Origin of the sequence: Robiginitalea aurantiaca (genome assembly GCF_030380815.1) — a bacterium.
GTDB lineage: Bacteria > Bacteroidota > Bacteroidia > Flavobacteriales > Flavobacteriaceae > Robiginitalea > Robiginitalea aurantiaca.
Map to the genome: position 1 here is coordinate 230,686 of NZ_JAUDUY010000003.1, position 115,343 is coordinate 346,028.

The window sequence follows — 115,343 nt, forward strand, 5'->3', positions numbered from 1 at the left end:
GAGTCCCCGCAAATGGATTGTTCGGGGTTTGGATTTAAGGAGGTTACCCTGTCAGAAATCAAACAGCATTACACCGGACAAACGGTTTTACTTTCGGATTCGCTCCAATGGAATGCAGTGGTAGTCTCATCAGACGCCACTTCGAACCTATTTGGAGAAATCTATTTACAGGAGGATGCGGCAAATTCGGCAGGAGGACTCGTATTTTATACGGATTTATTGGAAACACATGCCCGGGTTCCCTCCGGCACCCGGATCAGTGTGAAGTTAAAAGGTTTGTACCTGGGTGCATCCTCCGGTTCTTTCCAATTGGGTGGTGCCTTCCCGACTTTTGGCAACCTCACTGTGGGCAGATTGCCTTCCCGCCTTTTCTCCGAACACATCAGAGTGCGCTGCGATCAGACAGGTGGCCCGGACCCCTTGCCCATTGGGATTTCAGACCTTACAGACAGTTTGCTCAATACTTTGATCGAGGTTAAAGGGGTTGAATTTATCGCTGAGGAACTGGGACTACCCTTTGCTGATCCCGGTACACAGGTGCGGCGCACCCTGTCGGATTGCTATGGAAATGTCCTAAGGGTTCGAAATAGCGGGTATTCTGATTTTTATTCAGAGCCGCTTCCATCCAGTCACGGGGATGTAAAGGGCATTCTAAGTGTCCATCGAAAGGCATATGAACTCCTGGTTATGAATCCTTCGGATTTTGATTTCGGGGAGCCGAGGTGCGAAAATCTGGCGGAGCAGACACCTACAGATTCCATTATCATCAGCGAGATAGCGGATCCTGATAATCTCCCCCGGGCGCGTTTCCTGGAGTTATTCAATGCCTCCGGCACCCCAGTCGACCTAAGGGGATGGGAACTTCTGAGATACACCAATGCGAATGCGGAACCTGGTAGGCCAATCCTCCTAGAAGGGCTTCAGATTCAGGCGCATAGTGCGGTTGTGCTAAGTGCGTATCCAGAGGATTTTGAGCGGACCTATGGATTCTCCCCCGACAAAGTCATTGCCGAGAATGGACCAGCAGATTCCAATGGGGATGATAACATTGTCCTGATCGATCCCTATGGCAATGTCAAGGATACGTTTGGAAATCCCGGCAAAGATGGGAGTGGTACTGCCCATGAATTTGAAGACGGTAAGGCGGAAAGGCAGGCCTGGGTTCAGATTTCGAGCCCCGCCTATGATCCATTGCAATGGGTCATATACAACGATTCCGGAGGGGAAACTACATTTAATGACCCCCAGCAGGCACCTGAAGATTTTACTCCGGGCAGGCACCCTTACCCGGGTAAGGGATAAAACCCGTACAAATCCCAGCAGCAAGCCGCCTGTATTGCCAGGGATAGGAAACCTGAGGAATTAATTGAAGCGCGGTATTTTCTCTGTTTTTCTTTTGTCCTATTTTTACAGCTTATGGAAACAAATGAATTTTTCAATCATGTCAGGGAAGGAAACCTGTCTGCGATCGAAACCATGCTGGAATCAGCCCCTCAGTTACTCAGCAGCAGGGATCAGCGCGGTTCAACCCCATTGATCCTGGCGGGCTATTACAATCAGGAGGATGTTGTGCGCTTCTTGCTTGAGAAAGGAGTGCCCGTAGATGAAAAAGATAGTTCCGGGAATACAGCCCTTATGGGAGCCTGTTTTAAAGGGTATCCGGAGATTGCCGAAATCCTCATCGATGCTGGAGCCAATATCAATGCGAGAAATGGGATGGGGGGTACCTGCCTTATTTTTGCCGTCACCTTTAACAGGGAATCAATCGTTCGCCTGCTCCTAAGCAAGGGAGCGGATACCCGCGCAGTGGATCCGGGTGGAAAAACAGCCCTGGACCATGCCCGAATGCAAGGGATTGACACACTAATCCCTTTGCTGGAAGGCAAAACCTAAGTGTTTTTGTCATGGAAATTGCGCTGATACAGACCTCACTCCAATGGGAGAATCCCGAGGCTAACAGGATTCATTTTCAGAAGTGTTTTGACTCCCTTAAAGGGTCAGAAGACCTGATCGTGCTCCCGGAAATGTTTACGACCGGTTTCACAATGAGACCGGAAAAGATACCTTCTCAGGAAGCAGGGCTGACTCTGGAATGGATGCGGGAATGCGCTTCCAGGCACAATGCAGCCCTGGCGGGGAGTCTTGTCTTCAAAGAGGGAACGCAGTATTTTAACCGATTGATATTTATGTTTCCCGATGGGACTTATGAGTATTACGATAAACGACACACCTTTACCCTTGCCGGCGAAGACAAAGTCTATAATCGCGGAACGGAACGCAAAACTGTGCGTTACGGGGACTTTACATTTTGCATGCAAATCTGTTACGACCTGAGATTTCCAGTCTGGTCAAGGAATACGGACGATTACGATGTCCTCCTGTACGTTGCAAATTGGCCGGATACCCGGATTGCGGCATGGGATACCCTTCTCAGGGCGCGGGCGATTGAAAACATGTCCTATGTCCTGGGGGTCAATCGAATAGGCGATGACCCCAATGGCCTGGCCTATAATGGTCATAGTGGCGTTTACGATCCTTTGGGCAACCGGCTGGCATTTTCAGAAAATGATGAAATACTGACAGTCAGGCTCGAAAAAGGTGTATTGACAGATGCCCGGGAATCCTTAAAATTTCTACAGGACAGGGATACCTTTAATCTCGAATTATAAAGGTCTCAACTTTCTCCCAATTTGCCCGGATCTCGATAGTCCCCGGATAGAAAAGGATGCGCTCGGGCTGAAGTTTGTTCAGGTAGTTCCCGGTGTCCCACCGTCCGTTTCCGTTCTGGTCAAAAATCAGGCGGATGCGATAATTCCCCGGGGGCAAACTTTTAAACTCAACTTCTTTACTCATTTCGAGGTACGCACTGCGAACCAGTTCGTCCTTTTCGTCCAAAAGTGCTACTAGAATGGGGTACGTCGCCTGCCCCTGCAGGTTGAGCCGCAGCACGCCATAATCTTCAGGGCTCCCGGTGGTAAACCTGGTGCGCAATGTGTCATTGGTTTCTCCAAAGAAATCGGTTACCGCCCCGGGATACAGATCGATAAGGTACACCTGGTCTGCCTCCTTTTCAAAGTCGATATGCACCCTGTTCGAAAGGGTATCCAAAATAGCTTTGAACGCAACAGAAACACTGTCCTCCTGCATCATTTGAAATTTGGTGGTGTTGACTTCTAAAATGGGAAGGTTCCCTTTAAGAAAAACCGTGTCTGCAAAATTCAAGTTTCGGCTGGGTGACCAGGAAAGGAGCATTGAATCCCGGACTGTAGTTATGGGTTTTATGCTGAAGGTATCTATTTGTGTTTCCAGGTCTGGATTTTGCAATGTTAAAACAAGGGAGTCCGCATCAAAGGGCGTTATCCAGAGGTTTAAACTGTCTTTTCCCACTTCCGGGCTCAGTTTTGTTTTAACACTATCCGGGAGCTCGGATAACAGGGATACGATAGGTGGTGAATCCCCATAATAGCCCATTACAATCTTGTTTGAGGCGGAAAAAGAAGGTGGCAAGACTCCGTAATTCGGGATTTCCTTAAATAGGCGTAGCACATATGCCGAATCTGTGGGCAGGGTAATGGTATCGGCTACAAACCCAATTTTATCTACCCCCTGATCAAAAAGATTGTTTTTCCCGACATCCTTTAGGGCGATCAGATGATATGACCCCGGTTTAAGGTTATTCAGCGTGAACGTTACGGCACTGTCCAGGGTGTTCGTGATGTAATAAGGGAGTTTTTTATAGATGACCGAATCTGTAAAGGCTGTGTCGACTTCGTGCAGCATGACGCTGATAAAAGGGTCTGGTTTCAGCTTGTAGGCATCGGCTATGGCTCCGGATAAGGATAGGGAATCGATATAATCCCCTGTAGAGAACACATAAGTCAGGAAATTATTGGGATTTCCTTCATTATTGTCGACAATACTTTGCCCAAAATTAAAGGTGTAAGTGGTATTCTCAAGGAGGGTGTCCTTTATTCGTATTTCAACGTATTTCCGAGCACCTCCCAGGGGGGTGATTTCAGGTTTGTTTTTCAGGGGTGGAGAAATAATCAGTTGATTCTGAATGTCTTCCAGCCGAATGTACTCATCGAAATACAGGCGGATTCTCGTCTCGTCAAACCCGGTCGTATTGTTTGGTGGTTCGGCTTTTATGAGTGCCGGGGGCGTTTTATCCAAAGGCCCTCCCCCAGGGCTACCCCTTCTGCCGCAGTGACTCAGGGCAACCAGGGTACACAGGACAAACAACAAGGCCAGAATTCTACCCAGGTATCGCATACAAATCTCTATACGAACACAAAGAAACAATTTATTTAGGGAAGTTAGCCCTAGGGTACAACTGCCATTACTGCGATGAAAATTCGTTTATCCCTCACCGCATCCAGTGCATGTACACAAGCTTCGAGTGTTGACCCTGTAGTGAGTACATCATCCACGATAAGGATATCCTTACCCTCCAAATCCTCTTTTTTTCTAAGGCAAAAATTTCCTCGGGTACTTTCCCAGCGTTTCCATCGGTTTTTTGTTGTCTGCGTAAAGCTGGAATGCGGTCTATAGAGATGTGTTTCTGAATACACCGCCCCGAGATGTTTCGCTATAGCTTTCCCAAAAGCACTCGACTGGTTATATCCGCGTTTTCGCTTTTTTTTAGGATGCAGGGGTACAGGGAGTACGATATTCACACTTCTGAAAACAGGTTGATCCAGGAGTTTTACCCCAATCCACTGTCCCAGCCAAATCCCAACTCGCTCCTGACCACGGTATTTCAGGCTGTGAATGAGCTTTTGAACGACGCCGTTTTCCGTGTAGTAAAAGAGGGCCGTTGCCTTTTCTACAGGGCTCCGACCATAGAATAGCCGATCTGTGAGATTTTCCGTACAACCCTTAAAATCGGTAAGAGGTAATTCATTTCGACAAAATGCGCACAGGAGTCGTTCTCCCCGATATAAAGCGGCATTACATCCAAAACAAAGCTCCGGCACCACAAAGGAGAGGGCATCATTTAGTATTTTTGGAAAGTTCGAACCCATCTGTTTAATCCTTTTTCTGAGGTACCCACTGCATGAATTTTCAGGAGTCTAGTTTTAATTACAGGATCATCTTTGCTACATTAATTGCAGTGATCATAGGTATTCTGATAGCCTTCTACTACAGTTATGCCCAATCCCAGCAACAGATTAGTTATTTGGAAAAGGAACGGAGCCTGCTGATCAAAGACCTGTCTTTTATTAAATCTGAAGTAGACCGCCTTCTCGCTTTTGGCGAAGTCAAGGAAATTGAATTGCAGGAAAGCGAAAGCAGGGTACAACAATTGCTGGACTCGGTAAGCCGCCTGAACTTCAATATCTCAAAAATTGAACAGTATCGCAGAGAGATGAAAACTCTGGAGGCCAGGTATACGAACATCAAAAATAAACAAGAGCAGCTGCAATCTAATAACACCGAACTCGCTGAGAAATACGAGGAGACTCGTGAAATGCTCGAGGACCTGAAGGGGCAGACCAATTCCCTTGCCCAAACCGAGTCCCTTTTAAGAGAAAAGAATGAAGAACTCAGCAGGGAGCTCAAACGCAAAAGCTACCTGAGTCTCGAAAATCCGCTTGGGGATGGCTTCAGGCTGAGGAGAGACCGGCCTGTTAAGTCCAGTAAAGCCGCATCAATTGTTAAGCTCAGGGGTTGCGTGACGGTCAAAGGGAATCCGAATACCAATATGGAGGAAAAGGTGATATACCTGCAGTTTTTGGGTCCCGACATGGCCATAATTGAAGACAATGCCACTTTAGTTACGGTCAACGGGAATGTGTACAGTAAAAAAGTAGAACTCATCTTTACTGGGGAAGAAATGAGTGTTTGTGATTTTATCACTGTCCCTGAAGGCTCTTTGGATAATGGGATCTACACCCTGAATGTTTTCGAAGACGAAAAATTACTTTCCACTTCTGAATTTCGCCTGAAATAGCAGATTAAATTCCTTTCAGATATTCTATTTTTGCCGCATGGCAAAGCAAGAAGACGATTTTAAGAAAGTTATTTCACATGCCAAGGAATATGGCTATGTGACGCAGTCCAGTGAGATCTACGACGGTTTAAGTGCCGTTTATGACTATACTCAGAATGGGGCGGAACTCAAGAAGAATATTCGGGAATACTGGTGGCAGGCCATGGTTCAGCTTAACGAAAACATTGTTGGCATAGATGCGGCGATCTTTATGCACCCGACTACCTGGAAGGCATCCGGTCATATAGATGCCTTTAACGATCCGCTGATCGATAATAAAGACTCCAAAAAACGATACCGGGCCGACGTGCTTATTGAAGACTATGTCGGTAAACTCGAAGGTAAGATTGAAAAGGAGGTCGCCAAAGCGGGAAAGCGATTCGGAGCCGCATTTGACCGCGATCAGTTCCTGAGCACGAATCCAAGGGTTTTGAAGTATCAGGAGCAGGCCACTGACATCCTCAAACGCATGGGGCGTTCCCTGGAAGCAGAAGATCTCGCCGACGTTAAAGCGCTGATTGAAGAACTGGAAATAGCCTGTCCGGTATCCGGTTCACGTAACTGGACCGATGTAAAGCAATTCAACCTGATGTTTGGTACGCGCCTTGGCGCCACGGCTGAATCCTCAATGGAGCTCTTCCTCAGACCAGAGACGGCACAGGGAATCTTTGTGAATTTTCTCAATGTCCAGAAATCCGGACGGATGAAAATTCCTTTTGGAATTGCACAGGTGGGTAAGGCTTTCAGAAATGAAATCGTCGCCCGTCAATTCATCTTCAGGATGCGGGAGTTTGAGCAGATGGAAATGCAGTTTTTTATACGGCCCGGATCTCAGAAAGAGTGGTATGAACACTGGAAGGAAGCCCGAATGAAATGGCATCTCTCCCTGGGAATGGGTAAAGAGTTGTATCGCTTTCACGATCACGAGAAACTGGCCCATTACGCCGATGCAGCCTCTGATATTGAGTTCAGGTTCCCTTTTGGATTTAAAGAACTCGAGGGCATTCACTCCAGGACGGATTTTGACCTTTCGAGCCATGAAAATTTCTCAGGGAGGAAACTCCAGTACTTTGATCCGGAACTTGGGGAGCACTATGTCCCATATGTCGTTGAGACATCCATTGGCCTGGATCGGATGTTCCTGGCTGTTTTTTCAAATGCGCTATGTGAAGAACAACTGGATGATGGTTCCACACGTACCGTCCTTCGTATTCCCGCGGTACTGGCTCCTGTAAAGGCGGCTGTTCTGCCCTTGGTAAAGAAAGACGGCCTTCCCGAGCTCGCCCATGAAATTATTGGAGCGTTGAAATGGGATTTTATGGTACAATACGATGAAAAAGATGCTATTGGCCGCCGATACCGACGCCAGGATGCTGCCGGAACCCCGTTTTGTATTACCGTCGATCACCAGACCCTTGAGGATCGAACCGTTACGCTGCGATACAGGGATACCATGGAACAGAAAAGACTATCCATAGCTGAATTAAAGGATACGATCCAGAAAGAGGTGGGCTTCAAAGAGTGGTTGCAAAAGGCCGGGTTCTAAAGGGGGTAAAGGAGTAAAATACCCACGTAGTAATTCCGACCATTCCCGGGATAGTAATACCGGGGCTCCGAACCGCCAAAGCTCGTTGCATTTATTAAGACCGAACTGGCATAGCGGGTGTCAAAGATATTGTTTAAGCCCATTTCAAGACTTATATTCAGCTTGGGTCCCAATTGGGCTCGATACCCAAGCTGTGTGTTAAAAAGGTTGTAGGCATCGCTGTACAGTGATGCGCTGTCTGTCAATGGAATCGCATCTACAAACTGATAACTCGTATTCCAAAACCAACCGCGATCCGAGTTTAACTGCAGGCCACTGTATATCCTGTGTTTCGGGACACCGGTAAGGGGATTGCCTGAAAAATCTGAATCTTCTGTTTTAAAATCCACAAAAACATGGTCGTTCAGCGTGTATGAAAGAAAAGGGCTCAGGCTCCAACTGCTGCCCAGCCTCATAAAATATTGTAGGCTTATTTCGATTCCGCGGTGACGCGTTTTCCCTGCATTTCGCCCAATAAATTCATCCTCCCCTACACGCTGGGCGACCAGCAGGTCTGATATGTCCATCTGGTAGAGCGCAATAGTCCCCTGCAGGCGTTTTTTCAACCAAAATCCCGTCCCTCCGATTTCATAGTTCACGCCTTTTTCCTGACTGATTTCCGGATTTATGACCCCATCCGGGGTCAGGGATTCCTCCAGGGAGGGGTTGCTGAACCCGCGACTGATATTCAGGTAAACCCAGGAGTATCCTCCAATGGAATACTTCAGGTCCAGGCTGGGCATTAGAACCGGGTCAAAGTCGCGGGTAGCACTTCGATTGTCGGCGCCTTCCAGGAACTGATCCCTGAAGTCGTATTTTGTTTTGTTGAGGGTAACCCCTGCCTGGGCTTTAAGTCTTTCCGTAACCTGCCAGTGGAATTGGGCAAAGGCATAGAGCTGGTTCCTGAATTCTTTGTTCCGGCTCAGCTGTTCGCCCTGGAGGCTTCCATTACCCTCGTTTTCGCGATAGAGGTTTTCAAAAGTAGACCAGGTGTATTCATCCCGGTAGTTTTCAAAACCAAATACGGCCCGTGTCTTTTCTGCCTCACCGCCAAGGTCAATCGAAAAAACAGAGCGGAAACCATACCCCAGGGTGGATTCATCGAGGATATTAAAAGGGCGGGGTTCATAGTGGTCGAGGTAGCTCAGGAAGAGACTGGTAGTATTTTCGAATCCGGATCCCAGGCTGATCACATCTGAAAGCCCCACCAGAGTGTACTTATTGGCCTCAAACCCTTTGGCGGCCTTCCAGTTGGCCGCGGCCTGCGTAGGATCGGTCTCGTAGTCTGTGCGTCCCAGCGAGCTTGGTATTTGAGCCGTATAGTCGATATAGTTTACCAGAAGGTTAAACCGATGCGATTCTCCTGCGGCCATCCCGAAATTCATCAGGATACCATCGCGCTTAAAGGAATTGTTTTCCCGATACCCCTGGGTGGTCATGTGGTTGTATCGGATCTCAGCACTTGTTTTCTCTCCCTGATGGTTCAGGCTAAGATTATTTTTAAACAGGCCGTAAGAACCAAAACTACTCCGGTTCCGCAATAGTGTCCCCTCCTGATTCGCAGGGTCGGATTGAAGTAAAATGGCGCCACCCAGGGCCGCGCCATAACTGCCGGATTTTGGCCCTTTGACGACCCGGATGGTGCTGAGGTTCTCCAGATCAAAGGCCTCGAGAGCGGAAACGCCAGTTCCGTTGGTCACGGGAATGTCGTTGTAGTACATTCTGAGCTTATCCGTGCCAAATGGCGTTCGGGCCCCAACGCCCCGAATCGTTATCCGGTTTGTGTTGAGGGCACCGGAAAGAAAATACACCCCCGGAATTTGATTAAAAGTACCCGCGAAGTCAATAGGACTTTGAGTGCTAATCGCTTTTTCGGTTAGAAGGTCAGAGGGGACGATTCCCAAACTTGGCGGGCCCTGCCGTTCCACTCCCAGAACCACCTCTTTCAAATAAGTGACCGAGTCCGCGGGTTGTTCCTGTCCATGGGTTGTCAGGGTACAAAGGCATATTGTGATAAGCCATACGAACAAGGTGTTTCTCATGAAATACGCTGATTATTACAGGAGCTTTTGGCACCCAAAGCAAAGGTAGGGACTTCCCGGGAACCGGAAGGGGTTCCTGGTTTCTTAAGCTGTATGGGATTCCCTATTTTTGGGCAAAGAAAAAAAATTGAGAATAGCTTCATACAATGTAAACGGAATCCGTGCGGCAATTCGAAAGGGTTTTTTGGATTGGTTGGTGAGCGCAGACCCCGATGTCATTTGTCTTCAGGAAATCAAGGCGATGGAGGACCAATTGGATTTAGACCTGTTTAGTGCGGCCGGATATCCGTATCACTATTGGTTTCCAGCTGAAAAAAAAGGGTATAGCGGCGTGGCAATCCTGAGCCGTCAAAAGCCCGATCAGGTTGTTAAGGGAACGGGAATACCCTATATGGATATCGAAGGACGGAACATCCGGGCGGATTTCAACGGGGTTTCTGTCATGAGCCTGTACATTCCATCCGGGACCAATATCCAGAGACTGGATCACAAACTCCGGTATATGGATGATTTTCAGCAGTACATCGACACGCTGAAAGCGGACAAACCGAACCTGGTGATCTGCGGGGATTACAATATATGCCACCAGGCAATCGATATCCACGACCCAGTGCGGAATAAGAATGTATCTGGTTTCCTCCCCGTGGAGCGGGAATGGATAGGAAATTTTTTGGATAGCGGGTTTATCGATAGTTTCAGGCACTTTAATTCGGCTCCCCATAATTATACATGGTGGACCTACAGGGCCGGCGCGCGTGAAAGAAACAAGGGTTGGCGACTGGATTACGGGATGGTTTCAAATACCCTGAAAGATTCCCTGGAACGCTCCGTAATACTTTCCGGGGCCGTCCATAGCGACCACTGCCCCATCTTACTTGAGTTGAATTAATCGATTTTTAAAACAACAGTATTGGAATACACTAAACTGCCGAAAACAGAGATACGCGTTAGCCGAATCTGCCTTGGGACCATGACCTGGGGCCGCCAAAACACAGAGTTGGAAGGACATGCCCAGATGGATTACGCCTTCGAAAAAGGGATTAACTTCTTCGATACTGCGGAGCTCTACCCTGTTCCTGCCCACAAGGACCGCTACGCGGATACAGAAAAAATCATAGGCAACTGGTTTCGCAAAAGCGGGAAACGAAAGGACATCGTGCTGGCCAGTAAAATTGCCGGACCGGCTCCCTTTACTGAATTTATCCGAACCAGCGGATTTCATCCCAAAGCAATAGTCGAGGCCGTAGAAGGCAGTCTGTCCCGATTGCAGACAGATTATATCGACCTGTACCAGTTGCACTGGCCCGAGCGCACGACGAATTATTTTGGCCAGCGGGGGTTCAAAGCCGATCCTGAAGAGACCTGGAAGGATAATATCCGCGAGGTTCTCGAAACCTTAAAAGCCCTTGTGCAGGAAGGAAAGATAAGGCAGGTGGGGCTTTCCAATGAAACCCCCTGGGGAGTGATGCGGTTTCTGGAAGAGGCCCGGGCCGACGAGGAGTTACCCCGAATGATCACGATTCAAAACCCGTACAGCCTGCTCAACAGGCTCTTTGAAGTCGGATTGAGTGAGGTTTCACTCCGGTCGGAAATTGGTTTGCTCGCCTATTCCCCCCTGGGGTTTGGCACCCTTAGCGGGAAGTACCTGGGCGGGAAGAAGCCTGAAAATGCACGTGTCACCCTTTTTCCAAATTACAACAGATACAGCAATCCCAGATCCGTGGAAGCTACAATGGCCTATGCGGAAATAGCCGGGCGACATGGGCTTTCGCTTACCCAGATGGCGCTTGCCTTTGTGAACAGCAGGCCTTTTCTGACCAGTAATATCATAGGTGCTACCAGTATGGACCAACTCAGGGAGAATATCAGCAGTATCGATATTCATTTGGGGAAAGAAATTCTGGAGGAAATCGAGCGGGTTCACGAATCCCTGCCTAATCCGGCGCCCTAACTTCGCGGTGCAAATAAATTAAGGTTGTTGGCGCGGAGTTGCGCCAAAAAGCGAGCGTACCAAATCCTCTACCCTGGCAACGCGCCGGACCTCAATCGTCTGTGTTTTTTCAGGAACAGAGGCGTGGGATGAAACGTAAATAACGGAGAGCCCCAGTTTTTCAGCCTCTGTAATCCGTTGCCCGATGCGCGGAACGGGCCGGATTTCGCCTGCGAGCCCGACTTCGGCAGCGAAACAACAGTCCCTGGGTATGGGGAGGTCCGCGTTACTCGACAAGATAGCCGCCAATACAGCCAGGTCAATAGCAGGGTCGTCTACCTGTATTCCTCCTGTGATATTTAAAAACACATCTTTGGCTGCGAGTTTAAAGCCCGCCCTTTTTTCAAGTACGGCCAGGAGCATATTCAAACGTCGGGGAGGAAAACCTGTTGCCGAGCGCTGAGGCGTTCCGTATACGGCCGAACTTACCAGGGCCTGAATTTCAATCAGGAGGGGACGGACTCCTTCAAGGGTCGCGGCAATTGCCGTGCCGCTCAGGGCTTCCCTGTTTTGAGACAACAGCAACTGAGATGGATTTGCCACCGGGCGCAGCCCATCGGCCTGCATTTCGTAAATCCCCAGTTCTGCAGTGGAGCCAAAACGATTTTTGAGACCCCGGAGTATCCGAAAAACATGATTTCGGTCGCCTTCAAACTGAAGCACGGTATCTACCATATGCTCCAGGATTTTAGGACCTGCAATACTGCCATCTTTTGTGATATGACCGATCAGGACTACCGGGGTGTTGGATTCTTTTGCAAAACGAATAAGCTCTGCGGTACATTCCCGAATTTGCGACACACTTCCGGGAGTGGCCTCCAGATAATCCGAATGAAGGGTCTGAATGGAATCAACGATCAGTAGGTCGGGACGGAGGGTTTCTGCCTGCCTGAATATGTTCTGGGTGAGGGTTTCTGTAAGGATATAACAGGAATCGTTCACCGATGCGATTCGTTCACTTCGCATTTTAATCTGCCCCTGACTTTCCTCTCCTGAAATATAGAGCGTCTTTCGGGTGGATCTGAGGGCAGTTTGAAGCATTAGGGTGCTTTTGCCTATTCCGGGTTCTCCCCCGATCAGAGTGAGGGATCCGGGCACGATCCCCCCACCGAGCACCTGATCCAATTCCTTGTCTCCTGTGGGAAGGCGCATCTCTTCGCCGGCTTGAATTTCACTTATCCTGAGCGGTTTGGAGGCCCTTCTGTTCCCCGAAGCTTCTTTCCATACTGAGGGTTTGGTGGTATGCGCTACGACTTCCTCTACAATTGTATTCCACTCCTTGCAGGAGGTGCACTGTCCAACCCATTTGGCGTATTGTGCGCCGCAAGTCTGGCAAAAGAAGGTCGTTTTGGATTTGGCCATAGCTGTGGAGGCATTTTGGCTAAAGATAGACCGGTATCCCCTAATTCCAAAACAGATATTACAATCAAATAAAAAACCCGGGAGGACCCGGGTTTTCCAATTAAAAAAGAGTTAGATCAGAAACCGAAATCGGCTTTTAGTGCGTCCATTTTATCGATGGCCATATCCTTGGTGAGGAAATCTATTTCCTCCATTCCAAAAGCTTTTTCGAAGGTCTTCAATGCTTTTTTGGGTTCTCCGATCTGCTCGTAGTACTCCCCTTCAAAATAGAAACCGAGCATTGTTTCGGGATATTCCTGTTTGCATAAATCGGATAAGGGCTTGAGAGATTCAAAGTCATCTTTTTTACGACAGGCAGCGTAGATGGCCATAATGTCATTTAATTCGACGGGTTTGCTGAATCCGAAAATCGTTTGAATGGTCTGATATTTGTTTTCAAGGTAGTTAAAAGCGGGTTCTTCAGATGCCAGGATTTTTTTGCGGTATTCCTCTGGACTAATCGGTTTAAAGATATCAAAAGTCCGTTCCCATGCCGTTCCTATTCCAAAGGTCGCTATCGAGACTTCATTGGCTTCCGGGTATCGGTCAATGTGATAGGTAAAGTGCTCTTTTTCTATTTGTCCAAGCGCGGTATTCAGCTGGGCGAAACGCCCCTCTTCTTCGCCCAGATCCCCCTCGGCGATCAGGTGATAGAAAATGGGTTGTTCAATGGCGGCCAGACGGGCGGGGACCCGGGTTTCCATTTCCGGCGCCAAATCCGGTGAGATGCTTATAAAGGCATCGAAAATAGAACGTTCCTTAAAGAGGTAATAGTTCCCGAAGTTTGCGGTAATGTCATATCCCACAAACATTTTAAAAGGGGCAACATTATAGGCGCTTACCATATACGGAACAATTTCCATCCCGATAAACTCAAAGAATTTTTTTCCTTTTTCTGCCGGAAGTCCTGAAGTTAATTCATATTCGCAGTCTTCTGATCTCAGATCCCCTTCACTCTGGCCAATGCCGACTACCAGCGTTTCAGGCATCCCCTGAAAGCGGCTGTGGAATTTCGAAGTAGCCACTACCTGGTCAAAGAGGTAGTCGCCATCCAGAACAATGACCAGGGGATATCTCTTATCGGGATTGTAACCTTCCGGGATATAATATCTGACATTCCGGCGCTCCTGTAATTTAAAGGATTCAAAGATTTCCTCTTTTACCTGAGCCTTAACGGGCGTCGCAAGCCAAAGACCGATGGCAATCAAAAAAAGACGTTTCATGTACTTGATTTTGGACCAGGGGACTTATTTATCCCTGTTCCATAACGGAAGCAGAAGGAAGGATATTGTGCCAAAAAGAACCACCATCAAGGTTTGGGCGATCCACATGATCCACCCAAAGGCATCTCCCGAAACAGCACTGATTCCAAACAGGGTGATTGCCTTGCTCACTGCGATCGGATACAGACCGATCCCCCCATTTGTGGCAGACATGGCAAAAGCCCCGGCTACAAACGCAACCAGAAGCTGGCCGAAATTGAGGGATACAGTTTCCGGAATCGTGTATTTTATTACCCAGAACATTCCGACATAGCAGGTCCATATAAACAGGGTATGGCCTATAAAAGCCCATTTTCTGCGCATATGGAAGATGCTCATCACGCCTTCCAGCAGGCCCCGCAGGAAATCCCGTAGTTTTTGAAAGAAGGGATTCGAGGCTCTTTTCAAAAGGGCAAGGACCCCGAACAAACCACCTACACCTACAATGATAATAGCTATTGAGCTTCCCAATCCGAGTCCACTTTCTTGTAGATATCCACTGATGATCTTTGTTTGAGAAAACAGCGCAATCAGGATTACGATCAACAGCATAATCACGTCTATCACGCGTTCCGTTACGATGGTCCCGAATCCTTTTTGAAAAGGAACCCCTTCATATGTCGAAAGGCCGGTGGCACGCAGCACCTCCCCGGATCTTGGAATTCCCAGATTGGCGAAATAGGCAGAGAGGACAAGAAGAAGATTGTTCCGGACCCTGGGGTGGTACCCCATGGGTTCCAGGAGGTAGTTCCAACGGATAGCTCGGGAAAGATGACTTAGAAAGCCTATTCCAAGGGAGAGCAATACCCATAGAGGATCAGCTTCCCGAATGTACTTTACAATCTGAGAGCGGTCTTCGGGAGATGTGATCAGATAAGAATAAGCAACTAATGAAACCCCCAGGGCTATAGGGAGGATGGTCTTAAGGGCTTTTTTAGTGCGTGTTTTCAAAATCAATTCAACAGGTTAGTCTCCTCGTTGGGAAAAACCAGGGCAGGGTTAAACTCCCGCGCCTGATCTATGTCCATCCAGGCATAGGTAATGAGAATGAGAATATCTCCAACAGCCACTTTCCGGGCTGCGGCACCGTTTAAGGTAAGCTCACCGCTCCCTCTGGGTCCTGGAATGACGTAAGTTTCCAGACGCTCTCCGTTATTGTTATTGACGATTTGAACCTTTTCGCCCTGAATTATATTGGCGGCATCCATCAGGTCCTCATCAATAGTGACGCTACCTATATAGTTCAGGTCAGCTCCTGTGACTCTGACGCGATGTATCTTGGATTTGACTACTTGAATTTGCATGGGGGTTTTTTAATTGAGGGCGAGATTGTCAATAAGCCGTATACCTCCGAGGTATGCAGAGACAAATGCCCTGTACTTTTTATTTACTTCTTTAGTTTTCGAGCCGATGGGGAGTAACGTTTCCGCATCTGCAACACAAAAATATTCCAGTTTTAGGTCAGGGTGCTTTTGAAAGGCTTCCCTGGCGTACTGCTCAATTTCAGAAGCATTTTTCGTGCCAAACGTATTTTTGGCCTCCTTCAGGATCTCATACAGGAATGGGGCTTCCCCTCTGAGACGTTTTGTCAGTAATACATTCCTGGAACTCATTGCCAGGCCGTCTTTTTCACGGACAATCGGACAAGGGACAATTGTTACCGGGATCTGCCTCTGACGCACCAGCTCACGTATGATCTGAAGTTGCTGGTAATCTTTCTCACCGAAATACACCCGATCCGGTAGGATCAGCTGAAGCAAGGCTTCCACAATCGTGGCAACCCCGTCAAAATGACCCGGACGATACACGCCTTCCATGACGTTTTCCAGCATCCCGAAATCGTAGTTCCGTGCACTTGGATCATCTCCGTACATTTCAGAGATTTCAGGGGCAAATACAGCTATTGGGCAGTTCAGGTCCTGCAGCTTTGCCAGATCCGATTCCAGGGTCTTTGGATAATTTTCAAGATCGGAAGGGTTGTTAAACTGAGTGGGATTAACAAAAATCGAAACCAGGACGCTTTGATTTTCCTTACACGCCCTCTGAACCAATTGCAAATGCCCCTGGTGTAAGGCTCCCATAGTAGGCACCAAACCAAGGCTTAACCCAGCTTCTTTTAGTTGCTTCCTGAATTGACCGATTTCATCTTTGGTCCTTAGTACGTTCATGCCGAGCGCTAATGGGCAGCAAACTTACTATAATTACTGCTATTCTGCATAAATTTTGTAATTTTGCACCTACGTTTCGGCAATCGACTAAAACGCCCCTTTTATGAATGGTAAAAAGGTATTATTCGTATCTTCTGAATTAGTTCCCTACCTCCCGGAAAGCCCCGTTTCTAAAATGTCCTATGAAACCCCGCGTATGGTTAATAGCCAGGGGGGTCAGATTCGGATATTTATGCCGAGATATGGAAATATTAATGAACGCAGGCATCAGCTTCACGAGGTCATACGTCTCTCAGGCATGAACCTTGTCATTAATGACATGGATATGCCTCTGATCATCAAAGTGGCATCCATTCCCAGAGAGCGCATTCAGGTTTACTTTATCGATAACGAGGAATACTTTAAAAGGAAAGCCACCTTTACGGATGAGAATGGAGAATTGTTCGCGGATAATGATGAGCGGGCGGTCTTTTTTGCCAAGGGAGTGGTGGAAACTGTCAAAAAATTAAACTGGTCGCCGGACATAATCCATGTTCATGGATGGATGGCTTCCCTGCTGCCTTTATACCTGCGGGAATACTATGCAGATGAGCCACTTTTTGCCGATAGTAAAATAGTTACTTCCATCTACGGAAGCAGTTTTGAAGGGAATCTCAATGAAGCCCTCTCACAGAAAATTGCCTTTGATCAGATTCCGGAAGGGCCTGTCGAAATTTTAAAAACACCCTCCTATAATAATTTGTTAAAGATCGCTGTGGATTATTCCGACGCCGTTATCTTAGCTGCCGAAAATATTCCTGACGAACTGCAGGAGTACATAAACAATCTTCAGAAACCGGTGCTTCCCTATGTGTCTTTTCAGGAATTCGAAGAGGCCTATTCAAATTTTTACAATACCGAAGTACTTAAGTCGTAAGAGTATTTAGTATGAAACGATTTTTCTTTTACCTGCTTGCGGGTTTCGTCTTTATGGCGATTGGGGTGTCTTGTGAAGAAGATCCGGTAACCATAGGGGATGGAATTGTAGGACAAGAACCATTTATCAACGGAAAGGCGGTATACGATGTTTTTGCATTTAACAAGAATATTGAGACGATTCCTACGAATCAACTCCCGGTATACCAACTAGGCTACTTTGACGATCCGATCTATGGGATGACTGAGGGAATCATTACCTCACAACTTTCCCTTGCTTCGAGCGGAGGAATTCAATTTTTTGGACGTTATACCCAACAACGGGAGGAAAATGATCCGGACATTCCCAATGAAAACGAAACGGTAAGCGAGGTGATCCTTTATCTTCCGTATTTCCAGACTGCAAATGCAGACCAGGATTTGGATGGCGTTGCAGATTCGCTGGACGCGGACCCCAACGATCCATCAAGTGATTCGGACGGAGACGGCCTAACGGATTCGGAGGAGACCGCCAGAGGCTCAGACCCATTGAATCCCGACACAGATGGAGACGGTATCGGAGATGCGGAGGACGATTCCACCCCCGATAATATTTTTCCGGAACGCCGTCAGCTCGACAGTATTTATGGGGACAGGGATGCCGAATTCAATTTTAAGGTTTCCCGCTCCACGTATTTTCTCAGGGACCTGGACCCGGATTCCGGATTTCAGGAATCAGAACCATATTATTCAAACCAGAACTTATCTGAGGACTTTGCCTCCGATGTTCTTTTTGAGGGTGTCCTCGAGATTTCTGATGAAGAAATTCTCATTTTCCAGGAAGATGATCCGGACACAGAAGAGGATGAATCCCTGATCGTAGAAGAGCGAATCCAACCTGGAATTCGGGTAGCCCTGGATCCGGATTATTTTCAGGAGAATTTTATCGATCTGGAAGGCTCTTCAGAATTGCTGAGCAATGCGAACTTTAAAGAATACTTCAGGGGAATACACCTTAACTTAAACCCGATCGACTCAGAGGTGATGATCCTGTTCGACATTACCCAGGCCAGGCTGACGGTTAAATATACCTATGAGGCTACGGACGGGGAAGAGGTCAGTATCATTGATGAAGAAGAAGAATTGCGATTGCTCTCTGGAGGGGGAAACCAGGCGATCCAGAACAATGCCGTCAACTCACTGACCAGTGAAGCGTATCCATCTGAAGTAACGGACACTTTTGCCTCTGATGATAATTTACCTGAAGAGAGTGCCTCCAGAATTTACCTAAAAGGGGGGGCAGGTACTTTTGCAGAGATTGAGCTTTTCGATCTTATGGGTGGTGGAGAGGCCATTAATGAAATCCGACAAAATAACTGGTTGATCAACGAGGCGAACCTGATTTTTTATGTCGATCGGGAAAGATTGGATGCCGCAGGGATTACAGACGAACCGCCACGGCTCTATTTGTATAATGCAGAAACCAATCTTCCACTTTTTAATGTTTCTACCGAATCCAATGTTGAAGATTCTTCACTCGGGGTTTTTCTTAATTACGACGGTATTCTGGAACAGGCGCTCGGAAAAGGAGTAAAATATACCGTGCGGATTACCGAGTACCTGAACAATATTATTCAGCGGGATTCGGTTAACGCTACATTGGGGCTGAGCCTCACAGCGGACATCCGACTTCGAACCAATGCTGATGTGATTTTGCCTGATGGTTCAGAAAAGGAGCTCACATTAGGCAATGGTATTACCCCTTTAGGGACTGTGCTTGTCGGAGGTAATGTCGATGCAGATGATCCCAAACGCCTTCGGTTGGAAATTTCCTACACCGAAATTGATCCCTGACAGGTCATTAACATAGTTAAAAGGGTCATTCATCCATATTTTTGATATAGATAGGGTGTTTGAATTAATTTTAAGGCCTCAAATACTTGTACTTATGTGTGGAATAGTAGGATATATCGGTCACAGGGATGCCTATCCGATCATCATGAAAGGATTACAGCGTCTGGAGTACCGTGGCTATGACAGTGCCGGGATTGCTCTGTACGACGGCACGAATATCAACCTGTCTAAAACTAAGGGCAAGGTTGCAGATCTCAGTGGCAAAGCAAAGGGGGAGATTTCCCTCGCTGGTCGCGTTGGGATCGGCCATACGCGTTGGGCAACCCATGGGGTCCCTAATGATGTTAATTCCCACCCGCATTACTCCAACTCCGGAAATTTGGTTATCATCCATAACGGGATTATTGAAAACTACGATTCAGTCCGGAAAGAGCTTACAAACAGGGGATATACCTTCCACTCTGATACAGATACCGAAGTCCTTGTTAACCTTATCGAAGAGGTTAAGAAGCAGGAAAATGTAAAGCTCGGAAAGGCCGTTCAAATAGCCCTGAACCAAGTGGTTGGTGCTTATGCGATAGCTGTTTTTGACCGCAGTAAACCCGATGAAATTGTCGTTGCCCGTCTTGGGAGCCCACTGGCGATAGGAATAGGAGAGGATGAGTTTTTTATCGCCTCTGATGCTTCCCCTTTTATTGAGTTTACAAACAATGCCGTTTACCTGGAAGATGGGGAAATGGCTATTGTCCGCCTTGGAAAGGAAATCCGCCTTCGCAAGATAAAGAATGACGCCATAACCTATCCAAACGTCCTGGAACTTCAGTTGAATCTCGAGGAGATCGAAAAGGGGGGATATGACCACTTCATGCTCAAGGAAATCTATGAACAGCCAAGGGCGATTAAAGATACGTTCCGTGGCCGCTTGCTGGCGGACCAGGGAATTATCAGAATGGCAGGCATCGACCAGAACCTCGAGCGCTTTCTGAATGCAAAACGAATTATCATCGTGGCCTGCGGAACTTCCTGGCATGCTGGTTTGGTGGCGGAATATATTTTCGAAGACCTGGCCCGAATCCCTGTTGAGGTCGAATATGCTTCGGAATTTCGGTATCGCAATCCGGTAATCACAGAGAATGACGTACTTATTGCCATTTCACAATCCGGCGAAACCGCGGATACCCTGGCAGCTATAAAACTCGCCAAGGAAAATGGCGCATTTGTTTTTGGAGTTTGTAATGTGGTAGGCTCTTCCATTGCCCGGGAAACCGATGCCGGTGCTTATACGCATGCCGGTCCGGAAATCGGAGTGGCATCTACCAAGGCGTTTACCACCCAAATTACAGTCCTGACGCTTTTGGCCCTGAAGCTTGCCAAAGAGAAAGGCGCATTCACGGAATCCCGTTTTCACGAGTTGCTCACTGAAATTGAAGGGATACCCCAGAAAGTAGAGCGTGCACTTGAGTCCAATACGCTGATTGAAATCATTTCTGAAGTCTATAAGGATTCCACGAATTTCCTATATCTCGGAAGGGGCTATAATTTCCCTGTGGCCCTGGAAGGTGCCCTGAAACTAAAAGAGATTAGTTATATACACGCAGAAGGGTACCCGGCTGCAGAAATGAAACACGGACCCATCGCTCTGATTGATGAGCAAATGCCCGTGGTGGTTATTGCAACCAAGAAGGGGCACTACGAGAAGGTGGTCAGCAATATTCAGGAAATCAAATCCCGTAAAGGAAAAATTATCGCCATTGTAACAGAAGGGGATACACAGGTTCGGGAACTGGCAGACCATGTCATTGAGGTTCCTGAGTCTTCAGAAAACCTGAGCCCGCTTCTAACGACTATCCCACTTCAATTGCTCTCCTACCATATTGCCGTAATGCGGGGATGCAATGTAGACCAACCCAGGAATTTGGCTAAGTCGGTAACGGTGGAATAACTACTTGTTTGACGGTTTCCCAGGTTATCCGCCATGATTAACTTCATGGATTCCGGATCATACAGAGTATTTCGAAACTTGTACACAGGGATCGGACTCGCCGTACGTATTCCACGCCATTTGGGAAAGCCAGCGGGCAAAGCCCGGACGCCTCTGCATTGCTTTAGCCCTCTGATTTTTGTTGGTGAAATCCAGTCATAGTTAATATTGCACTACCAGGGAGTTGCTCAAAGGATTGAGCTATATTCCTAATTCTTGTTTTCAATTCTATGGCTATTTCTTCTGTTGGCCCTGATTTCAAAAATCCTTTTTAAGACGGAATAGGAGGTCGTAAAAAGGAGGCTTAAGATTACCAGGCCCATCACATTTGGAACCGTCCGCAAGCTTTCAAACCCTTTAAAATATGTGGTTCTCAATTTTGGGGGTGATTAATTATGACATTGGTATTATGCGCGCATAATTTTGCGATATTTCAATTCCCGGTTCCAAAAAATCTGTATCTTGCTCTGAAAACCAAATAAACACAGGCTAATCTAATGAGAACAGGATTATTTCTTTTGATGTTCCTATTGGCAGTAGGAGCATATGCGCAGACCACGGTTCGTGGAAATGTAAGTGATGAAAATGGAGTTCCGGTGCCTGCGGCAAACGTCGTAATAGTCGGGACTACAGTGGGAACTACTTCAGACTTTGATGGAAATTTTGTGCTTGAGACTTCGGAAGTTCCACCATTCGAACTCCAGATTACAAGTGTTGGTTATTCCTCGACGAATATCACGATCACCGCAAATAACCAAAACGTTTCGATAACGCTGAGCGAGTCTCAAACCTATCTGGATGAGGTCGTTATTTCTGCCTCAAGAACCCCGGAACGCCTATTCGAATCCCCCGTTTCCGTTGAGCGGTTTGGATTAAAGGAAATAAAAAATACATCTGCAGAGTCATTCTATGGGGGTCTGCAAAACCTCAAAGGGGTCGACATCAACACGAACAGTTTAACGTTCCAGTCTATTAACACCCGTGGGTTTGCTTCTTTCGCCAATACGCGTTTTATGCAATTGGTTGATGGAATGGACAACACCGCTCCCGGATTGAACTTTGTCCTGGGTAACCTGGTGGGTATGAGCGAACTGGAGGTGCAGAGTATTGAAATCCTTCCCGGAGCCTCATCAGCCCTCTACGGGGCAGGTGCCTTCAACGGGATTCTGTTTATGAACAGTAAGAATCCTTTTGATTTTCAGGGCATCAGCGCCTACTTCAAAACAGGATTCACACAACAAGATGCCGCAGGCACTAATCCGTATTATGATTTTGGAATTCGGGCTGCCCATGCCTTCAGCGATAAATTTGCGATAAAGGCCAATTTCTCCTATTTATCCGGAGAGGACTGGCATGCAGTTAATGAGGAGGACCTGAACAATCCAGGTGCAACAAGGGCCGACCCTAATTATGATGGTCTTAATATTTACGGGGATGAAGTAAATACCCTATTGAATTTTGACCAGGCTGTTGGCCTGCCTTCCGGGACCTTGGGATCTGCACTGGTTTCTCGTACCGGATATGCCGAGTCGGACCTGTTAAACTATAATGCCCAGAGTGTTAAAACAGATTTTTCAATCCATTACCGGCCTTTTGCCAATGATTTCGAGATAATCTATAATGGTCGTGTGGGACGTGGAAATACTATTTACCAGGGAGCAAACCGCTATGCGATCCGGGATTTCACGCTGCAACAACACCGTCTTGAGTTCAGGAACAAAAACTTCTTTGTTCGGGGTTATATTACCTCGGAGAATTCCGGGAATTCCTATGACACCCGTTTTGCCGCGATCAATGTAAACAGGCGATGGAAAGGAGATGTCGAATGGTTTACGGAATACGCAGAGACGTTTATCGGAGCCCGGCTCGGTGTCGGAACCGGAATACAACTTCCGGAAGACCAGGCACATGCGATAGCGCGACAAGTTGCGGACCAGGGACGTTTGGTACCGGGAACGCCAGAGTTCCAGAGGACACTTAACAGTGTAATCTCCGATGGGGATTTTAACACCGGGGCTAAATTCATTGATAAGACTAAATTCCGGCACGCAGATGCGAACTACAATTTTTCCCACCTTACTTCCGATGTTATGGACGTAATGATTGGAGGTTCGTTCCGGGAGTATGAACTGAATTCAGCGGGTACCATCTTTACGGATATCGATGGTCCGATTAAGTATAATGAATATGGTGCATACCTGCAGTTGCAGAAGGAGCTTTTAGATGATCGCCTTAAACTCACCGGGTCGGTCAGGTATGATAAGAATGAATTTTTCGATGGTTTTTTCTCTCCCCGACTTTCCGTATTAGGGACCTTGGGTCAGGATCGAAACCACAACATCCGGGTTTCAGTTCAGCAAGGCTTCCGGAACCCGACCACTCAGGATTTGTTCATCGGTCTGAATGCCGGACGGGCTATTCTTGTGGGATCTGCTCCGGATAACCTGGACAGGGATGTGCGGACTTTTGAACTCACTCCTGCCGGACAGGCGATTACCGGAAGTCCGACCTCTACAATTGTCGGCCGGGCCGCTTATGAGAATGCCTTTTCAGTTAGTTCGGTCCAGGCGGGGGCTCCACAGGCTATAGAAACACCCCTGGTACAACCCGAGGAAATCACGGCTTTTGAGGTGGGTTACCGGGCGCAAATAGGTCGTGTCGCAATCGATTTGAGCGGATACTATAACACCTATGACAACTTTATATCCAACACCAATGTCCTGGTTCCTCTTTATGGACAAGCCGGGGATAACGCGCTATCCCTCCTGGCATTGCAAAACGGGGATGTAGAAGTTTATCAGAATTACACGAATTCCCCTGCGGATGTCGAATCCTATGGAGCTACTATTGGAGTCGAGGCAAAAGTACTTGGAGACTTCGATTTTGGTATTAACTATACCTATGCGGAGTTTGAATTCGATCAGGCGTCTTTTCCGGATTTCAGGACACAGTTCAATACGCCGAATCACAAAGTGAAGGCATCTTTTGGTCATACCCAACTGTTTAAGAATTTCGGGTTTAACATCAATTATCGATGGAGTGATGCGTACGAATGGCAGAACACCTTCGCCGATGGTCCTATTCCTTCCTTTTCCGTTTTGGATGCTCAGGTCAATTACGCTGTGCCCAGTTTTAAATCCGTCTTTAAGTTAGGCGGTTCCAACATCCTCGGAGAGGATTACTTCTCGGCGGTTGGAACGGGAATCGTAGGGTCTATTTTCTACGTTTCCTGGACCGTGAATCCGTAAGCGCAACATACTGTTTTCAGAGCGCCGGGAGACCGGCGCTTTTTTTATGTAAAAAGGGGTGGATTCCGTTTCAATTTATGGAGGAATGAACTATATTTGCAGCCGAAAAAAAGCACCTTAGACTTTTTATAAAGACAGAATAATGGCAAATCATTCAGGCAGGGTATCCCAAATTATCGGACCGGTAATCGATGTTGAATTTCCATCCGAGGCTGAGCTTCCAAAAATTTACGATTCTCTTGAAATTAAAAGAGAGGACGGATCCATTCTCGTTCTTGAGGTTCAATCCCATATTGGAGAGAACTCCGTTCGTTCTATTTCCATGGACTCTACCGATGGTTTGAGCCGGGGTACAGAGGTTGTAGCAACGGGAGCAGCGATCCAAATGCCCATTGGAGAAGACGTTTACGGACGCCTCTTTAATGTGATCGGGGATGCCATTGATGGACTTGGGAATTTGCCTAAGGCTGGAGACAACGGATTGCCAATTCACCGTGAAGCCCCAAAATTTGAAGACCTTTCTACGTCAACCGAGGTTCTCTTTACAGGAATCAAGGTAATTGACCTTATCGAACCTTACGCTAAAGGTGGTAAGATTGGGTTGTTCGGTGGTGCTGGTGTAGGTAAAACTGTTCTGATTCAGGAGCTTATCAACAATATTGCTAAAGGACACGGCGGACTCTCTGTTTTTGCTGGTGTTGGCGAAAGAACACGTGAGGGTAATGACCTGCTCCGCGAAATGCTGGAATCCGGAATTATCAAATACGGAGACGACTTTGTCCACTCTATGGAAGAAGGCGGTTGGGACCTGAGTAAGGTAGACAAGAAGGCGATGAAGGAGTCCAAAGCGACTTTCGTTTTCGGACAGATGAACGAACCTCCGGGAGCTCGTGCCCGGGTGGCCTTGTCAGGATTGACCATTGCCGAATACTTCCGGGATGGCGCCGGAGACGGGCAGGGGAAAGATGTTCTTTTCTTTGTCGATAATATTTTCCGTTTTACACAAGCGGGATCAGAGGTTTCTGCGCTTTTGGGACGGATGCCTTCAGCGGTGGGATATCAGCCAACCCTGGCTACTGAAATGGGTGCAATGCAGGAGCGTATCACCTCGACCAAAAGAGGTTCGATTACCTCGGTACAGGCCGTCTACGTGCCTGCGGATGACCTTACGGATCCTGCACCTGCAACAACTTTCGCCCACCTTGATGCTACAACTGTACTTTCCAGGAAGATTGCGGAGCTTGGAATTTACCCGGCTGTGGATCCCCTGGATTCAACATCCCGAATTCTTACTGCCGATATCCTCGGGGACGAACATTACGACTGTGCCCAACGGGTTAAGGAGTTACTTCAGCGTTACAAGGAGCTCCAGGACATTATCGCCATCCTCGGGATGGAGGAACTCTCAGAAGAGGATAAGCTTGCGGTTGCCCGTGCGCGAAGGGTACAGCGATTCTTGTCGCAGCCATTTCACGTTGCCGAGCAGTTTACGGGAATCCCTGGAGTGTTTGTAGACATTAAAGAAACGATCAAAGGCTTTACCATGATCATGGATGGGGAGTTGGATCATTTGCCGGAATCCGCCTTCAACCTTAAAGGAAGTATTGAAGAGGTAATCGAGGCTGGTGAAAAAATGCTGGCAGAAGCGTAGTTTCGAGTCCTCTAAAAAAGAAGCGTCTAACCGAATCCCTTTATTATGCATCTAGAGATTGTATCGCCTGAGGCGACATTATTTTCAGGAGAAGTTACCTCGGTTACCGTACCGGGAGTCAACGGTGAGTTTCAGATGTTTCAGGATCACGCCCCTATTGTTTCCCTGCTCCAGGCAGGCTCGGTAAAAATTGCCGGGAATATGGAAATTGAGGAGGAATTCCAGAATCGGTTTTCAAAGGCCTCTGACGGAAAAACAATCTTAAAGATAAACAGTGGTACAGTCGAACTAAAGAATAACAGGATTATCGTCCTGGCCGACTAAAAAACCCTGACCTGATTCTAAACCCGCATCGGAAGATGCGGGTTTTTTTATGGTCTTCTGTGAGTATGGAATCTAGAAGCTGCGGATGAGGACTTTTGAGAGCATTCCAAAGTTCATGTTGGGGGCGAGCCATCCTGTATTTTCTTTTTCCCATTCTGAGATTGGTTTTTCGTTTAGGTTCGGTATTCCGGGATGTGTTATTTTTACACAATGCAGGAGTTTCCGGAGAAATTATTGAAAAAGCTTAATGAGCGAAAGGCATCGGGAACCTTCAGAAGGCTATATGCCGATACGGGGCTGGTCGATTTCGCTTCAAATGACTATTTGGGGTTCGCACGGATTCCTGTTGAGGATCATACGTATGGACAAGGCAGTACAGGTTCCAGGCTGATCAGTGGAAACCATCCGCTTTTCGAAGCGGCTGAAAGATCGATAAGCGATTTTCACGGAGCAGAAGCAGCACTGCTATTCAATTCGGGATACGATGCGAATGTGGGATTGTTACCTGCTCTTTTAGAGCGCAATGATTTTATTTTTTACGATGCCTCAGTACACGCCAGTATTCGCGATGGAATTGCCCTGGGGAAGGCTAAAGGCTACAAATACGACCATAACAATCTCGATTCACTTAAAACGCGCATTAATAATGTGCTGGGGGATCGGATTCCCGAGAATTCAGAGGTCTACGTCATTAGCGAAACGGTTTTTTCCATGGAAGGGGATGGCCCTGACCTGCAAGCCCTGTCAACCTATTGTAAGGAAAATGGATTTCGGCTTATTTTGGATGAAGCCCATGCAGTGGGTGTCCTGGGGCCGCAGGGCCGTGGAGCTGTGGTGCAGGCGGAATGTGGGGATGGTGTTTTTGCTCGGGTCATTACCTTCGGCAAGGCCCTGGGATGCCATGGGGCAGCCGTCCTTGGAAGTAAGCTACTGAGGGAATATCTGATAAACTACAGCAGGAGCTTTGTATACACCACTGCACTACCCCCTGCAAGCGTAAATGTCATAATACAGGCTTATGAAAGACTAAAAGGAGATCTCGGGGCCGACGCGCTGGAGCGCCTGAATGCGAATATCGATATATTCAGAAGACGACAACAAGACCTGGGACTCTCGGGATATTTTATCCCGGCAATGGCTGCAATTCAATGTTGTGAGGTGGGAGGTGTTGAGCAGGTCCGCATGCTGGCCGAAGATCTCCAGTCAATGGGTTATGACGTGAAACCGATACGGTCACCCACTGTGCCCAGGGGAAGGGAGTGCCTCCGATTTAGTCTTCACGCCTTTAATACTGAAGAAGAAATCACAGGAGTTTTAACTATCTTGGAAAAGTCCTTAAAGAAAATGAGGGTATGAAAAAGAGTTACTACACTCTGGGTGCTTTTGACTATGTTGCTGATGCAGAGCTATTAAAGGCAAAGCTGGAGTCTGAGGGTATTCATGTCTTTTTAAAGGACGCGAATATTTTGCAGGCCGATCCGTTTATCGCTGCAGCCATAGGAGGAGTTAAGGTTATGGTGTATCAGGAGGATCGGGAAAAAGCGAAGGAGATCTACGACAGCGTACGCAGGTATGCCATAGACAAAAACGGGGAACCGGTGGTTTGTCCGAATTGTAAGGCTTCCCGTTCTGAACGCTACCTCGACAGATCACGTCTTTTGTATCGGTTATTTCCTTTTCTGGAGCCCCCGAAATACCGTTGTCTGAGTTGTGAAATGATTACACGGGGATAGGAAATGAAGCGAATATTTGTTACCGGGATTTCAACCGAAGTAGGTAAGACCATCGCATCTGCAATATTGGTGGAGGCCCTGCAGGCCGATTATTGGAAACCTGTACAGGCAGGGGATTTGGATCATTCAGACAGTCATAAGATCAAGGATCTGATCAGCAATACCAAAACAGTGATTCATCCCAATAGCTATGCGTTGAATACGCCTATGAGTCCACACGCGGCAGCAGATATAGATCAGGTTGCCATAAAATTAGATGCTATCGTCCCTCCCGCCACAGAGAACCACCTTATCATCGAAGGCGCGGGAGGATTACTCGTGCCCCTTAACGAGAATGATACCATTTTAGATCTGATCCGGCCGGAGTATGAGGTGGTCGTAGTCTCGCGTCATTACCTGGGAAGTATAAATCATACACTTCTTACCCTTCAGGCGCTTACAGATAAGGGTTTTAAGCCTTTTATCCTTTTTAGCGGCAACAGGCACCCCTCTACCGAGGCGATCATCCGATCCAAATCGGGACTGCCGGTTCTGGGCCGAATAGAGGAACATCCCAACTTCGATAAGAGTGTCATCCGTTTACTGGCCGAGAAATTGTTACCGACCCTGCAGGTGTATCATTTAGTATAACCCGGGGCTGGAGTAATGGAATAATTGTGGGAGGAAAAGGAAATTGCAACAGACGTATGGGATTACGTTGGTTATGCTGATCTTTGTGAGTCTAGGAACAATTAAATACAGGCATTTTGGAGAGCCTTACCAAACGGGACCAGAAATTCATCTGGCATCCCCTTACACAACATAAAACACATCCTGAAATGCTGGGGATTTCCCGTGCATCTGGAGTATACCTCTATGACGAAGATGGGAAGTCGTATATCGATGGGATTTCTTCTTGGTATACAGCTGTTTACGGACATTGCAATCCCTATATAATTTCCCGAGTTTGCGCCCAGATGCACCAATTGGATCAGGTAGTTTTCAGTGGATTTACCCATGAACCTGCCGTAGCCCTGTCCGAAACCTTGATTCCTATGCTGCCTGAAAACCAGGAGCGATTGTTTTTTTCCGATAATGGTTCCACGGCCGTGGAAGTTGCGGTAAAAATGGCTTTGCAATATCATTTCAACCAGGGGAAACCTAAAAAAGTACTCCTGGCTTTTGAGGAAGGTTTTCACGGGGATACATTCGGTGCAATGTCGGTCTCGGGACTTTCCGTGTATAACGGACCCTTTGAAGACTTCAGCCTTGAGGTAAAACGCATTCCGGTCCCCCTTGAGGAAAACCCTTCCAAAATCCTGCAACAGCTCGAAGGCATCCTCAATGCCAGTGAAGTTGCTGCATTTGTCTATGAGCCTTTGGTACAGGGGGCAGCGGCAATGAAGACCCATAATCGATCCGGCCTGGAAGCCGTCTTGAAGTACCTTAAGAATAAGGAGATCTTGCTTATCGCAGATGAGGTGATGACCGGCTTCGGTAAGACGGGTACTTGTTTTGCCTCTGAGCAAATGCAAACCAAACCCGATATGATGTGCCTTTCCAAAGCCCTAACCGCAGGGTTATTGCCAATGGCAATCACGAGTTGCACCGGTGAGATCTTTGAAGCGTTTTACGAAGATGAAGTCTCAAAGGGGTTTTTTCACGGCCATACATATACTGCGAATCCCCTGGCGTGCACAGCTGCGCTTGCAGGACTCGAACTCTATAAATCGGACAAGATCCAACTGGGGATCCGGCGTATTGAGCAGGGGCATCGGAAATTCCTCGACAGTATTGAGGGACATCCTAAAATTCGCGCTTCCAGGCAATGTGGTGTAATCATGGCGCTTGATTTGGATATTCAAACCGACAGATATGGAAATATCCGCGACCGGTTGATGGCGTTTTTTATGGAGCGAGGTGTGTTCCTCAGGCCCCTGGGGAATACCGTATACCTGATGCCTCCATATGTTATCGAGCCGGAAGAACTCAACATCCTTTACGATAACATTGAGCTCCTTTTGGACACCCTTTAAATTTTTGTAATGCACCTATGTTGAATCAGGTAATTTCTCTCGTTTCCATAGCCTCACTTTCTCCACTTGGTTCTGAACCGGAACAAGTTTGGAAGGCGTATCGCTCCCCGGAACACAGGCTGCATCCACTCAAGGGGTCGGGTTTTAGCGGGGATTATGCGGGTAAATTGCCGGAGCAGGAGACTCGGCTGATTCATGCGCTGAAAGAGGCGCATTCGGCTTATCGGGATCTGGATCCCAGTGTCCTCTATGCCATAGTCGCAGCGCGAAAGGCAATAAAAGCAGCCGGTTGGATTTCGGAATCGGGATTCGGAGTAAATATTGGTTCTTCCAGAGGTGCGACGGGGCTTTTTGAACAGTACCACAATACTTTTATAAAGACGGGGTCAGTACGTCCCCAGACCTCGCCAAGTACCACACTTGGAAATATCTCCTCGTGGGTAGCTCAGGACCTCAGAACCTTTGGGCCAGCGCTTTCTCATTCCATAACCTGTTCTACGGCTTTCCACGCCTTGTTAAATGGAATAGCCTGGATTCAATCTGGCCTTGCAGATCGATTTCTTGTTGGGGGGAGTGAGGCTCCTTTGACGGCCTTTACCCTTGCGCAAATGAAAGCCTTGAAGATCTACAGCAGGGAAGGCGGAGCCTATCCCTGTCGAGCCATGGACCTAAACAAAAAGAACAATACGATGGTCCTCGGAGAAGGGGCCGCAATGGCATGCCTGGAAGCAGGACGCCACAAGGAAGCACTTGCCTATATTACGGGCATGGGTTATGCTACAGAAGCTCTGAAGCACGGGGCTTCCATGTCACCCCGGGGGGATTGCCTGGAACGATCCATGCAAATGGCGCTAAGGGATATTTCTCCCGATGAAATAGACGCTGTCGTCATGCATTGTCCTGGAACACTGAAAGGTGACAGGGCAGAATATGCGGCCATAAAAAGCGTATTTGGCAGCCGCCTGCCGGCCCTTACAACGAATAAGTGGAAGCTGGGTCATACCCTTGGGACTTCAGGAATGCTCAGTCTGGAACTGGCCGTGCAGATGCTTCTTCATCAAAAATTCATCGGAGTTCCGTATCTGGATGGGATCCCTTACGAGGGCCGTTTGAAAAATATTCTGATAAACGCCGTTGGATTTGGAGGTAATGCGGTGAGTATTTGTATTCAAAGCGCGGATGCTGCTTAAATAGGAAATGTGGTTGGCGATTAGGGGGCAATGGGCTATTTTTGGTATCAGGTCAAGCACAAATTTTCTGTAGCCTACGCAAAAAAGTAACAACGGCCGTTAAAAAACGATATTCAATGACTGCAATCAGACATGACTGGACCCGGGAAGAGGTAATGCAAACATACAGTCAACCCCTGATGGATTTACTCTTTCAGGCAGCCAGTATTCATAGAGCGTACCACGATCCGAATACCGTTCAGGTCTCAACCCTGATATCCATAAAAACCGGGGGTTGTCCGGAGGATTGCGGATACTGTCCGCAAGCTGCCCGCTACCACACGGACATTGATGGAAATGAACTCATGTCAGTTTCACAGGTAAAAGCCCAGGCTTTACGCGCCAAGGCTTCAGGGAGTTCGCGCGTGTGCATGGGAGCCGCCTGGCGCAATGTGAAGGATGGCCCTGATTTTGACCAGGTTCTGGAAATGGTCCGGACCATCAATAAGCTGGACATGGAGGTGTGTTGTACCCTTGGAATGTTAACCGAGAATCAGGCCAGTCGTCTTGCAGAGGCCGGACTCTACGCGTATAACCACAACCTGGATACATCAGAGGATTATTATAAAGATGTCATTTCCACAAGAGCTTTTGAAGATCGCCTTGAGACCATTGGCAATGTTCGAAAAACGAATGTCACCGTTTGCAGCGGGGGAATTATCGGGATGGGAGAACAGCTGGAAGACCGGGCAGGAATGTTGGTAGCCCTCAGCACTCTTGACCCACAGCCGGAATCCGTGCCTATAAATGCCCTGGTTGCCGTTCCCGGAACACCTATGGAGGATATCGAGCCAGTTTCAATTTGGGATATGGTACGCATGGTGGCGACTACGCGAATCGTCATGCCAAAGACACAGGTCCGGTTATCTGCGGGGCGCACAGAAATGAGTCGTGAGGGACAGGCTATGTGTTTTTTCGCAGGTGCGAATTCTATTTTCGCGGGGGATAAGCTACTTACTACGCCGAATCCTGATGTGAATGAGGATATGGATATGTTTGAACTGCTGGGACTCAAACCCCAGGCCCCTTTTGTAAAAAAGGCCAAGCCCGAAACCGTGGAGGCAGAAGATTCCACACTCCAGCCCCTGGGCGAAAAACCGCGTTGGTCAAGGCCTGGCCATGTAATTGAGCGGAATGAAGCCGCAAGGAGGGAGCGGTCTTCGTAATCGGGTCCGTTTAATTTTTTTCCAGGTTTCTTACCTTTACGCGTCAATCCGATTTTTCCGTGCAACTCGAAGAAGTACCCAGGGTAGGTAATATTTCAAAGGAATCATTTCTGAATGACTATTTCAGGCCTCAAAAGCCTGTAGTTATTAAAGGAGCGATTGAGAAGTGGCCTGCGTACACCAAGTGGAACCTCGATTATATGAGGGAGGTCGCCGGGTCGAAGATCGTGCCATTATACGACGACAGGCCCGTAGATCACCGGGATGGGTTTAACGAGCCCCATGCCCGGATGCCGATGACGGACTATATTGATCTCTTAAAAAGCAAGCCTACGCGGTATCGGATTTTTCTTTGGAATATTTTAAAAGAAGTCCCTCAATTGCAGTCGGATTTTGAATATCCCGATTTCGGACTTCGATTGATGAAGGCCCTGCCCATGTTATTCTTTGGGGGAAGGGATTCGTATACCTTTATGCATTACGATATTGACCTTGCCAATATATTTCACTTCCATTTTGAAGGGGAAAAGGAGATCCTCCTTTTTCCTCAGACCGAAAACAGAGTCCTCTACAAGGTTCCCCACTCCCTGATAGCCCACGAAGGGATAGATTTCTCCGCCCCGGACTTTGAGGCCTGGCCAGCACTTAAGTACGCCCGGGGATTTAAGACTTATCTCAGCCATGGAGATGTCTTGTATATGCCCGAAGGGTATTGGCATTATATGCGCTATCTCACACCCGGGTTTTCGATGAGTCTCAGGGCGATAGCCAGAAACCCCAGAAATCTCAGTAAAGCCTTTTACAACCTGTTGATCATGAGGAGCTACGATAATCTGATGCGTCGCTGGAAAGGGCAAAGCTGGATTGACTGGAAAAATCAACAGGCCATTGAACGGACCCATAAAGGCATTTCGCCCTCCGTTTTTTAGCCCCGGAGCAGGAAAGGATAAAACGGATCCTATCCGGTTTTTCTGTTTAGGTAATTAATTTTAGATTTACACCATACCATGTATCCGAGCCTTCTATGCAGCTTGTTCCCCTGAATTCCAAATCTGAAGAAAAAGAGTTCATCCAATTTCCGGTATCCCTTTACCGGGATACCCAAAACTGGATCAGGCCCATGGATGCAGATATCCGGGCGGTTTTTGATCCTGAAAAGAATAAGGCATTTTCAAATGGTGATTGCAGGAGGTGGATCTTAAAGGAGGATGCCCGGACAATTGGCCGAATAGCAGCCTTTGTTCTCCGGACGACGCATAAGGAATCGGGGGATACAATTTCAGGAGGTGTCGGTTTTTTTGAATGTATTGACGACCAAAAAGCGGCTGACATGCTTTTTGATGCTGCCCGGGATTGGCTAAATGAACAAGGTGCGACCTATATGGATGGGCCAATTAATTTCGGGAGAAGGGATAAATGGTGGGGCTTGCTCACCAAGGGTTTTGATGTAGAACCCAATTACCAGTGCAATTACAATTTTCCCTATTATGCGGGGCTCTTTGAGAATTACGGCTTTAAAACCTATTATCAGCAATACACGTTTATACGAAATGTATTCGACCCCCTGAGCAAACGGCTGGAGTACAAATCGGAGTTGGTAGCATCCGACTCCGCCTATTCTTTTGATCATCTCCGCCTTTCGAATTTTGAAAAGTACGCCTCGGATATTATTGAGGTCTATAACAAAGCCTGGGTAAAGCACGAAGGCGTCAATGAGCTCTCTATGGAGCAGGGGAAGGCTATCATGGGTCAACTAAAGCCGATACTGGATGAGAAGATCATCTGGATTGCATACTTTGAGGGACGTCCGGTAGCCATCTTTGTCTGTATTCCCGAAGTGAACCAGCTTCTGAAGTACGTTAACGGGAAATTGAACCTCCCCGGAAAATTAAAGTTCTTCTGGCACAAGAAAACCGGACGAAACAAAAAGCTTCTGGGAATGGTGTTTGGGGTGGTTCCTGAGCATCAGGGGAAGGGTGTAGATGGAGCAATTATCAAAGTCATGTCCAATGTCCTTCGAACGGAAAGAAAATACGAAATCATTGAAATGAGCGGCATTGGGGACTTCAATCCGAAAATGATCCTGGTAATGCGTCAGGTTGGGGGTACTATTTGCAAAATCCACAACACCTACCGTTATCTATTCGACCGCACTCTCCCTTTTGAAAGGATGAAATCGATACGGTAAAGCCGGGGTTATCAGCCCTCCGTTCCTTTTGGGGGCATTGTACCAAAAACACGATCCCACAATGTGTTGGAAACCCCGAATGCTTTGTCCGGATATCTGTAGTGGTGCAGGCTATGATGCATCCAAAGGCTCTTAAACCTTTTTGGAGGCCGCATCACATGTGTCGCGCGATGCACAAAAGAATAGAGCAAATACCCTGTAAAGAATCCAGGAAAAAATCCAAAAGTGAGCTTAGGGGCGCCCAGAATCAAAAACACAACATAAAAGATCCCGAAAAGAATAGAAGCCATGATGATCCCTGGGACCGGGGGCATCAGTAATCGCTCCTTATCTCGCGGGAATTTGTGATGAGAGCCATGCATGATAAAATGAAACCGCTGTGACCATTTTGCTTCGGTAACCCAGTGAAATAGATAGCGGTGTAACATGTATTCCGCAAAGGTCCAGAAAAACAATCCGAAGGCAAACAAACCTAACACTGCCAATGGGTCGAGGCCAATTTTAACAATGGCCAGGGCTATAAGGCCAATAATCAGAGAGCCATAAACTATAATATTCTGAAGCGGATTTGTCTTTGTTAAGCTTTCAAGAAAAGGATTCTTGAAGATACGCGCTTGTCCATGCTGAAAATCTGTAGTTACCTTGGGTTTCATAGCACTCAATTTTGAAGTTCAAAATTAGGAAAAATCCTCAGAATTAGGAAACAAAGAGCTTTTGAGTTAGCGGGATGGATTTATTACCCGGGCGTTTCAGAGAGGATTTGCAACCTTTCATAAATCAGATCGGATTCCCACCCCCGATAAATGAAATAATCGACAAACTTCTTTTTCTTTTTCAGCAGGTGAGATTCGCGCTCCAGCGCCACCCACCGTTTTTCAGCCATAGTTTCAAAAAGTTCACGATACGCATCCTGGTCAATCGAAGCAAGGGCACTTTGAATGAGATAGTCGGAGATTTCACGTTGTTTTAATTCCCTTTTAAGACGGAGATGGCCCCAGCCTTTCTGTCGGAATTTACCCTGTACAAAGGCCGTTGCAAAACGGGATTCGTTCAAAAAATCACCTTCGATCAATTGAACAACAATAGTGTCAATCACCTCGGGGATCATTCGCATTTCCCTGAGTTTAGCCACTACTTCTTTATGGCAGCGTTCCCTATACGCACAGAAGTGCTCCATTCGGGAAAGCGCTTCCACCATGGTGTATGATTTGCTTTGCCAGCTTCCCATTTTATCCTTTTGTATAACGCACTTCAATCACCGCACCGCGACCGATTAGCTCAAGTACATCTGCATCCGCGGGACCCTCCTGAACCTTTCCTTCCAGGATTTCGAAATTGGATTTCCGAACACCTTCAAGTTTTAATTTCAGGGTCCAGTCCTCTTTTTCCTGACTTACTTTCAACACCGTTCGGCCCAAATCATCTATATGATAATACACCGAAACGGCATTATCCGCCACGAGCACATTTTCAAGTCGTGCTTCATTCCAGGAAGGAGGCATCATGGGAGACACTGTAATCTCCTTTTGTGCGACCATAGGTTGTATCCCGAAGAACTGACCTATAATGGGTATGGCAAAGCTGTAAATATTCCAGGCCTGAACAATCATGCCATAGTCCGGGGAGACTTCATACATGCTTCCGGGAAGGGCATAGCTAAAGCTTCGGGTCATGCGTTTGAGGTAATCCAGCGCCTGTTCCGGGCGTCCATAATTGTTTTCTGCGATGGCCTGTACCCCTGTCGGAAGGGTCATAACTGCACCCGTATAGGAGAACACCTTACTTCCTTCAAAAGAACTCGCATCCGAGCCGGCAGATTCGTCCCGGTCAATGCCCGTGACAAACATCCCGTAAGGGTTGACAAAGTTACGGGCAGTTTCAAGGGCCAATTTCGCTTTGTCAGGTTCGGCAATCCCCATCTCCATGGGGGTGTTAACTACCCAGTTATGATGTAAAACAAAAGGCTTCAGGTTGTAGTCGGTAGGAGTGTTAAGGATATTATCCCGGGTTTTCTCCAACTCGGTTACGGCCCATGGTTTGTTCAGCGTATCTGCACGAATAATGGCATCCCCGATAAGATGCAGGGCCTGCTGGTCAGTTCCCAGGAAGTCCGCATAGGATTGGAATTCATCTGACCAGAAAGCACTGTTAATTTTTTCACGGAGGTCCGAAGCTGTCTCCCTGTACGCATTGGAAAGTGCGGTTTCTCCTAATACGGCGGCAATTTTACTCGCGTCTGAAAAAGCGGCCTGAGTGTATGTGGCAACGTCTATCATTTCACTGTCCAGTCCGTGAATTTCCATCATGCCAAAGCCATCCGGAAAGCCATTTTGGTTCCCATCGTTTTCGGACATCAGCCATTCTAAACCTTTTCGAACGGTCGGAAAATATTTTCTTAGGAAATCGTCCTCCCCATTCCATTGATAAATTCGCCAGATCAGGGTTGCAAATTGGGGGGTCTCATTGATGTTACCCTTATTGAAGACAACCCCATTGGTCGACATTTCGTGAATTATCCTGCCATTTCCGTTTATAGCTTCTGAAACACTGTCGATTAACCGGATGGTCTCATGTACGATGTCGCGCTGTCCGACAGCCATATAACCCTGAAGGGCATATTCGCTATCTACACCGAACCACCAGGGATAGTCGGGAATTCCTGCGGTAATTCCCCTGCCGATTTCCGGAACATCACGAACAAGCCAATCGCAATTGTATTTTAACCATTCAAAAGTTTGATTCAGGGTTGAATCAGGGGTCGTTAATTTTGATCGGGAAGCGAGATCCTTATATCGGTTGGACTTCTCCTGTAGCAGGGAAGATTTGTTTTGCTTCAGATTTGAATATGTGGAGCGCGCCTCGCTTTCAGAAGTATAGGATCCGGCAATAACAAAAGTGACAGTCTGTGATTCTTCCGCCGGGATTTCCAATCTGTACTCAAGCATGGCGGCCTTTCCGAGCCCTTTGTATTTCCCTTCGGTTTCCCGGTGGGACCGTACAGGGAGATCTGCTCCGAAGACAACGTACCAGGGGTTTTCGATGTCCTTGATTATCCACGTTTCTGCCTCTGCTTCGAAAGTGCCTATGTCGGGATTGTCTTCCATACCGCTGCGTTCTCCCAACCAGGTGGGCCGCAAATCGGAATATCCGGTAAATTCAAATTGGTATGACAGACTGGAGTTACTCGTATTTCGAAATACATACTGAACAACGATTCCTTGTTCGCCATCCGGGACAAACTGCCATCGGTCGATCTCCAGAGGCATATCTTCCAGCATATATTTATGAAGATTTGCCATGGGATAGTTGAAAAATGCCGTTGCTTTTTCTAACGGGATCCGATTATTATCCTTTACAAGGGTGGCCTCAAAACCATCCAGCAGTTTAATGGGATGGTTCCAGACTCCTCCCATTTCACCTTTGATATGCCAACCCAGTTCGGGAAAACTACCGTCCTGATGCCCCACCATGTACAGACGGTCCCCAGCTGTAACATAGGGGCTGCTTAAATAGGTGTCAGTACCTTGGATATGGGGACTGTCTTTAAGGGCATCTCCAATAGAAAGTGGCATGCTTTCGACCTCCCGGGAACAGGAAAGTATTGCACAGGCCAGAAGGAAATACAGGTAGTAACGATTCATCTTCAAGGGTTCAAGTAATTTTGAATATAGCGTAAAAATACACATTACCTATAAAGGGAAGCGCAGCATGAATGAGGTATGGGCAAAAAAAAAGCCCCCTTACGGAGGCTGTTTTTAGGTAGTTATCAGGTTGCCATCCCGGTCGGTAAACCGGTATTCCAGATAGGTATAGGCATCCCTTGGCATTACTTTGACCCACTTCTTATACTCCAGAAACCATTTGGAGCGTATTGAAGGGAATCCCTTAGTTAGATATGCGGCAATAAATGGGTGGGCATTAAGCGTAATTGGCTTGTCCTTCCCATTTGATTTAAGGATCCGCTCCAGGGTATCGTTTATTTTTTCGATAAGCACGATAGGAGCTTCAACTTCTTGTCCTTCACCACTTGGGTTTGCTTCGGTTGTCTTGATGTTGACTTCAGGTCGCACCCGTTGTCTGGTGATCTGGACAAGCCCGAATTTACTTGGAGGAAGAATCTTGTGCTTTGCACGGTCATCTTTCATTTCGTCCCGGAGGTGGTTAAACAATTTTTTCCGATGTTCCGGACGCACCATGTCGATAAAATCCACGACAATAATACCTCCCATATCTCTCAGACGTAATTGCCTGGCGATTTCTGAGGCCGCAAGTATATTGACCTCAAGCGCGGTATCCTCCTGATTTTTCGCTTTGTTAGAGCGATTCCCACTGTTCACATCGATCACGTGTAATGCTTCGGTATGTTCGATGATCAGATAGGCACCTTTACTCATAGAGGCCGTTCGGCCAAAAGAAGTCTTTATCTGACGTTCGATTCCGAATTTTTCGAAAATCGGAACATTTGAGGCGTATAACTTAACAATGGATTCTTTTTCAGGGGCGATCTCATGCAGGTAATCCGTAATCTGATTGTAAAGCGTTTCATCGTCCACATGTATCCCGGTAAAGGTGTCATTAAAGACGTCTCTCAGGATTGAGGAGGCACGATTGAGTTCCACCAGCACTTTGGAAGGTGTATTCGCATTACGTAATTTTTTACACATCGATGTCCACTTGGACATCAGATTTTCGAGATCCTTATCTAATTCTGCTACTTTCTTGCCTTCGGCAACTGTTCGGATGATAACCCCAAATCCTTTGGGCTTAATGCTCTGAACGAGTCTTTTTAGCCGGTCCTTTTCTTGCGAACTGCTGATCTTCTGAGAAACTGAAACCCGGTCCGAAAATGGGACCATCACTAAAAACCTGCCAGCTATTGATAATTCTGAACTAATGCGGGGGCCTTTAGTAGAAATGGGTTCCTTTACGATTTGGACAAGCAGTGCCTGATTCGGCTTGACAACATCTTTAATGCTGCCATTTTTGTCGATCTCTTTTTCAAATGGAAAGTCTTTCAGGGCATAGTCCTTTATTTTTCCGGACCGTACTCCTTTTATAAACTTCAACATGCTATTGAGCTGAGGGCCCAGATCGTGATAGTGCAAAAAGGCATCTTTTTCGTACCCTACATTCACGAAGGCCGCATTCAGGCCGGTAACCGGCTTTCGAATTTTGGCCAGCAGGACGTCGCCCACGTTAAAATTGTGTTCGTTTTCATCCCGGTGAAGTTCAATCAGCTTTCCATCCTTAAGCAAGGCAAAATCGACGGAATTAGAATCGGATCTTACGATTAATTCTCTATTCACCTGATTAAATTTAGATTCACCCTGTACTAAGGTGAATTGATTAAACAATAGTTATTACAGGTTGTATCGTAAACCCGTCGAATTTCCTTTATGGAAATTCTATGTCAATGAACGTATTTAAATGGAAAAAGTAGTTCTGAGACTACTTTTTCTTGTGTCGGTTTGCTCTACTGCGCTTTTTCCGCTTGTGAGTAGCTACCTTATGTCTTTTTCTCTTTTTACCACTCGGCATAGCTCAATTTTAACAGTTCTTATTTAACCTGCACGTTGCTTTTTACTCCTTCGATAAACACTTTCGCAGGTTTAAAGGCTGGAATATTGTGGGCAGGTATTTTAATAGTTGTGTTTTTGGAAATATTTCTACCGGTTTTTTCGGCTCTGGTTTTGATAATAAAACTACCAAACCCTCTTAGGTATACATTGTCGCCGTTTTCAAGAGAAGCCTTAACTTCATCCATAAAGCTTTCAACAGTGGCTTGTACATCTCCTTTTTCCATTCCCAGTTTTTCTGAGATCCTAGATACGATATCCGCTTTCGTCATTTTAATTTATCTGTCGGTTTCAGGGTTGCAAATATATAAATATTATTGAATCTTTAATCCTGAAAAATCATTTTAAGTGCTTAAATACAGTTAGTTTTGCAGCCGCTTCAGCAACAAATGGACTTTTCAGATCGCATTTTAAGTTGGTATGCTCAAAACAAGAGAGACTTGCCCTGGAGAAAAACCAGGGACCCCTACAACGTATGGCTCTCCGAAATTATTATGCAGCAAACCCGTGTTGCCCAAGGATTACCATACTATTTAAGGTTTATTGAGCGCTTCCCGGAAGTAGCAGATCTCGCCAGGGCTTCAGAAGAAGAGGTCCTCAAAACCTGGCAGGGATTGGGATATTACTCAAGGGCCCGAAATCTGCACGCCACGGCACAGAGGGTGGCGACGGATTATCAAGGTACATTTCCCGCGACCTATAAAGAACTGATGGACCTTAAGGGGGTGGGCCCTTACACGGCTGCGGCCATTGGATCTATTTGTTTTGACCTCCTAACTCCGGTTGTAGATGGCAATGTATACCGTGTGCTCAGCAGGTACTTCGGAGTGGAACTCCCCGTGAATAGTGGGGAGGGAAGTCGTTATATAGCGGATCTGGCCGGTCAGGTCATGAGTAAGGAAAGCCCGGGAAATTACAATCAGGCGCTGATGGAGTTTGGTGCGCTGCAGTGCATCCCAAGGAATCCGGACTGCCTGGCCTGCCCGCTTTCGGACAGCTGTGTCGCCCTGGCGAAAAAAAAGGTTTCGCAATTGCCTGTCAAACTACCCAAAAAGGCGGTTCGCAAAAGATATTTCAATTACTTCATGCCTGTTGACCCGGATTTCCAGACCCTGCTCATAAAACGAAAAGACAAGGGGATTTGGAGGGGATTGTACGAGTTTCCCCTCCTGGAATCCGAGCTTGAATTACCTGATGAGAAGGCCGAAGCTCAGATTCTGGAAGGGGTTTTTACCCAGTTGAATGAACCCCTGAAATTCGTAAAGTGCAACCCAATTCCCCTGGTCCACAAGTTATCCCACCAACATTTGTTTGTCACGTTTCGCATCCTCTACCTGGGGCATGGATTAAGAGGAGGTGTGCCCATTACCAAAATGCAGTCCTACCCGGTCCCAATCCCAATAGCCAATTTTATGGAAACAGTTAAAAATTCGTACTTTTGATTAGATATTAAAGCTATGAGCGGAACACTTAATAAAGTAATGCTGATTGGGCATTTAGGAGATGAGGTAAAGCTCCATTATTTCGATGGAGGAAACTGTATTGGGCGTTTTCCCATTGCTACGAATGAATCCTATACCAATCGTCAGACAGGCGAAAAGGTGACCAATACAGAATGGCACAATATCGTTGTAAGGAATAAAGCTGCGGAGATTTGCGAAAAATACCTGAGTAAGGGAGACCTTATATATGTGGAAGGACGCATTAAAACCCGCCAATGGCAGGGTGAAGATGGCGCGACGCGGTACTCGACAGAAATTCAGGCTTCAGATTTTACATTTCTTTCGAATAAACAGGGAGATGTGAATCCTTCTGCCGGAGCAGCGAAGCCAACCCAAGCTTCCGCCCCTATGGCTGAAGGCCGGTCGGAGGGAGAAAACCCCCAGGCTGCAGGTCCGGAAGCGGATGACCTGCCATTTTAAGCAACTAAAGAACTAGCACTTGGACCCTGACCCCCTAGGCGCTGTATTGATCGGGATCGCCCTGAATGGCGGACTGCTCATCAATTTTATCATCCTTATTGTCCTGCTCATTTGCTCAGGACTCATTTCCGGTGCTGAGGTGGCCTTTTTCGGGCTAAACCAAACAGACCTGAATGAATTCAAGAATACCCCTACGTCTAAAGGGGATATCATTCTCAAGCTCCTCGAGAAGCCCAAAAAACTCCTGGCGACGATTCTGATCGCCAACAACGCCATCAATATCGGTATTGTTTTGCTGCTCAACGATATGGGGGATACGCTCTTCGAAGGGATTGACCAGGTATATCTTGGATTTATTTCCGGCCGATTCGTTCTCGAAGTAGTTCTCGCCACTTTCCTTATTCTGCTATTTGGGGAGATTCTCCCAAAGATCTATGCCAACAGGAACCGTATGGCTTTTGCCCTTAGGATGACCTATATAGTGCGCGGGATGGACGTGATTTTTACACCCCTGACCGCACCCATGCGGAAGGGGACCATTCTATTGTACAAGCGACTGGGAAAGGAAAAATCAAATCTCAGTGTTGACCATCTTTCCCAGGCTCTGGAATTGACATCTGAAGGCGACACCACCAGGGAGGAACAGAAAATACTCGAGGGCATTGTGTCTTTTGGAAATACGGACACAAAGCAGGTGATGCGCCCAAGGCTTGATATTTTCGCCCTCGCAGCAGACCTCAAATACCCTGAAGTACTGCAGGAAATCCAAAAGAACGGATATTCCCGCATCCCTGTATTTGAAGAAAATCTCGATGATGTCCTGGGCGTACTATATGTAAAAGACCTCCTCCCATATATTGAGAGGAAAACATTTAACTGGACCTCTCTGATTCGAAAACCCTTTTTCGTGCCGGAGAACAAGAAACTCGATGATTTACTTCTCGAATTCCAGAATAAGAAGAACCACCTGGCTGTTGTGGTGGACGAATTCGGAGGCACTTCCGGGATTGTAACTCTTGAGGACGTAATTGAGGAAATCGTCGGAGATATCAGCGATGAGTTTGACGATGAGGATCTGGTATATTCCAAACTCGACGAACACAATTATGTTTTTGAGGGAAAAACCAACTTAAAAGATTTTTACCGGGCCGCCCAGATCGAAGATGATACGGAATTTGAAGCGCAAAAAGGGGAATCTGAAACCATAGCGGGTTTTGTTCTCGAGATATCTGGTCGATTCCCGAAACGAGGCGAAAAAATCCCCTTTCTGGGATTCCAGTTTACCGTTGAAAGTATAGACAAGAAACGCCTAAAGCAAATCAAAGTAACCCTTCCGCATGAAAAATAGCATTTATTGTTTACTCGCGTTCCTCCTGTTTGGAACCATAGGGTGTAAGGATGATCCGATTCCCAAACCGCGGGCTATGTTGCGTCTGGAGTACCCCCAGCAGGAGTATGCACAAATGCAAACCGACTGTCCTTTTGAATTTGATTACAACCAGTTGTCACAACCCCAAATCCAGGAGGGATGTAATTTGATTCTGGATTACAAGGAGATGAAAGGCTCCATTTACATATCCTACAAGCCTGTAGAGGGAAACCTGAAGGAATTGCTTTCCGACGCTCAGAAACTCTCGTATGAGCATGTGGTCAAGGCGGATAACATTTTAGAACAGCCATTTATTAATGGGGATGACAGGGTTTATGGAATGTTCTACGAGGTAAAAGGCGATGCGGCTTCCCAGTCTCAGTTCTACGTTACCGACAGTGCAAATCATTTTGTAACCGGGTCCCTTTATTTTTACGCCAAACCGAATTACGACTCTATCTTGCCGGCAGCCATCTATCTCCAGCGCGATATACGCCGCATTGTCGAATCTATTCGATGGACTCAGACAAACCCATAAATTGCCCATTATGATTGCCTATTCTCCGGAAGCCCTTCTAGAGTGTCATAGAAAAATCCAGCCGTATCTCCACAGGACCCCGGTACTGACTTCCCGGTTGTTAAATGAGCTTTCAGGGGCATCACTTTTTTTTAAGTGCGAGAATTTTCAAAGAGGTGGATCCTATAAAATCCGTGGAGCTACCCATGCAGTTCTCAGGAAAAAGGAAGAGGGAGCACTACCGGGGGTCGTGACCCATTCCTCCGGAAATTTTGCACAAGCCCTTTCCCTGGCAGCCCAGGCCCTTGAGATACCGGCTTATATCGTAATGCCTGAAAGTGCACCTGAGGTAAAAAAGCAAGCGGTAAAGCAATATGGAGGGATCGTATATGAATGTGAGTCTACATTGGAGGCACGGGAAGTAGAGGCAGCCCGGATTGGCAAAGAAACCGGAGCGATTTTCATCCATCCTTCAAACGATCCTGATGTGATGCTCGGACAGGGAACGGCTGCCCTGGAACTCCTTCAGGACACAGACACCCTGGATTTTATCGTGGCCCCTGTAGGAGGTGGGGGCTTGCTTGGGGGGACAGCGCTTGCTGCTTCATATTTTGGCAAGGGCAGTGTACCCATAGGGGCTGAACCTCTTGCTGTGGACGATGCCTACAGGTCCTTGAAGGCCGGAAAAATTATGGGAAATACGAATACGGATACCATCGCAGATGGGCTTAAAACCGTATTGGGATCGTATACTTTTCCCGTCATACAAAAGCATGTCCAAACGATCATACGGGTAGAGGAAACCGAAATCATTCGGGCGATGCATCTGATATGGGAGCGAATGAAGATAGTTGTCGAGCCTTCGAGTGCAGTAACCCTGGCAGCTGTACTTAAAGCGCCGGAACGTTTTAAAGGAAAGCGAACAGGCCTAATTATTTCAGGGGGCAATGTAGATCTCGCACATCTGCCCTTTATTTAAGTGCTTACTGCAGTGGCGGGGCTTTTTCAAGTAGTAATTCTGCCCGGTCGATGCTTCCATTTACCTTTTCCGCCATCTCTTCGACTTTTATGAGCTCTTCATCAAGCCAGACCGATTTTTCAGGGCTGAGTTCTTTTCCTTCCATGATTTCCGCATAATCAAAACGATCTCCGAAACCCTGCATCCATTGCATCATACTCTTGTTAGCCTCCTGAAGTTCTTCCATTGCACGCTGATACGTTTGTCCATTTTCAGTGCTATCCGCCAGGGGTTTGAGTCGGGTAATTAATTCCCCAATGCGGCTCATTTTAGGCATAACCGAATCGTGGACCGCAACAACGTGCTCCATACGGGTATCCGCCTCTTTTTTCTGATCACAGGAAAACATTAAAAACAGACACAGGAGGGCTGATATTCCCAAAACGATTTTTCTGGCAATAGCGGAATAGAGAAAGCTGATTTTCATACGGCGCTTTAATTGTGACAAAAGTAAGAACTTTGACCAAATGAAATCTCAGATGAACGATTCCAGAAAACGCTGGATTTATCTCGTGGTACTCGCAATCATCTGGGGGAGTTCCTATATCCTGATCAAAAAAGGACTTGAGGGATTTACCGCCCTTCAGTTATGGGGCGTTCGGGTTCTCATGGCGGGTCTGATTCTACTGGGGATCGGATTTAATTCACTCAAAACGATCCGCAAAGCGGATTGGAAATGGGTTGCACTTAGCGGAATGGCAGGTAGCTTCATCCCCATGTTTTTATTCGCCTGGGCCGAAACAGAAATAGACAGTGGAGTCGTTTCCATTTTGAATTCCCTGGTTCCGTTATTCACCTTGTTCGTCGGCTACGGGCTATTTCGAATATCCTTTACCCTGAACCAGGTATTGGGGGTTACGGTGGGGCTCGCAGGGGCAGCCCTCCTTATTTATCTTGGCAGTGCAGTCAATCCGGATCAGAATTACTGGTATTCAATGGCCGTTGTCCTGGCCTCTTTTTGCTATGCCGTAAATGCCAATGTCATCAAGAGCAAACTGCAGCGGGTAAGCCCTATGGGAATAGCTACCGGGAATTTCATCTTTTTGATCCTGCCCGCCCTATTGATTGTAGTTTTCTCGGGAGCTTTTGAAAAGTCCGTGCGGGAGGGGCCCTATTTTTTGAGTTCTCTGGGCTACATCGGGTTACTCTGTGTCTTTGGAACGGCCATTGCCAAGGTGATGTTCAACAGGCTCATTCAAATTTCCACACCTGTTTTCTCGGTCTCGGTGACCTATCTGATCCCGATCGTTGGAGTCCTTTGGGGGATTTTGGATGGAGAGCGTTTTAGTTTGGGTCAATTGGGCGCAGCCACCCTCATCCTTTTCGGAATTTACCTGGTAAACAAAAGCAAAAAGGCACCTCGTTAAAGGTGCCTTTTAATTCGGAATAAACCGCGTTTTAGTTGAAGTCGGACTCCTGAACCTCGTAGTTTATTACGGCTTCCAGAAGCTTGGTTTCAATTTGCTGGGGCCCCATAGAACCAATTTTGATCGAAGGGAACATGATCCCGTCAACTTCCTGATAATCCTTAATAAAGGATTCCTGGTTCTGAGTTTGCCCATTCATATTGACGACGGTAGCCTCTTTGATTTTCAAACCGGTTTCCACATCGTAGAAAAAGCTGGCCTGGACTGTTTCCCCGGGCACATCTATACGATAGGCTTTTTTATCATCTACCGATTCTATCCCAACTAATTTTACATCCGGAATTGAAGCAAAAGACTGTTCTGCAAAAATCCCCATACTTTTCTTCATATCATTTTTCATGCCCTCGGGTAGCGGCACCTTGTTTCCCCCCTGTTTCATGAACAACTCATCTCCTTTGGCGATGATTCCCATCATTGGGGCGTCGTTCATAAAGGTGGTCTGTGCATATCTGTCTGCGGTGCGCAATTCCTCAGACCTTATTGTAGCGCCCATTGCGGAACCCTCGTATATGAGTTTGAGTGACGTTATTTTGTCAACGGCTTCACTTCCGCCGATAGCCTTAAAATAGGCATCAACGACAGATTGAACATTAACACCTTCAGGAAGGGTGGCTGAAACTTCAGGTTTGTCCGTTGGAGTGGCGTATTTGTTGTAGTATTTGATGGGAACCTGACGCTCATTGAAGGTCACCTTTTCAAGATTTTCCAGGACTTCGCTACCTTTTCCGGCCACCACGATACGGGCGTTTTCGGGTTTCAGGTATTTTTTCGAAACGCGTTGGACATCTTCTTTTGTGATCGCGTCAACTTTTTCGAGGAAAGTTTCATAAAAGTCTTCTGGAAGATCCTGCTTGAGGATGTCTACTGCGTAGTTGGCTACCGTTGCAGGTTTTTCCAGTTGCATTACAAAGTTGCCCGCAAAAACAGCCTTGGCGATTTCTAAATCCTTATCCGATACAGGCTCCTCCACCATTCGGTTCATTTCGTAAAGCATGGCGACTACTGCACTATCTGTTACCGCGTTGCGAACTCCGGCATTGGCCGCAAATGTGGCAGGTCCCCATTTGTTGTTGCCCAGGGAGGAGAACGTTGAATACGTATAGCCTTTGTCCTGTCGGAGGTTTTTCATCAACCGCCCGCTAAAACCGCCACCGCCGAGTATAAAATTCGCGAGAGAGGCCGACAAATAATCGGGATCGTTCTTTTTCAAATCTACTAGATTTTCCACCCAGATTTCAGACTGTACCGCATTGGGAACATCCACAAAATTGATTTGAGTATACTGTGCATCGGCGGGATCTGAGAATTGAACTGAAGGTGGTGTGGCCTTAATCCAGGGCGTAAAATACTCCTTAACCAGTTTCTCAACTTCTTTTTTATCGGTATCTCCAACAACGACAAGGTAGGCATTGGCCGGCACAAAGTAATCTTTGTAAAATTGCTCGACATCAGGAAGCGTTACTGAATTGACAGACTCTTCGGTCACGAATTCGCCTGAGGGATGGTTCTTCCCATAGGCAAGTGCCTGACGCACTCTGCCGGCAATGGCAGCACCACTTTTTTCTGAGGTTTTCAGACCGGTTATCAACTTTTCTTTCTCCTTTTCGAACTCTTCCTGGGTAAAGTTGGGGTTCAGGGCTGCATCTGCCATCAACTCCATGATCCGGGGAAAGTATTTGCTGAGGCCGGAGGCGAAAGCACCTTGGGAATAAATTTGAAGACTGGCACCCATAAAGTCGATTTCCTCGTTGAAATCGTCCATGGAAATACTCTTGGATCCTTTGCCGAGCATACTTCCGGTAAGACTGGCTACTCCAGCTTTGTCGCCTTCAAGGATAGGCGGATTGTCGATATCGAGTTGAATAGATACCCGCGGGAGTTTATGGTTTTCAACGACCAGAACAGTCAATCCATTACCCAATTTAAACTGTTCGGCTTTCTCTAACTTAATTTTAGGAGCAGGGCCGGGTTCCGGCATTTTAGTGCGGTCTACCTGAGCCTGAGCCCCGAGGACCCCTAAGGTCAATATGAAGGTAAATATGAGCTTTTTCATCATCTTAATTATCCATTTTATCTCCAGGCAGGTATTCGATTACCGCGCGCTGGGTTGGTTTTAAATATTTTATGGCCACATCCCGGATTTCTTCCCGAGTGATGGACCGGAATATCTCAATTTCCCTGTTGATTAGAGAAGTATCTCCGTAGAGCATATAATTTGTAGCCAGGGAACCCGCAATACCCGCGATGGTGGAATTTGAATTCACAAAATCATTCTCAAACTTATTTTGCAATTTCTGGTAGTCTTTTTCAGAGATTAGTCCCATCCGAAGTGCTTCGACCTCTTCTTCTATCTCGGTTACCAGCGTTTGAAGGGGTGTTTCTCCGACCGGAAGGCCAAAAATCAGATACATACCATAATCCTCCTGGCCGATGTTAAACGCCCCGATCTGCAAAGCCTGCTTTTGGTCATCAACCAGTTTTTTATAGAGTTTGGAACTTCTTCCATCGCTGAGGTATGTAGATATCATATCCAGGATTCGGGCATCCCGCTCCGTAAACCCGGGCGTGCGATAAGCCACCATGGCCGCGGGAATCTGAATGTTCGGATCATAAGCCTTTTTGCGGATTTCCTGAGTGATAGGTGCTTCTTTCGGGTTGTTACGGGTAATCTCCGCTCCCTTCGGAATGGGCCCGAAATAGTCAGCTACCAGCTTCTTTGTTTTGGAGATGTCGAGATCCCCGGCCACGATCAGAACGGCATTGTTGGGCACGTAATACTTTTCGTTATAGGCAACGACATCCTGGAGTGTTGCACTCTCGAGGTCGGGCATATACCCGATATTGGGATCTTTGTACGGATGGTTAGAGAACAGCGTCTCCCCGAGTACCGGCAATAATTGTCCGTAAGGCCTGTTGTCATACCTCAACCGACGTTCCTCTTTTACGACCTCGATTTCGCGATCTAGGGCTTCCTGGCTGATGATAGGGTGCAGAAGGCGCTCAGATTCCATCCAAAGGCCAAGTTCAAGGTTGTTGGATGGGAAGAGTTCGTAATAATAGGTCCGGTCCTGGGAAGTATTGGCATTGAGTTGCCCTCCATGGGAAGATACAATTTCATCCCAGGTCCCCGTTGCGATGTTTTCGGATCCGTCAAACAACAAATGCTCAAAAAGGTGGGCAAAACCCGTAAGCCCTTCTGTCCGGTCTTTCCCGCCCACGTGGTACATAATAGAAGTAATTACGACGGGGGCCGTATTGTCCTGATGCAGGATTACATGAAGGCCGTTATCCAGGTCGTACTCTTCATAGTCGACTTCCTGGGCGCTGGAGACCCCTGCAATCAAGAAGGTCGCCAGAATAATTTTCCATTTTCTCATTGAACTAATTTTTATTAAGGAGTGGCAAGATAGTCACAAATGCGCAAATGATAAAGGGCAAAACTAAATGTCCATATAGAAAATGATCGCGGCTTTAACACTCTTTTTGAATAAAATCTGGGCTGTAACTCTTATCTTATAGGAGAATCAATATTCAAATTAAATGTTTCAATTTTCATTGCCTATTCGGTTTGGCCTTGCAACTAGCGGCAGCCTTATCGCATATTTCCTGGTCCTGTCTCTTTTTGATTTGCACACAAACGTTTTTTATAGCCTGTTTAATGGTGTGATCACAGGCTTTGGAATCTACGAGGCGATCAAGTATTACAAGCTCGAGATGGGCGAACGCTTCACCTACAGTGCCGGTTTTAAAGCCGGGATTATTGTAGGTTTTGTAGCTACTGTGATTTTTACGCTGTTTTTTGCTTTCTACAGCACTGAAGTAAATACGGATTTCCTGCAAAATCTTTCCACTACTTTTTTTGAGGATTTTAAAAGCTTCGAAGCCATCGTATTTTTCACGGTTGCCATTATGGGCCTGGCCACCTCTCTTGCGCTGACCCTTACATTTATGCAATGGTTTAAGGTTAGCAATACCCCAAAAAAATCTGAATGAATTCGCTTTCTATTTAAGGATTAACCACTATATTTGCACCCGCCTTAACCGAAATTCCAATCGTTGGAGTTGGAAAGGCATTAAAAGTTCATTATTATAATTTAACGCTATGTACGCAATTGTAGAGATAGCAGGGCAGCAATTTAAGGTTGCAAAAGACCAGAAGGTTTTCGTACATCGTTTAAAGGAAGAGGAAGGAAAGAAAGTTTCTTTCGACAACGTTCTTCTGATTGACGATGATTCAACGGTAACTGTAGGCGCCCCGGCTATAGAAGGTGCTGCTGTAGAGGCAAAGGTTTTAAAGCATCTCAAGGGAGACAAGGTAATCGTCTTCAAGAAAAAAAGGAGAAAGGGTTACCGGGTCAAGAACGGACATCGGCAGTATCTTACGGAACTGTTGATAGAAGGAATCAAGGCCAAAGGCGCCAAGGCTGCAACATCCACCAAGGAAGCTCCGGCAAAAAAGGCAGCTCCAGCGAAGAAGGAAGCACCTGTAGCTAAAGAAGCACCACAGAAGGCAACAGCCGCAAAAGAAACCAAACCTTCAGCCGCAGCTGCAACCGAAGATTTTAGCGGAAAGACAGTGGCAGAACTCAAAGCTCTTGCGAAGGATAAAGGTATCAGCGGATATTCTTCCATGAAGAAAGCTGAACTTCTGAGCGCATTGACAGGAAAATAAAAAGTAACCGGGAGTATTCCCGAAAATAGTTTATATCATGGCACACAAGAAAGGTGTTGGTAGTTCCAAAAACGGACGGGAGTCAGAATCGAAACGCCTCGGCGTTAAAATATTCGGAGGCCAGTCTGCAATTGCTGGAAATATCATTGTTCGTCAAAGAGGGACAAGACACAATCCCGGAGACAACGTATATGTAGGTAAAGACCATACACTGCACGCAAAAGTAGATGGGATTGTCCGCTTCAGTAAGAAGTCAGGAGGAAAATCCTTTGTTTCTATCGAGCCTGTGGCTGAGGCCTAGGATCCCTGAGATACCCTACACTTAATAACCCGTTTCACCTTCCTGGTGAAACGGGTTTTGTTTTATAAACAGGCATGTCCGATTCTAGTAGGATGGACAGTATCTGCCGAAGCTGTGTGTCCCGGGTCCGGGATTTTCTTCAGCTCAGTGATGCTCCTGCAGAACGGAAAGGATGGCATCTGACAATAGCCTTTTCGGAAAGTCAGCAGGCAAAAAAAGCCCCGGGTTGCAAAACCCGGGGCTTTTTCTATGGTCCTGTAAAGTCTTAGTACCTGTAGTAATCTGGTTTAAAAGGACCTTTGAGATCCACACCGATATACTTGGCCTGTTCCGGGTTGAGGCGGGTCAACTCGGCTCCAAGGCGTTCGAGGTGAAGTTCTGCTACTTTTTCGTCCAGATGTTTAGGAAGGGTGTAAACGTCGATTTCGTAGTCATCTGCCCGATTCCATAGCTCAATTTGAGCCAGGGTCTGATTGGCAAAACTGTTACTCATTACAAAGCTGGGGTGTCCGGTGGCGCATCCCAGATTCACAAGCCGGCCTTCTGCAAGAATGATGAGGTCCTTACCATCGAGGGTGTATTTGTCTACCTGTGGTTTAATCTCGTCCCGAGTTTTTCCAAACTCTGAATTGAGCCATGCCATGTCGATTTCATTGTCAAAATGGCCGATGTTACAAACAATGGCCTTATCCTTCATGGCGCGGAAGTGTTCTTCCCTGATGATGTCTTTGTTCCCGGTAGCTGTGATGATCACATCTGCATTGGCAACAACTGATTCAAGTGTTTTGACCTCATACCCATCCATACATGCCTGAAGCGCACAGATCGGGTCGATTTCTGTAACGGTTACTATAGAGCCCGCTCCGCGGAAAGAGGCGGCTGTTCCTTTCCCGACATCGCCATATCCTGCTACGACAACCCTTTTGCCCGCGAGCATCGTGTCGGTAGCCCTGCGCACAGCATCCACGGCGCTTTCCCTGCACCCGTATTTGTTGTCGAACTTGGATTTGGTTACCGAGTCATTTACGTTAATGGCCGGAACCGGCAGGGTTCCATTTTTAACACGATCATAAAGCCTCAGAACCCCGGTAGTCGTTTCCTCAGAAATCCCTCTGATTTCAGCGGTGAGTTCGGGGTACCGGTCCAGTACCATATTGGTGAGATCTCCCCCGTCATCGAGAATCATATTCAGCGGTTTGCGATCTTCTCCGAAAAATAGCGTCTGTTCAATACACCAGTCAAATTCTTCCTCAGTCATACCTTTCCAGGCATAAACGGGTATTCCGGCGGCAGCGACAGCAGCCGCGGCGTGATCCTGAGTGGAGAATATATTACATGAACTCCAGGTGACTTCTGCCCCGAGTTCCACAAGGGTCTCAATGAGCACTGCGGTTTGAATGGTCATATGGAGGCATCCTGCAATCCTTGCTCCTTTTAAAGGTTTTTGGGAACCGTACTCGGTTCTCAACGCCATCAGTCCGGGCATTTCTGCTTCCGCGAGTTCGATTTCCTTGCGTCCCCAGGCAGCCAGGGAAAGGTCTTTTACCTTGTAGGGTACGTATTCAACAGCTTTGGTACTCATGTTTCAATTTTTTTTATTGATCTTTAAAACTGGGTTTTTCCTAAAAACTTTGTGTCGTTAATTAAGAAAAAAAATATCCCGTAAAACGGGTTCAAAGATACGGATAAGATTGCAAAACAATGCCGCTGTATAAATCTATAAAGATCGAGGAAGCTTATCAGGTATATCTGTGGAAGATCACAGAATCTGAATCCTGGCTCTCAAAAGACATTGTCCTTACCCCTCATTGCCAGTCCAGGTACGATGGAATGAAATCGGAACTGCACCGCCGTGGATTTCTGAGCATCCGCCATCTATTGGCACAGGCCGGGTATTGCGATGCCGATTTGTATTACGACGATAATGGCAAACCGCACCTGAAAGATGGCACCCATGTTTCCATTACCCATTCCTTTGAATTCACTGGTATTATTCTCTCAAAGAATATCCAGGTCGGGATTGATATTGAAAAACAGCGCGAAAAGATCATGCGTATTGCTCACAGGTTTACCCCGGTCAAAGAGTACAGGACTATGGCCAATGAGGAAGCTATAATCCGAAAGCTTACGATGGTTTGGGGCGCCAAGGAATCCATTTACAAAATAATGGGGATGCACGGCCTCAGTTTTTTAAACCATATTCGCGTCTCGGATTTTGAGATGAAAGCAGGAGAAACTACAGCCAGTGTCCTTTTCAAAGGAATAAAAGCCAGCTTTCAGATTCGCTTTATGGAGTTTGAAGGGTTTACCCTGGCCTTTGCCCTGCGGGAGGGAACCCCTTAATGATCACATCGCAATGAGGCTAGGCTGAAATTTAAATCCGGACCCCTACCTTTGAAGCCTAATTTACATCCATGGAAATTTCAGTAGAATTGACCTTTAGTCCACTTCAGGACGCTTATGAACCTCAGATTATTCGCTTGATCAAGGCCCTGAGGGCCTCAGGCCTGACCGTGCTTGAAAATCCGATGAGCACGCAGGTATACGGAGCGTATACAAAGGTGATGGAACTCCTCACCAAAGAGATGTACACGAGCCTGGAAGGCGTCGAACAGGGTGTTTTCTATCTGAAAATGGTCAAGACCGACCGAAGTGACTATGAGCCCCATTTTTGATTTTTTCTTCGATCCGTATCGGGAACGGGACGGGTTTTTTATCGTTCTTGAGGCCCTTGCTTTTGTATTCGGAATCGCGAGTGTTATCCTCGCAAAACGCGAAAGCATTTTGGTTTATCCCACTGGTCTGGTGGCGACAGTGATCACCATGTATTTGTTTTTTAAGGATAAGCTGCTCGGGGATATGATGATCAATCTCTATTACTCCCTTATGAGCATCTATGGATGGTGGAACTGGTCCAGGAGGAAAGAGGGTGAAACAGTAGTACACATAACTAGAACGAACAGGTCCGAGAAGTCATTGGGTTTTATTTTGTTTTTAGGGGCCTCGGGATTGAATTATTTCATCTATCGCATCTTTGATGTCGCCATTGAAACCTCGAATTATGTGGACATCCTTACTTCCGGAATTTTCTTTACCGCCATGTGGTACATGGCCACCAAAAAGTTGGAAAACTGGACGCTCTGGATTCTGGCAGATCTCATCACTATCCCGCTTTATGCCTACCGGGGGTGGGGAATGCTTTCTTTGCAGTACTTCATATTTACTATCTTGGCCATTCAAGGCTACAGGGAATGGAAAAAGCGTTTAGACAAGAACCTTCAGACATCCTGAAAATTGTCCTGTATGGGCCAGAATCTACCGGCAAGACTACCCTGGCCAGGGCTCTGGCAACACATTACAACACGGAGTGGGTGCCGGAATACGCCAGAGCGTACCTGCAGCAGAAGTGGGATCGGACGGGAGAGGTATGCAAGCCCGAGGACTTGCCCCCTATAGCTGCCGGGCAGATGCAAATGGAGAATACATTGACAAGGCAGGCAAACCGCTTGCTGATTTGCGATACGGATCTTTTGGTGACCAAAGTGTATTCCGAAGTGTACTACGAGGGATATTGTGATCCGGAAATTGAAAAATTTGCCCTCAGTAACACATATGATCTTTATTTGCTCACAAGTACCGATGTGCCCTGGGTTGCGGATGATCTTCGCGACAAACCCGGAGAGCGGGAAGAAATGTTTACCCTTTTCAAAGCTGCTCTGGAATATTATAACCGTAGTTTTATTATCTTAAAGGGTTCTCACGAAAAGCGTTTAGAAGAGGCTGCTTACCATATTGATAAACTTTTGAGTCGATGAGTATTTTTTCAGAGGAAGATCAGATCCGGTTATCGGAAAAGGGGATTGATCCCCGAAAAGCCATGCGACAAATCGAGACTTTTAAGGAGGGGATTCCCTTTATTCATCTTTCCAGGGCGGCGGTTACAGGAGATGGAATTGTCAGGCTTACCATAGAAGAACAGGAGGGTTTCCGTAGTCATTACAACCAAAACAAGGGTAAAATCCGAACCCTTAAGTTCACTCCGGCCTCAGGAGCTGCTTCCCGGATGTTTAAGGCGCTTTTTACATTTATTAATGAGTTTAATCCAGACCAGACCTCTTTTGAGGGGTATATCAACCGTCCGGATCAGAAGGATGTAAAGGTTTTTTACGAGGGACTTGAACGCTTTCCTTTTTACGAAGAGATTTCTTCTCGTATATCCGGGGATGGGATGACAGAAGGACAGAAATTTATGGCCTTTGTATCGGAAATGCTTACTGAGAAGGGGATGAATTACGGGTTTTACCCAAAGGGGCTGCTCCCTTTTCATCGATACGCCAATAGCACCGCGACCCCTTTTGCCGAACATTTAAAAGAAGGAGCCGCCTATGCCCAGTCAGGTAATCTGTCGTATTTACATTTCACGATATCCCCCCAGCATCGCGAGTTGTTCAGGGAAACTGAAAGACAAGTCGCCGATCCGATCCGCCGGGAAACCGGATGTGATTTTGACATAACGTACTCCTATCAGAAGGAAGCAACGGACACCCTTGCGGTTACCCCTGATAATGAGCCATTCAGGAATGATGAGGGACAGTTGCTTTTCAGGCCCGGGGGGCATGGAGCACTTCTGGAGAACCTCAATGAACAGGATGCAGATCTCCTGTTTATTAAAAATATTGACAATGTTGTGACTGAAAATGCCCTGCATGAGATCGCTGCATGGAAGGAAATTCTCGCCGGCTACCTGCTCAAAATCCAGGCAAAGGCCTTTAGTTTTTCAAGAATGCTGGTGGACGGGACCGTAGACCACGATCTGCTGAAGCGGGTTGAGAGCTTCCTGCAAGCGGAATTAAATGTGTGTTTTCCCACTGCTTTCCCCGGCTATAGCCTGGAAGAACAAATCGCAGTATTACAGGATAAACTCGATCGCCCGATACGGGTTTGCGGAATGGTTCGCAACGCCGGCGATCCGGGAGGGGGCCCATTTTGGATTACAGATGCCATGGGCAATGAATCCCTGCAGATTGTGGAATCAGCACAGGTGGACCTCGCAGATGAAGACCAACAACAAATTTTTGAAAAAGCCACCCACTTTAACCCGGTCGATTTGGTTTGCGGAGTCCGGGACGCCTTTGGACAGAAATTCGACCTGATGAACTTCGTGAATTCCAAACAGGGATTTATCACAGCGAAGACCTATGAGGGAAGGGAATTAAAGGCCCTGGAACTTCCCGGGCTCTGGAATGGGGGTATGGCGTACTGGAATACCGTTTTTATTGAGGTGCCCGCGGAAACTTTCAATCCGGTTAAAACCGTCAACGACCTTTTAAAACCAGCCCACCAGCCCTGAATCTATGCTCTTTTCGCGGTTGAGCCGTTTTTGTAATCTCAGGGATGTATGTATCTTTGGGGCTTCTCACAAGGGGTGCTCTGTCTGTTAAAAGGTAAACAGGGCTGAGAATATACCCGATGAACCTGGGCAGGTAATGCTGCCAAGGGAAAACTAAGAGAGCGTGCGCATCCTGTTTCCGGTTGCATCCACCTTTCGGCACGGGTTGGCAAATAGCCAGCAATTTCAATCACTAGAAGAATGATGGCCCCTTTTATTCGTAAATACATTACGGATGAAAAAGTCAATTTGGTTGGTTTTCTTACTCGGAACTGCGTTTTCAATTTCAGCCCAGGAAGCCGAGAAGGATTCCACAGCCTCGGAACAGATTGTTCTGGATGAGGTTCTGGTTTCTGCAGTACGGGTGACCCGTGAGGCGCCGGTCACTTTTAGCAACCTGAATAAAGATCGGATTGCGAAGCGAAATCTGGGGCAGGATATTCCCATTCTGATGAATTACCTTCCGTCCGTGGTAACTACTTCGGATGCGGGAGCCGGAATTGGATATACGGGGATTCGCGTGCGGGGTAGTGATGCTACACGGGTGAATGTCACGATTAATGGAATCCCTTACAACGATGCAGAGTCTCAGGGGACTTTCTGGGTCAATATGCCTGACTTTGCCTCCTCTACCGAAAGCCTTCAATTGCAGCGGGGTGTGGGGACATCCACAAATGGAGCAGGGGCGTTTGGCGCCAGTCTCAATATCCTTACAGATGCGGTATCTCAGGATGCCTACGCGGAATTTACAGGGTCTGTGGGTAGTTTTAATACCCATCGGGGGACCGCAAAATTCAGCACGGGATTGCTTAATGATGCATTCGAATTTTCAGGACGCCTTTCCAGAATTGCCTCTGACGGGTACATCGATCGGGCAGCTTCGGATCTGAATTCCTACTTTCTGCAGGGCGCGTATGTTAGCGGGAACACCCTGGTGAAAGCTCTGTTATTCGGAGGGCATGAGGTAACCTATCAGTCCTGGTACGGCTTTGATCCGGATGTGCTCGGCGCGATTGGGGTTGATAATAACATCGAGACCAACCGGCGTTACAACATTGCGGGAATCCAGTTCGACCGGGACGGGAATTTTGAAGGGTATTACGACAATCAGGTGGATGATTACAAACAGGATCATTTCCAACTGCACTGGAATCAGGATTGGTCGGAGACTTTTCGGACCAATATCGCCTTTCATTATACCAGGGGGCGTGGATTTTTCGAGGAATATGTAGATGAATGGTACTATAGCAACATCCTTTTTGCCCCTGACGCCCAGCTGAGTTTTATCGGGCTGGAAAATCCGATCATTAACGGGGAGGAAATCAGTACTATGGATTACGCCCGCCGGCGGTGGCTCGACAATGATTTTTATGGGACTGTTTTTTCCGGGACCTATCAGAAGGGGCCACTACAATTGCTTGTCGGGGGTGGCTGGAATACGTACTGGGGAGATCATTTTGGCGAAGTAATCTGGGCCCAGTATTCCGGGGATCTGCAACCCAGGGATCGCTACTACGAGGATGATTCGCAAAAGGATGACCTCAATGTATTTGCTAAAGCAAATTACCGATTGAAGGAAAACTGGCAATTCTTTCTGGATATGCAATACAGGGGAGTACGATACCAGGCAAACGGGGAAGAAACGGGTCTGGTGGATGATCGCTTTGGATTTTTTAACCCGAAGGCAGGTCTGACCTATCGGATCAACCCCTCTCAAAATCTCTATTTCTCATATGCAGTGGCCAATCGGGAACCCAACAGGAATGATTATGAAAACGGGAATCCGAAACCAGAACGCCTTCAGGACTACGAGTTGGGGTGGCGCTATTTAAAGAACCAGACACGGATCAATGCCAACCTTTACTATATGAGATACAAGGATCAATTGGTGCTGACCGGAGAGCTCAACGATGTCGGGGCTCCGATCCGATCCAATATAGGGGACAGCTACAGGCTGGGTCTTGAAATCGATGTGGACATGCCACTGGCCAAGGCATTGAAATGGCAGCCAAACCTGGCATTAAGCACGAATAGGAATGTGGACTTCTTTTTCAGGAGGGACGGGGTCCTGAACAATCTTGGAAATACCCGAATTGCCTTTTCACCCGAAGTGGTAATAGGTAGCAGGCTGGTGTACAACCTGACTGAAAACCTTCAAGCCGCTTTGCTGACAAAATACGTCGGAGCACAGTACATGAGCAATATTGAAGCTGAAAAATCAAAACTCGACGCTTACAGCCAGACGGATTTTAATTTACAATACCGCCTGAAGCCATTCAGCTGGCTTTCAGAGGTCGCCTTTACCTTCCTCCTGAACAACATCTTTGATGCTAAGTTCAGTTCCAATGGATATTTCTATACGTTTGACGATGACTTCAGTAATCCTGGAAATGTCGTAACCGTAGAAGGGGTGGGTTATTATCCGCAGGCCGGCATCAACTTCCTGGCCGGTGTCACAGTGCGATTTTAAGGCGTTGGCTTAATTGGAAATAATGATGCTGTTGCCACCCGGACTTGCGCGGTATTCCAGCATGTCGTAGTAGCGGTTATCGTCATCCGGACGGTCGAGCTGCTGTCCCGTAAAAAGGCTGTACTCAAAATCTTCACAGGCACAAACGGCATTTTGCCCTTCTATGGTCATTGTGGAACACGAATTGGGGCTGTGGTTGGGACAGGTGGCCTCGAAGGCACGATATACATCGAAGCCCGTGTTCATAACGAATACCCCTCGGATCCCGGCACCTTCTGTGGGTATATAGACGGGGTTTCCAATAGTCGTCAGGGGATTGTACGTGGGCAGCCCAAGATTGATTTCAAAACGGAATCCAAATTCCTGTAAGTAGGGATTTCGCTGTTGGGTATCACTGTCACAACACACGAGGATAAGGAGCGAAAGAACAGGCCATATGAAGCGATTTGCAGACATGCGAGAGCTTTAGGTACCTGCAAAATTCCGCAAAAAAAACCTATATTTGTATAAATCCTCTAAATAACTTACACCTCTGGTAAGTATTGATGGGGATTTTCTGTTTATTAATTGGGCATACTATGAGTACGGTTTCATATTATACGGAAGAAGGATTAAAGAACCTGAAGGACGAGTTGAATCAGCTCCGGGATGTGGAGCGACCCAAAGCATCTCAGGCCATTGCTGAGGCACGGGACAAGGGGGACTTGTCCGAAAATGCAGAATACGATGCAGCAAAAGAGGCCCAGGGGCTTCTGGAGATGAAAATCGCCAAACTTGAGGAGCTTTTATCCAATGCTAGGCTGATCGATGAATCCCAACTGGATACCTCGAAGGTTCTTGTACTTTCACGGGTACGGCTGCGCAATCAACAGAATAAAATGGAGGTGACCTACACCCTGGTTGCTGAAAGCGAGGCCGACCTGAAGGCCGGTAAAATTTCTGTGACTTCTCCCATTGGCAAAGGACTCCTGGGGAAGGAAGTAGGGGATGTTGCTGAGATTCAGGTACCCAACGGGACACTCAAATTTGAAATCCTGGAAATTTCCCGTTAATCGTGGAGTTCTCCCAGGTTGAGACATGTCTATGCACCACGAAGGATAGGAAGTTTTAAGAAGTCATAACCCAAAATAATGCCCAGTATTTTTACCCGAATAATCGAAGGAGAAATTCCCTGCTACAAAATTACCGAGGACGCCGATAATTTTGCGTTCCTGGATATTCAGCCCAATGCGCCTGGACATACCCTGTGCATTCCAAAACGAGAAGTGGATAAAATTACTGAAATGGATGCAGAGGCCTATCTCAGTCTTATGAGATTTAGCAGGAAAGTGGCCCTGGCTTTGGAAGCCAGTATGGATTGCCAAAGGGTTGGGATGACGGTTATTGGCCTGGAGGTGCCCCATGTCCATGTGCATCTGATCCCCTTAAGGGAAATGGCGGATGCCACCTTTCAGAGGAAGACCACACTGAATCCTGAGGCGTTTGAAGCCATTGCAGCACAAATCCGGTCAGCGCTTAAATAGCTCCTCTGAGAACGAGGTAAATTAGGGTGCCAGCCAGCAGTATTCCCAGGATCACCACTACAAAGAACAAGGGACGGAACTTGACTACGGGTTTTTCCGGCTTTACAGCTTTTTGATAGTATTCAACACTGCGCTCAATATCGTCCGTCCAGCTGACGGGATAGATTACCGTATCGCAGGTATTGCATTTGAGTTCATGGCTCAATTCAGAGGTAATCCGATCGAACAAATTTCCCCTGAGGTGTTTCTGATAGAAGGTCAGGGTTAAGTCCTGGTTAAAGCATTCCGGACAATTATTCGTGACCGGATTCTGGCTGAGAATATGCTGTTCACTGCGTCCCATTTTAGCTCAAGGTTTTAAAACTGAGTTGCATCACGGTACCTTCCTTTCCGGAAGAGAGCACCTTTATTTTACCCTGGTGGTATTCCTCAACAATGCGTTTTACAAGGGAAAGGCCCAGGCCCCAGCCCCTTTTTTTTGTCGTGAAGCCCGGGCTGAAAATTTCCTGAAATTGCTTCCGGGGTATTCCGTGCCCGGTGTCGCAGACCAGGATATTGATAGTCTGGCTTCCTTTTAGGATTTCTATGGAGACCTCACCTTTACCCTTCATGGCGTCAATCCCGTTTTTGACGAGGTTTTCTATCGTCCAGTGGTAAAGGGATTCGTTCAGCATTACCTCGGCAGATACTACCTTGGTGCGAAATGTGAAAGTCACAAGTTTGGAACTTCGCGCCTGCAGGTATTCAAAGGCCGTCTTGGTTTCAGCCACAATATCCCTGGGTTCGAGTTTGGGCATGGATCCAATTTGCGAAAACCGTTCGGTAATGGTCTGTAAACGCCCAATGTCCTTTTCGATCTCCGCAGTGATCCTCGGATTTACAGCTTCGTTTTTAAGCAGTTCATTCCACCCGAGCAAAGAAGTAAGTGGTGTTCCTATCTGATGTGCGGTCTCTTTGGCCATGCCTGCCCATAATTTGTTTTGTTCCGAAACCTTGTTTGTTTTGAAGAAAAAGAAAATTACAGCCCCGAAAAGGAAAATGATCAGTAAGAGTGCAATGGGGTAGTACTTCAATTTGTTGAGTACCTCGGAGTTTCCGTAATACAGGGTTGCCAGATGTTCCTGCTGGTAGTCGATTTGTATCGGACTGTTTTCGGCCTGAAAATCCCGGATTTTTTTCTGAATAAGCGTACTGTCCTCAGGTGAAACCTTTGGCATGTTATTGATCTTGACAGACCCGTCTGCATTCACCAGTATCATCGGGGTGGTCGTATTACGCTGCAGGACTTTCAGGTGTAAGGATCCCAATTCCTGATTTTCTGAGGAACGGAGCAGCTCGGATTGGGCAGTAGCCCAAATCTCCATTTTATGCCGTTCTTCTTCCTTGAATTTCCTGAAAAAACTATTGGTGTTCCACAGGATCAGGCTGACGATGACAAAGGCGGAGACCAGTAAGAATGCATTCGAAAATTTCCCTGGAGGATTTATTTGCATACCCCTTTCTTCTTGTCATTAAAGATAACTGAAATTGGATGGAATTGTTGTGAGAAGTGTGATTTTGATCTTCTGCTTTCAGGCAGTTTTCAATACCTTTGTGCTTATGACTGACGCATACCTCACCCTTAGCCCAGAGAAAATGGAAACCCGTGATTTGCATGGGTATTTGCTCGGGGCAGTGGGGCCAAGGCCCATTGCCTTTGCCAGCACGGTAGATAAGGATGGAAACGCCAATCTTGCCCCTTTTAGTTTTTTCAATGTATTTAGTGCCAACCCGCCCGTATTGATTTTTTCACCCGCGCGGAGAGTTCGGGATAATACAGTCAAACACACCCTGGAGAACGTTCTGGAAACCCCGGAAGTCGTTATAAATGTCGTTTCTTATTCCATGGTACAACAGATGTCCTTGGCGAGCACGGAATACGAACGCGGGATCAACGAATTCGACAAGGCAGGTTTTACCATGCTTCCCTCTGAGGTGGTGCAACCCTTCAGGGTAGCAGAATCCCCGGTTCAGTTTGAATGTCAGGTAACCAAAGTTGAGGCTTTAGGTGAAGAAGGAGGGGCGGGGAACTTGATTTTTTCCAGGGTGGTGCGTATGCATATCGACAGGAAAGTGCTCACGGAATCGGAAAAATTAGATCCGGAAAAATTGGATTTGGTAGCGCGGATGGGCGGAAATTGGTACTCCCGTTCCGTGGACGGACTCTTCGAGGTTCCCAAACCATTAAGCGCCAAGGGAGTTGGTGTGGATGCCATACCGGAAGCCATTCGAAAAAGCCGTGTGCTCACGGGAAACGATCTTGGAATGTTAGGTAATTTTGAGCGATTACCTTCAAAACAGGCTGTTGCAGATTTTCTTGAAGGCAATTCTGAAATTCGCGCGATCCTCAGTTCGGCAGATCAGCAACAAATACATCAAAAAGCCAGGGCCTTCCTTCAGGAGAATCAAGTGGAGATGGCCTGGAAAATACTCCTGGCCGCCCAACAGTGACCTTTGAGATTGTTCATTGAGCGCCCCAGGGTCAGAGAACTTAAAGACTAAATTTTAACGTAGAAAAGCAATTTAAACATGGAAGTACAAGGGACAATCAAGATGATTGACGAGACAAAAACGTATGGAAGTAATGGATTCAGGAAACGCGAGGTGGTACTGACAACTGACGAGCAGTATCCCCAGCACCTGATGATCGAATTCGTTCAGGATAAGACCGACTTGCTCAATAACTTTCAGGTTGGGCAGAAAGTGAATATCAGCATTAACCTCAGAGGCCGGGAGTGGGTAAATCCGCAGGGTGAGACTAAATATTTCAACTCTATTCAGGGATGGCGTATTGAGGTTGTCCAGGCAGGAGAAACAGCCGGAAACATGCCGCCCGTACCACCAATGGAGGCTTTTGAGCCTGCGGAGAACTTAAAGGAAGAGGACTACGACGACCTCCCCTTTTAAGGTCATTTCAGTGAAAATCAGATTGGCAATCCACTGCGGATCTGAAACAGTTTTACTTCATGTCCCTGACACGCACCGTTGAGCTTGTTTTCAGGAGATTCCTCCCATCTCCATTTGTCATCGCTCTGATATTGACATTGGTTACCATGGGCCTGGCACTTGTTTTCGGCAAGTTTCCCCAGGCCGATAGCTCCTGGGAGGGCATGCTCGGGTCCTGGGAAAAGGGTCTTTGGAACCGGGAACTTCTGGTCTTTGCGTATCAGATGATGTTAATACTGGTACTCGGCCATGTCCTGGTCCTTAGCAAGCCGATGGAGCGCCTCATTATTCGGCTCACCTCCTTTTCTCGCGATGGAGCTTCCGCAGCGCTTCTGGTGGCATCAGCGACGATGCTGGTTTCTTTTTTTAACTGGGGACTCGGGTTGATTTTTGGAGCGATTTTAGCGCGTAAAGTTGGGGAATATGCGCAAAAACAGCAGATACCTGTAAACTATCCCCTGATTGGAGCTTGCGGATATGTTGGCCTGATGATCTGGCACGGGGGGATAAGTGGCTCCGCGCCAATTAAGGTTTCAGAACCGGGCCATTTAGCGAATCTTATGGGAGGTGCTTCAGGAGCGGGAGGCGCTTCTCTGTATCCCGAAACCATTCCTACTTCCCTTACCATTTTTAGTGTTCCGAACCTGATAATATTTTTTCTGGTGTTCACCGCAATCAGTAGTCTGGTGTATTACCTTGGGCGCAAAGTGAACCCTACGCATGTTTCCCTCCCGGTATACGCGTTTTCTGACTCGGATACGTCAAAAGCTTCGGGGGCAGAGCGTCTGGATCGGAGCCCTGTGCTGTCTACACTCTTCGGAGCTTTGATTTTTCTGGCTTTCCTGGTTCAATACCTTCCGCAACTCAAATCCCTGAACCTTACCCCTGATATGCTCAATTTCTTTATGCTGGGTTTGGCAATACTACTACATGGAAGCATCAGGAGTTTTTTACAGGCCACACAAGAGGCTATTGGAGATACCGCAGGGATTTTGATTCAATTTCCCCTTTATTTTGGTATCATGGGGATCATGACCGAAAGTGGGTTGATCCACCAGATTTCTGACTTCTTTGTGGCGATTAGCACAGAAAGGACGTTTCCGCTTTTTACTTTTTTCAGTGCAGGGCTTGTAAATATATTTGTCCCGAGCGGAGGGGGGCAATGGGCCGTTCAGGGTCCCGTCATTCTCGAGGCAGCACAACAACTCGGGGTGTCCTTGCCCAAAGCTGTAATGGCCATTTCGTATGGCGATCAGCTCACGAATATGCTCCAGCCTTTCTGGGCATTACCCCTATTGGGTATCACCAGACTAAAGGCGCGGGAAATCCTGCCCTATACCATGCTTTTTATGCTTGTGGGTGGGGTGATATACCTCGCCGGTTTGTGGTTTTCCTGATCGTTGATTATATTTTAAAAAAATTGCGATTTGAAATCCCAGCACATTCCGGTTCCCATCTTAAACCAGAGTTTGATTTTTCCGCCGGTTTCTCAGGCTACCTCCGAAGGCTTGCTGGCCGTTGGGGGAGATCTCAGTACAGACCGTTTGATGCTGGCTTACCGCAGCGGGGTTTTTCCCTGGTTCAGTGATGACTCCCTCCTCCTGTGGTGGAGTCCGGACCCAAGGGCCGTACTATTCCCGCATAAGCTGAAAGTTTCCAGAAGCATGCGACAACTCATTCAAAAAGGTCGTTTCACAGTCACACGCAATCGAAGTTTTACGGAGGTGATTACCCATTGCGCCACGGTATACAGAAAGGAACAAGAAGGGACCTGGATTACCGAACGCATGTTACAGGCCTATGAGGCCTTACACAACCTGGGCCATGCCATTTCCTATGAAGTCTGGGAGGGTACCGAGTTGGTCGGGGGATTATACGGCATAGATCTGGGACATGTGTTTTGTGGTGAAAGCATGTTCAGTTTGGTTTCCAATGCGTCGAAAGTAGCTTTTATACAATTGGTTCAGGATTTAGAGGCAAAGAACTACAGCTGTGTGGATTGCCAGGTATACTCGCAGCACCTTGGAACTTTGGGAGCCGAAGAGATCCCAAGGGCATCTTTCCTTGAATTGCTTTAAAACCGGAATCCCGGTTCAACTAATACAGCACATGGTCATAATTTGGTGGTAGGGACTTCCGGCGTGCAAGGAATTGTCCCCGGGAATCAAAAAATATTTCATAATCCAATTTCCCATCTGCCGTTTTGGACGCTACGAGCAGTTCATAGCGGATCTCCTCCAAGATGAGGTTCTGGAAGGCATTCCTAAATGTTTCTTCCGCAGAAGAAAATGCTTTTCTGGGATATTGTTGATGTATTTTTCGGATCTTGAAATTGGCGAACTCCACGTTTAAATATGCTTGCATCGCGTTAAAAGAATCCTCGGGAATGTCGATCGATTCTATGAGAATTTCAATAGCTTCCAGGGCATCCTGGTCGCTGAATTCCAGGCTGTAATAGAGTTTATCACGTTTAAATTTCATTTTGAAACGCTGGTTGCTGCTGTCGATTTCCTTGTAAAACCTGAGCTTTCGTACCCCATCGAGATAGGGGGCCGCCATCTGGAAGGAAGCTTCGGGAAACTGGGATTTCTTAATGCGAAACTCCCGTTCGTATTTAACCTGGGCTGAAACCGAATGGCTCAGGAATGCGATCAGCAATACTGCGATTTTAACTTTCATTATATCTGAAACATTGTATTTCATGGTCATTTACCATTCCCGTGGCCTGCATCATCGCATACACTATGGTGCTTCCTACAAAGGTAAAGCCTCTATTTTTTAAATCTGCGCTTATGTGGTCGGAGCGCTCGGTTGTGGCCGGAGCCTCCCGGTAATCCGTTACCTGATTCCGAATCGGTTTGCCATCTGAAAACCCCCAGTAGTAGGCGCTAAAACTCCCGAATTCCTTCTGAACCGAGAGAAAGGCTCTGGCATTGGTAACGCTGCCCTTAACTTTCAAGCGGTTTCGGACGATGCCCGCATCTCCGAGAAGCGCTTCGATCTTATCGGGTCCGTACCCCGCTATTTTAACCGGGTCAAAACCATCAAAAGCTTTTCGGAAGTTTTCACGTTTCCGCAAAATCGTAATCCAGCTCAGACCTGCCTGAAAAGTTTCAAGCAACAAAAATTCAAAGAGTTTCTGGTCCCCGGTTACCGGAACCCCCCATTCATTATCGTGATAGGCCTCATATAGCGGATCGCCCAGGCACCAGCCGCAACGGTGTTTCTCCATTCTATAAAGATAATGATTCCTGAAACTAGGCGGCGGCGATACCAAACACCCTGGACTTCTGCTCATTCCTGTGGTATAATCGGGCGGAAACCGATGAAATTAAAAGATACGTACGCAGAAATAATAGCAATGCATACGTTAAATAATAGTTAAACATTTAACAAATGATAGTAATGCTATTATATTTGCGGGTGAATAATTTAACCTGATGAAGCATCTGATCAACAATGTGAAGATTGCAGTAAACGAGAAAACCTATGTCAAGGACCCTGAATCCTCCGACCTGGGTAAACGAATCGTTCAGCATGGAATCGCGCTTATTTCAGAAGTGGGGTTCGAGAACTTCACCTTCCGTAAACTGGGAACGCGTATTGGTTCGAATGAGAGTTCCGTTTACCGCTATTTTGAAAACAAGCACAAATTCCTGATTTACCTGACCTCATGGTACTGGGGGTGGAAGGAATACCAACTTGTCCTGCATACGAACAGCATACAGGATCCGGCCCTTAAACTGGAAAGGGCACTCAAGGTCATTACGGAGCCCGTTGAAAAGGACTCCTCTTTTTCCTATATCGATGAGGCCGCCCTGTACCAGATATTGATCAATGAATACTCCAAATCTTTTTTGACCAAGGAAGTAGACCGGGAAAACAAAGAAGGCTATTTTGAAATTTATAAACGCATGGTCGGCAGACTGCGGGATATGATATGGACTTTAAAACCCAACTATCCCTATCCGGCCAGCCTCGCAAGTTCTGTGCTGGAAGGAGCCATGCACCAGTATTTTCTTATGGAGCATTTCCCATCACTTACAGACTGCAGGGATAATGAATCCCTGTATGTATTTTTCAGGCACCTGGTATTTACCTCCCTAAACGTACAAATCGATGATTAAAACAGTACTTACAGCCTGGCAGCGGTTAATTGGCTTGCTGACTCTCGAAAAGAAAGATGTCCTTCAGGTCTTTTACTACGCCATATTCGCGGGTCTGGTCAACTTATCGCTTCCATTGGGGATACAGGCGATTATCAACCTTATCCAGGGAGCCCAGGTGAGTACCTCCTGGATTGTCCTCGTGGTTTTGGTAACTCTAGGGGTCGCTTTTGTAGGACTCCTTCAGTTGATGCAGATACGGATTATTGAAAATTTGCAACAAAAAATCTTTACGCGGGCTTCTTTTGAATTCGCCTATAGATTTCCCAAGATCAAGATGGATGAGCTCCAGAATTACTATCCGCCCGAACTCGCCAATCGATTTTTTGATACCCTTACGGTACAGAAGTCACTGGCTAAAATACTTGTGGATTTTCCAGCGGCCCTCCTTCAGATAATCTTCGGTCTGCTTTTACTTTCTTTTTACCATCCGTTTTTTATCATCTATGGGTTGTTGCTCGTATTGCTGATCTATATCGTCTTTAAATACACCTTTCAGCGCGGGCTGCAGACAAGCCTGGATGAATCCAAGAACAAGTACAAGGTAGCCCACTGGATTGAAGAAGTTGCCCGCTGTATCGTCAGTTTTAAATTATCCGGTAAAACATCGCTTGCCATAGACAAGAACGATGCCCTTGTAAGTTCCTATCTGGATGCCCGCGAAAGCCATTTTAAAATCCTCGTGATCCAATTTGTGCAAATGATCGGGTTTAAAGTCCTTGTGTCTGCCGGACTTTTGCTCATCGGTGGTTTGCTGGTTCTGAATCAGGAGATGAATATCGGGCAATTTGTCGCTGCGGAAATCATCATCCTTCTGGTAATCAGTTCTGTGGAAAAGCTAATCCTTGGCCTTGAGACCTTTTATGATTTGCTCACTTCCCTGGAAAAACTGGGACAGGTTGTGGATAAGGAACTCGAGCCTGTTGGGGGTGAAAAGCCCTTTGAAGATGGTCAGGGATTTTTTGTGGAGCTCAAGGATGTAAGCTATAACATTCCGGGGCGCCAGAAAAGGATTATCGACGGGATAAACATGGAAATATCGCCAACCTGTACGATTTTGCTTAAAGGATCTTCAGGATCCGGAAAATCGACCCTGCTTCGCCTCATCGCGGCAATCCTGGAACCGGACGACGGACAAATCTTTATCAATGAGGTCTCCCTTAAAGGAGTGAACTTGAATTATTATCGCTCCCATCTGGGCAAATCCCTGCCAGAGGAAACCCCATTTGAAGGAACCATACTGGAAAACCTGACCTTCGGGGACAAGAGTATCACAATGGAGCAGGTATACTGGGCACTTGAGAAGACGAAGCTGATTTCCTTTGTAAAAGAGCAGCCCATGGGTCTGAATACGGTTTTGTATCCCGAAGGAAAACAAATCCCGTTTACTGTAGGCAAAAAGCTGGTACTCGCCCGGAGTATTCTGCGCAAACCTAAACTCTTGTTGCTAAAAGATCCTTTGGATCATTTTAGGTCTGATGAAGCGAATGAAGTCATGGATTTCCTGACGGATTCTTCCAATGGCTGGGCCCTGATTGTCGTGAGTGAAAACGAGCGCTGGGCTTCCCGCTGTGGGAGGGTGATATATATTGAAGACGGTAAGATTCTAAACGAAAACGGAAATGCTTAATATCTCGCCAACTAAATTGAACGAAAAGGTAGACCTTATGCGGTTTGAAGCTGCACAGAAGGTATTCCACAGAAGGCACTACAAGTATTTCAACCGATTCCTTCTGGCCTCTGCGATCATTACACTAGTGGTATTGTTTCTGCCATGGACTCAGAATATTACAGGAGCCGGATACCTGACTACTTTGAATCCCGATCAACGCCCACAAACCATTCAGTCGCCCATACCAGGTCGTCTGGAAAAGTGGTATGTGCGGGAAGGGGATTTTGTAGCTGCCGGGGACACGATTCTCTTTATTTCTGAAGTAAAGAACGAGTATTTTGACCCCAGACTGATTGAACGGACCGGGCTGCAAATCGATGCCAAAAACAGGGCTGTGTTCTCCTATGAGGAGAAAGTCCGCGCCCTTGAGAATCAGATTGGCGCTCTGGAAAATGAACGAAGGCTAAAGCTGGAGCAGGCAAAAAACAAACTTCTTCAGTCAAAACTTAAAGTACAGAGCGATAGTATCGATCTTGAAGCTGCCAAAACCAATATTGCCATTGCAGAACGGCAGTACAACCGTACGACCCAGCTACAGGAAGAAGGACTGAAGGCGGTAACAGACGTGGAGGCAAAGCGCCTGAAACTCCAGGAAACACAGGCCAAGCTTATTTCTCAAAAGAATAAATTACTGGCCAGTCAGAACGAGGTTTTGAATGCCGAGATGGAAATCGGAAGGGTACAGGCGGAGTATACGGATAAGGTCTCAAAAGCACAGAGCGATTTATTTACAGCCCAGTCTTCTCAATTTGATTCCGAAGCCCAGGTGACCAAGCTTGAAAACGAGCGGGCAAATTATGAGCTTCGCTCGGAGATGTATTACATCCGCGCACCCCAGAATGGCTTTATAAACAAAGCGATTATGGCGGGTATCGGGGAGACTTTTAAAGAAGGGGAGGAACTGGTCAATATTATGCCCTCCGATTACGACATGGCCGTGGAAACCTTTGTCGCCCCTATAGATTTGCCGCTGATACATCTGGATGAAAAAGTGCGCATACAATTTGATGGCTGGCCCGCCATTGTATTCAGCGGTTGGCCCAATGTATCCTATGGAACCTATGGAGGGAAGGTTGTAGCTATAGAAACCTTTATCAGCCCAAATGGGAAATACCGTGTCCTTCTGGCCCCGGACGAGGAGGACCATCCCTGGCCTGCAGACCTCAGGGTCGGATCAGGGGCCAATACCATTGCACTGCTCGAAGACGTGCCCATCTGGTTTGAACTCTGGCGACTGCTGAATGGCTTCCCACCTAATTATTATACGCCTTACGATGGCGTTGAAACTGCGAAGAAATAAGATGCGAATCAGACTCGTCTTAATACTCGTTTTCTGTTTCTCTTCCCTGCTTAATGCACAGGAAGCAGATAGCCTTGTCCTCGGGTTTCGTGAGTACCTGGCCTATGTGAAACAGTTTCATCCGGTAGCCCGGCAGGCACAGATCGTGCTCGGGGCTGCAGAGGCGAACCTGTTGCAATCCCGCGGCGGCTTCGATCCCAAGCTGGAGGTGGATTACGACCGCAAGCAATTTAAGGGGTCGGAGTACTATGACCGCCTGAATGCGACTTTCAAAATCCCTACATGGTTTGGGGTTGAGCTAAAAGGGCAATTTGAGCAGAATGAAGGCGATTTCCTGAATCCGGATGAATTCGTTCCTGATGGCGGCCTATTCAGCGCTGGAGTCTCTGTGAACGTACTCAATGGCCTTTGGATCAACGAGCGTATGGCGACCCTCAGGAAAGCAAAATACTTTGAGCAACAGAGCGAGGCCGACCGCGACCTATTCGTAAATCAGATTCTATTCGATGCTTCATCAGCCTACTTTAAGTGGTTACAGGCCTACAAAGACCTGCTGGTTTTTGAACAATTTCTCGACAACGCCCGTCTGCGTTTTAAGGGTATCAGGGAAAGTGCCCTGGCCGGAGAAATCGCATATATAGATACCGTGGAAGCGGGAATTGCCGTGCAAAGCCGTAACCTGGGATTGGAACAAGCCCGGGTGCGCTATCGCAACACCGCCCTGGAACTCTCCAATTTTCTATGGCTGGATGACAACATCCCCATCGAGGTTCAGGATGGCGTTATTCCCGAGGCAACACCGGGAGAACAGGTGGACGATGCACTTGAAATCGACGGGATTCCTTTAGATAGTTTTGCGCTCGAGACCCATCCGAAACTCCGTTCCCTCGATTATAAAATCCAGGGACTGGAAGTTGACCGGCGCCTTAAGGTCAATCAGTTGTTTCCCCAAATTCAGCTGGAGTATAACTTCCTGACGGAAACCCCGGACCAGATCAACACGTATGTGACCCAGGATTATAAGGGAGGGGTAACCTTTAGCATGCCACTCTTTTTGCGGAAAGAGCGGGGAGCCCTGAAACTCGCGCGTTTTAAACTCAGGGATGCGGAGTTTGAGCGAGATAACGCCTGGGTGAGTATTCGCAACAAAGTATTCGCGCTCTACAATGAACTCGATTCCTTTGAAAGGCAGAATGTCTTAATCGATGGGATCGTCGTAGACTATAGCCGGCTTCTACAGGCGGAAGAGCGCAAGTTTAGCTTTGGGGAAAGCTCCCTTTTTCTGATCAACTCCCGTGAGCGATCCCTTATCGATGCACGTCTTAAGGCAAACGAGGTACAAAACAAATACCTGATGGCCAAGGCCAAGTTATTCCAGGCCCTCGCCATTAACCCCGAACTCAATCCCTGAGCTATGCTGCCGCTGTAAGGATTCCCCCGCCATTCCTACCAAGTAAAGGCTAATTCACTCAACAAGACAGATGCAGGATATAAAACCAATGCGAACAGAGACCAAGAAACTCATATCCCGGGCGCTTGAAAATTCAATGGGTTACAGGGAGTACGCCGACCTGGTTGCCGCCATGGCAAGTGAGAAAAAGACTTCCGGGGATATTCAAACGCAAGAAATGGTGCACTACACCATGTTAAACCATCAACGGATGCGTCGCTGGGAACGAAGAATAAGACTGGATGAGCAGGAAAAGAACCTGCTCGAAACATTGAGAACCCCATATGTATGGTTGGTCCTGACCGAGTCCTGGTGTGGGGATGCCGCCCCGGTACTCCCAGTTTTGCAAGCCATGGCTGCGGCAACTCCCTTTCTTGATCTGAGAATTGTTTTCAGGGATCAGAATCCCGAACTGATGGATCGTTTTCTGACAGATAACGCCCGTTCTATTCCCAAACTCCTGGTCGTGCGACCCGAAGAAGATTTCCGCGTTGCAGCCACCTGGGGACCCCGTCCCCAAGAAGCCCGCAGAATGGTAAATGAATACAAGGCACTGCACGGTAAATTAGATGCTGAATTCAGGGAAACCCTTCAGAAATGGTATAATAAGGACAAGGGGTTAGCTATTAAATCAGAATTGAAAGCCCTACTTACTCTGGAATAAATAGGTAATCGTTCCCTTTTGAGAAATTTTTTCGGAGCTGCTGAACCTGGCCTTCAGGGCATAGGAAATCGCATTCTCTACAAGGCAGCCATTGGAAGTTGTGGAGCTTTTGTCATTAAAGGAAGCATCCTTTACAAATCCGAGGTTATCCACTTCGATATTGATCACGACTTTACCGCCTTCAATACAGGTGTAAATAGGAGGGGGGAGTTCGTAGTGGTTCCTCCCGATGAGGGAATAGCTGATAGAGGTTCTTTTTTCTGAGAGGAAACTTGTATACTCCTTTTTCTCGGCTTCCTTTTCGCCAAGAAGCTCTCTTTTGGCTTCCCTTTGACGTGCCAGCTCTTCCAGTGAACTGGAAAAATCCTCCTGATTTGTATTCTCAGCAGGGTCTGTGCCCTCCTCCGCTGCCCGTTCTGCCATAATTTCTTCCAGGGTTTTCAGAGGTTCTGGTGCGCCATACCTGGGTTTGGCGGTTTCGTTGAGGGCCATATGGGTTTTTACCGGATCTGACTCTTCCTTTTCCCGGGCTTCCATTTCTTCCAGCACGGTCTCCAGATCCTCATCCGCCAGAGTCATTTCAATGACGTATTCCTCTTCTATCTGAGTGCCGAGATGAATATTGAACAGGGTCAATACTACGATACTCAAAGAGAAGAACGTAATCAGAAATGCAAGTTGACTGCGTGTCAAATCCATAAGACTATAACCCTTTTTAGCCTGAATTATTTTGTTTTTAAGGCCTGACTCGCCGATTTTGCCAATCAGACTTTAAAGCCCGCTTCTTCAAATAACCTGCGGAATTCATCAGGACTTATTGCATTATCTACGTTGTAGGAACCTATTTTGGTTCTTTTAAGGGAGGATAGATAGGCCCCCGAATCAACAGCCTTCCCAAAATCATAGGCCAATGACCTTATATACGTGCCCTTGCTGCAGGTAATTGTAAAATCTACCTCTGGCAGTGCAATTCTAGTGAGCTCAAAGTTGTTGATTACTACCTGTCGCACCGGAATATCGACCTCTTTCCCTTCCCTGGCGTATTCATAAAGGCGTTTGCCGTCTTTTTTAACGGCTGAGAAAACAGGTGGTTTTTGCGTGATTTCACCCAGGAACAATTGCGTTTTCTCCCTCAAAAATGCTTCTGATAAATGGGCAGTCGGATAGGTCCTGTCAACCGGGGTTTCCATATCGTAGGAAGGTGTGGTGGCGCCCAGATGGAAGGTGCCTGTATATACCTTAGTCATACCCTGTAAGGATGCAATCTTTTTTGTGCTCCTTCCGGTGCAAACCAGGAGTAACCCTGTTGCCAAAGGGTCCAATGTGCCCGCATGACCAACTTTTATTTTTTTCAGGGAGAATGCCTTACGCAGCGTCCATTTTACAGAATTGACAGCCTGAAATGAGGACCATTCATAAGGTTTGTCGATTAACAGGATTTGCCCTTCCAGGAAGGCTTCTTTGGTGAGTATCAAAAAGAGTTGCTATTTATTTCGCTTATAGCCAAAGCGTTGCAGCAATAGCTATACAGCCGACGATGAGACAATATACGGCAAAAAAGGTAAGTCTGCTGTTGCGCACAAGGCGGATCATCCATGTACAGGCCAGAAGGCCGGCCAGGAAAGCAGCCGCGAATCCAGCCGACAGGACCCCAAAATTATCAGCCTGGAAATTGAGATCCCCACTGAGGATATCTTTTGCGATCTTACCCAAAATCAGCGGAACAACCATAAGGAAGGAAAATCGAGCCGCCTTTTGTTTGTCAACGCCAAGGAGTACAGAAGTAGCTATAGTTGCTCCACTGCGCGAAATACCGGGTAGCATGGCCACGGCCTGGGCGATACCGATGACCAGGGAGTTGCCGTAAGACACATTTTTGTGGGTGGTCTTGGCCCGATCAGCTAAAAAGAGCAAGAGGGCCGTAATCAATAACATGCTACCCACCAGCAGAATATTGCCGCTGAAGAGTATTTCCAGCTCGTCTTCAAAAAACATTCCAACCAGGGCTGCCGGAACCATGGAGATGATAATTTTAAGTGAGAACCTGGAGGCCTCGTTATCTTTAAATGCGAAAAGCCCCTGAATAATTTCCCAAACATCTTTCCGGTAGACTACAATAGTGCTTAAGGCCGTCGCAAAGTGAAGTACTACGGTAAAAAGGAGGCTTTCTTCAGGGATGGACGTATCTCCCAGCAACACTTTGCCCAACTCCAGGTGGCCGCTGGAAGAAACGGGAAGGAATTCCGTGAGTCCCTGGATAATTCCCAGGATAATGGCGTCTATCAGATCCAATTAGCGGGATTTCTTCTTGTTGGGATTGGCGAGAATTGCAAATACCTGGATTCCCAGCCCGATAAGCACCAAAGTTGGCGCAAGGCGGATGCGTCTGAAATTGAAGATGGCCTCGCTGAAGACCTCCGGATCCTCACTGCCGCCACCAGCCATCAGGATGTACCCCAGGGCGATAAAGACAAGTCCTATGAACATCAACAGGTAGTTCCTGCGCTGAAAAATGAATTCCTGTGACTTTTTTTGGGGGGGTACCCGGTTCTTTTTCTTGCTCATACTGCAAATTTAGTAATATAAATCGTCAGTTCGAAGGTTCAGAAATCGCTGTGTGGCAAAATAGGTGCTGGCCAGCGAAATTAGGATTCCGGCCAGGAAAACCCCTGCAAAGACCAGGCCGAGCTGTAAAGTGTCCTGTAGAAGTCCGAGTTGGGGAAAGTTCTGATTCAAATATAGCAGCAAGCCGGCAATTCCTATGAGTGCGAGGACTGCCCCGATCATCCCGAGTTTGATATTGGTCCAGATAAAAGGTTTTCGAATGAATGATTTTGTTGCTCCCACCATCTGCATGGTCTTAATGATAAAGCGCTTGGAATAGATCGAAAGGCGAATGGAACTATTTATAAGCAATACGGCAATCAGGGTAAAAAGCGCGGAAGCAATCAGGATTATCAGGCCAATCCGTTTGACATTTTTGGTTAACAGATCGAGGGTGGGCTTGTCATAACTAACTTCCTCTACAAAAGTTTCACCTGCTATGGCCTGGGCGATAGAATCTACCTGTATCGTACTCACGAAATCTGCCTTCAAATTAACATCGATGGAGTTTTTCAGGGGATTATATCCAAGGAATTCCAAAAAATCCTCTCCGATATCAGCACTGTGCTGTTCCGCGGCTTCATCTTTTGAGACGAAAACGGCAGATTTTGTATAATCCGCCATAACAAGGCTTTTCTGCAGCTGGCTTATTTCCACCTCTTTTGCCGTATCCTTGAGGAAAACGGATAGGGTGATCTCTTCCTTGAAGTGGTCAGCCAGTTTTTTGGTGTTAAGTAACAGGAGTCCCAGAACACCCAATAAAAAAAGGACCAAAGCAATGCTCAGGATAACCGAAAAGTAGGATGAGATGAGTTTGCGCCTTTGGTAGCGTTCAAATGATTTGCTCATAGCGGTACTAAGGATATGTAAAAATAGGAAAGTAAATGGATTCCACTTATTTTTGACCGGAATTAACCTTTGGGGCACCCAACCTCACTTTTTCACCCGGAAAATGCAGTACGATTTCAGGAAAATAGAAGCCAAATGGCAACAATTTTGGTCAGCGCATAAGACTTTTAGGGCTGAATTCCCATCGGAGAAACCAAAATACTATGTCCTGGACATGTTTCCCTATCCTTCAGGGGCAGGACTTCACGTAGGACACCCACTGGGTTACATTGCGAGTGATATTTATGCCCGATTTAAAAGGCATCAGGGCTTTAACGTCCTGCATCCAATGGGATATGATTCTTTCGGGCTTCCCGCGGAGCAGTATGCGATTCAGACTGGCCAGCATCCGGCCATCACTACGGAGACCAATATAAAACGGTATCGGGAACAACTGGATCAACTTGGGTTCTCCTACGACTGGGACAGAGAGGTCCGTACTTCTGATCCTTCCTATTACCGTTGGACCCAATGGATTTTCATGCAGTTGTTTAATTCCTGGTACAACATTGCTGCAGACAGGGCTGAAAGCATTGAGACCTTGATTTCTGAATTCGAGACTGAAGGGAATCTTCGGGTAGAAGCCGCATGCGATGAGGATTGCTGGACTTTTTCAGCCTCCGAATGGAACGCCTATTCAAAAGCACAACAACAAGAGATCTTACTTAAGTACAGGCTAACCTACCTTGCAGATACCGAGGTGAATTGGTGTCCGGAATTAGGGACGGTTCTGGCCAATGATGAAATTGTGAATGGCGTTTCTGAGAGGGGGGGATACCCGGTAATCCGTAAAAAAATGACGCAGTGGAGTATGCGGATTACCGCATATGCCCAGCGGCTGCTGGACGGTCTGGAAACCGTGGACTGGCCTAAACCTCTGAAAGATTCCCAGCAAAACTGGATTGGACGTTCGGTGGGAGCGGCCGTGATTTTTCACACACAACCTAACCGGGATCAGGAGGAGTCTTTTCCGATAGAAGTGTTCACGACCCGGCCAGATACTATTTTCGGGGTGAGTTTTATGACGCTTGCTCCGGAACATGAACTGGTTTTAAAGCTAACTACCTCTGAGCACCTGGAAGCGGTTAAAGCCTATATTGAAGCTACCTCCAGACGCTCGGAACGGGAGCGAATGGCAGACGTTAAATCCATTTCCGGGGTTTTTACCGGGGCCTATGCTGTTCATCCTTTTTCAGGAGAATCCATTCCCATATGGATCGGGGATTATGTTCTTGCCGGTTATGGAACGGGTGCGGTCATGTCCGTGCCATGCGGGGATCAGCGAGACTTTGATTTTGCCCGTAATTTTGATATTCCGATACCAAATATTTTTAAGGGGGTCTCCATTGAAGAGTCTGCTTTTGAAGAAAAGGATGGCGTAATTATCGAGAATTCCGGTTTTATCAGCGGATTGACTTACAGGGAGGCGAGCCAAAAGGTGATTGAAGCGCTGGAGAAAAAAGGTGCCGGGGCCGGTAAAGTAAATTACCGCCTTCGGGATGCGGTTTTCAGCAGGCAGCGCTATTGGGGCGAACCTTTTCCGGTTTATTATGACGCTGAGGGCTTACCACGGCTTATTCCCGAGCGTTGTCTTCCTCTGAATCTTCCGGAGGTGGAAAAGTACTTGCCCACTGAAACAGGGGAACCACCCTTAGGAAATGCCACACACTGGGCATGGGATGTTGAAAAGGAAGAGGTTGTTGCAAATGAAAAAATAGATCGTAAAACGGTTTTCCCCCTGGAGCTGAATACCATGCCTGGATGGGCGGGGAGCTCTCAGTATTTCAATCGTTATATGGATCCGAAGAATCCGGATGCCCTGGTCTCCGATAAAGCGATCGAATACTGGCAGGATGTAGATCTCTATATTGGAGGAAGTGAACACGCAACCGGGCATTTGCTGTATTCCCGATTCTGGCAAAAGTTCATGTATGACAGGGGATGGATTCCACGTGATGAGTATGCTCGTAAACTCATTAATCAGGGAATGATCCTTGGAACCAGCGCAATCGTATACCGGAAAAGCGGGACGCAGCAATACCTTAGCAAAGGTCTTGTGGGTGCGACTCCTGTGGAAGAAATACGCGTGGACGTCAACCTGGTCAATGCTTCAGATGAGCTGGACCTGGAGAAATTACGGGAATGGCAGCCTCAGTTTAAGGAGGCGGAATTTCACTTGGAAAACGGAGTGTATATCGTTGGCCGGGAGGCGGAAAAAATGTCCAAGCGATGGTTCAATGTCGTTAATCCGGATCAGATTTGTGAGGAGTACGGGGCGGATTCCCTTCGTCTTTACGAGATGTTCCTGGGGCCTCTTGAACAATCCAAACCCTGGAATACAGCAGGACTCAGCGGTGTTCATGGATTTTTGAAAAAACTGTGGAAGCTATACCATCAGGGGGCAGATCGCAGTTTTGAAGTTCTGGATAACCCGGCATCGGCCCAAAACCTGAAAACCCTCCATAAGACGATTAAAAAGGTTACCGAGGATATTGAAGGCTTTTCCTTTAACACCTCCGTTTCCACCTTTATGATCTGTGTAAATGAACTGACTGCCGGAGGATGCAGGGAACGTGATATACTTGAGCCTTTGGCTGTACTGGTGGCGCCATATGCTCCTCACATCGCGGAAGAACTATGGGAGAAGCTTGGCCATAAGCAAAGTGTGGCCAGGGTTCCTTACCCGGTTTACGAGGCCCGCTACCTGATAGAAAGCACCAAGGAGTACCCTGTTTCCTTTAATGGTAAAATGCGCTTTAAAATTGCACTTTCCCTCGATCTGGATCGGGAGCAAATAGAAGCTGCCGTAATGGATGATGAACAAACACATCACTACCTCGAAGGACGGGAGCCGCGCAAGGTTATTGTCGTGCCCGGTAAGATTGTCAATATCGTGGTGTAGTTCCCTGTGGTTGTTCTTTTCTGAAGGTGATGTGCTAAGCAGAATTCTTTTTACGCATACAGGGCCCACCCACCCCCAAGTCCAAACTAACCCCATACCCTGCAAGAGGAAATCATCTCGCGCTTATCTGGGATATCCAATCCCCGCGAGGCGACCCAGGTGACGGTTGCCGCGGTTGGGGTTCTGCCTTTATTGGAACCCTTGAACAGCTGTGCTGGAAAATCAACTTTCAGGGAATTGTTGAAAACTCCAACGTCTATTGGCTATGAAAACAGGGGGTGTTGTTTAAATAATAATATAAAAAGACATACTTACCCCCTAAAAAATAGGGGTATAGTACATTAAAAAACTATAATTGAACACTATTACCCTCTATTTTATCGAAAAAATATTCAAATTATCCTTTTTTTGACACATCTTTACCGAATATAAAATACTGCGACATGATTATTGGGATTCCTAAAGAAATCAAGAATAACGAAAGCCGGGTGGGAATGACTCCTGCCGGGGTTCTCGAACTAACTCATAAGGGGCACGAAGTATTTGTCCAATCCGGTGCAGGCGTGGGTAGCGGCTTCACAGATGAGGACTATTTAAAAGTAGGGGCACAGATCCTCGACACCATTGCTGAGGTTTATGGAATGAGCGAGATGATTGTAAAGGTCAAAGAGCCGATTCGGGAAGAATATAAACTGATAAAGAAAGGGCAGATTGTATTCACCTATTTCCATTTTGCCTCGAGTGAACCGCTCACCCGGGCAATGATCGAGAGCCAGGCTGTATGCATTGCCTATGAAACCGTGGAAGATGAAGAAAGAACCCTTCCCCTGCTAACCCCAATGTCTGAGGTCGCCGGACGAATGGCAATACAACAGGGAGCGAAATACCTCGAAAAACCGGTCAAGGGACGTGGCGTTCTACTCGGGGGTGTTCCCGGAGTTCCTCCGGGTCGGGTATTGGTGCTCGGAGCCGGAACTGTGGGTATCCAGGCCGCCAAAATGGCTGCAGGGCTGGGGGCCCATGTAACAGTGTTGGATGTCAATATGAAGCGATTGCGGTATGTCAATGATGTCATGCCACCTCATGTTGTTACAGAGTTTTCAAACGAATACAATATTCGAAAGCATATTAAATCTCATGACCTGATTGTAGGGGGTGTCTTGATCAAAGGGGCCAAGGCTCCCAAGTTAATTACCCGTGATATGCTCAAATCCATGACTCCCGGCACAGTGATCGTCGATGTTGCAGTGGACCAGGGTGGGTGCGTTGAGACTTCGAAACCCACCACGCACGAAGATCCGGTATTCATTATCGATGATGTAGTGCATTACTGTGTGGCCAATATGCCTGGAGCCGTGCCTTATACCTCGACACTCGCACTTACCAATGTCACGCTCCCCTACGTACTCAGTCTGGCAGAAAAGGGATGGGAGAAGGCCTGTTCTGAAGATGCTTCTCTACAGAAGGGACTGAATATTGTTCACGGAGAGGTCGTTTACGAGGAAATCTTAGAAACTTTCGGCCCTCTCGAGGGTGTGACAGTATAGATCCCAGGGACTGACAGGATTTCAGAAGAATTGTCCAATTCCCCTTCCGGGGATTATGGCGAGGTTTTTGCTTTAAGTTTTGCTACTTTTAGTAACCTTAAACTGAAATTATGGGAATTACAGGATATTATATTCTAATCGGCGGGATTGCGCTGATTAGCTGGTTGGTGAGTTCACGCCTGAAAAGTAAGTTCCGGCATTATTCCAAGGTGCATTTGCAGAATGGGATGAGCGGTGCCGAAATAGCTCAGAAAATGCTCGCTGACAACGGGATTCAGGATGTGAAGGTGATCAGTACTCCGGGTATGCTTACGGACCACTACAACCCAAAAAATAAAACGGTCAATCTCAGTGAGAGCGTTTACAATCAGCGTAACGCGGCAGCAGCTGCCGTGGCCGCGCACGAGTGCGGGCACGCCGTGCAACACGCGAAGTCCTACCAATGGCTTACGATGCGGTCAAAACTGGTGCCGGTGGTCAGCATTACCTCCGGGATGTCTACGTGGCTGGTATTCGGGGGGTTGATCCTTGGGGCGGCAGCCGGGGCAGGTATGGGATATTGGATAGCAGTCGCAGGTCTGGTTATGATGGGACTTGCTACGGTTTTTAGCTTTGTCACCCTTCCTGTGGAATACGATGCAAGTAACAGGGCACTGGCCTGGTTAAAGCAAACAGGCATGGTAACTCCAAAAGAATACGGTGGGGCTGAAGACGCTTTAAAATGGGCCGCTCGAACCTATTTGGTCGCTGCCATCGGAGCCCTGGCCAATCTGGTCTATTGGGGTCTGCAGGTATTTGGAGGACGGAACTAAAGGGCAAGCCTTAAATCTGAATCTGACGATTTATAGACTGATCCAGTGAAATGAAAGTTTCCGTTCTGGAAACACCTTCAATTTGCTGGATTTTTTTATTCAAAAGCTGCATCAGGTGTTCATTATCCCGGCAGAGTACTTTGATCAGGATAGACCAGTTTCCGGTGGTGTAATGGCACTCCAGCACCTCCGGGATCTTCTTTAACTGCTGAACGGCATATGGGTTACTCATCGCCTTGTCCAGAAAAATTCCAATATAGGCTGTCGTAGTATACCCGAGTACTTTCGGGTTTAGTATGAATTTAGACCCGGATAACAGTCCGGATTTCTCGAGTTTGCGAAGTCTTTGGTGAATAGCTGCTCCTGATATGCCAATATTCCTGGCGATTTCCAGAATCGGAGTACGGGCATCTTCCATTAGGTAACGGAGAATTTTTTTATCGATGCCATCGATCCGGGTCTGTTTTTGATTTGACTTCATTCGGCTTGAATTATCTCTAAAAATAATACGAATCCGGGACTTTAATTTCCAACGGCTTCGGGATTGTATCCGAGGTAGGGTACTTCGTACTCCCTGAATCGGATATCATAGGATTCGAGGGCGTTCAGTACGGGTTCATACACCTCTGGCTTGATAGGGATCTGTACTCCAGGAGTCTTTATTTTTCCGTTGAGGATTAACAGTGTAGCAATACCTACAGGAAGGCCAACCGTCTTTGCCATAGCCGTGTGCCGGGTGGATTCCCCGATTGCTACCATATTCGCATCGAGCTGAAATCGTTTACCCTTCAATTCATACCCGAATTTGTGGTACATTACGATCATGTCCCGATCCGCTTCTTGCAGTGTCCACTTCTGCTCGAGGATCTCCTGAAGAATCTGAGCCGGAGTGCCATTCTCCACGGTGATCTTTTTAGTGGCATCAAAAATATTTAACTCCAGAAGTTTCCCCCAAATATTATCATCCTGATCTATTTTGAGATAATGCCGTAGTTTGAGTTCTACGGAGTCGGTAGGTGAGTAGGCGAGAAATAGATTGGTAAAATCCCTGTAGGACATCCCCATTGAATTCTCGATACGATAAGAATCATCCGTCATGCCCAACTGAACAAAAATATTCCAAGCCCGGGAAAATCCCACCCGGCGCATGGTTCCCCGATAAAGGGTAAGTGTATCCTCAAGGCCGTAGGCATCCCGATAACTAAGGGAATCCCGATTGGCATAGGCCTCAAAGATGCCATACCCTTCAATTTCCAGAAACTCTGTCCGTCTGAACAGTTTGTGGTACGGAATGTATTTATAGGTCCCTTCCTGCATGAATTTGGCGGCACCACCCTGCCCGGCTACCACGACATTTCTCGGATTCCAGGTAAATTTATAATTCCAAAGGTTGTTATCGCTTTCGGGTGCGACCAGGCCACCGGTAAAAGACTCAAAAAGCAATATTCGACCTCCTGAAGACTTAATGCGATCGATTACCTGCATGGCGCTCATATGATCAATGCCAGGATCAAGGCCAATTTCATTCATAAAAATGAGCCCCTTCTTCTTAACCTCAGAATCGAGTTCTCGCATTTCGGGAGAGATGTATGAGGCCGTCACGAGATTTTTACCGGCCTCCAGGCAATCCTTTGCTACCTCCAGGTGCAGACGGGCAGGAAGCATGGAAATCACAATATCAGCCCGGTCTATTTCAGCGCGTCGGGCGGTGCTGTCCGAAATGTCCAGCCCGATCACCGAAGAATTCGGATGATTATGCAGTTGTTCCGGTATTGCCTCCGGGTACTTGTCCGCAATGATGATTTCGAGGTTTTCTTCCCCGGAGTGTTCCAGTAAATAGTCTAAAAGGTAGGAGGTGGATTTACCGGCTCCTACGAGCAGGATGCGTCTGGACATAAGGTGCAGAAGGCTTTAGGATTACGATTGCTAAGGTATCAAAATGTTACATTTGCATAGAAGGAAACCCTCCTAGTTATGAACAAAACTATTTTAGGCACCGGTGCCCTCTTTGGGTTGCTTGCGGTGATTTTTGGGGCACTCGGAGCCCATGGTCTCAAGAATTTACTGCCTGAGAGTTCCTTGGGCAGCTTTCAGACAGGAGTCGCATATCAGATGTATCACGCGCTTTTCCTTTTGGTTCTGGGGACTATGAATCAGTTGGAAGAAAAGGCTAAGAAGTCTGTTTTTTATTTGATTGCCGGAGGTGTTCTCTGTTTTTCGTTTTCGATTTACGCCTTGTCGACAGGTCCTCTTCTCGGGTTGGATTTCAGTGCGATAGGCTGGATTACCCCAGTGGGCGGGATTCTGCTGATCGCAGGATGGACATTGTTTATTTATCGTGTTTTCCGGGGATTGAACTAAGTTCTTCACATGCGCGGGAAGAATCTCTTTATTTTGATACTTTTGCCAAATCAAAAACAATCTATATGAGCACATTTGCCACCGGAACGAAATCGATTTCGTTGTCAGAATATGGACTAACCAATGAAAATGTTCACTATCAACTTTCCCCCCAGGAGCTTCACCAGCGCACGCTGGATGCCAATCTCGGCAGAGAGGCCAAAAGTGGGGCGCTTGCTGTAAATACCGGTGAATTTACCGGACGTGCCCCTCAGGACCGATTTATTGTCAAAGATGCCCTCACAGAAGATAAAGTATGGTGGGGTCCGGTCAACAAGCCTTTTGATGCCGGGAAATTCGATGCCTTATACGATAAAGTCATCGCTTACCTAAATGATAAAGAACTTTTTGTTCGTGATTCCTTTGTTTGTGCGGATCAGAAGTATCGGATGGGAGTCAGGGTGATCAACGAATATCCTTGGTCAAATCATTTTGCTTACAATATGTTTATCAGGCCCTCAGCTGAGGAATTAAGTGAATTCGAAGCGGATTGGACTGTTGTTAACGCCCCCGGATTCCTTGCAAACCCCGAAGAGGACGGCACCCGCCAACATAATTTTGCCATTTTAAACTTCAGCAGGAAGATGGTGCTAATCGGGGGCACGGGATACACCGGAGAGATAAAGAAAAGTATTTTTTCTGCCCTGAATTTTATACTTCCCGTTTTTCGGGACACACTGCCTATGCATTGTTCAGCAAATGTAGGGGCCGATGGAGACACTGCCATATTTTTCGGTCTGTCGGGCACCGGGAAGACCACCCTTTCCACAGACCCGTCCCGAAAGCTTATCGGTGATGATGAACACGGTTGGACAGCTGAGAATACCGTATTTAACTTTGAAGGCGGATGTTATGCCAAGGTGATCAATCTTTCAGGGGAGAATGAACCTGAGATTTACGGGGCTATTAAGAAGGGAGCCATCCTTGAGAACGTCATCATGGATGACGATGGAGTCGTGGATTTCTCAGATGCACAGATCACTCAAAATACACGTGTCAGCTATCCTATTTACCACATTGAAAATCGGCAGGAACCTTCTATTGGTGAAAATCCCAAACACATCTTTTTCCTTACTGCGGATGCCTTTGGCGTACTGCCGCCAATTTCAAGGTTAACTCCGGCTCAGGCAGCATATCATTTCATCTCCGGATATACAGCTAAAGTCGCTGGAACCGAAGCAGGAGTCAATGAACCCGTGCCTTCCTTTTCAGCTTGTTTCGGCGCCCCGTTCATGCCACTGCACCCGACGAAGTACGCTGAAATGCTCAGTAAGAAAATGCAGGAAACCGGTGCAAATGTATGGTTGGTAAATACAGGTTGGACGGGAGGCCCTTATGGGGTGGGTACGCGTATGAAACTCAAGTATACCCGTGCGATGATCCGTGCCGCACTTAGTGGTGCCCTGGGTCTTTATACCTATGACACCTATCACATTCACTCTGTTTTTGGTGTTGCCCAACCCAGAGAATGCCCGGGGGTACCTACCGAACTACTCAGCCCTCGAACGACATGGAACGATGACAAGGCGTATTACGATACAGCGTTCAAACTATCGAATGCCTTCAGGGAGAATTTCAGGAAATTTGAATCCTATGCCAATGAGGAAATTCGCAGAGGAGGTCCCCAACGCTATGCCTATTAAAAAAAAGCTCCCAATTTGGGAGCTTTTTTTTATTTCTTATTTACGGTATTGATGTATTTCTGAAGTGCCATGGTCATGGAGGGCGTTTCAGGGGTAGGTGCCTTGATATCGATTCTGAGGCCGGCCTCGGTAGCGGCATTTATGGTGGAATTTCCAAAAACGGCGATCCGGGTGTCCTTCTGATCAAAATCCGGGAAGTTTTTCAAAAGTGATTCAATTCCCGAGGGGCTGAAAAATACCAGGACATCATAGTAGACATTTCTCAGGTCTGACAGGTCACTGATCACAGTTTTATAGAAAATCCCCCTGGTCCATTTGATCCCTACCTTATCGAGCGTATCCGGGGTAGCCGGTTTTAAAACGTCCGATGAGGGGAGCAGGTATACTTCGTCTTTATATTTCTTAAAAAGCGGCTGCAGTTCCTGAAAGTTGCGTTTACCGACGTAAATCTTTCGCTTGCGGTAAACAACATACTTCTGAAGGTAATAAGCTACGGCTTCCGACTGACAAAAATACTTCATCGAATCCGGCACTTTAAAGCGCATTTCTTCCGCGATACGGAAAAAGTGGTCAACCGCGTTACGGCTGGTGAGAATAATGGCTGTAAAGTTGGATAGATCGATCTTCTGCTGACGCACACTTTTGGCGTCCACTCCTTCTACGTGTATGAAGGGCCGGAAGTCCACTTTGACCTTTTCCTTCTCAATGAGTCTGGAATAGGGGCTGTTCTCCATTTTTGGTTCCGGCTGGGATACCAGAATCGTCTTTACCTTCATACTTCAGTCATTTAGCAGATTTGCAATGATCAAAAAAGGTGCAAATTCGAGGGTGCAAAGGTACAAAATAAAATAGAATAAGTGGGAAGCGATCAACTTTTGATGAATCTTCAGGATACTGATCCAACCGATACTATTGATAAGGAGAATTAAGGAAATACTTGCAAAAACGATGATTTTGGAGTCCTTAGTGACATAACCCAGCAAAAGGTTTGCGATGAACATGACCAGGGCGCTATAGTTCAGGTAGGTCATTTTTTTGAAAACCAGGGAGGATGTGATTTTGCTGAATTCCAGGATTAAACCACCCGCGAGCTGCATTCCAATTTTTAGAAGAAAGTATACAAAAAGAGCTCCCCCTGAAACCAGCAGGAATGAACCTCCGGGACTGATTTGCTTATCGAACAGGACAGAAGCCGTGAAAAGTGTAAACAGGCTGAGGTTTAAATACATAAATAAACTCAATGCGACGTGAAAACCGTGGGTAAGCCTCCCTTTTTTATTGTAGAGAAAGATGTATTTGTTGTTAAAAGGGAGAATCATGAAATTTTGAAAACGACTCAGGAAAAAAGCCCGCGCAAAGACCAGCAGCAAAAGGCTCAAAACAAAAATGAGCGTAATCCAGTCATTCGTTGGGACGGTCCTTTCAATAGCTTCCATCATGGTTTGATCGGTTGTGCCCTTCCGTTGAGGCCCCAGGGCAACTCATTTTCAGAGATCACCATTCGGACAAAGACAGGTTCGGACTTTTCAGGTGCCGGCAATACAACATTAAGCCACAGGGTATCCTTGGGGAGTATACGGGTTTCGGATCGGAAGTTTGTATGGACCGGTCGGATCTCCTGCAGCCGTTTTGAGCCATCCAGGTAGGCTACCCCCAAACGCAGTGCTCTTAAGGGAATACTTTTGTTATACGGATTGTAAATCCAAACAGGGTATTCATTATCAGCGTTTAATGACTCACCTTTGGGCAACCCCGATTTTAAATCCCGAAAGGACTCAAAATTTTCGATAAAAACCCCGTAATGTTTAGTGCCCCTTGCGTCCAGGTAATAGGGCCCCTTGCCTTCCCTGCCTTTGTAGGCATAAAAAACCTTTTTGCCCTGCACCAGTGCTTCAGAGCCATTGATGGCATATTGGTCTTTACGGTAATAGGCATTATCCAGGGAAATTGCAGGTTCCTGGGCGTAGAATGAATACATGGAGGCAGCCCGATACGAATTCTCAAAAACAACGGAGGTACCTGCCGCGAGCGTTTTTAGGTTTTCGACCCAAATCTTGTTGCCATGACTCTCATACCGACCCGGAAAAACAGGTTCGTAAACCAGTCCGATTCTCAGCCAGGCAAGAATGAGAATATTGGCAAGCCCCAGCCTCCATATCCACTTTCTCAAATTAGGTTGCTCTATAAAGGATTTGGTAACAATTGCAGCTACCGGGATGCAGATGGTAATGAGCCACTGAGTTTGAATACGCCTCTGAAAACTCGAGACAAAGAAGAAAATCAGCATACCCAGAAAAATATACTTCATCGCTTTTTCAAGTGGGCTGTCGGCCTTAAATTTAAATGCAGCCCTATATGCAAACGTAAAGGTAAGTCCGAAAAGCGCCATCAGGTTTAGAAAAAACACCAGGGTAAATTTTGTAAAATCGTAGGGTTCATTCGGGCGTTCAAAAAGGTGAAACTCCAGGGATACAAAATCATTTGAATAGAGCCAATTCAGATGGGGCAGATAACAAAGCAGGGAAACCACAAGGGCGAGCCAGGCATATTTGTTTTTCAGAAGGCTAAGATTCGATAGCAGTACAAAGACTATAATAAGAGCGGCGTGGTATTTACTGTACATCATCGCTGCCATGCAGACACCCAGGAGAAGCGCAATTCCAAATCCCGGTTCCTTTACAAACCTGCGGTACAGCCAAAGAAACAAAGCAGTAAAGAATAATAGCGGAGTGTCGGGTAGGGTCAGAAATCCATAGGCGTGGAGCAGGACTATTGAGAGGACCCAAACGAAGAATTCCCGATAGTAGGTTTTTTTTTCAGGATGTTCCACCAACGACCAAATCAGCAGGGCTGTGCCCGCTCCCATCAGGCAGCCGACGAGTCGTACGCCTAATTCATTCTGAAAAATTGAATATCCCAAACCGACCATCCAGGCGACCATTGGGGGGTGATCAAAATAACCCCATGAAGGACTTAGCGAATAGTACCAGTAATACGCTTCATCGTAGATCAATCCCGTTGCAAAGGCTTGCAGCAAATTAACCAGTAACAAGCCTCCAATGAGAAATATTAAGGGCCTGGGAAGAGGGTTACTCATATACGGCTGGATTGGCTCAAAGGTACAAAAAAAGCGTTTTGATACTTCGGAACGGCAGGTGTAAAAAAAACCATTGCATCCCGGTCAACACAGTTATTTTGGTATTTTTGCCGAAACGCATTGGTATGGCTGAAGGCCTGGTAATCACTCCTACTTACAATGAGATAGAGAATATAGAAGCCATTATCCGGGCTGTTTTTGCCTTACCGCGTGACTACCATATGCTGATCGTAGATGACAATTCCCCCGATGGAACGGCTGCACGCGTAAGAGAATTACAGGAAGAATTTCCCGAATCCCTGCATCTGGAAGTCCGAAAAGGAAAGACAGGTCTCGGAACAGCATACATTCATGGGTTTAAATGGGCGCTCAGGCATTCTTACGAATATATTTTTGAAATGGACGCTGATTTTTCCCATAGGCCGTCAGACCTGATGCGTCTGCATCGGGCCTGTCTTGATGGGGCAGATGTAGCGATTGGGTCCCGTTATAAAAAAGGGGTGAATGTGGTAAACTGGCCGCTCAAACGGGTGCTGCTCTCCTATGGGGCTTCGATTTACGTCAAGTTTATTACCGGAATGAAAATACACGACCCTACGGCAGGATTTATGTGTTACAATAGAAAGGTATTACAGGCAATCGATCTGGATGCAGTTCGGTTTGTGGGGTATGCCTTTCAGATAGAAATGAAATTCAGGGCGTATTTGAAAAAGTTCAAACTTCAGGAAGTTTCCATCGTGTTCACGGATCGGGAGAAGGGAGAGTCCAAAATGAGTAAAACAATTGTATGGGAGGCGGTATTCGGAGTCTTTAGCATGAAGATTCGAAGCCTGTTTCGAAAAAATGAGTTTTAGGATGAAAAGGACATTGCTAAAGAATGCCCGCATGGTTAACGAAGGGCAGATTTTCGAAGGAGACCTGCTGATCGAAGGGGACCAAATAGCTCGGATTGACACTGCACTTACGGACGCCAATGCGCAGGTAATTGACCTGGAAGGGGATTACCTCCTGCCCGGACTTATCGATGATCAGGTGCATTTTCGGGAGCCCGGATTAACACATAAAGGGGATATCGCTTCTGAAAGCAGGGCTGCAGTAGCTGGGGGTATTACCAGTTTTATGGAGCAGCCCAATACGGTTCCCCAGACAACGACACTTGAAAAGTTAGAGGCAAAATTTGAGTTAGGCGCGCGTTCTGCCTATGCCAATTACTCCTTCCTGTTCGGGGGAACCAATGATAATTTGGAAGCCATCAAGCGGCTTGACAAGAACGCGTGTTCGGGTATCAAACTTTTTTTAGGATCCTCGACCGGCGATATGCTGGTTGACGATGAAACGGTTCTGGAACGCATTTTCCGAAGTACGGAAATGGTGATTTCTGCCCATTGTGAAGACGAGGCGACCATACGGGCCAATATGGCCCGTTATACTGAAATGTACGGAGCCGATATCCCCGTCAAATTCCATCCGGCCATCCGAAGTGAGGCGGCGTGTTACCTCTCCTCCTCTCGGGCAATTGCCCTTGCTCGGGAAACAGGGGCCAGATTACATGTATTTCACCTTTCTACAGGAAAGGAAACAGGGCTTTTCCAAAATGATATCCCGCTGTCGGAAAAGAAAATTACGGCAGAGGCCTGTGTCCACCACCTCTGGTTTTCCGATGAGGATTATGCGGAGAAAGGCGCTTTTATCAAATGGAATCCGGCGGTTAAAACCAAGGCGGATCGGGAGCAGTTGTGGAAAGCCGTCCTGGATGACCGAATTGACATCCTGGCTACGGATCACGCCCCGCATACACTACAGGAAAAAGAACAGCCCTACGCCCGATGCCCTTCAGGAGGACCGCTTGTCCAGCACGTCCTGCCTGCCCTTATGGAGAAATTTCGGGAAGGCGTGATTTCCGTCGAGAAAATCGTTGAGAAGATGTGTCACAACCCGGCAATTCTCTTTAACCTTCACCGAAGGGGCTATCTGAGAGAAGGGTATTATGCGGATTTGGCCGTGGTCTCTTCAGAGAAGCCCTGGACCGTAGCCAAAGACAACATCCTGTATAAATGCGGATGGTCGCCGTTTGAAGGTCAGGAGTTCCACTCCAGGGTTTTATATACTTTTGTCAACGGGCATCTTGCCTATGAAAAGGGCCGTATTTCAGAGGAGCGAAATGCCATGAGACTTACTTTTGACCGATGATCAGACGTTTGGCACTTTACGCAATATGTTTACTGGGATTCTCCTGCGGAAATAAACTGATGGAGGAACCCGAGAATCTGATTTCTAAAAATGAAATGGTGGATATCCTCTACGATATCGCCTTGCTCAATGCCATAGACAACAGTTATCCCCATGTCCTGCAAAGTCACGATATCAAAGTGATGGGATTTATCTCGGAAAAATATGGTGTCGATAGCGTTCAATTCGCACAAAGCGATTTGTATTATGCTTCATTACCGGTGGTTTATGAGGAAATTTATCAGACTGTAGAGGACCGTTTGGGGCGTAAGAGGGATAGTGTGAATGAGGCCTTGAAAGAAAACGGTGCTAAAAACGGTGACAGTCTGGATCTTTCAGATGGCTATGAGTGATTTCCCTTGTCCCATTTAATGAAATGGAGGCTGCATTCCCTCAGCACCTCGCCTATGGGTTCAAATTGAAACCCGGTATGGCCGATAATTTTTTCACTGCTGTAGGTGTTAATGCTTTTAAGGCTCCGCGCCGTATCCCGGGTTAGTTTCCTCGGGCCGCCACTGAGGATTGACCGAAACCAATCCAGCCTCCAGAGCCATTCCAATTGCCACGTTTTCAGGATTCTTGCGGGCGGTGCAACTTGCAGGTGTCCCGCTATTTGGGAAAGCACTTCCCCGAACTTCAGATTTTCGGCTACTAGAATGTATCGTTGGTTAAAACACTGCTTTTCTATAAGGGTTTCAAAAGCCTGCACCACATCCATGACCCCGATAAAACCGGTTCCGCCGGGAGGGCTGTATTTTAAGCCAGGGGCTGTTTTAGTAAAGAATTTGGCACTGCCTCTATCCCAGAATCCGGGTCCGAAAATTACCCCCGGATTTACGATTACCGTTTCCAGACCCTCCTGTCCACCCCTCCAGACTTCCATTTCCGCCAGGTATTTACTGGTTGCATATACATTGGTGTCGGTGGGATCCCAAAGATCTTCCTCAGTTTTAATGGCCTTGATTCCCCCGATGGTAGCGATGGAACTGCAATAATAAAGACGTTTGATTCCCCGGTTCAGGCAAAGATTCACAATATTTCGTGTGCCCTCGTGGTTCACACGCCGTAAGGCATCCCGATCCCCTGGATTAAAGGAAATCAGGGCCGCACAATGGTATACTTCTGTAACCCCTTTTAAGGCGATTTCAAGGGATGGCAGGTCGTTGAGATCACCCGATACCCATTCAATGTCCTCAAACAGGGCGGTAGTTTTCGGACCGTACAATTCAAAAAGGTCTGCGATTTTTTTAAGGTCGCTTTCCGGCCGTCGCAGGGCTCTTGGCTTTAGCCCGCGTTGCAGAAGTCTCATCAACAGATGACTTCCCACAAGACCCGTTCCACCCGTAACAAATACCATGGTCTAAAAATACGGGTTTCTCCCCGATTCCATCGACTTCTGAGCTTCCCTGACAGGCTGATTTGACTATATTTGCCTCAAATTTTGGCAGCACATGGTTTCAAATTTTGTTGAGGAACTGCAATGGAGGGGGATGTTGCACGACATCATGCCCGGAACGGAAGAACACTTGTTAACCGGAATGCAATCTGCATATGTAGGGATTGATCCTACAGCAGATTCTTTGCATATCGGACATTTGGTTGGTGTCATGATGCTGCGGCATTTCCAGTTGGCAGGACACAGGCCCCTTGCCCTGATCGGAGGTGCCACGGGAATGATAGGTGATCCTTCCGGAAAATCGACCGAGCGAAACCTTCTGGATGAAACCACCCTTAGGATGAACCAGGAAGCCATTAAGGGGCAGCTTGCCCGGTTCCTGGACTTTGATAGTGGGGATGAGAATGCGGCTCTGATGGTCAATAATTACGACTGGATGAAGGACTTCACTTTCCTGGAATTTATTCGGGATGTGGGAAAGCACATCACCGTTAACTATATGATGGCAAAGGATTCGGTACGCAAAAGGCTCTCTGAGGAATCAAAGGAAGGGATGTCGTTTACGGAATTTACCTATCAATTGGTTCAGGGCTATGATTTTCTCCATTTGTACCGGAAATATGACTGTACACTCCAAATGGGCGGAAGTGACCAGTGGGGAAATATAACTACAGGTACAGAGCTCATCCGAAGAATAGAAAGCGGAAAGGGTTTTGCCCTTACTTGTCCCTTGATCACTAAGGCAGATGGAACGAAATTCGGAAAAACAGAAAGCGGTAACATTTGGCTTGATCCGCATAAAACCTCACCCTACCGCTTCTATCAGTATTGGTTGAACACCTCGGATGACGATGCGGAGAAGTACATCAAGATTTTTACGTTCCTTTCTAAAGACGCCATTGAAACCCTTGTTTCTCAGCACCGTGAGGCCCCACACAAAAGGCAGTTGCAACGGAAACTCGCCGAAGAACTTACAATTCTCGTACACTCTAAAGAGGATCTGGAAAATGCGGAACGCGCAAGTGAGATTCTTTTTGGAAAATCCACAGCAGAGGCTCTAAAGGCGCTATCCAGCGCGTTATTTCTGGAGATTTTTGAAGGCGTGCCCCAGGCAAGCATCCCAAAAGGGGATATTGAAGCGGGTCTGGACATAGTCGCGGCCCTTTCTGCCCGGACAGGATTTTTAAAATCGAATGGGGAGGCGAGAAGGGAACTTAAACAGCAATCCATTTCCGTGAACAAAACACGGGTGGAACCGGAGTACACCCTGACAACCTCAGATTTGATTCAGGATCGGTTTATTTTGCTCCAAAGGGGAAAGAAAAGCTATTTCATATTAGTGGTGGACTAGAGTATTGAAACCTTGATTTTGCCTGTGATTTCCGGGTAAGATCGCACAACCCCTGGATCAGAGTGCCATCAGATTGCATCCGCGGATATCCGAATGGTCAAAACGGCCCAGGATTTCAAAAGACCCGTCGGGATGTCGTTTCCCCAGGTCTTGCGTACTGATAAATGCGCAGGAATGCTGATTGGCCAGATCAATAATATCCACCCCTCCAGTGCGCCTATCGGCAAGGTGCGTTAACGGATCCTCTGTATCCCGAATCTGCACCCGCATCCATGGCGGGCAATAAAAGCGTCCGTTGCCCTGAGAATACGCCTGGGAGAGTAATTCTGTCATTCCGTATTCTGAGTGGATCTCCCCAAGCTCAAACCCCTTGGAGAGTATTTGATGCAATTCCTCCCGAACCATTTCTTTTCGCCTGCCTTTCATGCCCCCGGTTTCCATAACAATCCCATTGGGTAAGGGCATCCGTGTATTTTGCGCCAAATCGAGCAGTGCAAAACTCACTCCGATCAGTAATACCCGCGTATCTGTCTGCGTAAGACGCTGGAGGATGTCGGGTATTTGAGGGACTTTGTAAAACCCACTCTGCGCATGAGAACTCAACTTTATAAGTTCTGAGACCATATGGATCAGGGAAGCATCTGACCGTTCCTGGTATGAGGGTAGAAGGGCAAGAATACAGTATTTGGACGGTTCGCCATAAAAGTGATTGAACCCCAGGATAAAACTTTCCCTGTACAGATCTAAATCTGCCACATAGTGCTTGCTTCGCCTGCTTCCGGTAGTCCCGCTGCTTTGAAAGACTTTTTCAGGAGTGTAACCCTCCCGGAGGACCTTATGGGATTTAAAGAACTCAATGGGGAGAAAGGGTACTTCACCCAGTGATTTTACTTTGGAAGGCGTCTTTCCGAGGTGATCACAAAACTCCCTGTATACCGGTACCTGCTGATACTGAATGGTAAAAGTTTCCAGCGCCAGGGACTCAAATTCCTCAGCAGACTGAATCCCGAAAATGCGATGGGTATCCATAGGGGAAGCTTACCGCAAAAATACAGAAAAATCGAGGCTAAAATGGAAAATGTAAATCTGGAACTGAAGGGTAAGCACTTATCGGATAACGAGTTTTTTTGTCGCAATCCGTTCTTCCTGTCGCAATTGAACCATGTAAACCCCGGGCACCAGAGAAGTTAAAATCAGCTTACGCGATTTCAGCCGGCGCTCCAGGACTACCTTACCAAAGAGGTCGTAAATTCGAATGTGTTTCGGGCCGCTGTGATCGGATTCTACATAAACGATCCCGTCCCGAACCGGGTTGGGGTGCAGTCGGAACTCCGCATCAGCGTTTCCAAAACCATTGTGGTTCTGCTGGGCTGAAATGGAGAAGCTAACCAGTAAGCAAATCAGGAGTAGAAGTTGCTTCATTAACGGTAATTGATTTGGGATCAATGAAAAGTAAGATACTTAAGGCCTGAAATTGAGAAAATTAAATGTTGCGAATGCGCAAATTTTGTAGGTGAATTCAGGCCGGTTTACCGATTATCGATATTATTTGCAGATGGTCGATGCGGTTGAGCGTAAAAAACGGACTATTTAACGACGAGTTTGCGAGTGGCAACATTGTCCTTTTCATATACCTGAATCAGGTACACGCCTGCTTTTAACCCGTTGAGGTTTAATTCTCTGCCCATGATCGTCGTTTCCAGAACCGGGGTGCCGAGGACATCGTAAATCCGGATTTTCTTGGGCATATCGGCGGCTGTGACAATATATACGGTACCTGAGGTAACGGGATTTGGATACATTTTGAAGCCCTCAATGTCCGCCTTATCGGATGTTTGCTGCCCGAAAGACGTCCCGATGGTGAATAGAAAAATGAGGAGGTAAAGGTGCTTCATATAAAACCTGGTACAGGGAATGAACAAATATAGGAATTTTGCCTGCTGATCACTTTCAGTGTCATCTAAAATTTATGTAAAATTCGATGAAATACCGCCTATCCGCAATTGCTACTTAAAGCGCATCAGATGTTATCAAATGGTTAGCAGTATTAATTTGGCGTAAACTAATGAGGCCTTCTGATGAATATGGTTAAATTTGAGAAAATCAATCACACACCAATTTTATGAAAAAGCAGGACATCAAAATTCTTCTGGTGGATGACGAGCCCGATATCCTGGAGATCCTGAGTTATAATCTATCTGCTGCCGGATACCAGGTGTTTACTGCGAAGAACGGGGCAGAGGGTGTTGAAAAGGCGAAGAAAATATCACCCAATCTCATCATTCTGGATGTGATGATGCCTGAAATGGATGGGATTGAAGCTTGTGAACTCATTCGAAAATCGAAGGGTTTGGAAGATACCATTATCGCATTTCTTACAGCAAGGGGGGAGGATTACTCCCAGGTAGCCGGTTTTGAGGCAGGTGCTGATGATTATATCACAAAACCTATCAAACCCAAAGTTTTTCTCAGCAAGGTGAAGTCTCTGTTGCGAAGACTGAAGAAAGCAGAAGAGGAGTCCACTGAGGTCTTGAAGGTGGGTGATCTTGTGATCAACAGGGAAGAGTATAAAGTGATCAATGGCGGACAGGAACTCATCCTGCCCAGAAAGGAATTTGAATTGCTCGCCCTTTTGGCATCCAAACCGGATAAAGTCTTCAAAAGGGAAGTTATCCTGGATAAAGTCTGGGGACAGGAAGTGGTGGTGGGAGGCCGGACCATCGACGTTCACATTCGAAAATTGCGGGAGAAAATAGGGGAATCTCATTTTAAGACCGTAAAAGGCGTGGGATATAAGTATGTTCAATAATGGCCATTCAACTCCGTAAATCCTATCGGTTTGCTTTTCGGTCATCTCTCTATATAACCTTGGCCCTGGCTCTGGGCGGTTTCCTCATCCTCTATTTTCTGGACCTTCTGGGGGCTTATTGGCATTGGTACATCCTGTGCATGCTTATCACTTTTCTGATTTGCTTTGTAATCCTTCAGGTTCGCGTCGAGAAGTTTATCTACAGGCGAATTAAACAGATTTACGACGATGTATCCCTTTTGGAAACGACCTCCTTTACCTCGGGTCCGATTACAACGGATATGAAAACACTGACGGCCGAAATCGAAAAGTTTGCCAAGGACAAAAAAATCGAAATTGATACCCTGAAAATCCGTGAGGAATACCGCAAGGAGTTTCTGGGTAATGTATCTCACGAACTCAAGACACCGCTTTTTACGGTGCAGGGATACATCCATACGCTACTGGATGGGGCACTTCAGGATAAGAAGGTGCGAAAAAAGTATTTACAACGTGCCGCAAAAGGAGTTGAAAGGCTCATATATATTATCAAGGACCTTGATCTGATTACAAAGTTGGAAATTGGGGAGCTCCATCTGGAAATAGAGGAGTTCGACATCATTGAACTTATTCAAAATGTCTTTGACCTTCTCGAGATGAAGGCCGCCAAGATGCGAATTTCACTGGTCTTTGATATGGAGTATACCGAACCGATCCTCGTAAGGGCTGATAAGGAGAAAATTCAACAGGTCTTAACCAATTTACTTGTCAATTCCATTAAGTACGGCCACGAGGACGGAACCACTGAGGTGAGTGTGGAAAACCTGATCAAGAACAAGGTGATAGTAAGGGTTACCGATAATGGAGAAGGCATCGCGGAACAGCACCTTACCAGGCTTTTTGAAAGGTTTTACAGGGTAGACAAGAGCGGAAGTCGACGGGAAGGAGGATCTGGCCTGGGGCTGGCCATCGTAAAGCATATCATCGAGGCCCATAACGAGAAAATATATGTGGAAAGCGTGGTCGATGTGGGGTCTGAGTTTTCGTTTACGCTTGAAAAGGCAGTCGAAACTGAGGCCACCTGAGTTCCGGGATCACCTATTTTAGTAGTTTTGTAGGCTTTTAGTTACAACTTATATGGCGTTATGGGTTCCAAAAACAAACTGAAACGTTTCAGGGACAATGCATCCTTTAAAAATGTGATCCAACCGGAACGCGATGAGGTTCTCCGGGGAGACTTTGAACTTCGAAACCGTTGGGAGTCATTTTTTGGCAATGCGAACCCGATTGTTTTGGAACTTGGTTGTGGTAAGGGGGAATACACTCTTGCACTGTCAGAACAGAATCCGGACAAGAACTACATTGGCGTGGATATTAAGGGAGCGCGCATATGGAGCGGAGCTAAAGCGGCTTTGGAAGACAATCGGTCAAATGTCTGTTTCCTTCGCTCTCAGATTGAACTGATTGATCTGCTGTTCGGTCCGGGGGAGGTAAGTGAGATCTGGATTACATTTCCCGATCCTCAAATCAAATACAAGCGCACCAAACACCGTATGACCAATTTGAAGTTTATTGAGAAATACAAACACATTCTGGCAAAGGATGGCATTGTGCATCTGAAGACGGATAGTGAATTCATGCACGGGTATACCCTGGGCATACTTCATGCTTCAGAGATTCCCGTGATCTATTCAAATCACGATATTTACAACAATGGAGGCGCGCCTGAAGAAGTTTTAAGGACGCAAACCTATTACGAGAGCCAATACCTGGAACAGGACAAGCCGATAACCTATTTGTCCTTTAGATTCAACCCGGAATGACCCACCTGCTCACCCTCTTTTTTGCAACGTTCTCAGCGGCCTTTATGGCTACTGTACCCCCGGGATTGCTGAATATGAATGCGGCTAAAACCAGTGTTGAGAAAGGAAAAGTGGCTGGTATAGTCTTTAGTCTTGGCGTCGCTACAACAGTAATGATACAGGCCTATGTAGGTGTCCTGATATCCAAGTACCTGTACAGGAACCCTGAGATTATTGTCGGGTTGCAGAAGGCAGCTCTGATTGTTTTTGCCTTTTTCGCATTGTTTTTTTACTTCAAGGCACGCAGGAATACTGAAAAACCCATAGACCTGACCTCGGTCAGCCGGAAGAACAGCTTTTTTAAAGGGTTTTTGCTGGCCTCGCTAAACTTCCTGACAATCCCCTACTACAGTGCCCTGAACGCTATGTGGAACAGTTCGGGCTGGATACAGTTTGCTTTCTGGGATATAGCCATATTTATTTTTGCAGCCGGCTGCGGGTCTTTTACCATGCTCTATCTCTACACGATCTATTTCAACAAACTCGAATCCCGGAAGAATGCTTTTTCCCGGAATTCAAACTACATCCTGAGCCTGCTGATGCTCATCCTGCTGGTCATTACACTTATACGGATCTACTATACCTGAAGGCCATGGAAAAGGAAGGTTTTTTCGAGCGGGTTTATGCAGTGGTCAGGCAGGTACCCTATGGCCGGGTCACCTCTTATGGCGCGATAGCCCGTTTCCTGGGAACCGGGGGAAGCGCCCGTATGGTGGGCTGGGCTATGAATAATGCGCATAATCTGGAAGATGTGCCCGCACATCGGGTGGTAAACCGAAATGGGGTTTTAACCGGCAAGCATCACTTTCCGGGTACCCGATTGATGGAGCAATTACTGGAAAATGAGGGCGTGAAGATCGTGGACGACCAGGTTGTGGATTTTAAGACCCGTTTCTGGGATCCTTCAGTCGCCCTGGGCAATCGTGATTAACCCCTATTTGTTCAGTCGCCCGACACCGTTTTTGAAGCAGAAGCCTTCTTCCACAATTCAGATCGAAGCCGTATCTTTGCAGGATAATTCCAAAGCCTCGGACTATGGCGGTATCGCTCGATAAAAAAGAGATTTATAAGGCCCTTGAAACGATTACAGTTCCAGGAGAAGGTGGTAATATGGTCGCCACCGGGGCCGTTCGTAATGTGCAGGTCTTCGGGGATGAAGTTGTTGTGGACATTACCATTAAAAACCCAAGTCTTCAGGCCCGTAAAAAAAGCGAGGTCAGTATCCTGCAGGCCATTCATAAGCACGTTTATGCGAAAGCCAAGATCACAGTCAATGTGACCGTAGAGGCTGCAACAAAACCCAGGGTGGCCCCGATAAAAGGCAAGGCCATTCCCGGGATACAGAATATCATTGCCGTGGCGAGCGGAAAAGGGGGCGTAGGCAAATCTACAGTGACGGCAAACCTGGCTGTAACCCTTGCCAAAATGGGGTTTGAGGTCGGAATTCTGGACGCCGATATTTATGGCCCTTCCATCCCTATCATGTTCGATGTGGCGGATGAGAAACCTATCGCTGTATCTATAGACGGTAAGTCCCGGATGCGCCCCGTGGAAAACTACGGAGTAAAAATGCTTTCAATAGGCTTCTTTACCCAACCCGACCAGGCCGTCATCTGGAGGGGGCCGATGGCTTCAAAGGCTTTGAACCAAATGATTTTCGACGCTCATTGGGGTCAGCTGGATTTTCTTCTTGTGGATCTTCCTCCGGGAACGGGGGACATTCATCTGAGTATTATGCAGGCACTCCCCGTTACGGGTGCCGTGGTCGTTAGCACGCCCCAGCAGATCGCTTTGGCCGATGCCCGGAAAGGAGTAGCGATGTTCCAACAGGAAGCGATCAGTGTACCGGTTTTGGGTATTCTTGAAAATATGGCCTATTTCACCCCCGAGGAGTTACCGGATCACAAATATTATATCTTTGGTCAGCACGGAGCCCGAAATCTGGCTGCAGATATGGAGATCCCATTTATGGGTGAGATTCCACTGGTGCAGGGGATTAGGGAAGCCGCGGATGTGGGCAGACCTGCAGCCATGCAGAAAGATTCGCTGTCATCTCTGGCATTTGAGGAAGCCACAAAAAACATGGTAAGTCAGCTCGTTTTGAGAAACACCAACCTTCCTCCCACGGAAGCGATTAAAATAACCACCATGGCGGGTTGTGAAGCCGTTAAAAAGAAATGAGTATGACTTCTGAAGAATTGAAGCAAAAAGTAGAAGATGCGCTGGAGGAAATTCGGCCCTTTCTCCAAAACGACGGTGGAGACATCACCCTTGTGGATATAGAGGATGACAGGCTTGTCAAAGTTCGTTTGGAGGGGAACTGCGTTGGATGTTCAGTAAACCAAATGACCCTGAAAAGCGGGGTCGAGATGACCATAAAGAAGCACGCCCCCCAGATAGAAGAGGTGGTAAATCTCGCTGTTTAACACCGAAGCATTGCCAGATTCTACAGGAAGGAATTTCTAAGTTTCTATGAATGATTAAGACAGACATACTCATAATTGGAGCTGGCCCTACAGGGCTTTTTGCTGTTTTTGAAGCCGGGCTTTTACAGTTAAAGTGCCACCTGATCGATGCTTTGCCCCAGGCAGGAGGACAGCTGGCGGAGATTTATCCCAAAAAACCCATTTACGATATTCCCGGGTTTCCTGAAGTGATGGCAGGAGAGCTGGTAGCCAACCTGATGGAGCAAATAAAGCCTTTCCAGCCTGGTTTTACGCTGGGTCAACGCGCTGAGACCATTGAAAAACTGGAAGATGGAACTTTTGTGGTCACGACCAATGAGGGAATACAGCACCATGCTCCCGTGGTAGCCATTGCAGGCGGACTCGGAAGCTTCGAACCCCGGAAACCCCTTCTGGAAGGACTTGAGGGGTATGAAGATAAGGGCGTGGCTTACATGATCAGGGATCCGGAGATCTATCGCGATAAGCGGGTGCTGATCGCAGGTGGGGGTGACTCTGCCCTGGACTGGAGTATATTCCTGGCCGGGGTGGCACGTGAAGTTACCCTGGTGCACCGACGGAATGAATTCAGGGGTGCCCTGGACTCGGTCGAGAAGGTACAGGAACTAAAAAACCTGGGTAAAATCCGACTGATAACACCTGCGGAGGTTGTGCAGGTAGCGGGAAAAGATAAACTCGAAAGCGTGCTGGTCCGCCGGAATTCGGATCCCGAAGAGGATATTCTCGTGGAGCTGGATGCGTTTATTCCATTATTCGGTTTGTCTCCCAAACTCGGGCCAATCTCAAACTGGGGTCTTGAAATTGAAAAGAATGCGATTAAGGTGGATAACACCCTGGACTACCAAACGAACATACCCGGTATTTATGCCATTGGGGATGTCAATACCTATCCCGGAAAGCTTAAACTCATCCTTTGCGGATTCCATGAGGCGACCTTAATGTGCCAAAGTGCCTACCAGCGGATTCACCCGGAGAAGCGTTACGTGATGAAATACACCACGGTTGGGGGCGTAACCGGATTTGACGGTAGTAAGAAGGAGGCTCCCAAAGCAGTGGTAAAGGCAATCGATTAATCAAATGCGCCTAGTGTCATGAGTGATATTCAGATAAGCATAACAGATCGGGAAGGTGTCGTGCACGCCGTTGAGGCTCCCACAGATATGAATATGAACCTGATGGAGCTCGTGCGCGCCTACGAACTGGCACCCGAGGGAACCATCGGGGTTTGCGGGGGCATGGCCATGTGCGCTTCCTGTCAGTGCTATGTGTTAACCGGGCACGCCCTTCCTGAAAAATCTGACGAAGAAGAGGCCATGCTTTCCGAAGCGTTTTACGTTAAGGAAAACAGCCGTTTGGGTTGCCAGATTGCTCTCAAACCCGAATTGGAAGGCCTGAGCGTGGCGCTTGCTCCAGAGAGTTAATAGGGGGTTCTTTTAGGTTTTTTGGGTATCTTCCTCCGCAAAACTGACCTTCCTGATGAAAACATGTTATTTTATTGTATTCCTGACACTTGTGTTAGCATGTGGTGATGCCCCTGTGGACCCTGAGGTTCAATCCTGGGAAGAACAAGCAGCCCGCGTGACGATTATCCGGGACGATTTTGGCGTCCCACATGTATACGGTAAAACCGATGCCGATGCGGTATTTGGCTTGCTGTATGCACAGTGTGAAGACGATTTTAACCGGGTGGAACAGAACTATATCTGGGCCATTGGGCGCCTGGCTGAAATTGAGGGTGAGGAGGCTCTATACAGCGACCTCAGAGCCCGGCTTTTTATGTCAAAGGAAGCGGCCATTGCCGCCTATGAAAACAGTCCGGACTGGTTAAAGGAGTTGTGCGATGCCTTTGCAGACGGGATTAATTACTACCTCCATACCCATCCCGAAGTCACCCCCAAACTCCTTACGCGTTTTGAACCCTGGATGCCTATGTATTTCAGTGAAGGGTCTATTGGCGGGGATATCGAGCGGATCAGTACCCGAAAACTGCAGGCGTACTACGAAGAAGGCATTTCCTTCCCGGAGGCCGAATCCTTGGAAATAGAAAAAAGGGAGGCTGAACTGGAACCCCAGGGATCTAATGGTATCGCCATAGACGGTTCCCTGACGGAATCGGGTAACGCCATGCTCCTGATTAACCCGCACACCTCTTTCTATTTCAGAGGGGAGGTTCATATGGTGAGTGAAGAAGGCCTCAATGCCTACGGGGCAGTTACCTGGGGACAGTTTTTTATCTATCAGGGATTCAATGAGAAAACGGGCTGGATGCATACCTCCACCTATACAGATGTTTTGGATGAATTTGTCGAGACGATTACCGAAGTTGAAGGTGCGCCCCTTTACCAGTACGGGGAGGAACTCAGGCCTGTCCGCACTTCAGAGATTACACTTTCGTACACATCCGGTGATGGTTTGCTCCAGCGGACGTTCCCGGCTTACCACACCCATCACGGACCGATTACGCATCAATTCGATGGCAAACCTGTGGCCACGGCCATGATGTGGGATCCGGCACGGGCGCTGGAGCAGTCATTTATCCGAACCAAACAGGATTCATATGCCGGATTCAGGCAGATGATGGATATTCGTACAAACTCATCGAATAATACGGTGTACGCCGATGCAGACGGTAACATCGCATACTTCCATGGGAATTTTATCCCAAGGCGGGACCCATCTATTAACTATAGGCTTCCTGTGGATGGCAGCAACCCGGCTACAGACTGGCAGGGCTTGCATTCAGTGGATGAGAGTATCTTGGTATTTAACCCATCCAATGGCTGGATTCAGAATTGCAATTCCACACCCTATACCTCGGCCCTGGAGCATAGCCCGAAGCGGGGTGCGTATCCGAATTATATGTCTGCCGATCGCGAAAATTTCAGGGGAGTTCACGCTATTGACCTTTTAAAGGAAGCTTCGGATCTTACCCTCGATAAATTAATCGATCTGGCATACGACCCGCGCCTCCCTGCTTTTGAAGCCCTGATCCCCGGCCTTATAGAGGCCTACGACAGGCAGCAGAACCCGGAGCCCGGGCTAGAGGCGGCTATCGACACCTTACGGCAGTGGAATTTCAGGACTTCTGAAGGTTCCGTGGCAATGACCCTGGCGCATTTTTATGGCACCTCGTATGGGCGTACAGACAATCGCCCGCCTGGCTTGAGCGATATGGAGTTAATGCAGTACCTGGGTTCTGAATCCCCGGATGCTGAGCGGCTATCTGCCTTTAGGGAGGTACTGGAAACCCTGACCAGGGACTTTGGCCAGTGGTCAACACCCTGGGGAGAGGTCAATCGGTACCAGCGAATCAATGGCGACATCCGACAGCCCTTTGACGATTCCAAACCGAGCATACCCATAGGGTTTGCTTCCGGACGTTGGGGAGCCCTTGCCGCATATGGTGCGAGATACAACAACAACACCAAACGCATTTATGGAACCCGGGGTAACAGTTTTGTAGCAGTCGTGGAATTCGGAGAGAAGGTACGCGCCAAATCTATTTTGGCAGGAGGCCAGAGTGGTGATCCCGAATCGCCCCATTTCGATGACCAGTCGGAGCGATATGCCAAGGCAAAGTTTAAGGATGTCCCCTTTTACGAAGCAGATGTGCGCTCCAGAGCGCAGGAGGAATATCAACCGGGCAAGAGAAAGTAGGAACTGGGCTTTATTGAGCCTCTTTTACCACGATAAGGGAAGCCTTGGAACCTGTGGAAAGGAGCCATTTATTGGAGAACATCAACTTGCCATTTTCGTTGTAGACATCAATCTGAGCCGTATTCGGCCCGGAGGACCCCTGGTTCAGCGCTTCGAATTCAAGGCGGTTGAATCCTTCGTCCAGTTCAACATTGATTCCTTTGAAGGCCCCTGTTAACAGCACATTGGGTTCAACGACCATGCCATTGGCATAGATCCTAACCCGGTCTCCATCCACATATTCGTGATCGCGGCAGACAACCCCGATAAACTTGGAGGCTGTTTTTACATCCCCCAGGTACATATCCCCAAAGTGCTCAGATTTACCCTGCTGCCTTTCTGAGATATTTGGTTTGAGGATCAAATTATGGCCTGCCTGCTTTAACTCTGTATCGGGTTGCATTTTAACAGGCCTTTTATATAGATCATCGTTGAGGTTGAGATTCGGGGTTTTACCGAAGGTAGAAGGGGTCGAGAGCCCTAGGCCACTTGAGGTACTGGGGGTAACTCCTTTATCGGGATTTGCCTCAATTCTGAGTTTCCGACTATTGGGTATATCGGTCTGTGCGGATAAGGGTCCGGCAAAACAACATAGCGCGATAAAGGCATATAGGAATCGCATACAACCGATTTACAGGGTAAAATTAACAAATACCCTGCCAAACAAAGTTGTAAATTCGTTAAAATGCGCGGCTTTAATCCTGCAAGTGATAGTCTCTTGCAGCTATTTTCCAACTCCCTGTAACGACGCCCTGCTCTACAGTGAGTGCTTTTGGGTATTTAATTACCGTTGGGCAGATGTGCATGGGGATTGCATAGAATACCATTCCAACGGGCAGGGTGTCAGCTATTTCACTCTCAATCACCAAGTGTTCTTCACTCTGGCTTATTTGTTTGTTTTCCGGTAATTGGGGAAGATAAATCCGCGGAAAATCCATTTCTGCGGCCACAGCTTTATGCCCGAGATCGAGGCAGAAAATTCCCTGGGCCGGTTTGCTGATCAATCGGCACAATACCACAGCGGCAGGCAGAAAAGGCATTACAGGAAATTGGGCTCCGTAGCGGGCATCCCATAGCAGTGTTGTCCCAGGGCTCAGTTCCACGCCCTCCCTTTTGGCGTGGATCGGGAAGGTTGGAGATCCCCCGGCAATGATCACGGGTACATTTAAACCCTCCTTCCTCAGGGTTTCCCTAAAAGTTTCTACGCTTTTAAAAGCGGTGTCGCAATCTTTTTCCCTTACCGCCCTGTCAGGGTTTCTCAAATGTCCGTCGTAAAGGTGAATCCCACGACAATCCAGGTGGCTTGCTGAAGACATGCTCCTGTAGAGTTCGGCTGCCCGGGGGCCCGGGGAGATCCCTGTCCGGTTCATGCCAACATTCAAGTCAATAAAAACACCGAGTCGAACGCCTTCCGCTTCGCAAGTTTTTTCAAGGGCATTCAGGGCATTCAGATTATCGACAAGGCATGAAAATCGGGTGTGCGGATATTTCTTTTGCAGTCTTGCCATGCGGCGAATACCCGGTCCGATCAGGGGGTACGCTACCAGGACGTCCCCGGCCTTACACCGGGCCAGCAATTCAGCCTCCGCAAGGGTGGCACATTTAAATTTTCGGATTCCCACCTCCTGCTGCAGCCCTATAATCTCAGCCATTTTATGGGTTTTAATATGCGGTCTCAGGCGATCGGGACTCCCTGCAATTTTGAGCATTTGCCCAATATTATATGCGATACGCTCCGGGTAGATCAACAGGGCCGGAGAGTCTATCTGCTCCGTATCCTTAAGGGCATACCATGAATTCTGAGTTTCCGGGTCCATTTTAAAGCATTGGATTAGTTGCTGTGCAGTTTAAAAATCGCTTCAATTTCCACGGCTACATTCCCGGGCAGAAACATCCCTACCGCAGATCGGGCCCCAACCCCTTTTTCAGGTCCAAACACCTCTGCCATCAATTCGCTGTAACCATTAATTACATAGGGATAGTCGTGAAAATCGGGACTGCCGTTGACCATCCCGAGAGACTTGACAAGGTAATCCAGGGTGTCCAGAGGCCCGAAATGGGTTCGTATGGTTGACAGCATTGTAAGCCCAACCTGACGGGCAGCTGCCTTTGCCGCCTCCCGGTCAATGTCGATACCGGCGCGTCCACAGATGTACGAGCCGTCTGCCTTCATTGGCGCTTGCCCTGATACATACAGGTAGCCGTCCGTTACGCGAATGGGTTTGTACAATCCGGCCGGAGGTGGTGCTGGTGGCAGCTTCAGACCTAAGGCTTGTAAGCGTTTTTCGGGTGTTGTGTGTTCCATATGAATTTGTTTTATAAGAAAGCGTCGAGTATCAGTACCCCTATAAGTCCCATAATGCCAACCGTGGTTTCCATTACGGTCCATGTGCGGAGTGTATCCGCTACCGAAAGGTTGAAGTACTCTTTAAAGAGCCAGAATCCGCTGTCGTTGACATGGGAAAGCATCAGGCTGCCGGAACCAATGGCCAGGACCATGAGTTCAGGGGCGACTCCTGAAGTGCCGATCAGCGGAAGTACAATCCCTGCTGCGGTAAGTCCTGCTACCGTCGCAGAACCTACGCACACCCGGATTACCGTTGCGATTCCCCAGGCCAGGATAAGGGGTGATACACTGGACTGGGATAATAAGGCTCCAATGTACTGACTTACACCACTTTGGATAAGTACTTCTTTGAGGGCTCCCGCCCCGGCTATAATCAGGAGGACCATGGTGATCCCTGAAACCGAATCCCCTGCCGATGTCATCACTTCCTTCATCGTCCTGCCACGGGCCAGTCCGAGGGTATAAATAGCCACAAGGACAGATAGCAACATGGCGATCACCGGATTGCCAAGAAATTGAATCGCTTTGGAAATCCAGAGGGTTTCCGGAAGAAAAAATCCTGAAAGTGCCGCCATTCCGATCAATACAACAGGGAGCAAGGCCGTGAGAATACTTACCCAAATCCCCGGCATTTCCTCTTCTGAAAGTATTTTGGGGTTTACAAATTCCTTAAGCGGGCTCGCTGGAATTTTGGTAAAAAACCGCGACAAAAAGGGTCCGGCTACCGCGATGGCGGGAATGGCGATAAGAATGCCGTACAAAAGGGTTTTTCCCAGATCTGCCTGAAAAATCTCAGATATGGCCGTGGGTGCAGGATGAGGCGGGAGATATCCGTGTGTAACCGAGAGGGAGGCGAGCATGGGCATGCCGACATAGAGCAGGGGCAACCCGGTGGCTGCTGCCACTGTGAACACCAATGGCACAAGAATGACGAAGCCTACCGTGTAAAACATCGGAATACCCACAATAAAGCCTGTAAGTACTACAGCCCATTGTACATTCTTTTTTCCGAATCGGGAGACCAGCTGGGAAGTAATTCTCTGGGCTGCTCCACTATCTGCTACCAGTTTGCCCAGCATGGCGCCAAGGCCCAATATGATCAGCAGGAACCCCAGCGTATTGCCAATCCCGTCTTCGATAGCCGCCACCAGGGTTTCAAGATCCATGCCTTCAGCAAGGCCTACGGCCAGAGATACGATAATAAAGGCAATAAACGCATTGAGTTTAAAACGTGCGATCAGCAGGAATAACAGGAGAATCCCCAGGATAACAATTAACAAAGGCATTGCACAGGATCAGGTTGGTTTCGGTTTAAAGATACATTTTTCCCTATTCTAGTTCCAATTGGGCTAAGGGGAATAAGGCATCCTTTCTGTTTTGTCCCTGACTGTCTTTTTCAGCCCAAAAAAAGGATGTAACCATGGAAGAGGAAGAATAACCAGCTGGTAGAGGAGGTAACACCCCCCGAAAGTCCCGAAAGTAAGCATGAAGGCTTTAGGCCAGAATCCCCAGTTGAGATCCATAATGAAATATGCGATAATCAGTGTCAGGGTCTGATGAAGGATATAAAAAGGGTATACGGCCCGATTGAAATACCTAAGCCATTTACTGGGTTTGTTCAGGTAAACGGCACTATACCCGAAGAGCACGAAAATCCAGGTCCAGAGGTTGAAGACTTTAAAACCGGCCTCCGTGAAATGGCGCAAGGAGCTATCTTCGAATTGCCAGATCACAGCCAAAACAAGAAAACTGCCAATCCCGAGCATCAGGTTTCTTCTGCGATATCGGGTAACATTGTCCCAAAAATCCTCACCACTTGCCAATAGCAAGAACCCGTAGACAAAGAGCGTCCCGAAATTCAGTAATGCAAACCAGTCGCCTACCAGCGCATGGGTCACATTAAAGAAGGGCTCAAGCAGGGCCTCCATAAGGTAGAGGGGCAAAATAAACACGATCCAGCCCCATGGGCTTTTTAATTTGGCCCGGACCCAGGAAACCCCTTTTCCAGGTCGGTCAATGATCCGGCGGAAGGGCCAGGCCATCACCAGGGAATAAACCAGTAAATAGGGCAGAAACCAGAGGTGGTGCCAGCTCAAATTTCCCTCCGGGTAGATTCCGCTAAAGGCTTCAGAAGGAAAGTAACTCCAATAGGAGCCATGAAATTCCCCGTTTGCCAGGCGTTCTAAATACACCTGTGGTGGAACGATAAGGAGCATCCCGAAAATCAGCGGGATACCAAGGCGGCGTAAACGTTCCCAGGAGTACTGTGCGGGCGAACGAAAAGAATATGCGTAATACGTACCCATGCCCGAAATCAGAAAAAGGATGGGCAAACGCCATTGATTCACAAAGAGCATGGGCCATCGCAATTCCGGATAGATGACATTGTTTTTAAGATGCCAGCCCCAGGGGACGAAGAACATCCCAACATGGTAGAAGATCAAAAGGGCAAACACACCTACACGTAACCAGTCTAAATCGTAACGTCTTAATTTTTGCATCGGAAATTTTGTTTTAAATACCCGATCGGAATTTGAGCTATGAGGTCTTCCAGTGATGCCATAAAGTATTAGGTAATGGAGTAGTCCTTCAGGTATTGGGGCCCTTCAAGGACCAGTCTGACAACCCGGAGGTTTCCTTCATCCGAGGTGGAAATGAGCCATTTGATCAGCGTGATCTGACCCTTCTCTATTTCAATACCAGTGATGCTCCTGGGGTGTACACAACTCCCATCATTAAACAAAGGGATTTCACCGGGTTCCGGAAACCTGGGTCGGTGGGTATGTCCCACAATGGTCATTGTCAGATTGCGGCTCAGAATCCATTTCTTTAAGCGTTTCTCGATCCGAATGAGCTCTTTATAATTTTTTGCGGGAGAGGTGGGGTCTGCTATACCCCAGACTTGCAACGGTTTCCATAGAATTCGAACCATAAACCGGCTCCACCGCCAGAAGGTATAGTTCCACCAGTCCGCCTGGTGCCCGTGGCACAGAAAAATTTCCTGACCCGTACCCTCGTGTTCCAGGATTAGCCCTTCATGGTAGGTCAGGCCGTCGAACAGGGCTTTTTCCTTTCCGTCTATGGGTTCAAAGTAGGTGTGGAGATTTTCCTTCACTACCTCTGGGTCCTTGTATACCATGTCGTGATTCCCCCAAATCAAGTGAAGTCGATTATCGAGATGAAACAACTTCAGAAGCTGATATACGTTTTTATGGGCCTCAAAAATAGATTCGAACTTAATGTTTTCCCACAATTCATCTCCGTCACCCAGTTCGATATAGTGAAAACCGTTGTGGTAATACTGCTTAAGGGCATGGAAATAGATGTTGCGGTTGTTGGCGAATTCGTCCGCGAAACTGTTATCACCCCGGTGACAATCACTGAAAAAGATAAACTTGGAATCGTCGTTAAAGGGAATTCGCGTTGCTTGGGTATAAGCCCTGTCCAGACGTTTAGCAGATCCCATAAGTGGATAGAAGGGAATGTTAGGGTTATAAGAGGGAAGAAATCAAACAGGAGACCTGAGGCGGCTAAGCGGATTTCAAACCCTTTGAGTCATTAATTGTAAAGCCTTTTGAGTAAATATAGGAAAAAGCCCTGAGTCCGGGATTCGCGACCCAACCCCAAGACCAGGTTCAGTAGGAGAAGCCGGAAATCTCAGTCAGAGGCCAACTACCTAAGGGATACCATAAGGGAATTAGGGCTGCAATGAGGCTGCAGTAAATGAGTGGAATTTCCAGTTTTGACGTGGCCATTTATCCGATATGTAGGAATAGTAACACATTGATAATAAAACTTTTGTAATTTTGTATCCACATGGGAGACTAACATACAAGACTCCTTTTGGTTCAGGTATGGAACAACAACTACCCTTTAAGATACTGATCAGCTTTGACAAGTTTGTCAGGTATTATGAAGAACTCGCAAAATCCGGGAACAAATTCGAGCGCAATAAGGCGGCGCGGATTCTGGAAGCGCAAAAACCGTATCCTGAATTACGCGAGGGTTTTACCGATGTTGCCACACTGGAAAAACATCGGGAGGTGCTGCAAATACTCCTTACCGATGCATTTTCAGGAGTGTTGAGCGACAACGAAATCAAGGCGGTTTCCCTCCCTTATGTCAATGTCCTTTTTAACCCATCCCGTCGTCTCAAAAAAATATTGGAGGCTGCTGGGCCGGGGTACGAGCCGATCTTACAGAATGGGGATGAGGACTTTGATTACATCATGGCCTGCACGGTAATATTAAATTTTTACTTTGGATATCATTTGGATTTCACTAGGCCCTACACCTTTCAAATCCCCAGTGCAGAAGGAGTGATGCATTATTATCGGGTGATGTACAACGCGGATTTTATGGAAATCATTCCTCAAAAAGGCGCTCCTGAAATTACGCAGAAGGATGTAGATGAACTGTTGGCCAGGCCGCATGACGTGGAATTTTGGAAAAGCAAGATTCCCCCTAACAGTTTTGTTTCAAAGGGGTTTGTTATTGCAAATCTGTTTAATGCGACCAGTGAATACGCCATCTCTGCTATCAAGTCCAGCCTGATTGGCCGGATGGATAGGCGCACGGAAAATTTTATTGATGGTCTTGAAGACACATTCCGCTCATTTTTTGATTTACAAGATCTGAAAATCGGGTTTATTACCTATAGCGAGTACAGGAACGCTTTTGAAAAAGTAGAGGGGAATCGCGTTAAAAGCTTTATCCTGAAGGATCAGAGTGCCAAGGAATGTAAAAAGGCGCTTTGTATCGGATCCTACGAAAAACTTATCGAACAGCATTCGTATCACGTAGTGCCGGATGTTGCTAAATTTCTTGAAAACTCAAAAGGGAATGCCTTGTACAAGGGACTTTTGAAGCAGGGGATCGAAAGCGCCATTTTTGCTCCTATAACCGATCAGGGTGAATTACTGGGTGTTCTGGAACTCGTATCTGCCAGAGCGAATGTACTCAACGGGGTAAATGCGACCAAATTGGACGATGTCATGCCCTATTTAGCCGCGACTATATCCCGTACAAAAACAGAGGAAGCCAATTTGATTGATGCGGTAATCCAGCATGAGTGTACAACCATTCACGATTCAGTCCTTTGGAGATTCAAGGAAGAGGCCAGGCGCTTCATAAGATCTGATGAAGAAGGCAAACGGCCAAATTTCAAGGAAATATCCTTTCGCGATGTACACCCCCTTTTCGGACAGGTCGATATTAAGGGATCCTCCGAGGCCAGAAATAGCGCTGTTCAGAAGGACCTGCTTATTCAGTTATCAGCGATACGCTCCATTCTCCAACGTTTGCTTGATGACTTCGGGTTACCCATTTACGAGGAGTTGATCTTCAGGGTAAACGAACATATGACTGAGATTAATGAACTTCTGCTCAATAATGCAGAACAGAGCATATTCAATTTTGTCAGGGAGGAGATCATTCCGGTTTTCAGGCATGTTAAGACCCTGGATAAGGATCTCAGGGATCTGGTAAAGTTTTATGAGGAAGGGATAGACTCCGAAATGCAGGCCTACTATGATCATAGAAAGAATTACGACATCAGCGTACGGCAGATCAACCAATCCCTGACACGACACCTGGACCAGCGTCAGGAAGAGGCTCAGAAAATGTTTCCGCACTATTATGAACGGTATCAAACCGATGGGGTGGAACACAATATGTATATCGGAACCTCAATCGTACAGGACCGTACTTTTGACCATTTGTATTTGCAAAATCTCAGGCTTTGGCAACTGCAGGTGATGTGTGAAATGGAGAATGCCCATTACAGGATTAAGCCCACACTTCCGATATCCCTGGATGTTGCCTCACTCATCATGGTGCACAATACAGAGATCACCATTCGGTTCAGAATGGATGAGAAGCGCTTCGATGTAGATGGCACATATAATGCGCGGTATGAAATCATCAAAAAACGCATTGATAAAGCTTATATCAAGGGAAAAAGGGAGCGACTCACACAGCCCGGCAAGATGGTGATTGTCTATTCTCAGAAGAGTGACGAATTGGAATACCTCGGATACATCTCATTTTTGAGGTCCAAAGGCTACTTTACGGACGCCATTGAAATTGTAGACCTGGAAAGTGTTCAGGGTGTTTCCGGATTGAAGGCCATAAGGGCCGATATTCTATACAGCAGGGATGCGGAAGAGCAGCGCACGTATACCTATCAGGATTTGATGGAAACCCTGGAATCATAAACTCCTTGATTAAACCGGAATGCCCGAACCTCCGTAGAGTGTCAGAGCGAGGAAAAACACCAATACGGAAAGTACCATCCCTATAATAAAAATGGTATAGGTCCATCTGAGTAATTTATACTTTCGATTCAATACCAGGCCCAGATAATACAGATCCATCGTCAGACTGTCGTAAACGTACGATTGATCCTTGACCAATTCACCCATAGCCCATTTGAATTCGTTCAGGTCCATTTTATGGAAATTTCCAAAAAAGAGCAGATTCACTTTCTTTTTTTTGACATCCTCACGTGAAAATGCCCCGCTGGTCACATTGGGGCGGGTTGCCATTACAGAAAGGATCATAGAGGCTATACTGAATATACAGAAAATGACCGTTGGGAGGATAAGGTAGTAATTGCTGGGGGTGTCCAGTTTGGGAAGCAGGTTTGAAATCACCAAGGAAAGGATAATGGCATTCACAGAAAGCAGGATATTTGCTTTTGTATCAGCAATATCACTGAGTTTCATATGATTTCTCATGGTAACGCGAAACAGGGTTTGGACTCCCCGTTCCGGATTCTCCTGCTTATATTGGGCTTTGAGTTGTTCTTTCTTCCTCAGTTTCTTTTCGCCCTTGCGCTCCTTGATCAGTTTCTGGAGGTTAATGTCCTTGCCTGCCTGCCAGTGTTCTATTGCATAATCCGTATTATAGCGATGTTCCTTTTCAAGCATCTCGATATTCGCTGCCCGCCACTGGTCACTATTGTAATCCGCTATGTCCAGAAGCTTTAATTCTTCCCTGAGACGTTCCGAAATCCCTGTAAATTCCTTTGAACCCAGGTGGGAGGAATCGGCATCCCTGATGATCTCCTCTTCCAGGGTTTCCGGCTTGTGATACCGCATGGTAGCGGTGATAATCCCGCAAACTTTTTCGATGAGTTCGGGTTTGGCCTTCTGGCTCCCAAGAAAATCTCGGGCTATATCACAGCTGTGTTTTTCATGATCCGCAACGCTTTTGCTATATCCGGTATCGTGTAACCAGGCCGCGAGTAACAGGGCCTCACTATGCTCCTTTGACAAGGCATAGTGATCGATTAAATCTTTCGTACTTTGTACCACGCGCAGCGTATGGCTCATATTGTGATAGAGGAAACGCTCGTCCAGCTCCTGGGTCAGGAGCTGATGCACAAAAGATTCAACGGATTTCAGGAGATTCGTCATGAAATTTATCCTTAAGGCTACAAAGTACAAAAAATTCAAGGGGATTCCTTTTTCTCTTAGCCGATCCTTTGTGCTGGTGGTATTGTTTTTCAGTGTCTGTTCCTGTGCTACCTATGAGCCCAAATACACCGACACTGAAAAGGCTGTGCCGATTGAGGATGCCAGCATCCCTGAGCACATCTTCTACCTTATTGGGGACGCCGGGTATTCCCCTATGGACAGCCTGAACCCGGTGCTGTTGCGATTTCGGGACCGACTTAACAAAGCCCCTGAAAATAGCACCGCTATTTTCCTCGGTGACAATATTTACCCGGCAGGACTTCCGGGGCCGAATAAATCCAAAAAGGCGTATAAAACGGCGGTAAGCCATCTGGAGGCACAGCTAAAGACCTTTGAGGGGTTCAAAGGAAGGCCGATTCTCATCCCGGGTAACCACGACTGGTACAGTGACGGGATCAGGGGACTAAAGCGACAGGAGCGCTATGTGGAGAAGTACCTGCAAACAAAGAACAGCTTTCTGCCTGAGAACGGCTGTCCCCTGGAAACCGTATCGATTTCAGATGATATACACCTCATCATTATAGATACCGAGTGGTATCTGGAGGACTGGGACCGGACGCCCAGTATCAATGACGATTGTACGATTAAAACACGCGGCCTTTTTTGGGCGGAACTCGAAAGTGAGATAAAGAAAAATGCTGATAAAACCATCCTCATTACGGCCCATCATCCCATCTTTACCTATGGGGAACAC

At 47.2% G+C, this 115,343-nt stretch carries 111 protein-coding genes (2 of these 111 only partly in view); 68 read left to right on the top strand and 43 right to left on the bottom strand.

The annotated features are described in order from the left end of the window. From QU605_RS07440 to QU605_RS07450, 3 genes are all read left to right on the top strand, one after another. Positions 1-1,302 carry the 3' portion of a DUF5689 domain-containing protein gene (locus QU605_RS07440; RefSeq protein WP_289724654.1) on the top strand. Its footprint begins 93 nt before the window's first position, so the window shows 1,302 of its 1,395 coding nt (coding positions 94-1,395); the start codon falls outside the window, past its left edge; its stop codon occupies positions 1,300-1,302. A 114-nt stretch (positions 1,303-1,416) separates the two neighbouring features. Next, positions 1,417-1,893 (top strand): ankyrin repeat domain-containing protein, encoded by a 477-nt coding sequence (locus tag QU605_RS07445; protein ID WP_289724655.1) that lies wholly within the window; start codon positions 1,417-1,419, stop codon positions 1,891-1,893. An 11-nt stretch (positions 1,894-1,904) separates the two neighbouring features. After that, positions 1,905-2,669 carry a nitrilase family protein gene (locus QU605_RS07450; RefSeq protein WP_289724656.1) on the top strand — a complete coding sequence of 255 codons (765 nt, stop codon included), beginning with the start codon at positions 1,905-1,907 and terminating at the stop codon, positions 2,667-2,669. Here the strand turns inward: QU605_RS07450 and QU605_RS07455 are convergent. Then, on the bottom strand, positions 2,653-4,272 hold the full coding sequence (locus QU605_RS07455) for an Ig-like domain-containing protein (RefSeq protein ID WP_289724657.1): 1,620 nt from the start codon (positions 4,270-4,272) through the stop codon (positions 2,653-2,655). The genes QU605_RS07450 and QU605_RS07455 overlap by 17 nt on opposite strands. 50 nt (positions 4,273-4,322) lie before the next feature. Next, complete coding sequence (locus QU605_RS07460; RefSeq protein ID WP_289724658.1) at positions 4,323-5,024, bottom strand: ComF family protein; 702 nt, start codon at positions 5,022-5,024, stop codon at positions 4,323-4,325. Between the two features lie 32 nt (positions 5,025-5,056). Here QU605_RS07460 and QU605_RS07465 point away from each other — a divergent pair, with 32 nt between their 5' ends. Beyond that, positions 5,057-5,953, top strand: a complete 897-nt coding sequence (locus QU605_RS07465) for a DUF8428 domain-containing protein (protein ID WP_289724659.1) — start codon at positions 5,057-5,059, stop codon at positions 5,951-5,953. A gap of 37 nt (positions 5,954-5,990) precedes the next feature. Beyond that, a complete protein-coding gene (locus QU605_RS07470) occupies positions 5,991-7,538 on the top strand; it encodes a glycine--tRNA ligase (RefSeq protein ID WP_289724660.1) in 1,548 nt (515 codons plus the stop codon). Here the strand turns inward: QU605_RS07470 and QU605_RS07475 are convergent. Continuing rightward, on the bottom strand, positions 7,535-9,619 hold the full coding sequence (locus QU605_RS07475) for a TonB-dependent receptor family protein (protein WP_289724661.1): 2,085 nt from the start codon (positions 9,617-9,619) through the stop codon (positions 7,535-7,537). The two genes, QU605_RS07470 and QU605_RS07475, sit on opposite strands and share 4 nt — an antisense overlap. 127 nt (positions 9,620-9,746) lie before the next feature. Between QU605_RS07475 and QU605_RS07480 the strand changes: the two genes are divergently transcribed. Together QU605_RS07480 and QU605_RS07485 are read left to right on the top strand one after the other, a co-directional pair. After that, complete coding sequence (locus QU605_RS07480; RefSeq protein WP_289724662.1) at positions 9,747-10,508, top strand: exodeoxyribonuclease III; 762 nt, start codon at positions 9,747-9,749, stop codon at positions 10,506-10,508. A gap of 21 nt (positions 10,509-10,529) precedes the next feature. Next, positions 10,530-11,570, top strand: a complete 1,041-nt coding sequence (locus tag QU605_RS07485) for an aldo/keto reductase (RefSeq protein WP_289724663.1) — start codon at positions 10,530-10,532, stop codon at positions 11,568-11,570. A gap of 18 nt (positions 11,571-11,588) precedes the next feature. Here the strand turns inward: QU605_RS07485 and radA are convergent, their stop codons facing one another. The 5 genes from radA to panC all read right to left on the bottom strand — a co-directional run bounded on the left by radA (position 11,589) and on the right by panC (position 16,440). Then, positions 11,589-12,971, bottom strand: coding sequence for a DNA repair protein RadA (gene radA, locus QU605_RS07490; RefSeq protein ID WP_289724664.1), 1,383 nt, complete (start codon positions 12,969-12,971; stop codon positions 11,589-11,591). A 116-nt stretch (positions 12,972-13,087) separates the two neighbouring features. Then, positions 13,088-14,233 (bottom strand): alpha/beta hydrolase, encoded by a 1,146-nt coding sequence (locus tag QU605_RS07495; protein ID WP_289724665.1) that lies wholly within the window; start codon positions 14,231-14,233, stop codon positions 13,088-13,090. Positions 14,234-14,257: 24 nt separating this feature from the next. Next, positions 14,258-15,223 (bottom strand): lysylphosphatidylglycerol synthase transmembrane domain-containing protein, encoded by a 966-nt coding sequence (locus QU605_RS07500; protein WP_289724666.1) that lies wholly within the window; start codon positions 15,221-15,223, stop codon positions 14,258-14,260. Positions 15,224-15,225: 2 nt separating this feature from the next. After that, positions 15,226-15,576 carry an aspartate 1-decarboxylase gene (panD, locus tag QU605_RS07505; protein WP_289724667.1) on the bottom strand — a complete coding sequence of 117 codons (351 nt, stop codon included), beginning with the start codon at positions 15,574-15,576 and terminating at the stop codon, positions 15,226-15,228. 9 nt (positions 15,577-15,585) lie between these two features. Next, a complete protein-coding gene (gene panC, locus QU605_RS07510; RefSeq protein ID WP_289724668.1) occupies positions 15,586-16,440 on the bottom strand; it encodes a pantoate--beta-alanine ligase in 855 nt (284 codons plus the stop codon). Between the two features lie 103 nt (positions 16,441-16,543). Here panC and QU605_RS07515 point away from each other — a divergent pair, with 103 nt between their 5' ends. The 14 genes from QU605_RS07515 (at position 16,544) to QU605_RS07580 (ending at position 34,723) form a co-directional block, all read left to right on the top strand. After that, a complete protein-coding gene (locus QU605_RS07515) occupies positions 16,544-17,356 on the top strand; it encodes a glycogen/starch synthase (protein WP_289724669.1) in 813 nt (270 codons plus the stop codon). 11 nt (positions 17,357-17,367) lie between these two features. Continuing rightward, the gene (locus QU605_RS07520; protein WP_289724670.1) at positions 17,368-19,188 is read left to right on the top strand and encodes a DUF4270 domain-containing protein; all 1,821 of its coding nucleotides are present in this window, start codon (positions 17,368-17,370) and stop codon (positions 19,186-19,188) included. A gap of 94 nt (positions 19,189-19,282) precedes the next feature. Beyond that, entirely contained in the window at positions 19,283-21,130 is a 1,848-nt protein-coding gene (gene glmS / locus QU605_RS07525) for a glutamine--fructose-6-phosphate transaminase (isomerizing) (protein ID WP_289724671.1), read from the top strand. A 536-nt stretch (positions 21,131-21,666) separates the two neighbouring features. Further along, positions 21,667-24,417, top strand: coding sequence for a TonB-dependent receptor (locus tag QU605_RS07530; RefSeq protein WP_289724672.1), 2,751 nt, complete (start codon positions 21,667-21,669; stop codon positions 24,415-24,417). 142 nt (positions 24,418-24,559) lie between these two features. Further along, positions 24,560-26,068, top strand: a complete 1,509-nt coding sequence (atpD, locus tag QU605_RS07535) for a F0F1 ATP synthase subunit beta (protein WP_289724673.1) — start codon at positions 24,560-24,562, stop codon at positions 26,066-26,068. Positions 26,069-26,113: 45 nt separating this feature from the next. After that, positions 26,114-26,392 carry a F0F1 ATP synthase subunit delta/epsilon gene (locus QU605_RS07540; RefSeq protein ID WP_289724674.1) on the top strand — a complete coding sequence of 93 codons (279 nt, stop codon included), beginning with the start codon at positions 26,114-26,116 and terminating at the stop codon, positions 26,390-26,392. 234 nt (positions 26,393-26,626) lie between these two features. Beyond that, complete coding sequence (locus QU605_RS07545) at positions 26,627-27,748, top strand: aminotransferase class I/II-fold pyridoxal phosphate-dependent enzyme (protein WP_289724675.1); 1,122 nt, start codon at positions 26,627-26,629, stop codon at positions 27,746-27,748. After that, complete coding sequence (locus tag QU605_RS07550) at positions 27,745-28,125, top strand: putative signal transducing protein (RefSeq protein WP_289724676.1); 381 nt, start codon at positions 27,745-27,747, stop codon at positions 28,123-28,125. Before QU605_RS07545 ends, QU605_RS07550 begins: the two co-directional genes overlap by 4 nt. A gap of 3 nt (positions 28,126-28,128) precedes the next feature. Continuing rightward, positions 28,129-28,755 carry a dethiobiotin synthase gene (gene bioD / locus QU605_RS07555; protein ID WP_289724677.1) on the top strand — a complete coding sequence of 209 codons (627 nt, stop codon included), beginning with the start codon at positions 28,129-28,131 and terminating at the stop codon, positions 28,753-28,755. A gap of 116 nt (positions 28,756-28,871) precedes the next feature. Further along, positions 28,872-30,140, top strand: coding sequence for an adenosylmethionine--8-amino-7-oxononanoate transaminase (bioA, locus tag QU605_RS07560; RefSeq protein ID WP_289724678.1), 1,269 nt, complete (start codon positions 28,872-28,874; stop codon positions 30,138-30,140). Positions 30,141-30,157: 17 nt separating this feature from the next. Continuing rightward, positions 30,158-31,330, top strand: a complete 1,173-nt coding sequence (locus tag QU605_RS07565; RefSeq protein WP_289724679.1) for a beta-ketoacyl synthase N-terminal-like domain-containing protein — start codon at positions 30,158-30,160, stop codon at positions 31,328-31,330. 116 nt (positions 31,331-31,446) lie between these two features. After that, entirely contained in the window at positions 31,447-32,535 is a 1,089-nt protein-coding gene (gene bioB, locus QU605_RS07570; protein WP_289724680.1) for a biotin synthase BioB, read from the top strand. A gap of 59 nt (positions 32,536-32,594) precedes the next feature. After that, entirely contained in the window at positions 32,595-33,464 is an 870-nt protein-coding gene (locus QU605_RS07575) for a cupin-like domain-containing protein (protein ID WP_289724681.1), read from the top strand. A 95-nt stretch (positions 33,465-33,559) separates the two neighbouring features. Then, positions 33,560-34,723: a hypothetical protein gene (locus QU605_RS07580; protein ID WP_289724682.1), complete on the top strand. Its 1,164-nt coding sequence runs from the start codon at positions 33,560-33,562 to the stop codon at positions 34,721-34,723. An 11-nt stretch (positions 34,724-34,734) separates the two neighbouring features. Here QU605_RS07580 and QU605_RS07585 read toward each other — a convergent pair whose 3' ends face one another. From QU605_RS07585 to QU605_RS07605, 5 genes are all read right to left on the bottom strand, one after another. After that, the gene (locus QU605_RS07585) at positions 34,735-35,376 is read right to left on the bottom strand and encodes a sterol desaturase family protein (RefSeq protein ID WP_289724683.1); all 642 of its coding nucleotides are present in this window, start codon (positions 35,374-35,376) and stop codon (positions 34,735-34,737) included. Between the two features lie 83 nt (positions 35,377-35,459). Next, positions 35,460-35,951 (bottom strand): regulatory protein RecX, encoded by a 492-nt coding sequence (locus QU605_RS07590; protein ID WP_289724684.1) that lies wholly within the window; start codon positions 35,949-35,951, stop codon positions 35,460-35,462. A 1-nt stretch (position 35,952) separates the two neighbouring features. After that, the gene (locus QU605_RS07595; RefSeq protein WP_289724685.1) at positions 35,953-38,364 is read right to left on the bottom strand and encodes an alpha-L-rhamnosidase-related protein; all 2,412 of its coding nucleotides are present in this window, start codon (positions 38,362-38,364) and stop codon (positions 35,953-35,955) included. Positions 38,365-38,478: 114 nt separating this feature from the next. Continuing rightward, positions 38,479-40,029 carry a ribonuclease E/G gene (locus tag QU605_RS07600; protein ID WP_289724686.1) on the bottom strand — a complete coding sequence of 517 codons (1,551 nt, stop codon included), beginning with the start codon at positions 40,027-40,029 and terminating at the stop codon, positions 38,479-38,481. A 251-nt stretch (positions 40,030-40,280) separates the two neighbouring features. Then, complete coding sequence (locus QU605_RS07605) at positions 40,281-40,571, bottom strand: HU family DNA-binding protein (protein WP_289724687.1); 291 nt, start codon at positions 40,569-40,571, stop codon at positions 40,281-40,283. Between the two features lie 117 nt (positions 40,572-40,688). Here QU605_RS07605 and mutY point away from each other — a divergent pair, with 117 nt between their 5' ends. Genes mutY through QU605_RS07630 form a run of 5 tightly spaced genes read left to right on the top strand, consistent with a single transcriptional unit; the run spans position 40,689 to position 45,086 of the window. Then, entirely contained in the window at positions 40,689-41,741 is a 1,053-nt protein-coding gene (gene mutY / locus QU605_RS07610) for an A/G-specific adenine glycosylase (protein WP_289724963.1), read from the top strand. Between the two features lie 15 nt (positions 41,742-41,756). Beyond that, positions 41,757-42,221, top strand: a complete 465-nt coding sequence (locus QU605_RS07615; protein ID WP_289724688.1) for a single-stranded DNA-binding protein — start codon at positions 41,757-41,759, stop codon at positions 42,219-42,221. A 19-nt stretch (positions 42,222-42,240) separates the two neighbouring features. Further along, positions 42,241-43,569 (top strand): gliding motility-associated protein GldE, encoded by a 1,329-nt coding sequence (locus QU605_RS07620; protein ID WP_289724689.1) that lies wholly within the window; start codon positions 42,241-42,243, stop codon positions 43,567-43,569. Beyond that, positions 43,559-44,128 (top strand): gliding motility lipoprotein GldD, encoded by a 570-nt coding sequence (gene gldD, locus QU605_RS07625; RefSeq protein ID WP_289724690.1) that lies wholly within the window; start codon positions 43,559-43,561, stop codon positions 44,126-44,128. Before QU605_RS07620 ends, gldD begins: the two co-directional genes overlap by 11 nt. Before the next feature lie 10 nt (positions 44,129-44,138). Next, positions 44,139-45,086, top strand: a complete 948-nt coding sequence (locus QU605_RS07630) for a pyridoxal-phosphate dependent enzyme (protein WP_289724691.1) — start codon at positions 44,139-44,141, stop codon at positions 45,084-45,086. A gap of 4 nt (positions 45,087-45,090) precedes the next feature. Here QU605_RS07630 and QU605_RS07635 read toward each other — a convergent pair whose 3' ends face one another. Beyond that, positions 45,091-45,552: a hypothetical protein gene (locus QU605_RS07635; protein ID WP_289724692.1), complete on the bottom strand. Its 462-nt coding sequence runs from the start codon at positions 45,550-45,552 to the stop codon at positions 45,091-45,093. A gap of 52 nt (positions 45,553-45,604) precedes the next feature. On the opposite strand from QU605_RS07635, the gene QU605_RS07640 reads away from it, so the two are divergent. Next, entirely contained in the window at positions 45,605-46,492 is an 888-nt protein-coding gene (locus tag QU605_RS07640) for a DMT family transporter (RefSeq protein ID WP_289724693.1), read from the top strand. A gap of 31 nt (positions 46,493-46,523) precedes the next feature. On the opposite strand, the gene QU605_RS07645 is transcribed toward QU605_RS07640, so the two are convergent. Then, positions 46,524-48,608, bottom strand: a complete 2,085-nt coding sequence (locus tag QU605_RS07645; RefSeq protein ID WP_289724694.1) for a M16 family metallopeptidase — start codon at positions 48,606-48,608, stop codon at positions 46,524-46,526. 1 nt (position 48,609) lies between these two features. Beyond that, complete coding sequence (locus QU605_RS07650; RefSeq protein ID WP_289724695.1) at positions 48,610-49,929, bottom strand: M16 family metallopeptidase; 1,320 nt, start codon at positions 49,927-49,929, stop codon at positions 48,610-48,612. Between the two features lie 163 nt (positions 49,930-50,092). Here QU605_RS07650 and QU605_RS07655 point away from each other — a divergent pair, with 163 nt between their 5' ends. The 3 genes from QU605_RS07655 (at position 50,093) to rpmA (ending at position 51,525) form a co-directional block, all read left to right on the top strand. Further along, entirely contained in the window at positions 50,093-50,545 is a 453-nt protein-coding gene (locus QU605_RS07655) for a DUF4199 domain-containing protein (RefSeq protein WP_289724696.1), read from the top strand. Positions 50,546-50,654: 109 nt separating this feature from the next. Then, positions 50,655-51,224, top strand: coding sequence for a 50S ribosomal protein L21 (gene rplU / locus QU605_RS07660; protein WP_289724697.1), 570 nt, complete (start codon positions 50,655-50,657; stop codon positions 51,222-51,224). A gap of 37 nt (positions 51,225-51,261) precedes the next feature. Then, positions 51,262-51,525, top strand: a complete 264-nt coding sequence (gene rpmA / locus QU605_RS07665; protein ID WP_289724698.1) for a 50S ribosomal protein L27 — start codon at positions 51,262-51,264, stop codon at positions 51,523-51,525. Positions 51,526-51,790: 265 nt separating this feature from the next. On the opposite strand, the gene ahcY is transcribed toward rpmA, so the two are convergent. Then, positions 51,791-53,107, bottom strand: coding sequence for an adenosylhomocysteinase (gene ahcY / locus QU605_RS07670; protein WP_289724699.1), 1,317 nt, complete (start codon positions 53,105-53,107; stop codon positions 51,791-51,793). 119 nt (positions 53,108-53,226) lie between these two features. Here ahcY and QU605_RS07675 point away from each other — a divergent pair, with 119 nt between their 5' ends. The 6 genes from QU605_RS07675 (at position 53,227) to QU605_RS07700 (ending at position 59,384) form a co-directional block, all read left to right on the top strand. Next, positions 53,227-53,868, top strand: a complete 642-nt coding sequence (locus QU605_RS07675; protein ID WP_289724700.1) for a 4'-phosphopantetheinyl transferase family protein — start codon at positions 53,227-53,229, stop codon at positions 53,866-53,868. 71 nt (positions 53,869-53,939) lie between these two features. Continuing rightward, on the top strand, positions 53,940-54,200 hold the full coding sequence (locus QU605_RS07680) for a YkoF family thiamine-binding protein (protein WP_289724701.1): 261 nt from the start codon (positions 53,940-53,942) through the stop codon (positions 54,198-54,200). After that, positions 54,184-54,816, top strand: coding sequence for a nicotinamide riboside transporter PnuC (gene pnuC, locus QU605_RS07685; protein WP_289724702.1), 633 nt, complete (start codon positions 54,184-54,186; stop codon positions 54,814-54,816). The genes QU605_RS07680 and pnuC overlap by 17 nt, the downstream gene beginning before the upstream one ends. Beyond that, positions 54,777-55,340: an AAA family ATPase gene (locus QU605_RS07690; protein ID WP_289724703.1), complete on the top strand. Its 564-nt coding sequence runs from the start codon at positions 54,777-54,779 to the stop codon at positions 55,338-55,340. The genes pnuC and QU605_RS07690 overlap by 40 nt, the downstream gene beginning before the upstream one ends. Next, on the top strand, positions 55,337-56,875 hold the full coding sequence (locus QU605_RS07695) for a DUF4301 family protein (protein WP_289724704.1): 1,539 nt from the start codon (positions 55,337-55,339) through the stop codon (positions 56,873-56,875). Before QU605_RS07690 ends, QU605_RS07695 begins: the two co-directional genes overlap by 4 nt. A gap of 274 nt (positions 56,876-57,149) precedes the next feature. Beyond that, a complete protein-coding gene (locus QU605_RS07700) occupies positions 57,150-59,384 on the top strand; it encodes a TonB-dependent receptor (protein ID WP_289724705.1) in 2,235 nt (744 codons plus the stop codon). A gap of 9 nt (positions 59,385-59,393) precedes the next feature. Here QU605_RS07700 and QU605_RS07705 read toward each other — a convergent pair whose 3' ends face one another. After that, the gene (locus QU605_RS07705; RefSeq protein WP_289724706.1) at positions 59,394-59,840 is read right to left on the bottom strand and encodes a Rieske (2Fe-2S) protein; all 447 of its coding nucleotides are present in this window, start codon (positions 59,838-59,840) and stop codon (positions 59,394-59,396) included. Positions 59,841-59,962: 122 nt separating this feature from the next. On the opposite strand from QU605_RS07705, the gene greA reads away from it, so the two are divergent. Continuing rightward, positions 59,963-60,436 carry a transcription elongation factor GreA gene (gene greA, locus QU605_RS07710; RefSeq protein ID WP_289724707.1) on the top strand — a complete coding sequence of 158 codons (474 nt, stop codon included), beginning with the start codon at positions 59,963-59,965 and terminating at the stop codon, positions 60,434-60,436. A 78-nt stretch (positions 60,437-60,514) separates the two neighbouring features. Next, positions 60,515-60,907, top strand: a complete 393-nt coding sequence (locus QU605_RS07715; protein WP_289724708.1) for an HIT family protein — start codon at positions 60,515-60,517, stop codon at positions 60,905-60,907. Here QU605_RS07715 and QU605_RS07720 read toward each other — a convergent pair. Together QU605_RS07720 and QU605_RS07725 are read right to left on the bottom strand one after the other, a co-directional pair. Further along, positions 60,900-61,250, bottom strand: a complete 351-nt coding sequence (locus QU605_RS07720) for a hypothetical protein (protein ID WP_289724709.1) — start codon at positions 61,248-61,250, stop codon at positions 60,900-60,902. The two genes, QU605_RS07715 and QU605_RS07720, sit on opposite strands and share 8 nt — an antisense overlap. 1 nt (position 61,251) lies before the next feature. Next, a complete protein-coding gene (locus QU605_RS07725; RefSeq protein WP_289724710.1) occupies positions 61,252-62,400 on the bottom strand; it encodes a sensor histidine kinase in 1,149 nt (382 codons plus the stop codon). Between the two features lie 106 nt (positions 62,401-62,506). Here QU605_RS07725 and QU605_RS07730 point away from each other — a divergent pair, with 106 nt between their 5' ends. The 4 genes from QU605_RS07730 to aat all read left to right on the top strand — a co-directional run bounded on the left by QU605_RS07730 (position 62,507) and on the right by aat (position 65,970). Then, entirely contained in the window at positions 62,507-63,397 is an 891-nt protein-coding gene (locus QU605_RS07730; protein ID WP_289724711.1) for a flavin reductase family protein, read from the top strand. A gap of 78 nt (positions 63,398-63,475) precedes the next feature. Further along, the gene (locus QU605_RS07735) at positions 63,476-63,853 is read left to right on the top strand and encodes a DUF3127 domain-containing protein (protein ID WP_289724712.1); all 378 of its coding nucleotides are present in this window, start codon (positions 63,476-63,478) and stop codon (positions 63,851-63,853) included. Positions 63,854-63,912: 59 nt separating this feature from the next. Further along, entirely contained in the window at positions 63,913-65,289 is a 1,377-nt protein-coding gene (locus QU605_RS07740) for a short-chain fatty acid transporter (RefSeq protein ID WP_289724713.1), read from the top strand. Positions 65,290-65,319: 30 nt separating this feature from the next. Next, a complete protein-coding gene (aat, locus tag QU605_RS07745) occupies positions 65,320-65,970 on the top strand; it encodes a leucyl/phenylalanyl-tRNA--protein transferase (RefSeq protein ID WP_289724714.1) in 651 nt (216 codons plus the stop codon). A gap of 19 nt (positions 65,971-65,989) precedes the next feature. Here aat and QU605_RS07750 read toward each other — a convergent pair whose 3' ends face one another. Both QU605_RS07750 and QU605_RS07755 read right to left on the bottom strand, forming a co-directional pair. Beyond that, positions 65,990-66,571 (bottom strand): hypothetical protein, encoded by a 582-nt coding sequence (locus tag QU605_RS07750; protein ID WP_289724715.1) that lies wholly within the window; start codon positions 66,569-66,571, stop codon positions 65,990-65,992. Next, positions 66,561-67,124, bottom strand: coding sequence for a DNA-3-methyladenine glycosylase I (locus QU605_RS07755; RefSeq protein ID WP_289724716.1), 564 nt, complete (start codon positions 67,122-67,124; stop codon positions 66,561-66,563). The genes QU605_RS07750 and QU605_RS07755 overlap by 11 nt, the downstream gene beginning before the upstream one ends. Positions 67,125-67,332: 208 nt before the next feature. Here QU605_RS07755 and QU605_RS07760 point away from each other — a divergent pair, with 208 nt between their 5' ends. From QU605_RS07760 to QU605_RS07780, 5 genes are all read left to right on the top strand, one after another. Next, positions 67,333-68,019 (top strand): TetR/AcrR family transcriptional regulator, encoded by a 687-nt coding sequence (locus tag QU605_RS07760; protein ID WP_289724717.1) that lies wholly within the window; start codon positions 67,333-67,335, stop codon positions 68,017-68,019. Continuing rightward, on the top strand, positions 68,012-69,688 hold the full coding sequence (locus QU605_RS07765) for a peptidase domain-containing ABC transporter (RefSeq protein WP_289724718.1): 1,677 nt from the start codon (positions 68,012-68,014) through the stop codon (positions 69,686-69,688). Before QU605_RS07760 ends, QU605_RS07765 begins: the two co-directional genes overlap by 8 nt. Continuing rightward, the gene (locus tag QU605_RS07770; protein WP_289724719.1) at positions 69,681-71,030 is read left to right on the top strand and encodes an HlyD family secretion protein; all 1,350 of its coding nucleotides are present in this window, start codon (positions 69,681-69,683) and stop codon (positions 71,028-71,030) included. The genes QU605_RS07765 and QU605_RS07770 overlap by 8 nt, the downstream gene beginning before the upstream one ends. A gap of 1 nt (position 71,031) precedes the next feature. Beyond that, positions 71,032-72,441 carry a TolC family protein gene (locus tag QU605_RS07775; protein WP_289724720.1) on the top strand — a complete coding sequence of 470 codons (1,410 nt, stop codon included), beginning with the start codon at positions 71,032-71,034 and terminating at the stop codon, positions 72,439-72,441. Positions 72,442-72,529: 88 nt separating this feature from the next. Then, positions 72,530-73,144 (top strand): thioredoxin family protein, encoded by a 615-nt coding sequence (locus QU605_RS07780; RefSeq protein ID WP_289724721.1) that lies wholly within the window; start codon positions 72,530-72,532, stop codon positions 73,142-73,144. Here the strand turns inward: QU605_RS07780 and QU605_RS07785 are convergent. The 5 genes from QU605_RS07785 to QU605_RS07805 all read right to left on the bottom strand — a co-directional run bounded on the left by QU605_RS07785 (position 73,127) and on the right by QU605_RS07805 (position 76,597). Next, positions 73,127-73,843, bottom strand: a complete 717-nt coding sequence (locus QU605_RS07785; protein WP_289724722.1) for a hypothetical protein — start codon at positions 73,841-73,843, stop codon at positions 73,127-73,129. The genes QU605_RS07780 and QU605_RS07785 overlap by 18 nt on opposite strands. A 65-nt stretch (positions 73,844-73,908) precedes the next feature. After that, positions 73,909-74,619: a tRNA pseudouridine(55) synthase TruB gene (gene truB / locus QU605_RS07790; protein ID WP_289724723.1), complete on the bottom strand. Its 711-nt coding sequence runs from the start codon at positions 74,617-74,619 to the stop codon at positions 73,909-73,911. A gap of 22 nt (positions 74,620-74,641) precedes the next feature. Beyond that, entirely contained in the window at positions 74,642-75,436 is a 795-nt protein-coding gene (locus tag QU605_RS07795; protein WP_289724724.1) for an undecaprenyl-diphosphate phosphatase, read from the bottom strand. After that, positions 75,437-75,709, bottom strand: a complete 273-nt coding sequence (locus QU605_RS07800) for a DUF3098 domain-containing protein (RefSeq protein ID WP_289724725.1) — start codon at positions 75,707-75,709, stop codon at positions 75,437-75,439. It lies immediately after the preceding gene. A gap of 9 nt (positions 75,710-75,718) precedes the next feature. Beyond that, positions 75,719-76,597, bottom strand: coding sequence for a cell division protein FtsX (locus QU605_RS07805; RefSeq protein WP_289724726.1), 879 nt, complete (start codon positions 76,595-76,597; stop codon positions 75,719-75,721). A 103-nt stretch (positions 76,598-76,700) separates the two neighbouring features. Here QU605_RS07805 and leuS point away from each other — a divergent pair, with 103 nt between their 5' ends. The 3 genes from leuS (at position 76,701) to QU605_RS07820 (ending at position 81,897) form a co-directional block, all read left to right on the top strand. Next, the gene (gene leuS, locus QU605_RS07810; protein ID WP_289724727.1) at positions 76,701-79,538 is read left to right on the top strand and encodes a leucine--tRNA ligase; all 2,838 of its coding nucleotides are present in this window, start codon (positions 76,701-76,703) and stop codon (positions 79,536-79,538) included. A gap of 443 nt (positions 79,539-79,981) precedes the next feature. Then, positions 79,982-81,085: an alanine dehydrogenase gene (gene ald, locus QU605_RS07815; RefSeq protein ID WP_289724728.1), complete on the top strand. Its 1,104-nt coding sequence runs from the start codon at positions 79,982-79,984 to the stop codon at positions 81,083-81,085. A 116-nt stretch (positions 81,086-81,201) separates the two neighbouring features. Beyond that, positions 81,202-81,897: a zinc metallopeptidase gene (locus QU605_RS07820; RefSeq protein WP_289724964.1), complete on the top strand. Its 696-nt coding sequence runs from the start codon at positions 81,202-81,204 to the stop codon at positions 81,895-81,897. 10 nt (positions 81,898-81,907) lie between these two features. Here the strand turns inward: QU605_RS07820 and QU605_RS07825 are convergent, their stop codons facing one another. Together QU605_RS07825 and QU605_RS07830 are read right to left on the bottom strand one after the other, a co-directional pair. Next, entirely contained in the window at positions 81,908-82,378 is a 471-nt protein-coding gene (locus QU605_RS07825; RefSeq protein WP_289724729.1) for an Lrp/AsnC ligand binding domain-containing protein, read from the bottom strand. A 41-nt stretch (positions 82,379-82,419) separates the two neighbouring features. Beyond that, complete coding sequence (locus QU605_RS07830; RefSeq protein WP_289724730.1) at positions 82,420-83,793, bottom strand: saccharopine dehydrogenase family protein; 1,374 nt, start codon at positions 83,791-83,793, stop codon at positions 82,420-82,422. Between the two features lie 78 nt (positions 83,794-83,871). Between QU605_RS07830 and QU605_RS07835 the strand changes: the two genes are divergently transcribed. Further along, positions 83,872-84,258 (top strand): DUF423 domain-containing protein, encoded by a 387-nt coding sequence (locus QU605_RS07835; protein ID WP_289724731.1) that lies wholly within the window; start codon positions 83,872-83,874, stop codon positions 84,256-84,258. A 65-nt stretch (positions 84,259-84,323) separates the two neighbouring features. Beyond that, positions 84,324-85,940: a phosphoenolpyruvate carboxykinase (ATP) gene (pckA, locus tag QU605_RS07840; protein ID WP_289724732.1), complete on the top strand. Its 1,617-nt coding sequence runs from the start codon at positions 84,324-84,326 to the stop codon at positions 85,938-85,940. Between the two features lie 29 nt (positions 85,941-85,969). On the opposite strand, the gene QU605_RS07845 is transcribed toward pckA, so the two are convergent. The 3 genes from QU605_RS07845 to QU605_RS07855 are packed head-to-tail and all read right to left on the bottom strand — an operon-like array spanning position 85,970 to position 89,037. Beyond that, on the bottom strand, positions 85,970-86,716 hold the full coding sequence (locus QU605_RS07845) for a uroporphyrinogen-III synthase (protein WP_289724733.1): 747 nt from the start codon (positions 86,714-86,716) through the stop codon (positions 85,970-85,972). Between the two features lie 3 nt (positions 86,717-86,719). Further along, positions 86,720-87,379 carry a DUF4271 domain-containing protein gene (locus QU605_RS07850; protein WP_289724734.1) on the bottom strand — a complete coding sequence of 220 codons (660 nt, stop codon included), beginning with the start codon at positions 87,377-87,379 and terminating at the stop codon, positions 86,720-86,722. Continuing rightward, positions 87,376-89,037, bottom strand: coding sequence for an ArnT family glycosyltransferase (locus tag QU605_RS07855; protein WP_289724735.1), 1,662 nt, complete (start codon positions 89,035-89,037; stop codon positions 87,376-87,378). The genes QU605_RS07850 and QU605_RS07855 overlap by 4 nt, the downstream gene beginning before the upstream one ends. Before the next feature lie 125 nt (positions 89,038-89,162). On the opposite strand from QU605_RS07855, the gene QU605_RS07860 reads away from it, so the two are divergent. The 3 genes from QU605_RS07860 to QU605_RS07870 are packed head-to-tail and all read left to right on the top strand — an operon-like array spanning position 89,163 to position 91,619. After that, positions 89,163-89,891, top strand: coding sequence for a polyprenol monophosphomannose synthase (locus QU605_RS07860; protein WP_289724736.1), 729 nt, complete (start codon positions 89,163-89,165; stop codon positions 89,889-89,891). A 1-nt stretch (position 89,892) separates the two neighbouring features. Next, the gene (locus tag QU605_RS07865) at positions 89,893-91,227 is read left to right on the top strand and encodes a dihydroorotase (protein WP_289724737.1); all 1,335 of its coding nucleotides are present in this window, start codon (positions 89,893-89,895) and stop codon (positions 91,225-91,227) included. Further along, positions 91,224-91,619 carry a DUF4296 domain-containing protein gene (locus tag QU605_RS07870; RefSeq protein ID WP_289724738.1) on the top strand — a complete coding sequence of 132 codons (396 nt, stop codon included), beginning with the start codon at positions 91,224-91,226 and terminating at the stop codon, positions 91,617-91,619. Before QU605_RS07865 ends, QU605_RS07870 begins: the two co-directional genes overlap by 4 nt. Here the strand turns inward: QU605_RS07870 and QU605_RS07875 are convergent. Further along, positions 91,610-92,623, bottom strand: a complete 1,014-nt coding sequence (locus tag QU605_RS07875; protein WP_289724739.1) for an NAD-dependent epimerase/dehydratase family protein — start codon at positions 92,621-92,623, stop codon at positions 91,610-91,612. The genes QU605_RS07870 and QU605_RS07875 overlap by 10 nt on opposite strands. A 94-nt stretch (positions 92,624-92,717) precedes the next feature. Between QU605_RS07875 and tyrS the strand changes: the two genes are divergently transcribed. Continuing rightward, positions 92,718-94,013: a tyrosine--tRNA ligase gene (gene tyrS / locus QU605_RS07880; protein ID WP_289724740.1), complete on the top strand. Its 1,296-nt coding sequence runs from the start codon at positions 92,718-92,720 to the stop codon at positions 94,011-94,013. Positions 94,014-94,070: 57 nt separating this feature from the next. Here the strand turns inward: tyrS and QU605_RS07885 are convergent, their stop codons facing one another. The 3 genes from QU605_RS07885 to QU605_RS07895 all read right to left on the bottom strand — a co-directional run bounded on the left by QU605_RS07885 (position 94,071) and on the right by QU605_RS07895 (position 95,908). Beyond that, positions 94,071-95,042, bottom strand: a complete 972-nt coding sequence (locus QU605_RS07885) for an acyl-CoA synthetase family protein (RefSeq protein ID WP_289724741.1) — start codon at positions 95,040-95,042, stop codon at positions 94,071-94,073. Positions 95,043-95,120: 78 nt separating this feature from the next. After that, positions 95,121-95,435, bottom strand: coding sequence for a T9SS type A sorting domain-containing protein (locus QU605_RS07890; RefSeq protein ID WP_289724742.1), 315 nt, complete (start codon positions 95,433-95,435; stop codon positions 95,121-95,123). A 164-nt stretch (positions 95,436-95,599) separates the two neighbouring features. Next, on the bottom strand, positions 95,600-95,908 hold the full coding sequence (locus QU605_RS07895) for a T9SS type A sorting domain-containing protein (RefSeq protein WP_289724743.1): 309 nt from the start codon (positions 95,906-95,908) through the stop codon (positions 95,600-95,602). A gap of 227 nt (positions 95,909-96,135) precedes the next feature. Between QU605_RS07895 and QU605_RS07900 the strand changes: the two genes are divergently transcribed. The 10 genes from QU605_RS07900 (at position 96,136) to QU605_RS07945 (ending at position 104,785) form a co-directional block, all read left to right on the top strand. Further along, complete coding sequence (locus tag QU605_RS07900; protein WP_289724744.1) at positions 96,136-96,822, top strand: response regulator transcription factor; 687 nt, start codon at positions 96,136-96,138, stop codon at positions 96,820-96,822. A 140-nt stretch (positions 96,823-96,962) separates the two neighbouring features. After that, complete coding sequence (locus QU605_RS07905) at positions 96,963-97,886, top strand: sensor histidine kinase (RefSeq protein ID WP_434967921.1); 924 nt, start codon at positions 96,963-96,965, stop codon at positions 97,884-97,886. Positions 97,887-97,946: 60 nt separating this feature from the next. Then, a complete protein-coding gene (trmB, locus tag QU605_RS07910; protein ID WP_289724746.1) occupies positions 97,947-98,624 on the top strand; it encodes a tRNA (guanosine(46)-N7)-methyltransferase TrmB in 678 nt (225 codons plus the stop codon). Further along, positions 98,621-99,250, top strand: coding sequence for a LysE family transporter (locus QU605_RS07915; protein ID WP_289724747.1), 630 nt, complete (start codon positions 98,621-98,623; stop codon positions 99,248-99,250). The genes trmB and QU605_RS07915 overlap by 4 nt, the downstream gene beginning before the upstream one ends. A 5-nt stretch (positions 99,251-99,255) precedes the next feature. Next, on the top strand, positions 99,256-99,594 hold the full coding sequence (locus QU605_RS07920; protein ID WP_289724748.1) for an MGMT family protein: 339 nt from the start codon (positions 99,256-99,258) through the stop codon (positions 99,592-99,594). Positions 99,595-99,698: 104 nt separating this feature from the next. After that, positions 99,699-100,844, top strand: coding sequence for an Mrp/NBP35 family ATP-binding protein (locus QU605_RS07925; RefSeq protein ID WP_289724749.1), 1,146 nt, complete (start codon positions 99,699-99,701; stop codon positions 100,842-100,844). Positions 100,845-100,846: 2 nt separating this feature from the next. Further along, the gene (locus tag QU605_RS07930; protein WP_289724750.1) at positions 100,847-101,089 is read left to right on the top strand and encodes a NifU family protein; all 243 of its coding nucleotides are present in this window, start codon (positions 100,847-100,849) and stop codon (positions 101,087-101,089) included. Between the two features lie 50 nt (positions 101,090-101,139). Continuing rightward, positions 101,140-102,201, top strand: a complete 1,062-nt coding sequence (locus QU605_RS07935; RefSeq protein WP_289724751.1) for an NAD(P)/FAD-dependent oxidoreductase — start codon at positions 101,140-101,142, stop codon at positions 102,199-102,201. A gap of 18 nt (positions 102,202-102,219) precedes the next feature. Continuing rightward, positions 102,220-102,549, top strand: coding sequence for a 2Fe-2S iron-sulfur cluster-binding protein (locus tag QU605_RS07940; RefSeq protein ID WP_289724752.1), 330 nt, complete (start codon positions 102,220-102,222; stop codon positions 102,547-102,549). 55 nt (positions 102,550-102,604) lie between these two features. Beyond that, positions 102,605-104,785, top strand: a complete 2,181-nt coding sequence (locus tag QU605_RS07945) for an acylase (RefSeq protein WP_289724753.1) — start codon at positions 102,605-102,607, stop codon at positions 104,783-104,785. Between the two features lie 10 nt (positions 104,786-104,795). Here the strand turns inward: QU605_RS07945 and QU605_RS07950 are convergent, their stop codons facing one another. The 6 genes from QU605_RS07950 to QU605_RS07975 form a co-directional block, all read right to left on the bottom strand. Continuing rightward, the gene (locus tag QU605_RS07950) at positions 104,796-105,446 is read right to left on the bottom strand and encodes a hypothetical protein (RefSeq protein ID WP_289724754.1); all 651 of its coding nucleotides are present in this window, start codon (positions 105,444-105,446) and stop codon (positions 104,796-104,798) included. A gap of 73 nt (positions 105,447-105,519) precedes the next feature. Next, positions 105,520-106,641: a D-TA family PLP-dependent enzyme gene (locus tag QU605_RS07955; protein ID WP_289724755.1), complete on the bottom strand. Its 1,122-nt coding sequence runs from the start codon at positions 106,639-106,641 to the stop codon at positions 105,520-105,522. 14 nt (positions 106,642-106,655) lie between these two features. Continuing rightward, positions 106,656-107,129, bottom strand: coding sequence for a RidA family protein (locus QU605_RS07960; RefSeq protein WP_289724756.1), 474 nt, complete (start codon positions 107,127-107,129; stop codon positions 106,656-106,658). An 11-nt stretch (positions 107,130-107,140) separates the two neighbouring features. Continuing rightward, a complete protein-coding gene (locus QU605_RS07965; RefSeq protein WP_289724757.1) occupies positions 107,141-108,457 on the bottom strand; it encodes a gluconate:H+ symporter in 1,317 nt (438 codons plus the stop codon). A 63-nt stretch (positions 108,458-108,520) separates the two neighbouring features. Beyond that, positions 108,521-109,672: an acyltransferase family protein gene (locus QU605_RS07970; protein WP_289724758.1), complete on the bottom strand. Its 1,152-nt coding sequence runs from the start codon at positions 109,670-109,672 to the stop codon at positions 108,521-108,523. Between the two features lie 68 nt (positions 109,673-109,740). Further along, entirely contained in the window at positions 109,741-110,637 is an 897-nt protein-coding gene (locus QU605_RS07975; protein ID WP_289724759.1) for a metallophosphoesterase, read from the bottom strand. Positions 110,638-110,977: 340 nt separating this feature from the next. Here QU605_RS07975 and QU605_RS07980 point away from each other — a divergent pair, with 340 nt between their 5' ends. After that, complete coding sequence (locus QU605_RS07980) at positions 110,978-113,386, top strand: GAF domain-containing protein (protein WP_353655881.1); 2,409 nt, start codon at positions 110,978-110,980, stop codon at positions 113,384-113,386. A gap of 9 nt (positions 113,387-113,395) precedes the next feature. Here QU605_RS07980 and QU605_RS07985 read toward each other — a convergent pair whose 3' ends face one another. Then, complete coding sequence (locus QU605_RS07985; protein WP_289724760.1) at positions 113,396-114,589, bottom strand: Pycsar system effector family protein; 1,194 nt, start codon at positions 114,587-114,589, stop codon at positions 113,396-113,398. Between QU605_RS07985 and QU605_RS07990 the strand changes: the two genes are divergently transcribed. Next, positions 114,588-115,343, top strand: the start of a protein-coding gene (locus tag QU605_RS07990) for a metallophosphoesterase (RefSeq protein ID WP_289724761.1). The gene runs 3,009 nt beyond the window's last position; 756 of the gene's 3,765 nt are visible here — the first part of the coding sequence; the start codon lies at positions 114,588-114,590; the stop codon falls past the right edge of the window. The genes QU605_RS07985 and QU605_RS07990 overlap by 2 nt on opposite strands.

Coding starts and splice junctions, on each gene's coding strand:
- radA (WP_289724664.1), bottom strand. CDS start 12,971: ATGGCCAAATCCAAAACGACCTTCTTTTGCCAGACTTGCGGCGCACAA.
- QU605_RS07715 (WP_289724708.1), top strand. CDS start 60,515: ATGCCCAGTATTTTTACCCGAATAATCGAAGGAGAAATTCCCTGCTAC.
- QU605_RS07550 (WP_289724676.1), top strand. CDS start 27,745: ATGAAAAAGAGTTACTACACTCTGGGTGCTTTTGACTATGTTGCTGAT.
- QU605_RS07900 (WP_289724744.1), top strand. CDS start 96,136: ATGAAAAAGCAGGACATCAAAATTCTTCTGGTGGATGACGAGCCCGAT.
- QU605_RS07650 (WP_289724695.1), bottom strand. CDS start 49,929: ATGAGAAAATGGAAAATTATTCTGGCGACCTTCTTGATTGCAGGGGTC.
- QU605_RS07605 (WP_289724687.1), bottom strand. CDS start 40,571: ATGACGAAAGCGGATATCGTATCTAGGATCTCAGAAAAACTGGGAATG.
- rplU (WP_289724697.1), top strand. CDS start 50,655: ATGTACGCAATTGTAGAGATAGCAGGGCAGCAATTTAAGGTTGCAAAA.
- greA (WP_289724707.1), top strand. CDS start 59,963: ATGAGTACGGTTTCATATTATACGGAAGAAGGATTAAAGAACCTGAAG.
- QU605_RS07475 (WP_289724661.1), bottom strand. CDS start 9,619: ATGAGAAACACCTTGTTCGTATGGCTTATCACAATATGCCTTTGTACC.
- QU605_RS07800 (WP_289724725.1), bottom strand. CDS start 75,709: ATGAGCAAGAAAAAGAACCGGGTACCCCCCCAAAAAAAGTCACAGGAA.
- QU605_RS07950 (WP_289724754.1), bottom strand. CDS start 105,446: ATGCGATTCCTATATGCCTTTATCGCGCTATGTTGTTTTGCCGGACCC.
- panC (WP_289724668.1), bottom strand. CDS start 16,440: ATGAACGTACTAAGGACCAAAGATGAAATCGGTCAATTCAGGAAGCAA.
- QU605_RS07640 (WP_289724693.1), top strand. CDS start 45,605: ATGAACGATTCCAGAAAACGCTGGATTTATCTCGTGGTACTCGCAATC.
- QU605_RS07930 (WP_289724750.1), top strand. CDS start 100,847: ATGACTTCTGAAGAATTGAAGCAAAAAGTAGAAGATGCGCTGGAGGAA.
- QU605_RS07985 (WP_289724760.1), bottom strand. CDS start 114,589: ATGACGAATCTCCTGAAATCCGTTGAATCTTTTGTGCATCAGCTCCTG.
- QU605_RS07495 (WP_289724665.1), bottom strand. CDS start 14,233: ATGAAACGTCTTTTTTTGATTGCCATCGGTCTTTGGCTTGCGACGCCC.
- QU605_RS07680 (WP_289724701.1), top strand. CDS start 53,940: ATGGAAATTTCAGTAGAATTGACCTTTAGTCCACTTCAGGACGCTTAT.
- ald (WP_289724728.1), top strand. CDS start 79,982: ATGATTATTGGGATTCCTAAAGAAATCAAGAATAACGAAAGCCGGGTG.
- pnuC (WP_289724702.1), top strand. CDS start 54,184: ATGAGCCCCATTTTTGATTTTTTCTTCGATCCGTATCGGGAACGGGAC.
- QU605_RS07780 (WP_289724721.1), top strand. CDS start 72,530: ATGCGAACAGAGACCAAGAAACTCATATCCCGGGCGCTTGAAAATTCA.
- glmS (WP_289724671.1), top strand. CDS start 19,283: ATGTGTGGAATAGTAGGATATATCGGTCACAGGGATGCCTATCCGATC.
- QU605_RS07595 (WP_289724685.1), bottom strand. CDS start 38,364: ATGAATCGTTACTACCTGTATTTCCTTCTGGCCTGTGCAATACTTTCC.
- QU605_RS07830 (WP_289724730.1), bottom strand. CDS start 83,793: ATGTCCAGACGCATCCTGCTCGTAGGAGCCGGTAAATCCACCTCCTAC.
- QU605_RS07735 (WP_289724712.1), top strand. CDS start 63,476: ATGGAAGTACAAGGGACAATCAAGATGATTGACGAGACAAAAACGTAT.
- QU605_RS07690 (WP_289724703.1), top strand. CDS start 54,777: ATGGAAAAAGCGTTTAGACAAGAACCTTCAGACATCCTGAAAATTGTC.
- QU605_RS07740 (WP_289724713.1), top strand. CDS start 63,913: ATGTCCCTGACACGCACCGTTGAGCTTGTTTTCAGGAGATTCCTCCCA.
- QU605_RS07775 (WP_289724720.1), top strand. CDS start 71,032: ATGCGAATCAGACTCGTCTTAATACTCGTTTTCTGTTTCTCTTCCCTG.
- QU605_RS07760 (WP_289724717.1), top strand. CDS start 67,333: ATGAAGCATCTGATCAACAATGTGAAGATTGCAGTAAACGAGAAAACC.
- QU605_RS07720 (WP_289724709.1), bottom strand. CDS start 61,250: ATGGGACGCAGTGAACAGCATATTCTCAGCCAGAATCCGGTCACGAAT.
- QU605_RS07920 (WP_289724748.1), top strand. CDS start 99,256: ATGGAAAAGGAAGGTTTTTTCGAGCGGGTTTATGCAGTGGTCAGGCAG.
- QU605_RS07825 (WP_289724729.1), bottom strand. CDS start 82,378: ATGAAGTCAAATCAAAAACAGACCCGGATCGATGGCATCGATAAAAAA.
- ahcY (WP_289724699.1), bottom strand. CDS start 53,107: ATGAGTACCAAAGCTGTTGAATACGTACCCTACAAGGTAAAAGACCTT.
- trmB (WP_289724746.1), top strand. CDS start 97,947: ATGGGTTCCAAAAACAAACTGAAACGTTTCAGGGACAATGCATCCTTT.
- QU605_RS07925 (WP_289724749.1), top strand. CDS start 99,699: ATGGCGGTATCGCTCGATAAAAAAGAGATTTATAAGGCCCTTGAAACG.
- QU605_RS07890 (WP_289724742.1), bottom strand. CDS start 95,435: ATGAAGCAACTTCTACTCCTGATTTGCTTACTGGTTAGCTTCTCCATT.
- QU605_RS07730 (WP_289724711.1), top strand. CDS start 62,507: ATGACTGACGCATACCTCACCCTTAGCCCAGAGAAAATGGAAACCCGT.
- gldD (WP_289724690.1), top strand. CDS start 43,559: ATGAAAAATAGCATTTATTGTTTACTCGCGTTCCTCCTGTTTGGAACC.
- QU605_RS07915 (WP_289724747.1), top strand. CDS start 98,621: ATGACCCACCTGCTCACCCTCTTTTTTGCAACGTTCTCAGCGGCCTTT.
- QU605_RS07960 (WP_289724756.1), bottom strand. CDS start 107,129: ATGGAACACACAACACCCGAAAAACGCTTACAAGCCTTAGGTCTGAAG.
- QU605_RS07765 (WP_289724718.1), top strand. CDS start 68,012: ATGATTAAAACAGTACTTACAGCCTGGCAGCGGTTAATTGGCTTGCTG.
- QU605_RS07520 (WP_289724670.1), top strand. CDS start 17,368: ATGAAACGATTTTTCTTTTACCTGCTTGCGGGTTTCGTCTTTATGGCG.
- QU605_RS07885 (WP_289724741.1), bottom strand. CDS start 95,042: ATGGATACCCATCGCATTTTCGGGATTCAGTCTGCTGAGGAATTTGAG.
- QU605_RS07470 (WP_289724660.1), top strand. CDS start 5,991: ATGGCAAAGCAAGAAGACGATTTTAAGAAAGTTATTTCACATGCCAAG.
- QU605_RS07445 (WP_289724655.1), top strand. CDS start 1,417: ATGGAAACAAATGAATTTTTCAATCATGTCAGGGAAGGAAACCTGTCT.
- QU605_RS07975 (WP_289724759.1), bottom strand. CDS start 110,637: ATGGGATCTGCTAAACGTCTGGACAGGGCTTATACCCAAGCAACGCGA.
- leuS (WP_289724727.1), top strand. CDS start 76,701: ATGCAGTACGATTTCAGGAAAATAGAAGCCAAATGGCAACAATTTTGG.
- QU605_RS07515 (WP_289724669.1), top strand. CDS start 16,544: ATGAATGGTAAAAAGGTATTATTCGTATCTTCTGAATTAGTTCCCTAC.
- QU605_RS07615 (WP_289724688.1), top strand. CDS start 41,757: ATGAGCGGAACACTTAATAAAGTAATGCTGATTGGGCATTTAGGAGAT.
- QU605_RS07465 (WP_289724659.1), top strand. CDS start 5,057: ATGAATTTTCAGGAGTCTAGTTTTAATTACAGGATCATCTTTGCTACA.
- mutY (WP_289724963.1), top strand. CDS start 40,689: ATGGACTTTTCAGATCGCATTTTAAGTTGGTATGCTCAAAACAAGAGA.
- QU605_RS07770 (WP_289724719.1), top strand. CDS start 69,681: ATGCTTAATATCTCGCCAACTAAATTGAACGAAAAGGTAGACCTTATG.
- QU605_RS07805 (WP_289724726.1), bottom strand. CDS start 76,597: ATGAGCAAATCATTTGAACGCTACCAAAGGCGCAAACTCATCTCATCC.
- QU605_RS07695 (WP_289724704.1), top strand. CDS start 55,337: ATGAGTATTTTTTCAGAGGAAGATCAGATCCGGTTATCGGAAAAGGGG.
- QU605_RS07940 (WP_289724752.1), top strand. CDS start 102,220: ATGAGTGATATTCAGATAAGCATAACAGATCGGGAAGGTGTCGTGCAC.
- QU605_RS07635 (WP_289724692.1), bottom strand. CDS start 45,552: ATGAAAATCAGCTTTCTCTATTCCGCTATTGCCAGAAAAATCGTTTTG.
- QU605_RS07895 (WP_289724743.1), bottom strand. CDS start 95,908: ATGAAGCACCTTTACCTCCTCATTTTTCTATTCACCATCGGGACGTCT.
- QU605_RS07945 (WP_289724753.1), top strand. CDS start 102,605: ATGAAAACATGTTATTTTATTGTATTCCTGACACTTGTGTTAGCATGT.
- QU605_RS07865 (WP_289724737.1), top strand. CDS start 89,893: ATGAAAAGGACATTGCTAAAGAATGCCCGCATGGTTAACGAAGGGCAG.
- QU605_RS07785 (WP_289724722.1), bottom strand. CDS start 73,843: ATGGATTTGACACGCAGTCAACTTGCATTTCTGATTACGTTCTTCTCT.
- QU605_RS07875 (WP_289724739.1), bottom strand. CDS start 92,623: ATGGTATTTGTTACGGGTGGAACGGGTCTTGTGGGAAGTCATCTGTTG.
- QU605_RS07700 (WP_289724705.1), top strand. CDS start 57,150: ATGAAAAAGTCAATTTGGTTGGTTTTCTTACTCGGAACTGCGTTTTCA.
- QU605_RS07955 (WP_289724755.1), bottom strand. CDS start 106,641: ATGGACCCGGAAACTCAGAATTCATGGTATGCCCTTAAGGATACGGAG.
- QU605_RS07580 (WP_289724682.1), top strand. CDS start 33,560: ATGCAGCTTGTTCCCCTGAATTCCAAATCTGAAGAAAAAGAGTTCATC.
- QU605_RS07530 (WP_289724672.1), top strand. CDS start 21,667: ATGAGAACAGGATTATTTCTTTTGATGTTCCTATTGGCAGTAGGAGCA.
- atpD (WP_289724673.1), top strand. CDS start 24,560: ATGGCAAATCATTCAGGCAGGGTATCCCAAATTATCGGACCGGTAATC.
- QU605_RS07905 (WP_434967921.1), top strand. CDS start 96,963: ATGCTTATCACTTTTCTGATTTGCTTTGTAATCCTTCAGGTTCGCGTC.
- panD (WP_289724667.1), bottom strand. CDS start 15,576: ATGCAAATTCAAGTAGTCAAATCCAAGATACATCGCGTCAGAGTCACA.
- QU605_RS07590 (WP_289724684.1), bottom strand. CDS start 35,951: ATGGGAAGCTGGCAAAGCAAATCATACACCATGGTGGAAGCGCTTTCC.
- QU605_RS07835 (WP_289724731.1), top strand. CDS start 83,872: ATGAACAAAACTATTTTAGGCACCGGTGCCCTCTTTGGGTTGCTTGCG.
- QU605_RS07565 (WP_289724679.1), top strand. CDS start 30,158: ATGTTGAATCAGGTAATTTCTCTCGTTTCCATAGCCTCACTTTCTCCA.
- QU605_RS07750 (WP_289724715.1), bottom strand. CDS start 66,571: ATGAAAGTTAAAATCGCAGTATTGCTGATCGCATTCCTGAGCCATTCG.
- QU605_RS07705 (WP_289724706.1), bottom strand. CDS start 59,840: ATGTCTGCAAATCGCTTCATATGGCCTGTTCTTTCGCTCCTTATCCTC.
- QU605_RS07655 (WP_289724696.1), top strand. CDS start 50,093: ATGTTTCAATTTTCATTGCCTATTCGGTTTGGCCTTGCAACTAGCGGC.
- QU605_RS07850 (WP_289724734.1), bottom strand. CDS start 87,379: ATGATGGAAGCTATTGAAAGGACCGTCCCAACGAATGACTGGATTACG.
- QU605_RS07870 (WP_289724738.1), top strand. CDS start 91,224: ATGATCAGACGTTTGGCACTTTACGCAATATGTTTACTGGGATTCTCC.
- QU605_RS07965 (WP_289724757.1), bottom strand. CDS start 108,457: ATGCCTTTGTTAATTGTTATCCTGGGGATTCTCCTGTTATTCCTGCTG.
- QU605_RS07970 (WP_289724758.1), bottom strand. CDS start 109,672: ATGCAAAAATTAAGACGTTACGATTTAGACTGGTTACGTGTAGGTGTG.
- QU605_RS07630 (WP_289724691.1), top strand. CDS start 44,139: ATGATTGCCTATTCTCCGGAAGCCCTTCTAGAGTGTCATAGAAAAATC.
- tyrS (WP_289724740.1), top strand. CDS start 92,718: ATGGTTTCAAATTTTGTTGAGGAACTGCAATGGAGGGGGATGTTGCAC.
- rpmA (WP_289724698.1), top strand. CDS start 51,262: ATGGCACACAAGAAAGGTGTTGGTAGTTCCAAAAACGGACGGGAGTCA.
- QU605_RS07645 (WP_289724694.1), bottom strand. CDS start 48,608: ATGATGAAAAAGCTCATATTTACCTTCATATTGACCTTAGGGGTCCTC.
- QU605_RS07725 (WP_289724710.1), bottom strand. CDS start 62,400: ATGCAAATAAATCCTCCAGGGAAATTTTCGAATGCATTCTTACTGGTC.
- QU605_RS07855 (WP_289724735.1), bottom strand. CDS start 89,037: ATGAGTAACCCTCTTCCCAGGCCCTTAATATTTCTCATTGGAGGCTTG.
- QU605_RS07755 (WP_289724716.1), bottom strand. CDS start 67,124: ATGGAGAAACACCGTTGCGGCTGGTGCCTGGGCGATCCGCTATATGAG.
- QU605_RS07460 (WP_289724658.1), bottom strand. CDS start 5,024: ATGGGTTCGAACTTTCCAAAAATACTAAATGATGCCCTCTCCTTTGTG.
- QU605_RS07455 (WP_289724657.1), bottom strand. CDS start 4,272: ATGCGATACCTGGGTAGAATTCTGGCCTTGTTGTTTGTCCTGTGTACC.
- bioD (WP_289724677.1), top strand. CDS start 28,129: ATGAAGCGAATATTTGTTACCGGGATTTCAACCGAAGTAGGTAAGACC.
- pckA (WP_289724732.1), top strand. CDS start 84,324: ATGAGCACATTTGCCACCGGAACGAAATCGATTTCGTTGTCAGAATAT.
- bioB (WP_289724680.1), top strand. CDS start 31,447: ATGACTGCAATCAGACATGACTGGACCCGGGAAGAGGTAATGCAAACA.
- QU605_RS07845 (WP_289724733.1), bottom strand. CDS start 86,716: ATGAAGGTAAAGACGATTCTGGTATCCCAGCCGGAACCAAAAATGGAG.
- QU605_RS07675 (WP_289724700.1), top strand. CDS start 53,227: ATGCCGCTGTATAAATCTATAAAGATCGAGGAAGCTTATCAGGTATAT.
- QU605_RS07935 (WP_289724751.1), top strand. CDS start 101,140: ATGATTAAGACAGACATACTCATAATTGGAGCTGGCCCTACAGGGCTT.
- QU605_RS07585 (WP_289724683.1), bottom strand. CDS start 35,376: ATGAAACCCAAGGTAACTACAGATTTTCAGCATGGACAAGCGCGTATC.
- QU605_RS07450 (WP_289724656.1), top strand. CDS start 1,905: ATGGAAATTGCGCTGATACAGACCTCACTCCAATGGGAGAATCCCGAG.
- QU605_RS07540 (WP_289724674.1), top strand. CDS start 26,114: ATGCATCTAGAGATTGTATCGCCTGAGGCGACATTATTTTCAGGAGAA.
- QU605_RS07860 (WP_289724736.1), top strand. CDS start 89,163: ATGGCTGAAGGCCTGGTAATCACTCCTACTTACAATGAGATAGAGAAT.